98 protein-coding genes, 7 tRNA genes and 1 other RNA gene (2 of these 106 cut by a window edge) are annotated in these 115,343 nt (G+C 72.4%); 69 read left to right on the top strand and 37 right to left on the bottom strand.

The features are described from left to right. From EDF20_RS02595 to EDF20_RS02565, 7 genes are all read left to right on the top strand, one after another. A protein-coding gene (locus EDF20_RS02595; RefSeq protein WP_123546116.1) for an ABC transporter substrate-binding protein crosses the window boundary here: on the top strand, positions 1–893 show its 3' portion. Its footprint begins 733 nt before the window's first position; 893 of the gene's 1,626 nt are visible here — the last part of the coding sequence; its start codon lies off the left edge, out of view; the stop codon is at positions 891–893. Between the two features lie 205 nt (positions 894–1,098). Beyond that, positions 1,099–2,100: an ABC transporter permease gene (locus EDF20_RS02590; RefSeq protein WP_228506369.1), complete on the top strand. Its 1,002-nt coding sequence runs from the start codon at positions 1,099–1,101 to the stop codon at positions 2,098–2,100. Between the two features lie 2 nt (positions 2,101–2,102). Next, complete coding sequence (locus EDF20_RS02585; protein ID WP_123546114.1) at positions 2,103–3,143, top strand: ABC transporter permease; 1,041 nt, start codon at positions 2,103–2,105, stop codon at positions 3,141–3,143. After that, a complete protein-coding gene (locus tag EDF20_RS02580; protein WP_133737608.1) occupies positions 3,140–4,888 on the top strand; it encodes an ABC transporter ATP-binding protein in 1,749 nt (582 codons plus the stop codon). The genes EDF20_RS02585 and EDF20_RS02580 overlap by 4 nt, the downstream gene beginning before the upstream one ends. Before the next feature lie 5 nt (positions 4,889–4,893). After that, positions 4,894–5,772 (top strand): ATP-binding cassette domain-containing protein, encoded by an 879-nt coding sequence (locus EDF20_RS02575; RefSeq protein WP_243833341.1) that lies wholly within the window; start codon positions 4,894–4,896, stop codon positions 5,770–5,772. Beyond that, complete coding sequence (locus EDF20_RS02570; protein WP_123546108.1) at positions 5,769–6,773, top strand: NAD(P)-dependent oxidoreductase; 1,005 nt, start codon at positions 5,769–5,771, stop codon at positions 6,771–6,773. The genes EDF20_RS02575 and EDF20_RS02570 overlap by 4 nt, the downstream gene beginning before the upstream one ends. A 144-nt stretch (positions 6,774–6,917) precedes the next feature. After that, positions 6,918–6,990 (top strand) — tRNA-Asn (locus EDF20_RS02565). A gap of 104 nt (positions 6,991–7,094) precedes the next feature. Here the strand turns inward: EDF20_RS02565 and def are convergent. After that, complete coding sequence (gene def / locus EDF20_RS02560) at positions 7,095–7,661, bottom strand: peptide deformylase (RefSeq protein ID WP_133737607.1); 567 nt, start codon at positions 7,659–7,661, stop codon at positions 7,095–7,097. A 40-nt stretch (positions 7,662–7,701) separates the two neighbouring features. On the opposite strand from def, the gene EDF20_RS02555 reads away from it, so the two are divergent. The 9 genes from EDF20_RS02555 (at position 7,702) to EDF20_RS02515 (ending at position 15,769) form a co-directional block, all read left to right on the top strand. Next, positions 7,702–8,622 carry a DMT family transporter gene (locus EDF20_RS02555; RefSeq protein WP_123546104.1) on the top strand — a complete coding sequence of 307 codons (921 nt, stop codon included), beginning with the start codon at positions 7,702–7,704 and terminating at the stop codon, positions 8,620–8,622. A 105-nt stretch (positions 8,623–8,727) separates the two neighbouring features. Continuing rightward, positions 8,728–9,969, top strand: coding sequence for a glycosyltransferase (locus EDF20_RS02550; protein WP_243833340.1), 1,242 nt, complete (start codon positions 8,728–8,730; stop codon positions 9,967–9,969). Between the two features lie 34 nt (positions 9,970–10,003). After that, positions 10,004–10,077 (top strand) — tRNA-Ile (locus EDF20_RS02545). 66 nt (positions 10,078–10,143) lie between these two features. After that, positions 10,144–10,473 (top strand): hypothetical protein, encoded by a 330-nt coding sequence (locus tag EDF20_RS02540; protein WP_123546101.1) that lies wholly within the window; start codon positions 10,144–10,146, stop codon positions 10,471–10,473. 79 nt (positions 10,474–10,552) lie between these two features. Next, positions 10,553–11,692: an LLM class flavin-dependent oxidoreductase gene (locus EDF20_RS02535; RefSeq protein ID WP_123546099.1), complete on the top strand. Its 1,140-nt coding sequence runs from the start codon at positions 10,553–10,555 to the stop codon at positions 11,690–11,692. Positions 11,693–11,702: 10 nt separating this feature from the next. Beyond that, positions 11,703–12,335 carry an FMN reductase gene (locus EDF20_RS02530; protein ID WP_133737606.1) on the top strand — a complete coding sequence of 211 codons (633 nt, stop codon included), beginning with the start codon at positions 11,703–11,705 and terminating at the stop codon, positions 12,333–12,335. A gap of 117 nt (positions 12,336–12,452) precedes the next feature. Beyond that, positions 12,453–13,283: a DUF1684 domain-containing protein gene (locus tag EDF20_RS02525; protein ID WP_133737605.1), complete on the top strand. Its 831-nt coding sequence runs from the start codon at positions 12,453–12,455 to the stop codon at positions 13,281–13,283. 85 nt (positions 13,284–13,368) lie between these two features. Continuing rightward, positions 13,369–15,027 (top strand): bifunctional 3'-5' exonuclease/DNA polymerase, encoded by a 1,659-nt coding sequence (locus tag EDF20_RS02520; protein WP_133737604.1) that lies wholly within the window; start codon positions 13,369–13,371, stop codon positions 15,025–15,027. A 205-nt stretch (positions 15,028–15,232) separates the two neighbouring features. After that, the gene (locus EDF20_RS02515; protein ID WP_123546092.1) at positions 15,233–15,769 is read left to right on the top strand and encodes a DUF3145 domain-containing protein; all 537 of its coding nucleotides are present in this window, start codon (positions 15,233–15,235) and stop codon (positions 15,767–15,769) included. Between the two features lie 146 nt (positions 15,770–15,915). Here EDF20_RS02515 and EDF20_RS02510 read toward each other — a convergent pair whose 3' ends face one another. From EDF20_RS02510 to aceE, 6 genes are all read right to left on the bottom strand, one after another. After that, a complete protein-coding gene (locus tag EDF20_RS02510; protein WP_123546090.1) occupies positions 15,916–17,154 on the bottom strand; it encodes a beta-ketoacyl-[acyl-carrier-protein] synthase family protein in 1,239 nt (412 codons plus the stop codon). Positions 17,155–17,257: 103 nt separating this feature from the next. After that, positions 17,258–17,506 (bottom strand): acyl carrier protein, encoded by a 249-nt coding sequence (locus tag EDF20_RS02505; RefSeq protein WP_056054313.1) that lies wholly within the window; start codon positions 17,504–17,506, stop codon positions 17,258–17,260. Between the two features lie 80 nt (positions 17,507–17,586). After that, positions 17,587–18,597, bottom strand: a complete 1,011-nt coding sequence (locus tag EDF20_RS02500) for a beta-ketoacyl-ACP synthase III (protein ID WP_133737603.1) — start codon at positions 18,595–18,597, stop codon at positions 17,587–17,589. Next, complete coding sequence (locus EDF20_RS02495) at positions 18,594–19,514, bottom strand: ACP S-malonyltransferase (protein WP_133737602.1); 921 nt, start codon at positions 19,512–19,514, stop codon at positions 18,594–18,596. Before EDF20_RS02495 ends, EDF20_RS02500 begins: the two co-directional genes overlap by 4 nt. Positions 19,515–19,624: 110 nt before the next feature. Further along, the gene (locus EDF20_RS02490; RefSeq protein WP_133738084.1) at positions 19,625–20,824 is read right to left on the bottom strand and encodes a helix-turn-helix domain-containing protein; all 1,200 of its coding nucleotides are present in this window, start codon (positions 20,822–20,824) and stop codon (positions 19,625–19,627) included. A 37-nt stretch (positions 20,825–20,861) separates the two neighbouring features. Beyond that, positions 20,862–23,606, bottom strand: coding sequence for a pyruvate dehydrogenase (acetyl-transferring), homodimeric type (gene aceE, locus EDF20_RS02485; protein ID WP_133737601.1), 2,745 nt, complete (start codon positions 23,604–23,606; stop codon positions 20,862–20,864). A gap of 245 nt (positions 23,607–23,851) precedes the next feature. Between aceE and EDF20_RS02480 the strand changes: the two genes are divergently transcribed. From EDF20_RS02480 to EDF20_RS02465, 4 genes are all read left to right on the top strand, one after another. Beyond that, positions 23,852–24,325: a peroxiredoxin gene (locus EDF20_RS02480; protein ID WP_123546080.1), complete on the top strand. Its 474-nt coding sequence runs from the start codon at positions 23,852–23,854 to the stop codon at positions 24,323–24,325. Between the two features lie 88 nt (positions 24,326–24,413). After that, positions 24,414–24,486: transfer RNA gene (locus EDF20_RS02475), tRNA-Val, on the top strand. 366 nt (positions 24,487–24,852) lie between these two features. Continuing rightward, a complete protein-coding gene (locus EDF20_RS02470; protein WP_133737600.1) occupies positions 24,853–25,458 on the top strand; it encodes a hypothetical protein in 606 nt (201 codons plus the stop codon). Positions 25,459–25,501: 43 nt separating this feature from the next. After that, positions 25,502–26,905, top strand: coding sequence for a LamG-like jellyroll fold domain-containing protein (locus tag EDF20_RS02465; RefSeq protein ID WP_133737599.1), 1,404 nt, complete (start codon positions 25,502–25,504; stop codon positions 26,903–26,905). A 73-nt stretch (positions 26,906–26,978) separates the two neighbouring features. Here EDF20_RS02465 and EDF20_RS02460 read toward each other — a convergent pair whose 3' ends face one another. Then, positions 26,979–27,260, bottom strand: coding sequence for a GlsB/YeaQ/YmgE family stress response membrane protein (locus tag EDF20_RS02460; protein WP_123546074.1), 282 nt, complete (start codon positions 27,258–27,260; stop codon positions 26,979–26,981). A 119-nt stretch (positions 27,261–27,379) separates the two neighbouring features. On the opposite strand from EDF20_RS02460, the gene EDF20_RS02455 reads away from it, so the two are divergent. After that, positions 27,380–28,048 (top strand): response regulator transcription factor, encoded by a 669-nt coding sequence (locus EDF20_RS02455; protein ID WP_123546071.1) that lies wholly within the window; start codon positions 27,380–27,382, stop codon positions 28,046–28,048. 75 nt (positions 28,049–28,123) lie between these two features. Next, entirely contained in the window at positions 28,124–29,146 is a 1,023-nt protein-coding gene (locus tag EDF20_RS02450; protein ID WP_123546070.1) for a nuclease-related domain-containing protein, read from the top strand. A 49-nt stretch (positions 29,147–29,195) separates the two neighbouring features. On the opposite strand, the gene cls is transcribed toward EDF20_RS02450, so the two are convergent. Continuing rightward, positions 29,196–30,668, bottom strand: a complete 1,473-nt coding sequence (cls, locus tag EDF20_RS02445) for a cardiolipin synthase (RefSeq protein WP_133737598.1) — start codon at positions 30,666–30,668, stop codon at positions 29,196–29,198. A 159-nt stretch (positions 30,669–30,827) separates the two neighbouring features. Between cls and EDF20_RS02440 the strand changes: the two genes are divergently transcribed. The 6 genes from EDF20_RS02440 (at position 30,828) to rnpB (ending at position 36,824) form a co-directional block, all read left to right on the top strand. Continuing rightward, on the top strand, positions 30,828–31,487 hold the full coding sequence (locus EDF20_RS02440; protein WP_158614600.1) for a TetR/AcrR family transcriptional regulator: 660 nt from the start codon (positions 30,828–30,830) through the stop codon (positions 31,485–31,487). A 7-nt stretch (positions 31,488–31,494) separates the two neighbouring features. Next, complete coding sequence (locus tag EDF20_RS02435) at positions 31,495–33,273, top strand: MDR family MFS transporter (protein WP_133737596.1); 1,779 nt, start codon at positions 31,495–31,497, stop codon at positions 33,271–33,273. Between the two features lie 125 nt (positions 33,274–33,398). Further along, a complete protein-coding gene (locus EDF20_RS02430; RefSeq protein WP_133737595.1) occupies positions 33,399–34,718 on the top strand; it encodes a hypothetical protein in 1,320 nt (439 codons plus the stop codon). Positions 34,719–34,727: 9 nt separating this feature from the next. Then, positions 34,728–35,543, top strand: a complete 816-nt coding sequence (locus EDF20_RS02425; RefSeq protein ID WP_133737594.1) for a Nif3-like dinuclear metal center hexameric protein — start codon at positions 34,728–34,730, stop codon at positions 35,541–35,543. 106 nt (positions 35,544–35,649) lie between these two features. After that, complete coding sequence (locus EDF20_RS02420; RefSeq protein ID WP_133737593.1) at positions 35,650–36,390, top strand: hypothetical protein; 741 nt, start codon at positions 35,650–35,652, stop codon at positions 36,388–36,390. 50 nt (positions 36,391–36,440) lie between these two features. Continuing rightward, positions 36,441–36,824: RNase P RNA component class A (gene rnpB / locus EDF20_RS02415), an RNA gene on the top strand. Between the two features lie 111 nt (positions 36,825–36,935). Here the strand turns inward: rnpB and ppgK are convergent. Both ppgK and map read right to left on the bottom strand, forming a co-directional pair. Further along, the gene (gene ppgK, locus EDF20_RS02410) at positions 36,936–37,697 is read right to left on the bottom strand and encodes a polyphosphate--glucose phosphotransferase (protein WP_123546058.1); all 762 of its coding nucleotides are present in this window, start codon (positions 37,695–37,697) and stop codon (positions 36,936–36,938) included. Between the two features lie 28 nt (positions 37,698–37,725). Then, on the bottom strand, positions 37,726–38,589 hold the full coding sequence (gene map, locus EDF20_RS02405; protein WP_123546056.1) for a type I methionyl aminopeptidase: 864 nt from the start codon (positions 38,587–38,589) through the stop codon (positions 37,726–37,728). Between the two features lie 209 nt (positions 38,590–38,798). Between map and EDF20_RS02400 the strand changes: the two genes are divergently transcribed. The 7 genes from EDF20_RS02400 to EDF20_RS02370 all read left to right on the top strand — a co-directional run bounded on the left by EDF20_RS02400 (position 38,799) and on the right by EDF20_RS02370 (position 49,762). After that, on the top strand, positions 38,799–39,878 hold the full coding sequence (locus EDF20_RS02400) for a hypothetical protein (RefSeq protein ID WP_133737592.1): 1,080 nt from the start codon (positions 38,799–38,801) through the stop codon (positions 39,876–39,878). 63 nt (positions 39,879–39,941) lie between these two features. After that, positions 39,942–40,115 (top strand): SPOR domain-containing protein, encoded by a 174-nt coding sequence (locus EDF20_RS02395; protein WP_123546052.1) that lies wholly within the window; start codon positions 39,942–39,944, stop codon positions 40,113–40,115. Positions 40,116–40,188: 73 nt separating this feature from the next. After that, positions 40,189–41,526, top strand: a complete 1,338-nt coding sequence (locus EDF20_RS02390; RefSeq protein ID WP_123546050.1) for a glutamine synthetase family protein — start codon at positions 40,189–40,191, stop codon at positions 41,524–41,526. Positions 41,527–41,541: 15 nt separating this feature from the next. Next, positions 41,542–44,487 carry a bifunctional [glutamine synthetase] adenylyltransferase/[glutamine synthetase]-adenylyl-L-tyrosine phosphorylase gene (locus tag EDF20_RS02385; protein ID WP_133737591.1) on the top strand — a complete coding sequence of 982 codons (2,946 nt, stop codon included), beginning with the start codon at positions 41,542–41,544 and terminating at the stop codon, positions 44,485–44,487. 533 nt (positions 44,488–45,020) lie between these two features. Next, the gene (locus EDF20_RS02380; protein WP_133737590.1) at positions 45,021–46,673 is read left to right on the top strand and encodes a glycosyltransferase family 2 protein; all 1,653 of its coding nucleotides are present in this window, start codon (positions 45,021–45,023) and stop codon (positions 46,671–46,673) included. Continuing rightward, positions 46,666–48,231, top strand: a complete 1,566-nt coding sequence (locus EDF20_RS02375) for a glycosyl hydrolase (RefSeq protein WP_243833339.1) — start codon at positions 46,666–46,668, stop codon at positions 48,229–48,231. The genes EDF20_RS02380 and EDF20_RS02375 overlap by 8 nt, the downstream gene beginning before the upstream one ends. An 85-nt stretch (positions 48,232–48,316) precedes the next feature. Continuing rightward, on the top strand, positions 48,317–49,762 hold the full coding sequence (locus tag EDF20_RS02370; protein WP_133737589.1) for a UDP-glucose/GDP-mannose dehydrogenase family protein: 1,446 nt from the start codon (positions 48,317–48,319) through the stop codon (positions 49,760–49,762). Between the two features lie 117 nt (positions 49,763–49,879). Here EDF20_RS02370 and glnA read toward each other — a convergent pair whose 3' ends face one another. Beyond that, a complete protein-coding gene (gene glnA, locus EDF20_RS02365; protein ID WP_123546042.1) occupies positions 49,880–51,304 on the bottom strand; it encodes a type I glutamate--ammonia ligase in 1,425 nt (474 codons plus the stop codon). Between the two features lie 138 nt (positions 51,305–51,442). On the opposite strand from glnA, the gene EDF20_RS02360 reads away from it, so the two are divergent. Further along, positions 51,443–51,883 carry an RDD family protein gene (locus EDF20_RS02360; RefSeq protein ID WP_194612238.1) on the top strand — a complete coding sequence of 147 codons (441 nt, stop codon included), beginning with the start codon at positions 51,443–51,445 and terminating at the stop codon, positions 51,881–51,883. A gap of 90 nt (positions 51,884–51,973) precedes the next feature. Here EDF20_RS02360 and EDF20_RS02355 read toward each other — a convergent pair whose 3' ends face one another. Continuing rightward, positions 51,974–52,696: a DUF4191 family protein gene (locus tag EDF20_RS02355; protein ID WP_123546040.1), complete on the bottom strand. Its 723-nt coding sequence runs from the start codon at positions 52,694–52,696 to the stop codon at positions 51,974–51,976. A 124-nt stretch (positions 52,697–52,820) separates the two neighbouring features. Here EDF20_RS02355 and EDF20_RS02350 point away from each other — a divergent pair, with 124 nt between their 5' ends. Beyond that, positions 52,821–54,152: a hypothetical protein gene (locus EDF20_RS02350; RefSeq protein ID WP_133737588.1), complete on the top strand. Its 1,332-nt coding sequence runs from the start codon at positions 52,821–52,823 to the stop codon at positions 54,150–54,152. Between the two features lie 23 nt (positions 54,153–54,175). Here the strand turns inward: EDF20_RS02350 and sucB are convergent, their stop codons facing one another. The 3 genes from sucB to EDF20_RS02335 form a co-directional block, all read right to left on the bottom strand. Next, positions 54,176–55,702: a 2-oxoglutarate dehydrogenase, E2 component, dihydrolipoamide succinyltransferase gene (gene sucB / locus EDF20_RS02345; RefSeq protein WP_133737587.1), complete on the bottom strand. Its 1,527-nt coding sequence runs from the start codon at positions 55,700–55,702 to the stop codon at positions 54,176–54,178. A gap of 87 nt (positions 55,703–55,789) precedes the next feature. Further along, the gene (gene lpdA, locus EDF20_RS02340; RefSeq protein WP_133737586.1) at positions 55,790–57,163 is read right to left on the bottom strand and encodes a dihydrolipoyl dehydrogenase; all 1,374 of its coding nucleotides are present in this window, start codon (positions 57,161–57,163) and stop codon (positions 55,790–55,792) included. A gap of 152 nt (positions 57,164–57,315) precedes the next feature. Further along, positions 57,316–58,791, bottom strand: a complete 1,476-nt coding sequence (locus EDF20_RS02335) for a leucyl aminopeptidase (protein WP_133737585.1) — start codon at positions 58,789–58,791, stop codon at positions 57,316–57,318. An 86-nt stretch (positions 58,792–58,877) separates the two neighbouring features. On the opposite strand from EDF20_RS02335, the gene EDF20_RS02330 reads away from it, so the two are divergent. The 5 genes from EDF20_RS02330 to EDF20_RS02310 all read left to right on the top strand — a co-directional run bounded on the left by EDF20_RS02330 (position 58,878) and on the right by EDF20_RS02310 (position 64,679). Beyond that, a complete protein-coding gene (locus EDF20_RS02330; RefSeq protein WP_123546030.1) occupies positions 58,878–59,792 on the top strand; it encodes a PAC2 family protein in 915 nt (304 codons plus the stop codon). 71 nt (positions 59,793–59,863) lie between these two features. After that, complete coding sequence (locus EDF20_RS02325; RefSeq protein ID WP_133737584.1) at positions 59,864–61,204, top strand: MFS transporter; 1,341 nt, start codon at positions 59,864–59,866, stop codon at positions 61,202–61,204. A 175-nt stretch (positions 61,205–61,379) separates the two neighbouring features. Further along, entirely contained in the window at positions 61,380–62,663 is a 1,284-nt protein-coding gene (locus EDF20_RS02320) for an RNA polymerase sigma factor (protein WP_133737583.1), read from the top strand. A gap of 4 nt (positions 62,664–62,667) precedes the next feature. Next, positions 62,668–63,927 carry a MurT ligase domain-containing protein gene (locus EDF20_RS02315; RefSeq protein WP_133737582.1) on the top strand — a complete coding sequence of 420 codons (1,260 nt, stop codon included), beginning with the start codon at positions 62,668–62,670 and terminating at the stop codon, positions 63,925–63,927. Next, positions 63,924–64,679 (top strand): cobyric acid synthase, encoded by a 756-nt coding sequence (locus EDF20_RS02310; protein ID WP_123546022.1) that lies wholly within the window; start codon positions 63,924–63,926, stop codon positions 64,677–64,679. The genes EDF20_RS02315 and EDF20_RS02310 overlap by 4 nt, the downstream gene beginning before the upstream one ends. Before the next feature lie 107 nt (positions 64,680–64,786). On the opposite strand, the gene EDF20_RS02305 is transcribed toward EDF20_RS02310, so the two are convergent. Then, positions 64,787–65,014 (bottom strand): hypothetical protein, encoded by a 228-nt coding sequence (locus EDF20_RS02305; protein WP_123546019.1) that lies wholly within the window; start codon positions 65,012–65,014, stop codon positions 64,787–64,789. Positions 65,015–65,232: 218 nt separating this feature from the next. Between EDF20_RS02305 and EDF20_RS02300 the strand changes: the two genes are divergently transcribed. Next, complete coding sequence (locus EDF20_RS02300; protein WP_123546017.1) at positions 65,233–67,329, top strand: DNA topoisomerase IV subunit B; 2,097 nt, start codon at positions 65,233–65,235, stop codon at positions 67,327–67,329. Between the two features lie 123 nt (positions 67,330–67,452). Here EDF20_RS02300 and EDF20_RS02295 read toward each other — a convergent pair whose 3' ends face one another. After that, positions 67,453–69,963 carry a DNA topoisomerase IV subunit A gene (locus EDF20_RS02295; protein ID WP_133737581.1) on the bottom strand — a complete coding sequence of 837 codons (2,511 nt, stop codon included), beginning with the start codon at positions 69,961–69,963 and terminating at the stop codon, positions 67,453–67,455. A 117-nt stretch (positions 69,964–70,080) separates the two neighbouring features. On the opposite strand from EDF20_RS02295, the gene EDF20_RS02290 reads away from it, so the two are divergent. Further along, a complete protein-coding gene (locus EDF20_RS02290; protein WP_133737580.1) occupies positions 70,081–71,217 on the top strand; it encodes an alkaline phosphatase family protein in 1,137 nt (378 codons plus the stop codon). A gap of 40 nt (positions 71,218–71,257) precedes the next feature. Here the strand turns inward: EDF20_RS02290 and sepH are convergent, their stop codons facing one another. Continuing rightward, a complete protein-coding gene (gene sepH, locus EDF20_RS02285) occupies positions 71,258–72,439 on the bottom strand; it encodes a septation protein SepH (protein WP_123546011.1) in 1,182 nt (393 codons plus the stop codon). 212 nt (positions 72,440–72,651) lie between these two features. Here sepH and EDF20_RS02280 point away from each other — a divergent pair, with 212 nt between their 5' ends. Further along, positions 72,652–72,945, top strand: coding sequence for a DUF4193 domain-containing protein (locus EDF20_RS02280; RefSeq protein ID WP_123547235.1), 294 nt, complete (start codon positions 72,652–72,654; stop codon positions 72,943–72,945). Here the strand turns inward: EDF20_RS02280 and EDF20_RS02275 are convergent. Next, positions 72,920–73,375: a DUF3093 domain-containing protein gene (locus EDF20_RS02275; RefSeq protein WP_123546009.1), complete on the bottom strand. Its 456-nt coding sequence runs from the start codon at positions 73,373–73,375 to the stop codon at positions 72,920–72,922. The genes EDF20_RS02280 and EDF20_RS02275 overlap by 26 nt on opposite strands. A gap of 104 nt (positions 73,376–73,479) precedes the next feature. Here EDF20_RS02275 and dut point away from each other — a divergent pair, with 104 nt between their 5' ends. From dut to dxs, 5 genes are all read left to right on the top strand, one after another. After that, the gene (gene dut / locus EDF20_RS02270; protein WP_123547234.1) at positions 73,480–73,902 is read left to right on the top strand and encodes a dUTP diphosphatase; all 423 of its coding nucleotides are present in this window, start codon (positions 73,480–73,482) and stop codon (positions 73,900–73,902) included. Beyond that, on the top strand, positions 73,899–74,612 hold the full coding sequence (locus EDF20_RS02265) for a DUF3710 domain-containing protein (protein WP_123546007.1): 714 nt from the start codon (positions 73,899–73,901) through the stop codon (positions 74,610–74,612). The genes dut and EDF20_RS02265 overlap by 4 nt, the downstream gene beginning before the upstream one ends. Before the next feature lie 5 nt (positions 74,613–74,617). Beyond that, positions 74,618–75,406 (top strand): DUF3159 domain-containing protein, encoded by a 789-nt coding sequence (locus EDF20_RS02260; protein ID WP_133737579.1) that lies wholly within the window; start codon positions 74,618–74,620, stop codon positions 75,404–75,406. Positions 75,407–75,556: 150 nt separating this feature from the next. Next, positions 75,557–78,373 (top strand): aconitate hydratase, encoded by a 2,817-nt coding sequence (locus tag EDF20_RS02255; protein WP_133737578.1) that lies wholly within the window; start codon positions 75,557–75,559, stop codon positions 78,371–78,373. Between the two features lie 118 nt (positions 78,374–78,491). Next, positions 78,492–80,432: a 1-deoxy-D-xylulose-5-phosphate synthase gene (gene dxs, locus EDF20_RS02250; protein WP_123546001.1), complete on the top strand. Its 1,941-nt coding sequence runs from the start codon at positions 78,492–78,494 to the stop codon at positions 80,430–80,432. Between the two features lie 113 nt (positions 80,433–80,545). Here the strand turns inward: dxs and EDF20_RS02245 are convergent, their stop codons facing one another. From EDF20_RS02245 to EDF20_RS02230, 4 genes are all read right to left on the bottom strand, one after another. After that, positions 80,546–82,690: a 3-hydroxyacyl-CoA dehydrogenase NAD-binding domain-containing protein gene (locus EDF20_RS02245; protein ID WP_243833338.1), complete on the bottom strand. Its 2,145-nt coding sequence runs from the start codon at positions 82,688–82,690 to the stop codon at positions 80,546–80,548. Further along, positions 82,687–83,892 carry a thiolase family protein gene (locus EDF20_RS02240; RefSeq protein ID WP_123545999.1) on the bottom strand — a complete coding sequence of 402 codons (1,206 nt, stop codon included), beginning with the start codon at positions 83,890–83,892 and terminating at the stop codon, positions 82,687–82,689. The genes EDF20_RS02245 and EDF20_RS02240 overlap by 4 nt, the downstream gene beginning before the upstream one ends. Before the next feature lie 72 nt (positions 83,893–83,964). Beyond that, complete coding sequence (locus EDF20_RS02235; protein WP_123545997.1) at positions 83,965–85,278, bottom strand: HRDC domain-containing protein; 1,314 nt, start codon at positions 85,276–85,278, stop codon at positions 83,965–83,967. A 19-nt stretch (positions 85,279–85,297) separates the two neighbouring features. Then, entirely contained in the window at positions 85,298–85,891 is a 594-nt protein-coding gene (locus EDF20_RS02230) for a DUF3000 domain-containing protein (protein WP_123545995.1), read from the bottom strand. A 102-nt stretch (positions 85,892–85,993) separates the two neighbouring features. Between EDF20_RS02230 and EDF20_RS02225 the strand changes: the two genes are divergently transcribed. Further along, a complete protein-coding gene (locus tag EDF20_RS02225) occupies positions 85,994–87,235 on the top strand; it encodes an alpha/beta hydrolase (protein WP_133737577.1) in 1,242 nt (413 codons plus the stop codon). On the opposite strand, the gene EDF20_RS02220 is transcribed toward EDF20_RS02225, so the two are convergent. Genes EDF20_RS02220 through EDF20_RS02210 form a run of 3 tightly spaced genes read right to left on the bottom strand, consistent with a single transcriptional unit; the run spans position 87,156 to position 89,322 of the window. Beyond that, positions 87,156–87,971, bottom strand: a complete 816-nt coding sequence (locus EDF20_RS02220) for a dihydrofolate reductase family protein (protein ID WP_133737576.1) — start codon at positions 87,969–87,971, stop codon at positions 87,156–87,158. The two genes, EDF20_RS02225 and EDF20_RS02220, sit on opposite strands and share 80 nt — an antisense overlap. Further along, positions 87,968–88,417, bottom strand: coding sequence for a SufE family protein (locus EDF20_RS02215; protein WP_133737575.1), 450 nt, complete (start codon positions 88,415–88,417; stop codon positions 87,968–87,970). The genes EDF20_RS02220 and EDF20_RS02215 overlap by 4 nt, the downstream gene beginning before the upstream one ends. Positions 88,418–88,422: 5 nt before the next feature. After that, entirely contained in the window at positions 88,423–89,322 is a 900-nt protein-coding gene (locus tag EDF20_RS02210; RefSeq protein WP_123545987.1) for a sulfurtransferase, read from the bottom strand. Between the two features lie 188 nt (positions 89,323–89,510). Here EDF20_RS02210 and zapE point away from each other — a divergent pair, with 188 nt between their 5' ends. After that, positions 89,511–90,527, top strand: a complete 1,017-nt coding sequence (zapE, locus tag EDF20_RS02205) for a cell division protein ZapE (RefSeq protein ID WP_133737574.1) — start codon at positions 89,511–89,513, stop codon at positions 90,525–90,527. A 236-nt stretch (positions 90,528–90,763) separates the two neighbouring features. Beyond that, on the top strand, positions 90,764–92,044 hold the full coding sequence (locus EDF20_RS02200) for an ammonium transporter (protein ID WP_123545983.1): 1,281 nt from the start codon (positions 90,764–90,766) through the stop codon (positions 92,042–92,044). Positions 92,045–92,413: 369 nt separating this feature from the next. Here EDF20_RS02200 and EDF20_RS02195 read toward each other — a convergent pair. The 3 genes from EDF20_RS02195 to EDF20_RS02185 form a co-directional block, all read right to left on the bottom strand. Further along, positions 92,414–92,485, bottom strand: a tRNA-Val gene (locus EDF20_RS02195). Positions 92,486–92,547: 62 nt separating this feature from the next. After that, positions 92,548–92,621: transfer RNA gene (locus EDF20_RS02190), tRNA-Cys, on the bottom strand. Positions 92,622–92,683: 62 nt separating this feature from the next. Further along, positions 92,684–92,755 (bottom strand) — tRNA-Gly (locus tag EDF20_RS02185). A gap of 175 nt (positions 92,756–92,930) precedes the next feature. Between EDF20_RS02185 and EDF20_RS02180 the strand changes: the two genes are divergently transcribed. The 3 genes from EDF20_RS02180 to EDF20_RS02170 all read left to right on the top strand — a co-directional run bounded on the left by EDF20_RS02180 (position 92,931) and on the right by EDF20_RS02170 (position 94,609). Beyond that, positions 92,931–93,006, top strand: a tRNA-Val gene (locus tag EDF20_RS02180). Positions 93,007–93,094: 88 nt separating this feature from the next. Then, complete coding sequence (locus tag EDF20_RS02175; RefSeq protein ID WP_133737573.1) at positions 93,095–94,126, top strand: alcohol dehydrogenase catalytic domain-containing protein; 1,032 nt, start codon at positions 93,095–93,097, stop codon at positions 94,124–94,126. Between the two features lie 135 nt (positions 94,127–94,261). Next, positions 94,262–94,609, top strand: coding sequence for a hypothetical protein (locus tag EDF20_RS02170; protein WP_133737572.1), 348 nt, complete (start codon positions 94,262–94,264; stop codon positions 94,607–94,609). Positions 94,610–94,658: 49 nt separating this feature from the next. Here EDF20_RS02170 and EDF20_RS02165 read toward each other — a convergent pair whose 3' ends face one another. Genes EDF20_RS02165 through EDF20_RS02150 form a run of 4 tightly spaced genes read right to left on the bottom strand, consistent with a single transcriptional unit; the run spans position 94,659 to position 98,981 of the window. Continuing rightward, positions 94,659–95,507 carry a galactosyltransferase-related protein gene (locus EDF20_RS02165; RefSeq protein WP_123545977.1) on the bottom strand — a complete coding sequence of 283 codons (849 nt, stop codon included), beginning with the start codon at positions 95,505–95,507 and terminating at the stop codon, positions 94,659–94,661. Continuing rightward, on the bottom strand, positions 95,504–96,568 hold the full coding sequence (locus EDF20_RS02160) for a glycosyltransferase (protein WP_133737571.1): 1,065 nt from the start codon (positions 96,566–96,568) through the stop codon (positions 95,504–95,506). The genes EDF20_RS02165 and EDF20_RS02160 overlap by 4 nt, the downstream gene beginning before the upstream one ends. Beyond that, entirely contained in the window at positions 96,565–97,782 is a 1,218-nt protein-coding gene (locus EDF20_RS02155; protein ID WP_123545972.1) for a glycosyltransferase, read from the bottom strand. Before EDF20_RS02155 ends, EDF20_RS02160 begins: the two co-directional genes overlap by 4 nt. After that, a complete protein-coding gene (locus tag EDF20_RS02150) occupies positions 97,779–98,981 on the bottom strand; it encodes a glycosyltransferase (protein WP_158614599.1) in 1,203 nt (400 codons plus the stop codon). Before EDF20_RS02150 ends, EDF20_RS02155 begins: the two co-directional genes overlap by 4 nt. A gap of 252 nt (positions 98,982–99,233) precedes the next feature. Between EDF20_RS02150 and EDF20_RS02145 the strand changes: the two genes are divergently transcribed. The 7 genes from EDF20_RS02145 to EDF20_RS02115 all read left to right on the top strand — a co-directional run bounded on the left by EDF20_RS02145 (position 99,234) and on the right by EDF20_RS02115 (position 106,791). Continuing rightward, positions 99,234–100,166, top strand: coding sequence for a WcbI family polysaccharide biosynthesis putative acetyltransferase (locus EDF20_RS02145; RefSeq protein WP_133737570.1), 933 nt, complete (start codon positions 99,234–99,236; stop codon positions 100,164–100,166). Continuing rightward, the gene (locus tag EDF20_RS02140) at positions 100,163–101,218 is read left to right on the top strand and encodes a hypothetical protein (protein ID WP_133737569.1); all 1,056 of its coding nucleotides are present in this window, start codon (positions 100,163–100,165) and stop codon (positions 101,216–101,218) included. The genes EDF20_RS02145 and EDF20_RS02140 overlap by 4 nt, the downstream gene beginning before the upstream one ends. Then, the gene (locus EDF20_RS02135) at positions 101,215–102,603 is read left to right on the top strand and encodes a glycosyltransferase (protein WP_243833337.1); all 1,389 of its coding nucleotides are present in this window, start codon (positions 101,215–101,217) and stop codon (positions 102,601–102,603) included. The genes EDF20_RS02140 and EDF20_RS02135 overlap by 4 nt, the downstream gene beginning before the upstream one ends. 195 nt (positions 102,604–102,798) lie before the next feature. Beyond that, complete coding sequence (locus EDF20_RS02130) at positions 102,799–103,932, top strand: ABC transporter substrate-binding protein (RefSeq protein ID WP_133737568.1); 1,134 nt, start codon at positions 102,799–102,801, stop codon at positions 103,930–103,932. Positions 103,933–103,943: 11 nt separating this feature from the next. Continuing rightward, positions 103,944–104,852 (top strand): ABC transporter permease, encoded by a 909-nt coding sequence (locus tag EDF20_RS02125; RefSeq protein ID WP_243833400.1) that lies wholly within the window; start codon positions 103,944–103,946, stop codon positions 104,850–104,852. Then, positions 104,849–105,712, top strand: a complete 864-nt coding sequence (locus EDF20_RS02120) for an ABC transporter permease subunit (RefSeq protein ID WP_133737566.1) — start codon at positions 104,849–104,851, stop codon at positions 105,710–105,712. Before EDF20_RS02125 ends, EDF20_RS02120 begins: the two co-directional genes overlap by 4 nt. Beyond that, positions 105,709–106,791: an ABC transporter ATP-binding protein gene (locus EDF20_RS02115; RefSeq protein WP_133737565.1), complete on the top strand. Its 1,083-nt coding sequence runs from the start codon at positions 105,709–105,711 to the stop codon at positions 106,789–106,791. The genes EDF20_RS02120 and EDF20_RS02115 overlap by 4 nt, the downstream gene beginning before the upstream one ends. Positions 106,792–106,875: 84 nt before the next feature. On the opposite strand, the gene EDF20_RS02110 is transcribed toward EDF20_RS02115, so the two are convergent. Beyond that, complete coding sequence (locus tag EDF20_RS02110) at positions 106,876–107,148, bottom strand: hypothetical protein (protein ID WP_123545960.1); 273 nt, start codon at positions 107,146–107,148, stop codon at positions 106,876–106,878. Positions 107,149–107,342: 194 nt separating this feature from the next. On the opposite strand from EDF20_RS02110, the gene EDF20_RS02105 reads away from it, so the two are divergent. Continuing rightward, on the top strand, positions 107,343–108,149 hold the full coding sequence (locus EDF20_RS02105) for a DUF817 domain-containing protein (protein WP_133737564.1): 807 nt from the start codon (positions 107,343–107,345) through the stop codon (positions 108,147–108,149). Here the strand turns inward: EDF20_RS02105 and coaBC are convergent. After that, positions 108,109–109,377 (bottom strand): bifunctional phosphopantothenoylcysteine decarboxylase/phosphopantothenate--cysteine ligase CoaBC, encoded by a 1,269-nt coding sequence (coaBC, locus tag EDF20_RS02100; RefSeq protein WP_133738079.1) that lies wholly within the window; start codon positions 109,375–109,377, stop codon positions 108,109–108,111. The two genes, EDF20_RS02105 and coaBC, sit on opposite strands and share 41 nt — an antisense overlap. Before the next feature lie 184 nt (positions 109,378–109,561). Here coaBC and EDF20_RS02095 point away from each other — a divergent pair, with 184 nt between their 5' ends. From EDF20_RS02095 to EDF20_RS02080, 4 genes are all read left to right on the top strand, one after another. Further along, positions 109,562–110,308, top strand: coding sequence for an NRDE family protein (locus EDF20_RS02095; RefSeq protein WP_166644743.1), 747 nt, complete (start codon positions 109,562–109,564; stop codon positions 110,306–110,308). 120 nt (positions 110,309–110,428) lie between these two features. Beyond that, a complete protein-coding gene (locus EDF20_RS02090) occupies positions 110,429–111,295 on the top strand; it encodes a transporter substrate-binding domain-containing protein (RefSeq protein WP_233568946.1) in 867 nt (288 codons plus the stop codon). A 1-nt stretch (position 111,296) separates the two neighbouring features. Then, positions 111,297–111,962 (top strand): amino acid ABC transporter permease, encoded by a 666-nt coding sequence (locus EDF20_RS02085; protein WP_233568945.1) that lies wholly within the window; start codon positions 111,297–111,299, stop codon positions 111,960–111,962. Continuing rightward, positions 111,949–112,773 carry an amino acid ABC transporter ATP-binding protein gene (locus EDF20_RS02080; RefSeq protein WP_133737562.1) on the top strand — a complete coding sequence of 275 codons (825 nt, stop codon included), beginning with the start codon at positions 111,949–111,951 and terminating at the stop codon, positions 112,771–112,773. Before EDF20_RS02085 ends, EDF20_RS02080 begins: the two co-directional genes overlap by 14 nt. 7 nt (positions 112,774–112,780) lie before the next feature. Here the strand turns inward: EDF20_RS02080 and EDF20_RS02075 are convergent, their stop codons facing one another. Further along, positions 112,781–114,007 carry a cobalamin-independent methionine synthase II family protein gene (locus EDF20_RS02075; RefSeq protein ID WP_133737561.1) on the bottom strand — a complete coding sequence of 409 codons (1,227 nt, stop codon included), beginning with the start codon at positions 114,005–114,007 and terminating at the stop codon, positions 112,781–112,783. 160 nt (positions 114,008–114,167) lie between these two features. Here EDF20_RS02075 and EDF20_RS02070 point away from each other — a divergent pair, with 160 nt between their 5' ends. Further along, positions 114,168–115,343 carry the 5' portion of a SufS family cysteine desulfurase gene (locus EDF20_RS02070; protein ID WP_243833336.1) on the top strand. Its footprint extends 165 nt past the window's final position, so only the first 1,176 of its 1,341 coding nucleotides appear in the window; its start codon is at positions 114,168–114,170; its stop codon lies off the right edge, out of view.

The raw sequence follows: 115,343 nt of genomic DNA, 5'->3' as shown, positions 1-115,343 counted from the left end.
ACCTCAAGCTCGCCGTGCAGGAGGGCGACGTCGACGTCGCGAACCGCAGCCTGAGCCCGACCGACCTCGCCGACCTGGCCAAGGACGACTCGCTGACCGTGCACAACGGCCCCGGCGGCGAGATCCGCTACATGGTCTTCAACTTCGACACGATGCCCTACGGCGCGACCCAGCCCGACGCCGACGCGGCGAAGTCCCTGGCCGTGCGTCAGGCCGTCGCGAGCGTCGTCGACCGCGAGGCCCTCGCCAAGGAGGTCTACAACGACACGTACACGCCGCTCTACTCGGTCGTGCCCGACGGCCTGACCGGCGCCACCAAGCCGCTGGAGTCGCTCTACGGCGACGGCCAGGGCGGCCCGGACGCCGACGCCGCGACCGCGGCGCTGTCGGCGGCCGGCGTGGACGTGCCCGTCCAGCTCGACCTGCAGTACAGCCCCGACCACTACGGCGCGTCGAGCGACGAGGAGTACGCCCTCATCAAGACGCAGCTCGAGGCGTCCGGCCTGTTCACGGTGAACCTGCAGTCGACACTGTGGGACACCTACTCCACCGAGCGCCGCCAGGACGCCTACCCCGTCTACCAGCTCGGCTGGTTCCCCGACTTCTCGGACGCCGACAACTACCTGTCGCCGTTCTTCGTGAAGGACAACTTCGTCGGCAACCACTACGACTCGGCGGCCGTCCAGGCCCTCCTGTCGCAGGAGATCGCCGAGGAGGACGAGACGGCCCGCACCGCGCTCATCGGGGACATCCAGGACGCCGTCGCGGCCGACCTGCCGACGCTGCCGCTCCTCCAGGGCACGCAGGTCGTCGTCTCGGCCAGCGACGTCCAGGGCGTCGACGACACGCTCGACCCGTCGTTCAAGTTCCGCTACGGAGCGCTCAGCCGCTAGTCGGCAGGACGACCGCCACACGGCACGACGACGAGGGGTGCTCCGCCCACGGGCGGGGCACCCCTCGCGTCCGCCCCCGTTCCACCCAGAGAGGCACATCGACGTGACAGTGCTCACCGGCGACCAGATCGCCCCCGAGCGGCCCGCCCCCGCGGCCCCCCGACGACGCCGTGCAGGCGGCGGAGGCGGTGGTCTCGGACGCTACCTGGTGGTCAGGGCCGTCCTGATCATCCCCACCGTCTTCATCCTCGTCACGCTGGTGTTCTTCCTGATGCGCGTGGTCGGCAACCCGATCACCGCCTCGGTAGGCGACCGCTTGACGGAGGCGCAGCTCGCCGAGCGGCTCGCCGCGGCCGGCTACGACCGGCCGATCATCGTCCAGTACGTCGAGTACCTCGGCCAGATCGTGCGCCTCGACTTCGGCACGACCGCCACGGACAACCGCCAGATCAGCGACATCATCGTCACGTACGGCGCCGCGACCCTCGAGCTCGTGATCTACGCGCTCATCGTCGCGCTCGTGATCGGCATCCCGCTCGGCATGCTCGCGGCCTACCTCCGCGACCGCTGGCCCGACGCCGTGCTGCGCATCCTCGCGATCTTCGCCTACGCCACGCCCGTCTTCTTCGCGGGCCTGCTGCTCAAGCTCACCTTCTCGGTCTGGCTCGGCTGGCTCCCGCTGAGCGGGCGCGCCGACACCCGGATCGCGATCGCGCTCGGTCGGATCGAGAACCCGACCGGCATCTACATCCTCGACGCGCTGCGGCTCGGCAACTCGACCATCACGCTGAACGTCCTCAGCCACGCGGTGCTGCCCGCCCTCACGCTGGGCCTGCTCACGGCGGGCATCTTCCTCCGCCTGGTGCGGACGAACGTCATCGGCACGCTCGGCTCCGAGTACGTGGACGCCGCGCGCTCGCGTGGCGTCTCCGAGCTGCGTCTCGTGCGGAAGCACGCGCTCAAGCCGGCGCTCATCCCCATCATCACGGTGATGGGCCTGCAGATCGCGATGCTGCTCGGCGGCTCGGTGCTCACCGAGACGACCTTCGGCTGGCGCGGCCTCGGCTTCCAGCTGCAGCAGTACCTCTCGGCGCGAGACTTCGTCGCCGTGCAGGGCATCGTCGCCGTGCTCGCCGTCATCGTCGCCGTCACGAACTTCCTGGTCGACGTCATCGCGGCCCTCATCGACCCGAGAGTGAGGTACTGACCGTGTCGTCCACCACCTCCGGCGTCCTGTCCGACCGGCACGAGCCCCTCTGGAAGCGCCTCCCGATCGTCGCCCACGTGCGCCGCTCGGTCGGCCTGCAGCGCGGCATGCTCGTCGCCGGGATCGTCATCTGCGTCGCGTTCATCGTGCTCGCCGTCTTCGCCCCGCTCATCGCGCCCTACGGCTACGGCCAGCTCAGCGACGACGCGGGCACGTTCGCCCGTCAGGCCGCGCCCTCGGCCCAGCATCTCTGGGGCACCACGGTCGGCGGGTACGACGTCTTCAGCCGCGTGGTCTGGGGCACCCGGACCGCGATCTCCGTCGTCGTCGTCGCGGTCGTGCTCTCGATCGTCCTCGGCGTCGTCCTCGGCCTCGTTTCCGGCTACCTCGGCGGCTGGGTCGACCGCGTCCTCGTCGTCGTGGCCGACGCCGTCTACGCGTTCCCGTCGCTGCTGCTCGCGATCGTCGTCTCGATCGTCATCAGCGGCGGCCAGTCGAGCCTCTGGGGCGGCATCCTCTCGGCGGGCATCTCGATCACCGTCGTGTTCGTGCCCCAGTACTTCCGCGTCGTCCGCGCCGAGGCCGTCCGGCTCAAGTCCGAGGCCTTCGTCGAGTCCGCCAAGGTCGTCGGCAGCAGCACGCCGCGCATCATGTTCAAGCACGTGCTCCGCAACGCGACCCGCAGCCTGCCGCTCATCCTCACGCTGAACGCGTCGGAGGCGATCCTCACCCTGGCCGCGCTCGGCTTCCTGGGCTTCGGCATCGGCCCGACGTCGGCCGCCGAGTGGGGCTACGACCTGAACCGCGCGCTCAGCGACACGGCGAGCGGCATCTGGTGGACGGGCGTGTTCCCCGGCGCGGCCATCGTCCTGATGGTGCTCGGCATCACCCTCGTGGGCGAGAGCCTGAACGACCTGGCCGACCCGCGCCTCCGGACGCGTCGTCGGGCCGGTCGCGGCAAGAAGGCAGGGCGCAGCGGCGCCGGCAGCACCACGACCACGACGGCCGCAGCGCCGGTCGAGCCGCAGGAGGCGACAGCATGACCACCGGACCGCTCGACCAGGGCGCACAGGCCGCCCAGCCCGTCCGCTACGCCGCCCACGACGTCGCCCGCGACGAGCGCGACGTGGCCGTCGGCATCACCGACCTCCGTGTGACGTTCGCGACCGACGGCGGCGACGTCGCGGCGGTCCGCGGCGTCACCCTCGACGTGCGCGCGGGCGAGGTGCTCGCCATCGTCGGCGAGTCCGGCAGCGGCAAGTCCGTGACGGCCAAGACGATCCTGCGGCTCCTGCCCGAGACGGCGGTCGCGTCCGGTGCCGTCGTGCTCTCGGGGAAGAACGTGCTCGAGATCGGCCGCGGCGCCGTGCGCGAGATGCGCGGCACCGAGGTCGCGATGGTCTTCCAGGAGCCGTCGACCGCCCTCAACCCCGTCTACACGGTGGGCTGGCAGATCGCCGAGGGCATCCGTGCCCACGGCAAGGTCGGCCGGAAGGAGGCGCGGGCGAGGGCCGTCGACATCCTGCGGAAGGTGGGCATCCCCGACCCCGAGACCCGCGTCGACTACTACCCGCACCAGTTCTCGGGCGGCCAGAAGCAACGCGTGGTCATCGCCATGGCCCTCGTGCTGAACCCGTCGGTCATCGTCGCCGACGAGCCGACCACGGCGCTCGACGTGACGGTGCAGGCCGAGATCCTCGACCTGCTGCGCCGCTGTCGCGACGAGTTCGGCACCGCCATCGTGCTGATCACCCACAACATGGGCGTGGTGGCCGACCTGGCCGACCGGGTGGCCGTGATGTACCAGGGCGAGGTCGTCGAGCAGGCGACCTCGGAGGCGCTGTTCGCGTCGCCGCAGGACGACTACACGAAGCGCCTCCTCGGCAGCGTCCCCGTGCTCGAGCCGCGCGGCGCGCAGGTGCAGGCCGGCGAGGCCGACCGCGACGTCGTCGTGCGCGCCACGGGCCTCGAGATCGAGTACCCGGGCCGCCTCGGCCGCGGCGGGTTCCGGGCCGTCAAGGGCGTCGACTTCTCGATCGCGAAGGGCGAGGTGCTCGGCCTCGTCGGCGAGAGCGGCTCGGGCAAGACCACCATCGGCCGTGCCATCGCCGGCCTGACCAAGGTGACCGGCGGCTCCCTCGAGGTGCTCGGCGTCGAGATGAACGGCGTGCACGAGCGCGACTTCAAGCCGCTGCGGGCCGACATCGGGTTCGTCTTCCAGGACCCGGCGTCGAGCTTCAACCCGCTGCTGACCATCGCCGAGTGCGTGGCCGAGCCCCTCATCGTGCACGGCCGCGCCGGCGACGCGCGCGCCGCGCGCCCACGCGTCGACGAGCTGATGGAGGCGGTGCAGCTGCCCAAGGCGTTCGGGGACCGCTACCCGCACGAGCTCAGCGGCGGCCAGCGGCAGCGCGCCAGCCTCGCCCGGTCGCTGGCCCTGGAGCCGAGCCTCCTCATCGCCGACGAACCCACGAGCGCCCTCGACGTGTCGGTGCAGGCACGCGTGCTCGAGCTCTTCCGCGAGCTGCAGGCCGACCTCGGCTTCGCGGCGCTCTTCATCAGCCACGACCTCGCGGTCGTGAACATGCTCGCCGACCGCATCGGCGTCCTGTACCACGGCGACCTCGTCGAGAGCGGGCCGAACGACCAGGTGCTCGGCGCCCCGGAGCACCCGTACACCCAGCGGCTGCTCGCCTCCCTGCCGGTGCCCGACCCGGCCGAGCAGGCGGCGCGTCGTCGCCGTCTCGCCGAGCTCGACGCGCGCGCGGCGTCGGGCGAGGTAGCGTGACGCGGGTGAGCCCCGAACTCGACCTGGACCGCCCCGTCACGACGGACGATCTCTCGCTGACCTACCCGGCGCGTGCGGGCCACCCAGCGCTGCGGGCGGTCGACGGGGTCACCCTCGACATCCGGGTCGGCGAGATCATCGCCGTGCTGGGGGAGAGCGGCTCCGGCAAGTCGACCCTGGCGCTGGCCGTCGCAGGCCTCGTCGGCAAAGGCCGCCCGCCGGAGGGCCGTCCGCAGATCAGCGGGGGAGCGGCGAGCGTCTTCGGCCTCGAGCTGACCCGGGCGAGCGCTCGACGTCGCGGCCGGCTGTCGTCGGTCGTCGGCTACCTCGCGCAGGACGACGGCGAGGCCCTCAGCCCCGACCTGACTGTCGGCGAGGCCATCGCCGAGCCGATCTACCTGCGTGACCGGCACTTCGACCGCCGCGAGGCGGGGCGTCTCGTGACGGCGCTGGTCGACGCGGTGCACCTCCCGCTCGGGACGATGCTCAAGCAGACCTGGGAGCTCAGCTCGGGTCAGCGGCAGCGCGTGGCCCTGGCGCGGTCCCTGGTGCTCGAGCCGCGCCTCCTCGTGGCCGACGAGCCAGCGCGGGGCGTCGACGTGCTCGTGCGGCAGGCCGTGCTCGACGTCATCAAGAACCTGCACGCCGACCGCCAGTTCTCGGCGATGGTCGTCACGTCGAGCGTGTCCGAGGCGCGGGCGATCACCGACCGCGTCGCCGTCATGCGCGGCGGCCGCCTCGTCGGCCTCGGTCAGATCGACACGGTCCTCCGCGACGGGGTCGACCCCTACGTCAAGGTGCTGTCGACCACGACGCCGATCGACGTCATCAGCCCCGAGGAACGCGAGCGCGGCGACCGACGGCGCGACGAGCGACGACCGTGACCGCGGGAGGCGCGCGCGGCCACCGAGCAGCGGCCACCGCGGCCGTCGACCTGCCACCGGAGCGCCGCCCTCGTCCCGGCGCCGTGAGCGTCGGCCCGCGCGGCTCGGCGGTCTTCGAGGACGCCGTGCACGAGGCGGGCGGTGAGCTCGTCCCGCTCGGCCCGGACACCCGTGGCCTCATCTGGCTCTCGTACCGCGACGTCGCCGGCCTCGAGGCTGCCCTCGCGGAGCACCCGGGCATCGAGTGGGTGCAGCTGCCCTGGGCCGGGGTGGACGCGTTCTCCGGGGTGCTCGAGGCACATCGCGACCGGGCGCTGCCGCTCTGGACGAGCGCGAAGGGCGCCTACGCCGAGCCGGTCGCCGAGCACGCGCTCGTGCTGCTCCTGTCGCTGTTGCGCGTCGTGCCCTCGCGGGTGCTGGCGTCGACGTGGCAGACCGAGCAGCGGGGCATCTCGCTCTACGGCCGGCACGTCGTGATCGTCGGTGCCGGGGGCATCGCGCGCGAGCTGGTGCGCCTGCTGGCGCCCTTCGAGGTGCGGGTGACGATCGTGCGCCGCACGGCGGACCCGGTCGAGGGCGTCGCGCGGACCGTGGGGGTCGACCTGCTCGACGAGGTGCTGCCCACCGCCGACGTCGTCGTGGTGGCGGCAGCCGCGACCCCGGGCACGGCCCGGCTCTTCGACGCTCGCCGGCTGGCCCTCCTCCCGTCCCGTGCCGTGTTCGTCAACGTCGCCCGGGGGAGCCTCGTCGACACCGACGCCCTCGTCGCCGCCGTCCGCGCCGACCGGCTCTGGGGCGTCGGCCTGGACGTCACCGACCCGGAGCCGCTGCCGGACGGCCACCCGCTCTGGCGCGACCCTCGGGTCGTCGTCACGCCGCACCAGGCGGACACCCCGGAGATGACCGCGCCGCTGCTCGCCGGTCGCATCCGCCACAACGTCAGGGCCCTGGCGGGCGAGGGGCACTTCGTCGGCGTCGTCGACCCTGTCGTCGGCTACTGAGCCGGCGGGTCGGTCGAGCCGCTCGGGCCCGACCGTCGAGGAGGCGCGCGACGCGCCCGGCGGTCACCTCGTGTTCAGAGACCGCCGCGACATGCGCTAGTGTTGTGTCCGCTGTCAGGGACTCCGGTCCAGGTCAGCTGCCATTCCTCGATAGCTCAATTGGCAGAGCAGCCGGCTGTTAACCGGCAGGTTGTTGGTTCGAGTCCAACTCGGGGAGCGAAGGCCCAGCGGCTCCACCCGCTGGGCCTTTTCTCTTTCGTGGGTGCTCGGTCAGTGTGGGTGTTCGGTGAGGGCGGGTGCTCGGTCAGTGTCAGTGCTCGGTCAGTCGTCGAGGTGGTCGACGCCCGGCAGCCAGGTCTGGCCCGGCACGCCCCAGCCCGCCTTCTTGACGCTCTTGGCCGCGGCCTTGTGCAGGGGGTGCTCCAGGCGGTCGGCGTAGAGGACGCCGTCGAGGTGGTCGTACTCGTGCTGGAAGATGCGGGCGAGCCAGCCGTGCGCCTCGATCTCGTACTCGTCGCCGTCGAGGTCCGTCGCGCGGAGCAGCACGCTCTCTGCCCGGCGCAGCGGGAACCGCTCGCCCGGGATCGAGAGGCACCCCTCCGACTCGTCGTCGTCGTCGAGGGGCTCGATGCCGAGCGGGCTCTGCCAGAGCGTCGGGTTGATCGCGACGCCGCGCCAGGGCTCGCCGTCGTCGTCCACCCACGAGTACACGAAGAGACGGAGTCCGACCCCGACCTGCGGGCCCGCGAGGCCCACTCCGGGTGCGGCGTCCATCGTCTCGAACATGTCGGCGACGAGCGTGCGCAGGTCGTCGTCGACGACCTCCACCTCGGCGGCTCGGGCGTGGAGGACGGGTTCTCCCGTGATGGTGATGGGTCGTACGGCCATTCGCCCAGACTATCCAGCGCGCTGCCGCTACCGTGTCACCGTGAGCGCTGACCTCGGGGACCTGACCGCCCAGGTGTCGTTGACCCCGTACCAGGCGCTGGGCATCCCCATCGCCCTCGTCGGCGCGGTCTTCCTCTCGATCGGCGCGCAGCTGCAGAGCCGCGGTGTCGAGAAGGTCGAGCGGCGCCTCGGGGCGGCGCAGAGCGGCATGAGCGTGCGCCAGGTGGTCGCGCTGGTCGGCAGGCCGTCCTGGGTGGCCGGCACGCTCCTCCTGGGCCTGGCCGTGGTCTTCCAGCTGACCAGCCTGAACATCGCACCTCTGCTCGTCGTCCAGCCGCTCGGCGCCGTGGCCCTCGTGGTCACCGCCGTCGTCAACGCCCGCGTGACCAAGCAGCGGCTGAGCGCGAAGGTGAAGCGGTCCATCGCGCTCTGCGTGGGCGGCATCGGGCTCTTCGCGACCGTCGCCGCGTTCGCCGCGACCGAGTCGCCGATCACCACCCGACAGCTGGTCACGGTGCTCGTCCTGCTGCTGGTCGTGGGGGCTGTGCTGGCTGCCGCCTTCGTCGTGCTGCGGCACCGCCGCAACGTCTTGTTCTACGTGATCGGCGCCGGGGTCCTGTACGGGTTCGTCGCGACCCTCGCCAAGGTCGTGCTCAACAGGATCACGTCGGGCACGTTCGACTGGCTCGAGGTCGTCTGCATCGTCATGCTCGTCGCGGCCGCGGTGCTCGGCGGCTACTTCGTCCAGAACGCGTACTCGTCGGGGTCGCCCGACCTCGTCATCGCGGGCCTGACCGTCGTCGACCCGATCATCGCGGTCACCATCGGGATCGTCGTGCTCGGCGAGGCGGCCACGGCGCCGCCGATCGCCGCCGTGCTCTTCCTGGTGGCGGGGGCCGTCGCCGTCGCCGGCGTCTTCCAGCTCGCCAAGCACCAGCCGCAGAAGAAGAGGGTCAGCTGAGCTACCGTGGTCGACGCGGGTCGCCGGGCGTCCGGTTCTCCGGCCCGCCGTCCCGCCTCCTCCTGCACCCGGGCCCGACCATCCCTCACGACAAGGACTGACCACGTGACCGACGCCCACGGACCGACCGATCCGAGCGACACCGCAGCCTGGGCCGACGCGCCGAGGTTGACCGTGCTGATCGCCGCCGACACGTTCCCGCCCGACGTCAACGGCGCCGCGAACTTCGCCGAGCGGCTCGCCGTCGGCATGGCGGCCCGGGGCCACGACGTGCACGTCCTCGCCCCCGCCGCCAGCCGCAAGCACGGCACGTTCCTGGAGCAGCACGCGGGCGTGACCCTGACGGTCCACCGGCTCTACTCGACCCGGTGGCCCCTGCACGACTGGCTGCGGTTCGCGACGCCGTGGCGCGCCGAGGCCAACGCCGAGCGCGTCATCCGCCAGATCCAGCCCGACGTCGTCCACATCCAGTCGCACATCGTGATCGGCCGCGCGGTGGTCCGGGTCGCGAACCGCCTCGGCATCCGGGCCGTGGCGACCAACCACTTCATGCCCGAGAACCTGCTCGAGCACACGGGGCTGCCGCACGCGCTGCGGGCCACGGCGGTGAAGATGGCCTGGGCCGACGCGAGCCGCACCTACCACCGCGTCGAGTCGATGACGACGCCGACCGACAAGGCGGCCCGGTTCCTCGAGAAGGCGATCGACGTCGAGGGCGTGCTCGCGGTCTCGTGCGGCATCGAGGCGTCGAACTACACGGCCCGCGACGACCGGCCCGAGGGCAACCGCATCGTCTTCGTCGGACGCGTCACCGCCGAGAAGCAGATCGACGTGCTGCTGCGCGCCATGACGCTGATCGACCCGACGCTCGAGAGCACGCTCACGATCGTCGGCGGCGGCGACCTCATGCGTCACCTGCAGCAGCTCAGCGTCGACCTGGGCCTCGCCGGGCGCGTCACGTTCGCCGGCTACCTCTCCGACGCCGAGCTGCGCCGCACCCTCACCGACGCCACCGTGTTCGCGATGCCGTCGATCGCCGAGCTGCAGAGCATCGCGAGCCTCGAGGCGATGGCGTCAGGTCTGCCGATCGTGGTCGCGGACGCGATGGCCCTGCCGCACCTGGTCGACGACGGCGGCAACGGCTGGTTGTTCCGCCCCGGCGACAGCGCCGACCTGGCCGACAAGCTGACGCGGGTGCTCACGTCCCCCGACGACGAGTACCTCACGATGCGGCGAGCCAGCCTCCGGATGATCGAGGGGCACGACATCGAGCGCACGCTCAACGTCTTCGAGGGCCTGTATCGTGGGCAGCCGGTGGCTCCCACCACCGACGTCGTCTCGTCCTGACCACACCCGCGGGTGCCGGTCGGGCCGGCGACACGGGGCGGTAGCTCAGCCGGTTAGAGCAGTCGACTCATAATCGATCGGTCACGGGTTCAAGTCCCGTCCGCCCTACTCCCGCGCCGGCGCCGGAGCCGCGCCTCCCAGCCCTCCCGCTCGTCCGTCTGGCACCATGGCGGGATGTTCTTCAGCAAGAGCGCAGGCCCCGACCAGGGGGACGACTCCCTCGCGTCCGTCGGCGCCGAGCCGCGGATGGGCGTCGGGGCGCAGGTGTACGTGCTCGACTCCGACGAGGATCCGACGTCGCCGTGGCCCTTCGGCCCCACGGGCGTCGTCATGCGCGCAGGTGGCTCAGCGTGGCAGGGCGTGTCCGCGATCGGCGGCTCGGCCCGGACGTGGTGGGTCGAGTTCGACTCGCCGCAGCTCGACCGTGACGGTGACGGCCCGGTGCAGAGCGCCCAGGTCGCCGAGCGGTTCCTCCGCCTCGCGCCGCCGATCGCACCTCGCTGACACGGCCGGGAATAGTCCCGCCCGACAGGTCGTTCACCCATCTACATGCAGACGCATGAACTAGATCTGAGGTGAGACCATGCAGTTCGGAGTCTTCTCCGTCGGCGACATCACGGCCGACCCGACCACCGGCCGGGTGCCGACCGAGCACGAGCGCATCAAGGCGATGGTGACCATCGCCCAGAAGGTCGAGGAGGTGGGCCTCGACGTCTTCGCGGCCGGCGAGCACCACAACCCGCCCTTCGTGAACTCGAGCCCGACGACGCTGCTCGCCACGATCGCGGCGACGACCGAGCGCATCCAGCTGAGCACGGCGACGACGCTCATCACGACGAACGACCCGGTGAAGATCGCCGAGGACTTCGCGATGCTGCAGCACCTCGCCGACGGCCGGGTCGACCTGACCCTCGGCCGCGGCAACACGGGCCCGGTCTACCCCTGGTTCGGCAAGGACATCCGCCAGGGGATCAACCTGGCCATCGAGAACTACGCTCTGCTGCGCCGCCTCTGGACCGAGGACGTCGTCGACTGGAAGGGCCACTTCCGCACGCCGCTGCAGGGCTTCACCGCGACGCCCCGCCCGCTCGACGGCGTCGCCCCGTTCGTCTGGCACGGCTCGATCCGCAGCCCGGAGATCGCCGAGCAGGCCGCGTACTACGGCGACGGGTTCTTCGCCAACCACATCTTCTGGCCTGCCTCGCACACGAAGCAGATGGTCGACCTCTACCGCAGCCGCTTCGAGCACCACGGCCACGGCCGCGCCGACCAGGCGATCGTCGGGCTCGGCGGGCAGGTCTTCATGGCCAAGAACTCGCAGGACGCGAAGCGCGCCTTCCGCCCGTACTTCGACGAGGCCCCCGTCTACGGCCGCGGTCCGAGCATGGAGGACTTCACGAGCCAGACGCCGCTCACCGTCGGCAGCCCGCAGGAGGTCATCGACCGCACGCTCGGCTTCCGCGAGTACGTCGGCGACTACCAGCGTCAGCTGTTCCTCATCGACCACGCGGGCCTGCCCCTGCAGACCGTCCTCGAGCAGCTCGACATCCTCGGCGAGGAGGTCGTGCCCGTGCTCCGCCGCGAGTTCGCGTCCCGTCGTGCTGCGGGCGTCCCCGACGCGCCGACGCACGCCTCCCTCGTGGCCGCGGCCGCCGCCTCCGCCGCGACCTCGTCCGTCACGTCCTCGGTCACGGCCGACGCCGCGTCCGTCCCGAGCCTGTAGGAGGCGCCCCGTGAGCACCAGGAAGATCATCGTCCTCTCGGCAGGGCTCGGCCAGCCCTCCTCCACCCGGCTCCTCGCCGACCGTCTCGCCGAGGCGAGCGCCCGGGCCCTGCTCGACCAGGGTTCGCCCGCCGAGTTCCGGGTCGTCGAACTCCGTGACCACGCCCACGACGTCACCGACGCGATGCTGACGGGGTTCCCGTCCGAGGCGCTGGCGGACGTGCTGGCGGCCGTCGGCGCCGCGGACGGGGTCGTCGCCGTCACGCCGGTCTTCACGGGCTCCTACAGCGGCCTCTTCAAGTCGTTCTTCGACGTGCTCGACAACACGGCCCTGACCGGCACGCCCGTGCTGATCGGCGCGACGGCGGGCACGGCGCGGCACTCGCTCGTCCTCGACCACGAGCTGCGCCCGCTCTTCTCCTACCTGCGTGCCGTCGTCGTGCCCACCGGCGTCTTCGCCGCGGCGGAGGACTGGGGCGCCGGCGACTCGACGACCACGGGCCTGCCCGAGCGCGTGACGCGCGCGGCGGACGAGTTCGCCGCGCTGGTCTCCCTGCGGCACACCGAGCGTCGCGACCCGTTCGTCGACGTGGTCTCGTTCGAGGAGCAGCTGGGCCGCCTGGGCGTCCCGGACGACGTCTGACCCGCCCACCGGGCCGATCAGCCCCGGACCTCGCCGTGCCGCAGGGCGCGCGGCCCCGGACGGGTCGATGATGGTCACGCCCGACGCGGCGACCCGCGCGCACCCCGAGGAGGACGCATGACCGACACCCGCAGCCCCGCCGACGAGCTCGCCCGGTTCCACGAGGCCAGGCGCGCCCGCGCCGTGAGCCCGCGCGGCCCCCTGGCGCTCGTCAACACGCAGTGGGTCGACTCCGCCCAGCCCGTCTGGGGCGTCGCGGGCACCTGGGCCCCGGCGCCCGACGGCCTCGCGGGGCTCCTCGTCACCGCGACGGCCGCCGACGGCGTCCAGGTGGACGGCGAGGTCGTGGACGGCACCGTGCTCGTCGTGGGCGACGACGCGGTGACGCCGAGCGCCGTGAGGTTCTCCGACACCCTCTCCGGGACCGTCATCGCGAACGACGAGAGCACGAGCTGGGGGCTGCGCGTCTGGGACGCGGACTCCGAGGGCATCCGTCGGTTCGGGTCGATCGACTCGTTCGAGCACGAGCCTGCCTGGGTGGTGACGGCCGACTTCGTGCCGACCGAGGCAGGCACGGAGGTGGACATCCGGCACCAGGCGGACCTCGACCTGAGCCGCCCGAAGCCCCTGCCCGGGCTCATCCGGTTCTCGCTCGGCGGCGTCGACCACGAGCTGGCCGCGTTCCCGAGCGGCTCCGGCGAACGCCTCCAGCTCGTCTTCGGCGACGCGACGAACGGCGAGAGCACCTACTCGGTCGGCCGCTTCCTCTTCCCGACCCCCGGCGACGACGGTACGATCGTGCTCGACTTCAACCAGGCAGTTCTGCCGCCCTGCGCGTTCTCGTACGCCTTCAACTGCCCGATCCCGCCCCCGCAGAACCGACTGACAGTGCCGATCGAGGCCGGCGAGAAGAACGTGCTCGACCGCGACGGCGCCCTGCTGCACTGACGGCGTGGCCGGTCCCGACGGAGCGAGCGGCGAGGCTCCGGGGCCGTGGGCGCGTCCTGTCGCCCGGGGGTGGGATGATCGACGGATGTTCGTGCTCGCCCGTCGCCTCGCCGACGGCGACGTCGAGCTGACGACGTGGCGGCGTCCCGCCCCCGACCAGGTACTGGCCCCGGCCGACGTCGAGGTCGTCGGCGACGCCGACCTGGCCGAGGCCGTCCGGAGGCGCGAGTCGCGCCCCGAGGGCACGGCAGGGCCCCGCTGGGTCTGGGACGACACCCCCCGGTGGTACCCGCGCCTCCTCGAGGCGGGCGTCCGCGTGGCGCGCTGCGTCGACCTGCGGCTCTGCCACGCGCTGCTGCGGTCGGCCGTCGCGACGGCCGGGTCGGAGCTGCACGGGGCGCCCCGCGGCCCGTGGGACGTCCCGCAGGGCGTGGACGGTCCCCGCGACGGGCTCTTCGACGTGCTGCCCGAGTCGCTGCCCGATCCGGCAGGGGAGTTCCTCCGTCAGCGGGCGGCGATCGAGACGAGCCCCGAGCGGGCACGACTCGAGCTGCTGACGACCGCCGAGTCGACGGGCGCGCTGATCGCCGTCGAGATGCGGCACCACGGCGTGCCGTGGTCGGCCCGCGTACACGACCGCGTCCTCAGCGAGGCTCTCGGGCCACGGCCGGCCGCGGGGGAACGACCGGCGCTGATGCGCACCGACCTCGACGAGGTGCGGAGCCGGCTCGACGCCCCCGACCTCAACCCCGACTCGCCCGCCGAGCTGGTGCGCGCGCTCAACTCGGCCGGCGTCCACGTCGCCTCGACGACCAAGTGGGAGCTCGAGCGTCACGACCACCCCGCCGTCGAGCCCCTGCTGCGGTACAAGAAGCGACAGCGGCTGCTCGTCGCCAACGGCTGGGCCTGGCTCGACGCCTGGGTGCGTGACGGGCGATTCCGGCCCGACTACGTGCCGGCCGGCAGCGTCACCGGTCGCTGGGCGACGAGCGGGGGAGGCGCCCTGCAGCTGCCGAGGGCCGTCCGGGCTGCCGTCGTGGCCGACCCGGGCTGGAAGCTCGTCGTCGCCGACGCCTCGCAGCTCGAGCCGCGCATACTGACCGGCCTCTCGGGCGACCGCGCGATGGCGGCGGCGGGCCAGGGCGACCTCTACGAGGGCATCGTGGCGAGCGGCGCGGTGGCGAGCAGGGCCGAGGCCAAGGTCGCGATGCTCGGGGCGATGTACGGCGCGACCCAGGGTGAGAGCGGGCGTCTCGTACCGCGGCTGGCACGCCGGTTCCCGCAGGCGATGGCCCTCGTCGAGACCGCCGCCCGGACCGGCGAGCAGGGGGGAGTGGTCCGCACCCTCCTCGGGCGGACCTCGCCGTCGCCGGCCGACACCGCCGCCGACGAGCTGCCGCCCGAGATGCCCCGTGCCGAGGTCGGGCGCGACGCCCGGTCGTGGGGGCGCTTCACCCGCAACTTCGTCGTACAGGGCACGGCGGCCGAGTGGGCGCTGTGCTGGCTGGGGGCGTTCCGCCAGGCGCTGCACGACCGCTTCGGCGAACGCGGCGACGACGCCCCGCACCTCACGTTCTTCCTGCACGACGAGGTCGTCGTGCACGCGCCGGCGGACACGGCCGACGAGGTCGCGGTCCTCGTCGTCGAGGCGGCTGCGGCCGCGGGCCGGATGCTGTTCGGCGACGCCCCGGTGCGGTTCCCGCTGACCGTGGCCGTCGTCGACGACTACTCGCAGGCCAAGTAGGAGGCGCGGGCGGGTCCGAGGGCGCGCCCGCCGCCTCCTCGTCGGGGGTCACGCACCGCCCCGCGGGGCAGGCCCGATCGATTGCCAGCCGTTGCACGGTTGTGACGCTCAGGGAGCACGTGTCATGATCGACCCAGCGGGCCGAGGTCCGCACACAACCGAACATGCACGAGAGCACGCACACGGTCCACGTGTCCACAGGTCGATGGGGAAGTCGCACCTAACGGATGGAGGAATCGTGGCTGCTGCAACGGCTAGGGGAGTGCTCTTCGTGCACTCGTCCCCTCGTGCACTGTGCCCGCATGTCGAGTGGGCGGTCGGTCGTGCCCTCGGGCACGCCGTGAACTTCGCCTGGGTGGCGCAGCCGGTCCTCTCCGGCGCCCAGAGGACCGAGTTCTCCTGGCAGGGCGACGAAGGTGCCGGCGCGCGCATCGCCTCGGCGCTGCGCGGCTGGGAGCACCTCCGGTACGAGGTCACGGAAGATCCGGGCGTCGAGAACGACGGCGGGCGCTGGATGCACACGCCCGACCTCGGGGTGTTCTTCGCGCAGACCGACACGGCGGGCAACACCGTCGTGCCCGAGGACCGGATCCGCTACGCCATGGACATCGCGGGCTCGAACGCGCTCGAGCTGCACCGCGAGCTGCGGCTCGCGCTCGGCCAGGCCTGGGACGACGAACTGGAGCCGTTCCGCTACAGCGGCGAGGGCAACCCCGTCGTCTGGCTGCACAAGGTCGGCTGACCTCGGTCGCCGGCCTCGGTCGCTGACCTCGGTCGTCGACGCCCGTCGGCTGACCTCCACGCACCCGCGCGACGCGACGAAGGCCGGTGACCCCGTGGGGACACCGGCCTTCGTCGCGCCCGTCGCGGAGGCGCGGGCAGGGAGGATCAGACCGAGCGGAACGCGACGACCGCGTTGTGCCCGCCGAAGCCGAACGAGTTGCTGACCGCGACGATCTCGCCGTCGGGCAGCCGGCGCGGCTCGCCGACCACGACGTCGAGGTCGATCTCGTCGTCCATCTGCGTGACGTTGATCGTCGGGGGAGCGATGCGCTCGTGCAGCGCCTTCACCGTGAAGAGGGCCTCGATGGCTCCGGCACCGCCGAGCAGGTGCCCGGTCGACGCCTTGGTCGCCGAGACGATCAGCTTCGAGGTGTGGTCGCCGAAGACCCGCTTGATCGCGTGGTACTCGGCGATGTCGCCGACCGGCGTGCTGGTCGCGTGCGCGTTCACGTGCACGACCTGGTCGCGCTCGACGCCGGCGTTCTCGAGCGTCGCGATGACCGCCCGGGCGGCACCGGTGCCCTCGGGGTCAGGGGCGGTGATGTGGTACGAGTCGCTCGTGACCGCTCCGCCGATCAGCTCGGCGTAGATGCGGGCGCCGCGGGCCAGCGCGTGCTCCTCGGTCTCGAGGACGAGCGCCGCGCCTCCTTCGCCGAGGACGAAGCCGTCCCGGGTGACGTCGTACGGACGGGAAGCGGTGGCCGGGTCGTCGTTCCGCTTCGAGAGCGCCTGCATGGCCGCGAACGAGGCGAGGGGCATCGGGTGGATGGCCGCCTCGGAGCCGCCGGCGACGGCGATGTCGGCGAGGCCGGACTGGAGGTGGTCGTAGGCCATGGCGATCGACTCGGTGCTGGAGGCGCATGCCGAGACGACCGTGCGGGCGCCGGCGCGCGCGCCGAGGCTCATCGAGATCGCGGCGGCGGGCCCGTTGGGCATCAGCATCGGCACGGTCATCGGCAGCACGCGCCGCGGGCCCTTCTCGCGGAGGGTGTCCCACGCGTCGAGCAGGGTCCACACGCCGCCGATGCCGGTGGCCCAGTCGACGATGAAGCGCTCGGGGACGACCTCGGGCGAGCCGGCGTCGGCCCAGGCCTCGCGCGCGGCGGTGAGGGCGAACTGGCTGGACGGGTCGAGGCGCTTGGTCTCGCGGCGGTCCAGCACGTCGGCCGACGGCACCTTGGCCTGGCCGGCGATGGTGACGGGCAGCTCGTACTTGGCGACCCACTCCTGCTCGAGGGTCGTGATGCCGGACTCGCCCGTGAGGAGCGCGTTCCAGCTGTCGACGGCGGTGCCGCCGAGGGGGGAGGTGCCACCGAGGCCGGTGACGACGATCTTCTTGGTCATGACGATTCTCCTGGAGAGACGGTGCGTCCCTCGGCAGGCGCGGAGCCCACGAGGGGGGACGGAGAGGCCCGGTCGCCCCGAGGGGAGACCGGGCCGTCGACGTCTAGTCCTGTGCCTTGGTGATGAAGGTGACGGCGTCGCCGACGGTCTTGAGGTTCTTGACCTCTTCGTCGGGGATCTTCACGTCGAACTTCTCCTCGGCGTTGACCACGATGGTCATCATCGAGATGGAGTCGATGTCCAGGTCGTCGGTGAACGACTTGTCCATCTCGACGGTGTCGGTCGCGATGCCCGTCTCGTCGTTGACGAGCTCGGCCAGGCCGGCGAGGACTTCTTCGGTGGACAGTGCCATGGTGTGTTCTCCTTGAGGGGGTGTCGTGGTGACCGGGGTAAAGCCTATACAGGGCGGCGGCGGCGCGCCGTCGCGGCGCGCTACGGGAGGACGACCACCTGGGCGCCGAACACGAGCCCCGCGCCGAAGCCGATCTGCAGCGACAGGCCGCCGCTGAGCTCGGGGTGCTCCTCGAGGAGGCGGTGGGTCGCGAGCGGGATGCTGGCGGCGGACGTGTTGCCGGTGGTCGCGATGTCGCGGGCGATGACGACCGTGTCCGGCAGGCCGAGCTGCTTGGCGAACTCGTCGACGATGCGCATGTTGGCCTGGTGAGGCACGAACGCGGCGAGCTGGTCGCTCGTGACGCCGGCCTGCTCGAGGGCCTGCTTCGCGACCTTGACCATCTCCCACACGGCCCAGCGGAAGACGGTCTGGCCCTCCTGGCGGAGGGTGGGCCAGGCGACCTCGCCGGCCCCGGCGCGGTACTCCTGCATCGTGTTCGTCATGCGGATGGCGTCCCACTTCGAGCCGTCGCTGCCCCAGACGGTGGGGGCGATGCCGGGGGTGTCGCTCGCGCCGACGACCGCCGCGCCCGCCCCGTCGCCGAGGAGGAACGAGATGGTGCGGTCGGTCGGGTCGATGAAGTCGCTGAGCTTCTCGGCCCCGACGACGAGCACGTACTCGGCGAGACCGGACTTCACGAACGAGTCGGCCTGCGCGATGCCGTAGGCGTAGCCGGCGCAGGCGGCCGAGATGTCGTAGGCGGCGGCCGGGTTCGCACCGATCTTCTCGGCGAGCAGCGAGGCGACCGAGGGGGTAGCGACGCCGCCGCTGATGGTCGAGACGAGCACGACGCCGATCTGGTCGGCACGGATGCCGGCCTTGGCGATCGCCTCGTTCGCGGCGGCCTCGGCGAGGTCGACGACGTGCACCTCGGACGACGCCCGCACGCGCGTCACGACGCCGGTGCGCTGCTGGATCCACTCGTCGCTCGAGTCGATCGGCTCGACGATGTCGGCGTTCGGCACGACCTGGTCGCCCCGGGCGGCGCCGATGGAGAGGATGCGCGTGTACTCGGCGCCGTGCTGCTGCTTGAGCTGGGGGGTGGTCATTCTGCTCCCTCGAGGAGGTCGACGGCGGCCTGCAGGTCGTCGGGGGTCTTCACCGCGACGGAGGGGACTCCGCGCAGCGCGCGCTTGGCGAGGCCGGTCAGGGCGCCCGCAGGGGCGAGCTCGACGATGCCGGTGACGCCGGCGTCGGCGAACGAGGTCATGACGGCGTCCCACCGGACAGGCGAGGACACCTGGCCGACGAGCAGCTCGACGAAGCGGTTGCCGGAGTCGACGGCGCTGCCGTCGTGGTTCGTCCAGAGCCGCAGGGTCGGGTCCGAGGCGGTGACGGAGGAGGCGGCGGTGCGGAGGCGCTCGACGGCCGGCTCCATGAAGCGCGTGTGGAACGCCCCGGCGACCTGCAGCGGCACGACCCGGCTCTTGGCGGGCGGCTCGGCGGCGAGGGCGGCGAGGGCACTCAGCTCGCCCGCGACGACGATCTGTCCGCCGCCGTTGTGGTTGGCTGCGGTGAGCCCGAGGGCCTCGAGGCGGGCGGCGAACTCGGCCTCGTCCCCGCCGAGGACGGCGCTCATGCCGGTCTCGACCGACGAGGCTGCCTCGGCCATCGCGCGGCCGCGCTCGGCGACCAGGCGCACGGCGTCGTCGTCGGTGAGCACGCCGGCCACGGCCGCCGCGGTGAACTCGCCGACCGAGTGGCCGGCGACGCCGCCTACGCGGCTGCGGTCGACGCGGGAGAAGAGGGCGCGAGCCGTGAGCAGGCCGGCGGCGACGATGAGGGGCTGGGCCACGGCGGTGTCGCGGATGGTGTCGGCGTCGGACGTCGTGCCGTGGGCGACGAGGTCGACGCCGGCCGACTCGGAAAGCTGCTCGAGGAGGCGGCGCTGGGCGTCGTCCTCCAGCCAGGGCTCGAGGAATCCGGGGGACTGGGAGCCCTGTCCGGGCGCTACGACGACGATCACTCGACCATCATGCCAACGACGTGTCCCGTCCGTGTGGAGCAACTCGACCAAAGATCGCTGGGGACACTGTGGATCACCACAGCCGCGACCCACAGCCGCGACCGCAGCGGTCAGCGTCGCCGGGGCGTCTGCCCGTCCGTGTCGGCGATCGACCCGAGGATGAGCGCCGACTGCAGCACGATGGCCTCCCGTGAGCCGGTGGCGTCCCAGCCGATCACGTCCGAGACGCGCTTGAGGCGGTAGCGGACCGTGTTGGGGTGCACGAACAGCTCGCGTGCCGTGGCCTCGAGCGACCGCCCGTTGTCGAGGTAGCACCACAGGGTCGTGAGCAGCTCGGTCGAGTGCGTCTTCAGCGGCTTGTAGATGCGGTTGACGAGGGTCGAGCGGGCGAGGGGGTCGCCGGCGAGGGCGCGCTCGGGGAGCAGGTCGTCGGCGAGCACCGGACGAGGCGCGTTCCGCCACGACCGGGCGACGGCGAACCCGGCGAGGGCGGCCTTGGCGCTCTGCGCGGCCTCGACGAGGCTCGGCACCTCGTGGCCGAGCACGAGGTGGCCGTCGCCGAAGCCGGGCTCGAGGGCCGACGCGATGTCGGTGAACGGGGGCTGCGACGTCGAGACGCCGTTCTCGTCGGTCTCCTGCTCGGCTCGGCCGATCACGAGCACCAGCCGGCTGCCCTGCACGCCGATCAGGACGTCGGCGTCGAGGTGGCGCGCCGTGCGGCGGAGCTGGTCGACGTCGAGCATGCGGGGGGCCGTGCCGACCAGCACGGACACCTCGCCGTGGCCGTGCCAGCCGAGCGCGGCGATGCGGCTCGGCAGCTCGTCGTCGTACTCGCCCCGCAGGATCGAGTCGACCACGAGGGCCTCGAGCCGGGCGTCCCAGAGGCCGCGCGCCTCGGCGGCCCGGGCGTAGACGTCGGCCGAGGCGAACGCGATCTCCCTCGAGTACAGGAGGATCGCCTCCCGCAGGCTGTCGTCGCCGTCCTTGACGCGTTCTTCGACCACCTCGACCGTGACCCGGATGAGCTGGAGGGTCTGTTGGAGGCTGATGGAGCGGAGCAGCTCTCGAGGGGCCGCGCCGAACACGTCGGCGGCGATCCACGGCGTCGACCGGGGATCGTCGAACCAGCTGATGAAGGAGGTGATGCCCGCCTGGGCGACGAGCCCCACCGCCGAACGGCGGCCGGGCGGCATGTCGCCGTACCAGGGGAGCGTCTCCTCCAGCCGCTTGATGGTCGCCGTCGACAACTCCCCGGACACCGTCCGCAGCCACGCGAGCGTTCGCTCCTTCGTGGCCGCGGACGGCTCCATCGGCGAGGCCGGGACCCGCTCGGCGCTCACGCGGTCGTCAGCTCTCCCCGCCGGCGGTGCCGCTGGTGCCGGCCGTCACGTCGTGCAGCTGGTAGCGGTCGATCGCCTGCTGGACGACGCTGCGGTCGACGTCGCCGCGACGCGCGAGCGCCTGCAGCGTGCGGACCACCATGGAGGGGCCGTCGATCTTGAAGAACCGACGAGCAGCCGCGCGGGTGTCCGAGAAGCCGAAGCCGTCGGCGCCGAGCGTCAGGTAGTCGCCGGGCACGTACTCGCGGATCTGGTCGGGCACGGCCGCCATGAAGTCGGACGTCGCGATGACCGGGCCCTCGGAGCCCTGGAGCTTCTCGGTCACGTAGGGCGTGCGGGGCTCGGCGCTCGGGTTGAGGAAGTTGTGCTCCTCGGCCTCGAGACCGTCGCGGCGCAGCTCGTTCCACGAGGTGACGCTCCACACGTCGGCGGCCACGTTCCAGTCGTCGGCGAGCAGCTGCTGGGCCTCGAGGGCCCAGCGCACGCCGACGCCCGAGGCGAGCAGCTGGGCGCGGGGCCCCAGGTTCTCGGCGGACTTCAACTTGTAGATGCCGCGCACGACGCCGTCGACGTCGAGGTCGTCCGGCTCGATGGGCTGCTGCATCGGCTCGTTGTAGACGGTGATGTAGAACATGACGTTCGGGTCGTCGTGCGACGGGGTGCCGTCGTCGTTCTTCCCGTACATGCGGTCCATGCCCGCCTTGACGATGTGCCCGAGCTCGTAGCCGTACGCCGGGTCGTACGAGACGACGGCGGGGTTGGTCGAGGCGAGCAGCAGCGAGTGGCCGTCCGCGTGCTGCAGGCCCTCGCCGGTCAGCGTCGTGCGGCCCGCCGTGGCGCCGATGATGAACCCGCGGGCCATCTGGTCGCCCGCTGCCCACATGGCGTCGCCGGTCCGCTGGAAGCCGAACATCGAGTAGAAGACGTAGACCGGGATGAGCGGCTCGCCCTGCGTCGAGTACGACGTGCCCACGGCGGTGAAGGCCGCGAAGGCGCCGGCCTCGTTGATGCCGACGTGCAGGAGCTGGCCCTGCGGGCTCTCCTTGTAGGCCAGCAGCAGCTCCCGGTCGACGGACGTGTAGTGCTGCCCGTTGGGGTTGTAGATCTTCGACGTCGGGAAGTACGCGTCCATGCCGAAGGTGCGGGCCTCGTCCGGGATGATCGGGACGATGCGGTGGCCGAAGTCGGGGGAGCGCAGCAGGTCCTTGAGCAGGCGGGCGAAGGCCATCGTGGTGGCCACCTCCTGCTTGCCCGAGCCCTTGCGGACGACGTCGTAGGACTTCGCCTCGGGAACCGCGATCTCGGTGTACTTGCTGCGGCGCTCGGGCACGTAGCCGCCGAGGGCGCGTCGGCGCTCGTGCAGGTACTGGATCGCCTCGTCGCCGTCGCCCGGGTGGTAGTACGGCGGCAGGTACGGGTCCTCGTCGAGCTGCGCGTCGCTGATCGGGATGCGCATCTCGTCGCGGAACTGCTTGAGGTTGTCGAGCGTGAGCTTCTTCATCTGGTGGGTCGCGTTGCGACCCTCGAAGGCCGGGCCGAGGCCGTAGCCCTTGACGGTCTTCGCGAGGATGACGGTGGGCTGGCCCTTGTGCTCGCTGGCGGCCTTGAAGGCCGCGTAGACCTTCTTGTAGTCGTGGCCGCCGCGCTTGAGGTTCCAGACCTGGTCGTCGGTGAAGTCCTTCACGAGCTCGAGGGCGCGGGGGTCGCGGCCGAAGAAGTTCTCGCGGACGTACGCGCCGCTCTCGGCCTTGTAGGTCTGGAAGTCGCCGTCGGGCGTCGTGTTCATCAGGTTGAGCAGCGCGCCCTCGGTGTCGCGGGCGAGCAGGTCGTCCCACTCGCGGCCCCAGACGACCTTGATGACGTTCCAGCCGGCACCGCGGAAGAAGCTCTCGAGCTCCTGGATGATCTTGCCGTTGCCGCGCACCGGGCCGTCCAGGCGCTGCAGGTTGCAGTTGATGACGAAGTTGAGGTTGTCGAGGCCCTCGTTGGCCGCCACCTGGAGCTGGCCGCGGCTCTCGACCTCGTCCATCTCGCCGTCGCCCAGGAACGCCCAGACCTGCTGGTCGGAGGCATCCTTGATGCCGCGGTTGGTGAGGTACTTGGCGACCTGCGCCTGGTAGATCGCGTTGATCGGTCCGAGGCCCATCGACACGGTCGGGAACTGCCAGAACTGCGGCATGAGCCGGGGGTGCGGGTACGAGCTGAGGCCGCCGGTGTGGTGCGACTTCTCCTGGCGGAAGCCGTCGAGCTGGTCGGTGCCGAGGCGGCCCTCGAGGAACGCGCGGGCGTACATGCCGGGGGAGGCGTGGCCCTGGAAGAAGACCTGGTCGCCGCCGCCCGCGTGGTCCTGGCCGCGGAAGAAGTGGTTGTAGCCGACCTCGTAGAGTGCGGCCGACGAGGCGTAGGTCGAGATGTGGCCGCCGACCGAGACACCGGGGCGCTGGGCGCGGTGCACCGTGACGGCCGCGTTCCAGCGGACCCAGCGGCGATAACGGCGCTCGAGCTCTTCGTCGCCGGGGAACTCGGGCTCGTCCTCGGGGGCGATGGTGTTCACGTAGTCGGTCTTCGGGACCATCGGCACGCCGAGGTGCAGCTCGCTCGAGCGAGACAGCAGGCTCTTCATGATCTGACGTGCGCGTTCGTGGCCCTGCGCCGCGACGAGGGAGTCGAGGGACTCCCTCCACTCGGCGGTCTCCTCGGGATCCTGGTCGGTCGTGTCGACCGTGTACGGATCCTGATCGTTTACCGTCACCCTTGACCTCTATCACTCGTGTGTGGTGGACAACAGCCGCCGCCCCACGGGGGCGCACGGCGGCCAGCTCGACGCGGCTCGGGTCCCGGGTCGTCGTCGCGCACTGACCTGGCGAGTCTAGTTGGCTCCGCCGACGGAGGCTCGGCACGCCCTGGGAGAACGTCCTCGCGCGCGGCCGTCAGAGGCGTAACATCGCTCCTCGTGTTGACGTCGGTCGCCCGGACCGGCGCGGAAGGAACGTGCTCATGGCGCTGGAGAACGACATCCAGGCTCCCGACTTCGATCTGCCGAACCAGTTCGGCGAGCACGTGCGACTGGCGGACTACCGCGGCGTGCGCCCCGTCGCCCTCGTCTTCTTCCCGCTGGCCTTCTCCAGCACCTGCACCGCCGAGCTCTGCACGCTCCGCGACAACCTGGCGATGTTCCAGGACGCCCGCGTCGAGCTGATCGGCATCTCCGTCGACTCGAAGGCGACCCTGCGGGCCTTCGCCGAGGAGGAGGGCTACGACTTCACCCTCCTGGCCGACTTCTGGCCGCACGGCGAGGTCTCGAAGGAGTACGGCGTGTTCCTCGAGCACAAGGGCTTCGCCACCCGCGCTACGTTCCTCATCGACGTCGACGGCGTCATCCGCGAGCACTTCCTCACCGAGCCCGGCCAGGCACGCTCGCTGGCCGACTACCGCGCCGCGCTCGACCAGCTCACGTCCGTCCCGGCCTGACTCGCCGTCAGGGCCAGCCCGCAGGAGGCGCCGGTCGCGTCTGCTTCGCGATAACCTGTCTCCTGCTCGCCCGGCCCGCCCGGCGCGAGGGCCTTTAGCTCAGTTGGTAGAGCGCCACGTTTACACCGTGGATGTCATCGGTTCGAGCCCGGTAGGGCCCACCCCGCGAGTCGTGATCCACGTGTCGAGCCGTCGTGTCCTCGGACGTCGTGGTCGGCCGACCCCGAATCGATCGTCAGCGGCGCGCGAGCTGCTCAGGCCCCTGCGCCGTGTCGGCTCGCGGTGGACGGCGGCGCACGGCACGGCGACGTACGGAAAGTGAGTGCGGCCGCTCGGTCGCGTGGCGGAACAGGCGCAGGAAGGCGCGGGGTACAGCGACATCCCCATCTTTGGGGACACCCGACCCCTTACCGTCCTGGCGACCCGTCGGTACCGTCACGTCATCGGCACCGTGCCGACCCTCGCGAATCCCTACCCGACCGGCACCACCGGGGGCTCCCGAGGCGCGACCCGAGAGACCTCCCGACATGTCCCGAACGATCAGCCGCGCCCGCTGGACGCGCCGTGCCCGCTGGGCAGCCCTGCCCGTCGCCGTGATCGCCTCCGGCGCGATCATCTCGACCGCCTCGTACTCGGCGTTCTCCGCCACCACGTCGAACCCGACCAGCAACTGGTCGACCGGCACCGTCCAGCTCACGGACGACGACTCCGACGTCGCCCTGTTCTCAGCTTCCGGCCTGAAGCCCGGCGACACGGGCAGCAAGTGCATCACGGTCACGTCGAAGGGCACCCTGCCGTCGGCGGTCAGGCTCTACGGCACGTCGGCGACGACGACGAACTCGCTCTCGTCCTACCTCGACCTGCGGATCGTGCAGGGCACCGGCGGGTCGAGCGCCTCGTGCGACGGGTTCACGCCCGCGACCCAGGACGCCCAGGTCTGGTCGGGCACCCTCGCGGACTTCGCGAGCCAACGCACCGGCTACGCGACCGGCGCGCCGACCTGGTCGCCGTCGGGCACCGCCCCCGAGTCGCGCTCCTTCCAGTTCACCTACACGTTGAGCTCGGCCACTCCGAACACCGGGCAGGACTCGCGTGCCGCCCTCGCCTTCACCTGGGAGGCCCAGACCCGCTGACCGCGGTCGACCCCGGTCGACCACTCGGAGCGGGAGTCCTGTCATGACCCCGACCACCACGCCGCAGCCCGGCCGCACGGCCTTCTCCTTCTGGGGTGCCCTCTGCGTCGCGACGTGTGCGCGGGTGGCCCTCACGACGATCGCCTGCCTCCTCCTCTGGGCAGCCGTGCCGGCCCTCTGGGGCTGGTCGCCGACCACCGTCGTCTCGGGGTCGATGGCGCCGACGATCGTCGCGGGCGACGTCGTCGTGGCGATGCCCCTGGACGCCGACGAGCTCGTCCCCGGTCAGGTCCTGCTCGTGGACGACCCTGACCGCCCCGGCGAGCTGCGGCTGCACCGGCTGGTCGAGAGCACCGCCGACGGGCTCCGGCTGCAGGGCGACGCCAACACGACGGCCGACTCGAGCCCGGTGCCGGTCGAGGACGTCCACGGCGTGGGCGTCCTGCTCGTGCCCGGGGTCGGCTCCCCGATGCTCTGGCACGGCGGCGACCGTGTGGCCGGCGGCCTGCTGGCGTCGCTGGTCGTGCTGGCGCTGATCGCCCTGACCCGGCTCGAGCCGAGGGGCGACGAGGAGGTGGTCGACCCGCTCGGTCTGTCCCGTCACCGTGCGCGTGCCCCCGTGACGACCATGACGTGGGCGGCCAGGGCGTCCGGGACGGTGCTCGCCGTGGTCGGCGGCGTAGCCGTGCTGCTGCTGGTCGTGGGCTCGAGCCACTCCGCGTTCGCCGGCACGACCTCGACGGCGAGCAGCCTCGCCACGTCACGGTTCACCTGCCTCGATCGACCTGTCGCCGCGCAGACGCACTTCGCCTACCAGTACAACGACGGTGCCGGCACGTCGCTGCGGGACAGCAGCGGCAACGGGCGCGCGGGCACGCTCACCCAGGGGGCGATGATCCAGAGCGGGAGCTGCGCGTCGGGCCCGAGCCCGTGGCTGTCGCTCGACGGGGTGACCGGGCAGGTCACGACGCCCGAGCGGCTGAGGGCGCCCCAGGTCTTCTCGATCGAGACGTGGTTCCGGACGACGACGACAGCCGGGGGGAAGCTCGTCGGCTTCGGCAACAGCCAGGCGGGGGCGTCGACCCAGTACGACCGGCACCTCTACCTCACGAACCGGGGCACGCTCGTCTTCGGCGTGTACAGCGGCCAGCAGTACACGATGTCGAGCACCGCCTCCTACGCCGACGGGGCGTGGCACCTCGCCACCGTCACCTTCGACGGGTCGGGCATGGTCCTCTACGTGGACGGGGCGCAGGTCGCGTCCTCGCCGCAGAACGCGGCCGAGGACTTCCTGGGCTGGTGGCGGATCGGCTACGACACGGTGGGGGGAGTGTGGCCGGAGGCGCCGTCCAGTCCGCACTACCGAGGCGATCTCGAGAACACCGCGGTCTACGACGTCGCCCTGACGGCGGCCGACGTGGCTGCCCGCCACGCCGCCGGGCGCTGAGCAGGCCCACCGCCTCGGGGGAGGGGCCGGGACGTCCGTGACGGCCCGGCGCACCCCCGCGACGACGACGGCCCTAGCGGCGGGCGGCGCTGCGTCGGCCGGAGACGGCGACCCAGATCGCGAGGACGACGATCGCGCCGATGATCGAGCCGATGATGCCGGCGGGCTGGAAGAAGCCGTCGGTCGGGTCGTGCTGGAACAGCAGGAAGCCGAGGAACCCGCCGACGAACGAGCCGATGACGCCGAGGAGGATCGTCATGGCGATCGAGAGGCTCTGACGCCCGGGGACGACCGCTCGGGCGATGAACCCTGCGATGAGGCCGATGACGAGCAGGCTGATGATGAGTCCGATCATGGTGTTCTCCTTCCGGGAGAGGTGCGCGACGGGCGCCGTCGGTGCCGTGGAGTCGCGCAGCTCAGCAGACCACCCCTGGAGGTGTGGCGGCACACCCCTCGGGGTGGGATGGTGTCGTCATGCCCCTCGCCCCGACCCGCTCGATCACCGTCGCCCTCGTCGACGACTACGACGTCGTGCTCGCCGGCCTCGCCCACATGTTCGACCAGTACCGCGACCGGGTCGTCGTCGCCGAGATCGACGCGACGACGGCGCTGTCCGACGAGGTCGACGTCGTCCTCTACGACTCCTTCGCCCAGCCCGAGTCCGACCACCACGAGCTCGCCGAGCTCGTCGCGAACCCCGCGGCCGGCAAGGTGGTCGTCTACACCTGGAACTTCCACCCGGAGCTGGTGGAGGCGGCCCTCGCGCAGGGCGTGCACGGGTACCTCTCGAAGACCCTCACTGCGCGCGAGCTCGTGGAGGCGCTCGAGGCGGTGCACCGAGGCGAGCAGGTCGTCAGCGACGTCCGGGGCCGTGCGCCGAGCGCCCCCGGCCTCGACTGGCCCGGCCGCCGCGAGGGCATCACCGACCGCGAGTCGGAGATCCTGGCGCTGATCACGCAGGGCAAGAGCAACGCCGAGGTCGCCGCCCTGACCTACCTCAGCCCGAACACGGTCAAGTCGTACATCCGGTCGGTCTACCGGCGCATCGGTGCGACCAGCCGCACGCAGGCCGTGCTCTGGGGCGTGCAGAACGGCTTCCGCCCCGACCACCACCGGATCGACCACTGGCTCGGCGGTCCCTGAGGCCCTCGGCCACCGCCTCCGGCGGGCACGGTGCGCCTCCTCGGCGCCTGCCGCCCGGCGTGTTCTGCTGGGCGCATGCCTGACGCGAGCGAGCTGACCACATACCTGCCCTGGGCGGTCGCCGCCGTCCTCCTCATCGTGCTGATCGTGCTAGTGGTGCTGCTGCGTCGACGGGCGACGGCGGCGCAGGAGGCGCTGCGGACCCGCGAGGAGGCGCACCGGAGGGCGCTCGACGAGGCCACGGCCGAGCGCGAGCGCGCCGCCCGCGACGCCGCCGAGGCCCACGCCCGCGAGCTGGAGCAGGTCGAGGCGCGGCGCGTCGACGCCGAGACGTCCGCCCAGCAGAGCCGCGCCCTGGTCGCGGCCGGGGCGAAGTGGGAGGAGACCTCCCGCCGCATGGTGCTCGACGCGGTCACCGACCTCGGCCTCGACGGCGCCCTCGTGACGAACCTCGTCTTCGTCCCCGTCGACGCGACGCGGACCCGGCGTTTCGTCGCGCAGGTCGACCACGTCCTCCTGCTGCCGACGGTCGCCCTCGTGATCGAGAACAAGGGGTGGAAGGGCGTCGTGCTCGACGGCGTGCACCCGCGGGACGCCGGCTCGTCGTTCGCGACGCTCCTCGGCGACCTCGAGCTGGAGCCGCCCTTCGCGGTCCAGGTCAAGCGCGACTCGCTCACCTCGCTCGAGCTGCGCACGCACGACCAGGGCCACGCCCCGCGCAAGCAGGTCCGGCGCCAGGCGCAGCGCATCTCCGACCTCGTCCGTGCCGAGACCCACCGCAAGCCGTGGTTCGACACCGCGGTGCTGTACTCGCACCCCGACGCCGACGTCCACGCCGACCCCCGGGCCGACGACGAGGGCGTGAGCACCGTGGTCATCGCCAGCCAGGCCCAGCTCCGCGCCCACCTCGAGGAGCTCGTCCGACGCCGTCGGCCCGGCCCCGACAGCCCCCGCATCGACGAGCTCTCCGCCCTCTTCGCCGGTCTCGGGGCCGAGGTGACCTCCTTCGGCAAGCCGCTCGACCGCGCGACGGCGGCGGGCCTAGCTGGCCCGGCAGGCCAGCCCGAGAACGCAGAGTCCTCGCCGACGCAGACGTAGCGCTCCTCGGTCGTCGCGCCTCCTCTGACGCCGGCCTGCCGCGTCGGGCCTACTGGACCGACGCGGTCAGCCGTGCCACGTTGTCGAGCACCTGCAGGCCCGCGGGACGGGACAGCCAGCCCTCGAGGGTGATCTCGCGCGACTTGCGGCGGTAGTCGTCCTCGATGAGGCGGACCTCGTCGACGAACGACTTGCCGTGCACCATCAGCGACACCTCGAAGTTGAGGCTGAACGAGCGCATGTCCATGTTGCTCGAGCCGATCACCGCGACGGTGTCGTCCACGGTGAAGTGCTTCGAGTGCAGCACGATCGGGCGCTCGTAGAGGAAGATGCGGACACCGGCCCGCAACAGCGTCTCGTAGTACGAGCGCTGGGCGTGGTAGACCATGAACTGGTCGGCCACCTCGCACGCGAAGAGCTGGACCTCGACGCCGCGCTCGGCAGCCGTCGTGATCGCGTAGAGCATCGAGTCGTCGGGCACGAAGTAGGGGCTCGCGATGATCAGCCTCTCCTGCGCGCCGTAGACGAGTGCGTTGAACAGGCGCAGGTTGTTCTCGCCGTCGAAGCCCGGGCCGCTCGGCACGACCTGGCACTCGAGGCTGTCGGGCCCCTGCCGCTGCTCGATCAGGGGCTCGGCCTCGGCATCGGTGGGCAGCTCGTCGGTCTCGCTGTACCAGTCGGTGATGAAGAGGGCGTTGAGGCCGACGGCGGCGGGGCCCTCGAGCCGCACCATGAGGTCCTTCCACTGCAGCCCGCGCTTGATGTTGCCGCGCTTGTTGTAGCTGGGGTCCGTCATGTTCTGCGAACCCGTGAAGGCGACGTCGCCGTCGATCACGACGATCTTGCGGTGGTTCCGCAGGTCGGGTCGGCGCCACGCGCCCTGGAACGGGCGGAAGGGCAGCATCTCCTCGAACCGGATGCCCGAGTCGCGCAGCCACTGCCGGGTGACCCGGCCCTGAGGGTTCCGCATCGTCGCCCAGTGGTCGTAGAGCACCCGGACGGCGACGCCTCGCGCGTGCGCGCGCTCCAGCGCCTCGAAGAAGAGGAAGGTCGACTCGTCACGGGTGAGGATGTAGAACTCGACGTGCACGTACCGCTCGGCCTCGTCGACGGCGGCGGCCATGGCCGCGATCGACTCGGCGTAGTCGGGCAGCAGGGTCGCCGTGTTGCCGGGCAGCAGGGGCATGGCGCCGAGCGTGCGGTTGAGGGTCACGACCGTGCCGAACCACGGCGGGCGCGGGTCCGTCACAGCGTGGACGTCGTCGATGCCCTTGGTCGCGTCGAGGATGCGGTCGTTGATCTCGCGCTGCTTGTCGCGGCGGTCCTGGGGCAGCTTGGAGCTGCCGAGCAGGCCGAAGAGCACGCTGCCGGGGATCGGCGACACGAAGATCGCCAGCAGCCAGGCCATCGCGGAGCTGGGGCGCCGGTTGCGGGGCACGGCCACCACGGCCACGATCCGGATGAGGATGTCGACGACCAAGATCACCGTCGGGAAGTGCTTGAAGATCCTGCGCCACGTCATGCGTCGATCTTGTCAGCCCGGGGGCCGGCTCGTCGCTGCCGTTCGCCCGCAGGACATGTGCATTGCACTATTGCCCGCAGAGTGCAATCATCTCCGGTGGGCACCCGCCCTCCGGCGACGTCGCCGCACCGCGCACCGACGACCGAGAGGAGGCACCCCGTGAGCACCGAGACCGTCCCGTCCGTCAGCAAGGCCGCGATCCGCCGCCTGCGGACCCGCTCCGAACTCGTGGGCGTGGCCCGCCGGCTCACCGCCGAGCACGGACTGGCTGGCTTCACCCTCGAGCAGCTCTGCGACGAGGTCGGCATCTCCCGGCGCACGTTCTTCAACCACTTCGCGTCCAAGGACGACGTGGTCGTCGGCGTGGGGCTGGACGACGACGAGGACGAGGCGCTCGAGGGCTACGCGTCCTCGCGGCGCGACCCGCGCCTCCCCGTCTTCTCGACGACGCTCGACGACCTCGCGGCGCTCGTAGTCCAGCGTGTCGAGCACGTCGGCCTCACCCGCGAGCGGGCCGCCGAGTTCAAGGCGGCACTCGACCGCGAGCCACGGCTGCTGCAGGCGATGCTGACGCAGGGCGACGAGCAGCAGCGTCGCGTCGCGGCCGCCGTGGCGTCGCACGAGGGCGTCCCCGCCGACGACCCGCGCATCGGCGTCGTCGTGGCGGTCGCCGGCTCGCTGGTGCAGCGCGCCATGACCCGCTTCTTCTTCGACGAGGGCCCGCCGGGCCTCCGCTTCGACCACGTCCTCCGTGACCAGCTCGCCCTCGCCCGCGCGCTGTTCTCCGCCGCACCGCCCCTCGACCAGGAAGCACGCTGACACGACCATGACCACCACCACCGCGAAGACGGCCGACGCGCCGTTCCTCCTCACCCAGAGGCGGATCTGGATCATCTTCGGCGCCCTCATCTCGGGCATGCTGCTCTCGAGCCTCGACCAGACCATCGTCTCGACCGCCATGCCGACGATCGTCGGCGAGCTGGGCGGCGTCGAGCACCAGGCCTGGATCACCACGGCCTACCTGCTCGCGACCACGATCGTGATGCCGATCTACGGCAAGTTCGGCGACGTGCTCGGTCGACGGAACCTCTTCCTGGCGGCCATCGCGATCTTCACGCTCGCGAGCATCGGCTGCGCGTTCGCCACGGACTTCTGGGCGTTCGTCGTCTTCAGGGCGATACAGGGCCTCGGCGGCGGCGGCCTGATGATCCTCTCGCAGGCGATCATCGCCGACATCGTGCCTGCCTCGGAGCGAGGCAAGTACCTCGGCCCGCTCGGCGCCGTCTTCGGCCTGTCGGCCATCGGTGGCCCCCTGCTCGGCGGCTTCTTCGTCGACCACCTCACCTGGCAGTGGGCGTTCTACATCAACGTGCCCGTGGGCATCGCCGCGTTCGCCATCGCCTGGATGGCGCTGACCCTGCCGAGCAAGAAGGCCACGAAGCGCGTCGACTGGCTGGGCGTCGTCCTGCTCTCGGCCGCCACGACCTGCCTCATCTTCTTCACGGAGTTCGGCGGCCAGGCCGACCACGGCTGGGGTGCGCCCGAGACGTGGCTGTGGGGTGCGGGCGTGCTCGTCGCCGTCAGCGCGTTCGTGCTCGTCGAGTCGCGCGCCGAGGACCCGATCATCCCGTTGTCCTTCTTCCGCAACCGCGTGTTCGTCCTGGCGACGGCCGTCGGCTTCGTGCTCGGCATCGGCATGTTCTCGGCGATCGCGTTCGTCCCGACGTTCCTGCAGATGTCGTCGGGCGCCTCCGCGGCCGTGTCCGGGCTGTTGCTGCTGCCGATGATGGCCGGCCTGATCGGCACCTCGATCCTCTCGGGCAACCTGATCACCAAGACGGGGCGCTACCGCGTCTTCCCCATCGTCGGCACGCTGCTGACGGGCGTGGCGATGGCCCTCTTCACGACCCTCACGGCCGACACGCCCCTCTGGCTGATCTGCGTCTTCCTGCTGGTCTTCGGCGCCGGGCTCGGCCTCATCATGCAGGTCGTGGTGCTGGTCGTGCAGAACTCCGTGGACGCCGCGAACGTCGGCACGGCGACGAGCACGAACAACTACTTCCGCGAGGTGGGTGCCGCCCTGGGCGTCGCCATCTTCGGCGCCCTATTCACGAGCCGTCTCACGGAGAACCTCACGAGCGTCTTCACCGGTGCCGGAGCGTCGAGCGGCGACGCCGCCCAGGCCACGGCGACGCTCGACCCCGCGGCCCTGAACGAGCTGCCCGAGGCGATCCGCCGCCAGGTCGTCGAGGGCTACGCCGACGCCCTGGCGCCCGTGTTCGCCTATCTCATCCCGTTCATCGCGGTCGCCTTCGTGCTGGCGCTCTTCCTGCCCCAGATCGCCCTCAGCGACGTCGCTGGCATGGTCGCCCGCGGCGAGGCGGTCTCGGGCGACGAGGCGGAACAGCTCGAGAAGGAGGCGCGCGGCCGGTCCACGGGCGCGGTCGCGGAGGCGGCCACCGCGGCGGCGGTCGCGGCGGGAGCGCCGTCGACGGCGGTCGGCGACGGCCCCCGGGGGAGCGTCGCCGGCGGGACCGCGGACGGCGGTGACCACGAGGTCACGGACGCCGGGGGAGCCGACCGCGACGGAGACCGCCGTCCCTGAGCTCTGAGCAGCGGGAGGGCGTCCGGTCGGGGAGGCGCCCTCCTGGTGGGCTCACGCCAGGAGATGTCCCGGTCGCACCGGCGAGTCCGCCGGGCGTGGGCCCCGGGCGGACGTACGATCCGAGCATGAGTGAGAGCACTGGCACGACGGAGTGGGACGTCGACGTGCTCCCCGTCGAGGCGCCGCCCTCGCCGCGGGGGGCCCGCACCGCCGTCCCGGCTCCTCCCGCAGTCGACCCCACCGCGTCGCACGCACCCGCGACGCACGAGCAGGAGCACCGCCCCGTGACACCCGTCCTCGCACCCGAGGCCCCCGCAGCACCGTCCGATGTCCTCGTCACCCGCCGCGATCCGCGTCCGGCCTCGGTGCCTTCGCACCGCGCCGACACGACCGACGGCGTCGTGCCCACCGACCCGACGGAGCCGCGACCGGCCAGCGTCGCCCGCCACTCGGTCGAGACCTCGGCCATCACCCTGCCCGTCTTCGCCCCGGACGTCGATCCCTCGCTGCCGCAGCCGCCCGATCGACTCACCCTCGACGACGACGTCCTCGTGCGGATGGTCGAGCGTCGTCTCGACGACACGGCGACCGTCGACCTGATGGCGGTCGTGCAGGCTCAGCTCCAGGCGCGCCGCGTCGAGGCCGCCCGCTTCGCCTCCTGGGCTCGCGAGATGGACCGCGTCGGCACCGACGAGGCCGCGGACGCCCTCGAGCGGACCCGGCTCCGCTTCACCGGCGTCATCGACGTCGTGCTGCCGATCGACCTCGACGAGGTCCACGCCGACGACGCCGTCGACGATAAGCCCGAGGCGACGCCCTACACGACCACCGACGTGCAGTCGTCGGGCCCGGCTGCGACCCCCTCGGAGGCCTCGGGCGCACCGAGCGGCCTGTCCGCGCCCGCACCTGCTCCGACTCCCGCCCCTGCGCCGACCCTCGCGCCTGCGGCCCTCGCCGAGCCGGCCCTCCAGATCGACGAGGCCCACGAGGTCGAGCGGTCCGCCGGTCAGGCGCCACGCATCCCGATCGTCGCCGGTCTCGTCGTCGCGGGACTCGTCGTCCTCGCTGCCGTGGTGCTCGCCCTGGTCGTCCCCGAGCTGCTCGCCTCCGCCGTGCTCGCCACGGTGGCCGTCCCCGTCGCGGGCGGCCTCGGTGCGGCCGCCGCGCTGATCGCCGTGGTGCACGGTCCGGCCGACGCCCTGCGCGTCGCCGCCCGCGGGCCCGTCGCCGTCGTCGCCGGCATCGTCGTGTCCGCCGCGCTCGGCTACGGCGTCCTGGTGACGGTGCCGGCGTCGCTGGCCTGGCAGGGCTGGCTCGTCCGCCTCGTCGGCTTCACGGGCATGACGCCCGGCATCGCCGCCGTCGCCGCGCTGCTCGTGGCCGCGGCCGCCGCCTTCGTGGTCGCCGTGCTCGCGACGGGTCTCCGGTCGAGCTCCCGCCGCTAGGCTGAGGCGGTGTCCACACTCGCCTCCGTCAACGCCGTCGTCGAACGCCTCTGGCCCCTCTCGGGCGCCGAGCCGTGGGACTCCCCGGGCGTCGTCGTCGGCGATCCCGATCAGCCCGTGACCCATGTCCGCCTCGCGGTCGACCCTGTGCTCGAGGCCGTCGACGAGGCCGTCGACATCGGTGCGGACCTGTTGCTCGTCCACCACCCGCTCCTGTTCCGCGGCGCGACCACCATGGCCGAGGACACGACGAAGGGCGCGGTCGTCTCCCGCCTCGTGCGGGCCGGCTGCGCGCTGATCGCCGCCCACACGAACGCCGACGTCGTCGAGACCGGCACCTCGCGTGCCCTCGCCCACCAGCTCGGCCTCGTCGACCAGCGACCGATCACCGAGGGCGCGACGAGCTCGACCGGCCTCGGCGTCACGGGCCGCCTGCCGCGCCCCATGAGCCTGGTGTCGTTCGCCCGTCAGCTGGGCGAGCTCCTGCCGCCGACCGCCGCGGGCGTCCGCGTGGCCGGTGACGCCGAGCGCGTCGTCGAGACGGTCGCCCTCTGCGCCGGCGCCGGCGACTCGCTGCTCGACCACCCCGTGGTCCGGGCGGCCGACGTCTACCTGACGAGCGACCTGCGCCACCACCCCGCGAGCGACGCCCGCGACCTGATGCTCCTCGGCCGGGGCCCGGCGCTCGTCGACGTCTCGCACTGGGCGAGCGAGTGGCTCTGGCTCGACACGGCCGCCGCACAGCTGCGGGAGGCCCTCCACGACGTCGAGGTCACCCTGAGCGACCTGCGCACCGACCCCTGGGACTTCACGGTCGTGCAGTAGCCGACCCGACCCTGCCTCGCCCCCGGCCCTGTCGGGCCCGCCACATGAACGCCGCACCACGAACGCCGCACCACCACCGCCGCACCACGACCACGAAGCAGGCACCATGGCCCTCCAAGCAAGCCCCGCCGACCAGGCGCTCCTCCTCGACCTCCAGGCGCTCGACACGTCGATCCAGCAGCTCGCCCACCGCGCGGCGAACCTGCCCGAGATCGCCGTGCTGGCCACGATCGACGGCGACGCTTCCCGCCTCCGCAGCCGCCTCTCGTCGGAGCAGGGCGCCTGGGAGGACGCGCAGACCGAGCTGACGCGCATCGAGTCCGACGTGGCCGTCGTCGTGGCCCGTGCCGAGCGCGACCGCACACGGCTGGCGTCGTCCTCGTCCGTCAAGGACGTCGCGGCGCTGGAGGGCGAGCTCGTCGCCCTGGCCCGTCGTCAGAGCGACCTGGAGGACGCGCAGCTCGAGGTCATGGACCGGGTCGAGTCGCTCGGTGCCGTCGCCGCGCTGACGAAGTCCGAGCTCGACCAGATCGAGACCCGTCGTGCCGAGGCGGCCGACGGCCGTGATGCCGGCCTCGGCAGGCTCGAGGTGGAGCGGCGCGAGGTCGAGGCCGACCGAGCCGCCATCGCCGAGAAGGTCCCCGCCGAGCTGCTCGCCCTGTACGAGCGCCAGCGGGCCCGCTACGGCGTCGGCGCGTCGCTGCTCCGCGGCGGGGTCTCCAGCGCGAGCGGAGTGACGCTCACCGGCAGCGACCTCGCGGCCGTGCGGTCCGCCTCCGCGTACGACGTCGTCCTCTGCCCCGACAGCGACGCGATCCTCGTGCGCACGGGCGAGTCGGGCATCTGACCGTCCCGTCGTGACGGGCGGGTGACGCCCGCTAGCATGGTCCACGCGGATGGGTCGGCAAGACGGTCGCGTCACCGCGGGGTCCGCCCCGCGGTGCCGAGGAACGTCCGGGCTCCACAGAGCAGGGCGGTGGGCAACACCCACCCGGGGCGACCCGCGAGACAGTGCAACAGAGAGAAGACCGCCACGGTCGTCGCCGAGAGGCGGCGCCGGGGTAAGGGTGAAACGGCGGTGTAAGAGACCACCAGCGGTTCGGGTGACCGACCGGCTATGTAAACCTCGCCCGGAGCAAGGTCAGACAGAGGACGTCGAGGCTGCTCGCCGAGTCCTCGGGTAGACCGCTAGAGGGCTGCGGCAACGCAGTCCCGAGAGAGATGGCCGTCCATGGTGCTCACGCACCGGGACAGAACCCGGCGTATCAGCCGGCCCATCCGCCTCAGCCGTGCACGCGGCTGACACACGACGAGAGGGACCCTGGTCCAGGAGGCGCGCCTCCCGAGCCAGGGTCCCTCTCGTCGTGTCGGCCGCGGGTCCGCCGCGCCGCCTCAGGCAGTCGGGCGGGAGCCCGCGGCGAGAGCAGCTGCGCCCATGATGCCCGCGTTGTTGCGCAGCACCGCCGGCACGATCTCGGCGCGGAGGTCGAGCAGCGGCAGGAACTCCTCGTGGTGCTTCGAGACGCCGCCGCCGACGATGATGCGCCGGGGGTAGAGCAGCGCCTCGAGGTGCGAGTAGTACTTCTGCAGGCGCTTGGCCCAGTGCTTCCAGCTGAGGTCGTCGCGCTCCTTGGCGGCGTACGAGGCCTTCGTCTCGTAGTCCTTGCCGCCGATCTCGAGGTGGCCGAGCTCGGCGTTGACGATGAGGACGCCGTCGTTGATCAGGGCGGTGCCGATGCCGGTGCCGAGCGTCGTCATGATCACGAGACCGGGCACGTCCTTCGCGGCGCCGTAGCGGGTCTCGGCGTAGCCGGCGGCGTCTGCGTCGTTGACGAAGTGGATCGACCTCCCGAGGGTGGTCTCGAACAGCTTCTCGGCCTCGAAGCCGATCCACTTCTTCGACACGTTCGCGGCCGAGAGGGTCTTGCCGTCCATGATGGCGGCCGGGAAGCAGACGCCCACCGGGATCGCGTCGTCGTCGAGTCCGAGCTCGTCGACGATCTGCTTCACCACCGCCACGATGGCGTCGGGTTCGCCTCCCTCGGGGGTCGGCTTCTTGATGCGGTCGGTGAGGAGCTCGCCCGACTCGACGTCGACGATCGCCCCCTTGATGCCGGTGCCGCCGATGTCGATGCCGACTGCCTTCTGTGCCACGGGTCGTCCTTCTTCCTGGTGCTCGTCGTCAACTGAGGGTGAGGACGTCGGCACCGCGTTCGGTGACGACGAGGGTGTGCTCGAACTGGGCCGTGAGCGACTTGTCGCGGGTGGTGACGGTCCAGCCGTCGGCCCAGATGTCCGCCTCGACGCCACCGAGGGTGAGCATGGGCTCGATGGTGAAGACCATCCCCGGCACCATGACGTCGTCGAACTGGGGGGCGTCGTAGTGGGGGATGACGAGGCCGGAGTGGAACGCGCGGCCGACGCCGTGGCCTGTGTAGTCGCGTACGACCCCGTAGCCGAAACGCGCGGCGTACGACTCGATCGCCCGGCCGATCACGTTGACCTCGCGACCGGGGGCCACCGCCTTGATGCCGCGGCGCAGGGCCTCGCGGGTGCGGTCGACGAGGTCGACGGTCTCCGGGGCCGCGTCGCCGACCACCACGGTGCGGTTGAGATCGCCGTGCAGCCCGTCCTTGAAGGCGGTGATGTCGATGTTGACCAGGTCGCCCTCGACGAGCACGGTGTCGTCGGGGATGCCGTGGCAGATGACCTCGTTCACCGACGTGCAGACCGACTTCGGGAACCCACGGTAGCCGAGCGTCGACGGGTAAGCGTCGTGGGCCACGAGGAAGTCGTGGGCGACCCGGTCGAGCTCGTCCGTCGTCACGCCGGGGCGGATCGCGGCCTCGACGGCGTCGATCGCCTGCGAGGCGATCCGGCCGCTCGCGCGGATCAGCTCGATCGTCGGGGCGTCGTACACGTCGCCGCCGGTGTAGGGAGCGGGGCCCGCCTTGCCGACGTACTCGGGTCGGGTGATGGACGAGGGGACCGGCCGGAGTGGTGAGACCCGGCCAGGGGTCAGTGATCCGTCGAGGTCCCGGGGCATGCCGTCCAGCTTAGGGGGAGGGCGGCTCCGCGGGATGCGCCGTGCACGGACGTGTCGAAGGCGTCGTCGCTGGCGTCGTCGCTGGCGGAGGCGCTGGCGGACGCGCTGGCCGCTGCCCGAAGAGGGGGCGCGACGGATCTCGACGGCCGGTTAGCGTTCATCGACTGCTCCTCCGACGGCAGTCGTCGTCCCCCGAATCCAGGAGAACCGTGTTCCCGCGCCGTGCCCGCCTCGCCCCCGCCGTCACCCTCGCCGCCGCCGCGCTCGCGCTCGCGCTGGCCGTCCCCGCCGTGGTCGTGTCGCCAGCTGTCGCAGCCGCGCCGACCCCCCGAGGTGCCCTGGACGTGGTCGAGGTGCACGGCGACGTCGTCTCGGTCGACGGCTGGGCCTGGGCAGGCGTCGCCGGGCCGACCGAGGTGCACTTCTACGACCAGGCCCGCGGCAACGCCTGGGTGGGCAAGGTGAGGACCTCGACCGAGCGCCCCGACGTCGCGCGCGTCGTGCCCGGAGCGCCTGTCTACGCCGGCTACGGGGGCGACTTCAGGCTGCCCGACGGGGCCCACCGCATCTGCGCGTACGCGATCGGCGGTTCCAATCCGCTGATCGGCTGCCGCGACGCCTCGACCAGGAAGATCACCCTCCGGGACGTCACCGTCGGGGCTCTCGACGCCGTCTCCCGCGACCGCGACGGAATCCGGGTCCGAGGCTGGGTCTGGGCCCCCCAGGACGAGGACGGCCTCGGCGACGTCACCATCACGGACGAGACCGGAGGGAAGATCGTCGAGCTCGCGACGGTCTCCGACGGCGTGCGCCGCCCCGACGTCAACCGGGCGTTCCCCGGTGCCTACATGACCACCGGCTACGACATCTCGCTCTACGACGGGATCCCGCAGGGCGACCGCAGGATCTGCGCCTCCGCCGCGTCGGGCGGCGCCCGTGCCGTCGTGCTCGGCTGCCGCACGGTGACGGGCGTCGGCGATCCGCTGGGCGCCTACGACGGGCTCGTCTCGTACCAGTCCGGTCAGCTGATCGCCAACGGCTGGGCTTTCGAGTGGTCGGGCCAGCCGACGAGCGTGCACCTCTACGACAACGGCCGGTTCCTCGCCTCCGTGCCTCCCACGCTGACCAGGGCAAACGTCATCGCGGCCTACCCGGGGTCCCCGGACGCCAACGCCTGGTTCGCCCGCCTCTCGGTGCCCGCGGGCTCGCACACCGTCTGCGCCTACGCGATCAACGCGCCCGCGGGCAACAACCCGACGCTCGGCTGCCGGACCGTCACGGTCCGCTAGGCCGGGTCTCGTCGTCGACGCCCCCCCGGGGACGGTCAGGCCGTCGGGCGGTAGCCTCGGCCCATGACGACTGAGTTCTGGTTCAACACCCGCACGCACGAGGTCGAGGAGGGCAAGGTCTCGCCCGCGGTCGACCGCGCCGGGCCCTACGCGACGCGCGAGGAGGCTGCAGCCGCGATCAGGACGATCCAGGAGCGCAACGCCCGCCTCGACGCCGAGGACGCGGCCGACGACTGACGGATCCTGCGCGGGCGTGACCGTGGCCGACGGGTGCGTCCACTAGCCTCGACGCAGAGCAGAAAGGCTGTCGATGGACAAGCAGAGGGACTTCGTCCTCCGGACGATCGAAGAACGCGGCATCAAGTTCATCAGGCTCTGGTTCACGGACGTGATCGGCACCCTGAAGAGCGTGGCCATCGCCCCGGCCGAGGTCGAGGGCGCGTTCGCCGAGGGCATCGGCTTCGACGGCTCCGCGATCGAGGGGCTCACCCGCTCGTACGAGGCCGACGTGCTCGCGCAGCCCGACCCGACCACCTTCCAGATACTGCCGTGGCGGGGCGAGATCGACCCGACCGCGCGCATGTTCTGCGACATCACGACGCCCGACGGGCAGCCGGCCGTCGCCGACCCGCGGAACGTCCTCAAGCGCACGCTCGCGCGCGCAGGCGAACGCGGCTTCACGTTCTACACGCACCCCGAGGTCGAGTTCTACCTGCTGAAGGACGCGCAGGGCGGGCCGGACGGCCCCCAGCCCGTCGACTCCGCCGGCTACTTCGACAACGTGCCCGGCGGGACGGCCCACGACTTCCGCCGCCGCTCGGTCCGCATGCTCGAAGACCTCGGGATCTCCGTCGAGTTCAGCCACCACGAGGCGGGCCCCGGGCAGAACGAGATCGACCTTCGCTACGCCGACGCCCTGACGACCGCGGACAACATCATGACGTTCCGCACCGTCATCAAGGAGGTGGCGATCGAGCAGGGCGTGTACGCCACGTTCATGCCCAAGCCCTTCAGCCAGCACCCCGGCTCCGGGATGCACACGCACATGTCGCTCTTCGAGGGCGACGGCAACGCGTTCTACGAGGCCGGTGCCGAGTACCAGCTCTCCCGCATCGGTCGGCAGTTCATCGCGGGCCTCCTGCGCCACGCGCCCGAGATCACGGCGGTGACGAACCAGTTCGTGAACAGCTACAAGCGCCTGTGGGGCGGCGACGAGGCGCCCAGCTTCGTGACCTGGGGGCACAACAACCGCTCGGCGCTGGTGCGTGTGCCGCTGTACAAGCCGAACAAGGGCAACTCGAGCCGCGTCGAGTACCGCGCGATCGACTCCGCCGCGAACCCGTACCTCGCGTTCTCGCTCATGCTCGCCGCCGGCCTCAAGGGCATCGAGGAGGGCTACGAGCTCCCCGCCGAGGCCGAGGACAACGTCTGGGGCATGAGCGACGCCGAGCGTCGTGCGCTCGGCTACAAGCAGCTGCCCGCCAGCCTCGACCATGCCCTCTCGATCATGGAGGACAGCGAGCTGGTCGCCGAGACGCTCGGCGAGCAGGTCTTCAACTACGTGCTGCTGAACAAGCGGCAGGAGTGGAAGTCCTACCGCGCGCAGGTGACGCCGTTCGAGCTGCGCTCCAACCTCGAGATCCTCTAGCGGGCCGGCTCCACCATGCCCCGAGCCGCGACGGCCCTGTCCGACCTGGCGCGGCTCGGGTTCGCCGAGCTCGGCACCGCGCGCGAGCGGCTGGACCGCCTCGTCGAGGCGACCCCGTCGCTCGCGTCGGCCGTCGCCTCCTTCGCTCGCAGTCCCGATCCCGACCAGGCCCTGCTGCACCTCGAGCGTCTGCTCGAGCGCTCGCCCGACGGCGTCGCCGCGCTGCTCGAGGCCGGTGCGGGGGAGCGCCTGCTGCGCCTGCTCGGGTCGTCGTCCGGCCTCGCCGAGTTCCTGGTGCGCCGACCGGCCGAGCTCGGGCTGCTCCTGCAGCCCGCGCCCGTTCCCCGCAGTCGCGACGCCTACGTGGACGACCTCCAGTCGCGCGTAGCCGGGCTGGTCGACGAGGAGGCGCGGTTAGCCCTCCGCGTCGGCTACCGCCGTCACCTCGTGCAGATCGCCGGCTGGGACCTCGACCGGCCCGACCCGGTCGAGGCGCTCCCCGTGGTCGCCGCGGCCCTCGCCGACCTGGCCGGTGCCGCTCTGCACGCCGCCCTCGACGTGGCCCGGCGCGAGGTGCCGTTCCCCGCGGACGACGTGTCGCGCACGCGGCTCGCGGTGATCGGCATGGGCAAGGCGGGGGCACGCGAGCTGAACTACCTCAGCGACGTCGACGTCGTGTGGGTCGCCGAGGGCGCCGACGGCCTCGAGAACGGGCGCGCGGTCGAGATCGGCACCCGGCTCGCGGTGCACACCGTGCGGGCGATCACGGACCTCGCGCTCGAGCCCGAGCTCTGGGAGGTCGACTCCAACCTGCGGCCGGAAGGGAAGGACGGCGCCCTGGTCCGCACCCTCGAGTCGCACGTCGCCTACTACGAGCGCTGGGCGAAGGGATGGGAGTTCCAGGCGCTGCTCAAGGCGCGTCCGCTCGCGGGGGACGTCGACCTCGGCGACCGGTACGCGGAGCGCATCGCGCCGTTCGTGTGGTCCGCCGCCCAGCGCGAGGCCTTCGTCGAGTCGGTGCAGGCCATGCGCGAGCGCGTCACCGACCTCCTCCCCGCCGACGAGGTCGACCGGCAGCTGAAGCTGGGGCCCGGCGGGCTCCGCGACGTCGAGTTCACGATCCAGCTGCTGCAGCTCGTCCACGGCCAGGCGGACGACGGCGTGCGGCAGCGGTCGACGCTGGAGGCGCTGGCCGCCCTCGCGAGACGGGGCTACGTGGGGCGCGCCGAGGCCGCCGAGTTCGATCGCGACTACCGGGTGCTGCGCGTCCTCGAGCACCGCGTGCAGCTGGCGCACCTGCGGCGGACCCACCTGATGCCGACTGACGAGAACGCGCTCCGGGTGCTCGCGCGCTCCTCCGGGCTGAGCTCGTCGGGCACGGGTCTCGTGGAGGCGTGGCGCGCTGTGAAGCGGCGCGTCCGCACCCTGCACGAGCGCCTCTTCTACCGGCCCCTGCTCTCGGCGGTCGCGGCCCGTCCCGAGGAGGACCTCGCGCTCAGCAGCGACCAGGCCGCCGCCCGGCTGGCCGCGATCGGCTTCTCCGACCCGCGCGGTGCACTCGGGCACATCGCCGCCCTGACCGGGGGAGTCTCCCGGCGGGCGAGCATCCAGCGGCACCTGTTGCCCGCGATGCTGCAGTGGTTCGCCGACGGCACCGACCCCGACCTCGGACTGCTCGCCTTCCGCAGGCTCAGCGACGGGCTCGGCGAGTCGTACTGGTTCCTCCGCATGCTGCGCGACTCGTCGGGGGCTGCCCACCGGCTCACGACCGTCCTCTCGTCGTCGACGTTCGTCGCCGACCTGCTCGACCGGTCCCCGGAGGCGGCCGCCTGGTTCGAGTCCGACGCCGAGCTCAGACCACGGACGCTCGCCAGCCTGCTCGACGAGACGAGCGCCACCGTGGCGCGGCACGAGTCGAAGGAGGGGGCGGCCGGCGTGCTGCGGCAGGCCCGTCGCCGCGAGGTCCTCCGGCTGGCCATCTCGGGGATCCTGGGCCTCGTCACGATCGACCAGCTGGCTCAGGGGCTCACGGACGTCACGACCGCGACGATCACGGGCGCCCTCGCCCTGGCCCGTCGGGACGTGCCCGACATCGAGATGGCCGTCGTCGCCATGGGTCGCTACGGCGGACGCGAACTCGGGTTCGGGTCGGACGCCGACGTGCTCTTCGTCCACCGGGGGGCCGAGGGCGACGACACCTCGCAGCGCCGGGCCGCCGGCGTGGTGGCCGAGATGGGTCGTCTCACCTCGGACGCCCTCGTGCCGCTCGACCTCGACACGGGCCTGCGTCCCGAGGGCGGGAACGGACCGGTGACCAGGTCCCTCGCCTCCTACCGGGCGTACTACGCCAGGTGGTCGCTCACCTGGGAGGCCCAGTCGTTGCTGCGCGCCCGCGTGGTGGCGGGCGACGCCGGCCTGGGGGCCGAGTTCACCGCGCTGGCGGACGAGGTCCGCTACCCGGCGTCCCTCTCGGACCAGGAGGTGCGCGAGGTCAAGCGCATCAAGGCCCGCGTCGAGGCGGAGCGCCTCCCCAAGGGCGCCGAGCCGTCCCGTCACCTCAAGCTCGGCCGCGGCTCCCTGAGCGACGTGGAGTGGTTCGTGCAGTTGTTGCAGCTCCGGCACGCGCACGACGTCCCCGGTCTCCGCACGACCTCGACCCTGACCGCCCTCGAGGCGGCGGCCGCCGCCGGGCTCGTCGACGTCGAGGACGCGGCCAAGCTGCACGACGCCTGGCTGATGGCGTCCCGTGCCCGTTCCGCCGTCGTCCTCTGGACCTCGCGCACCTCGGACGTCCTGCCGACCGACCGTCGCCAGCTCGAGGGCGTCGCCCGCCTGATGGAGTACCCGCCGGGGTCGGCCACACGCCTCGAGGAGGACTACCTCGCGGTGACCCGTCGCGCGCGTGCGGTGTTCGAGCGGGGCTTCTACGGCCTGGACGAGGCGCCGGAGCCTACCGCCTGACCTCGCCCGGCGCGACCGGCGTCGCGGTCACGAGGTGCGACACGCCCGGGATGCACTCACCCGGGGGGTGACGCCCGAATTGGTCACGGGTGATTTTGTCGTACCCCGAAAAGGGGGTGCGTACCCCGGTCGAGATGTCTGCCGTGTTTCGGACGCATGACCGCCCAGCACGCACGGCCCCAGAGCGCCATGGGCTTTCCTCACCTCCCGCACCGCGGGCCGAGTCGAGGCGGGGTGGTCAGAACGGCCCTCTGACCTGGCTTTTCGCTCGCGGCCTCCGTGCGCTCAGGAGGGCAGGAAAGGGTCGTGTCCGGTGAGTGCCGCTGCGCCTCTGACAGGCACTCGGCCCTGTCGGCATTTCGTGCGACACCGATGGGAGGACAAGGGCGTACCCCGCCCGGCCGGGCCGAGTCCCCGAACGGGTGGTCGGTTGTGAGTCCCCTCCGAACCGCCGCAAGATTGCACCGACCCGACAGACCCCTTTCCTCGAAGACGCGGAATCATCCTTTTCCCATCCCCCTGAGGCGGCCCTCGTGTTGACTTTCATCCTCCAGATCCGATCGATGGCAGGCGGCCACGCCGAGCTGTACCTGTTCGCGGTCTACTCGGCATTCATCTGGATCCTGTGGATCATCAAGGTGCTGCTCTCGAGGCGGTACCGTCCCTTCACGGGGGAGTTCTCCGGCTCCACGAGCGTCGTCGTCCCCGTGGTCGACGAGCCCCTCGACCTCTTCCGCGACGTCATCGGCCGCATGGTCGAGCAGCAGCCGGGCGAGATCATCGTGGTCATCAACGGCAAGCCCAACCCGGAGCTGGCCGCCGTCTGCGACGAGTACGCCCCCCTCGTCCGCTGGGTGCACACCCCCATCCCCGGCAAGCGCAACGCCGTCATGATCGGCACCGAGCTCAGCCGCGGCGACATCACCGTGCTCGTCGACTCCGACACGGTGTGGACGCCGGGGACGCTCTCCGAGCTCGTCCGTCCCTTCGCCCACGAGAACGTCGGCGGCGTGACCACGCGTCAGCGCATCCTGGAGCCCGAGCGCAGCTGGATCACCCGTTGGGCCGACTGGCTCGAGAACTCGCGTGCGCTCTACTCGATGCCCGCGCAGAGCGTCCTGGGGCAGATCGGCTGCCTCCCCGGCCGGACGATCGCGTTCCGCCGCGAGATCCTCGTGCGGGTGATGGACCGGTTCATGACGGAGAAGTTCATGGGCGTCTTCCTCGAGGTCAGCGACGACCGCACCCTGACGAACCTCACGCTCAAGGAGGGCTACCGCACCGTCTACCAGCACACGAGCCTGGTCTACACGGACGCCCCGCTCGAGGTGAAGAAGCTGTTCAAGCAGCAGCTCCGCTGGGCCCGCGGCAGCCAGTACAACACGTTCCGGATGATGCCGTGGATGCTCGGGCACGCTCCGATGCTGGCGTTCTTCTTCGCGATGGACATCATCCTGCCCTTCCTCCTGATGGGCGTCATCGGCGGCTGGATCTACCGGGGCATCACCGGCCAGGGCGTCAACCTGTACCGCGGCATCCTTGCCGAGTACGGGGTCTCCACCGGGCTGGTCAGCATCGTGGTCCTGATGGTGCTGTCGTCCGTGCTCAGCATGGCCATCCGACAGATGCGGCACCTGGCCGAGAAGCCGTCGGACTTCCTCCGCCTGCCGGTCTTCATCATCGTGTCGACCTTCTTCCTCATGCCGATCCGCGTCATCGGGTTCTTCCGCATGGGGCACGCCAGCGGCTGGGGGACCCGTGCCGGCGCCTACGCCGGCGGAGCCGCGGACGACGCGGCCCAGCAGATGGCCCACCAGGCCACCGGCGACGACTCGCTGCAGGTCCTGGAGCGCGAGTTCGACGACGTGACCGATCCCGGCGTCGACGCCCTCTTCGACTTCGGCGGTTCCTCGGCCCCGGCCGGTCCCACGTCGGACGCGACCACCGTCCGACGCGACGACACGGGCGTGGTCCTGGTGCGCAGCCACCGCGCCGAGACGGCCGTCGAGACCGCGCCGTCGCCCCAGGACGACGCCGTGACGACCTCGTCGGCGACCGCCTTCGCCGCGGCCACGGCCCCCGTGGCCGCCGCCGCGCCTCCTCGTCGTCGCCTCAACCCCAAAGCCGGCTTCCCGTACCTGATCGGTGCCGTCATCATCGCCCTGGAGGTGTGGTTCATTGTCTGAGTCCCCGCAGACCTTCGTCGCCCCGCTGCACGTGCAGTCGGGAGCCTGGTGGGCCTCGTCCCACGGGAACGCCCGCCGCACGGCCCTCGGCGCGACCGCGACCGTCGTCCTGTTGGCCATGATCTCGTGGCTCATCTGGATCTCGCCGACGGACAACCCCGTCCGCACCGCCGTGCAGGAGGCGGTCGGCACGTCCCCTGCCCAGGTCACCACCCTCAAGGAGGACCGCTCGGCCCTCCTCGACCAGCTCGTCGCCGCCAAGCGGCAGCTCGCCGCGAGCAAGACCGAGCTGGCGGACGTGCAGCAGCAGGCCTGGACGTCCGAGGGGCAGCTCACCGACGCACAGGCTCGCCTCGCGTCGGCGCAGGACGCCCTCCGTGACGCCCAGGCCGCGACCGGCGGCGGCTCGTCGTCCGGCGGCGGCGACGGCAGCGGAGGCTCCGGGGCCGTGGCCACGGGGCCCAAGGGCGGCACCGGCTCCGGCAGCGGCAACGGCTCAGGCGTCTCCGGCTCGGGCAGCGGCAACGGCAGCGGCAACGGCTCAGGCGGGGGCGCGACGACCGGCCCCGTGCCGATCACCGCTCCGTCCCTCGCGGACATCGTCTCGCCCGAGTCCCGCTACTTCGGCCTCTACACGACCCAGTCGCCCTTCAGCTGGTCCGAGTTCGACGACGTGAGCACGAAGATCGGCGCGCAGCCGAACATGTCGGGCTACTTCCAGGGCTTCGACCAGGAATTCAACGCCACGGCGGTGAACCGTTCGTGGGCCAAGGGCGACCTCCCGTTCCTCACCTGGGAGTCCCGACCGATCGCCGCCGGCAACGAGGCGGTCGTCGACCCGGACTACGAGCTGAGCAAGATCATCGAGGGCGACTTCGACGCGTACCTCACGCGCTGGGCCGACGCACTCGTGGCCAACGGCCTGCCGATGGCCATCCGTCTCGACCACGAGATGAACGGCAACTGGTACCCGTGGGCCGAGGGCGTGAACGGGAACGAGAAGACCGAGTACGTGCAGATGTGGCAGCACGTGCACGACCTCTTCGAGGCACGGGGCGCGAACGAGCTCGTCGCCTGGGTCTGGGCCCCCACGCGGGTCGAGGGCGTGCCCACCAAGAACAGGGGCGTCGAGTACACGGCGAGCCTCTACCCCGGCGACGACTACGTCGACTGGGTGGGCATGACCGGCTACCTCCGGAACAGCCCGGAGACGCCCCAGACCGGCGACTTCCAGGGCACCTTCGGCAAGACGCTGGCGCAGCTGCGGCAGATCACGACGAAGCCGATCATCCTCGCCGAGATGGGCGCGGCCGAGCTCGGCACGACGAAGGACGCCCAGAAGCCGAAGTGGATCGACTCGCTCTTCAGCGAGCTCGCCAAGCCGGAGAACGACGACATCCTCGGGTTCTCCTGGTTCAACCTCACGGCCACGACCGTGTCCAGCGGCTCCTACCTCACGAACGACTGGCGGATCGTCTCCCGGCAGGATTCCCTCGACGCCTTCCGGCGCGGCATCGCCCGCACCGACACCGACTTCGCCCTGAGGACGCTGCCGTGACCACGGCCGACGACTCGCGGCTCTCGTCCCTCCCCACCCCCTCCGCCCCACTGACTGCAGCACCCCAGATCGCGAGGAGCGCATCATGAGCAAGAACACCAGCCCGGCCGACGGCGCCGGCACCGACCCCCAGTCCGTCGACGCCGCGGTGACGTCGGCCTCGACGAAGCCCCGCATCAGCGTCATCGGCACCGGCTACCTCGGGGCGACCCACGCCGCCGCGATGGCCGAGATGGGCTTCGACGTCATCGGCGTCGACACGGACCCCTCGAAGGTCGAGGCGCTCAGCCAGGGCCGAGTCCCCTTCTTCGAGCCGGGACTGCCCGAGCTGATCCTCCGCCACGTCGAGTCCGGTCGACTGCTCTTCACGACGGACATCGCCGAGGCCGTCGCCCTCTCCGACGTGCACTTCATCTGCGTCGGCACGCCGCAGCGCCGGGGGAGCCACGCCGCCAACCTGAGCTACGTCGAGGAGGCCACCCGCAAGGTCGCCGAGTCGCTCAGCCACGACGGCCTGATCGTCGGCAAGTCGACCGTGCCGGTCGGCACCGCGGCCCGCCTCCGGGAGATCGTGGCCGGCGTGCTGCCTCCCGGGGTGTCGGCCGACGTCGTGTGGAACCCGGAGTTCCTCCGCGAGGGCCACGCCGTCGAGGACACCCTGCGTCCCGACCGCATCGTCTTCGGCGGCACCGACGTCCGCAGCGAGGCGATCCTCCGCGAGGTCTACGCCGAGCCGATCTCGACGGGCACGCCCGTCATCTCGTGCGACCTGCCGACGGCCGAGCTGGTCAAGGTCAGCGCGAACGCGTTCCTGGCGACGAAGATCTCGTTCATCAACGCGATCAGCGAGCTCTGCGAGGCCGCCGGGGCGAACGTCTCGACGCTCGCGGACGCCCTCGGCTTCGACGACCGGATCGGCCGCAAGTTCCTCAACGCGGGCCTGGGCTTCGGGGGCGGCTGCCTGCCGAAGGACATCCGCGCGCTGATGTTCCGGGCCAACGAGCTGGGAGCGCACCGTGCGGTCGGCCTCATGCAGCAGGTCGACGAGATCAACATGGCCCAGCGCCAGCGGGTCATCGACCAGGCCATCGACGCCTGCGGCGGGTCGGTCCTGAACCGGCGCATCGCCGTCCTCGGCGCCGCGTTCAAGCCGCACACGGACGACGTCCGCGACTCGCCGGCCCTGAACGTGGCGGCGGCGCTGCACCTGCGCGGCGCCCAGGTGCTGGTCGTGGACCCGGAGGCGACCCAGACGGCCCAGCGCAGCTTCCCGACCCTGTCGTTCGCCGACAGCATCGAGGAGGCGGTCTCGGACGCCGACGCCGTGCTGCTGTTGACGGAGTGGCCCGAGTTCGTCAGCGCGGAGCCCTCGGCCCTCGCCGAGCTCGCGGCCAACCCCGTCGTGATCGACGCCCGCAACGTGCTCGACGCCGAGGTCTGGTCGAGCGGCGGCTGGGAGGTGCGACCCCTCGGCGGTCGTCGGACCCCGGCTCAGCGCCGCGTCCTCACCGGGAGCAGCATCCCCGCCTGACGCCGACCGGCGACGGGAGAAGGCCCGCACCCCGAGGGGGTGCGGGCCTTCTCGCGTCCGACGGCCACGACGACGGACGGGGCGCGACCGAGTTGGTCGCGCCCCGTCCGGTGTCGCCTAGACGCCGAAGTAGAGCTCGAACTCGAAGGGGTGCGGGCGCTGCGCCATCGGCAGGATCTCCTTCTCGCGCTTGTACGCGATCCACGTCTCGATGAGGTCCTCGGTGAAGACGTTGCCCTTGGTGAGGAACGCGTGGTCGGCCTCGAGCGCGTCGAGGGCGCCGTCGAGCGACGCGGGCACCTGGGGGATGCCCTTCGCCTCCTCGGGGGGCAGCTCGTAGAGGTCCTTGTCGACGGGCTCGTGCGGCTCGATCCGGTTCTGGATGCCGTCGAGGCCCGCCATCAGCTGCGCGGCGAACGCGAGGTAGGGGTTGGACGCGGCGTCGGGGACGCGGAACTCGATGCGCTTGGCCTTGGGGTTCGTGCCCGTGATCGGGATGCGGATGGCCGCCGAGCGGTTGCCCGCCGAGTAGACCAGGTTGACGGGGGCCTCGAAGCCCGGGATCAGCCGGTGGTACGAGTTGATCGAGGGGTTCGTGAAGGCGAGGACGGCGGGTGCGTGCTTCAGCAGGCCGCCGATGTACCAGCGAGCGAGGTCGGAGAGCCCGCCGTAGCCGTTCTCGTCGTAGAACAGCGGCTTGCCGTCGCTCCAGAGCGACTGGTGGGTGTGCATGCCCGAGCCGTTGTCGCCGAAGAGCGGCTTGGGCATGAAGGTCGCGACCTTGCCCCACTGCTCGGCGGTGTTCTTGACGATGTACTTGAACTTCAGGATGTCGTCGGCCGCGTGGACCATGGTGTCGAACTTGTAGTTGATCTCCTGCTGGCCGCCGGTGCCCACCTCGTGGTGGGCGCGCTCGAGCTCGAGGCCCGAGTCGATCAGCTTGAGGCTGATGTCGTCGCGGAGGTCGGCCGTCTTGTCGACCGGGCTGACCGGGAAGTAGCCGCCCTTGTAGGCGGTCTTGTTGGCGAGGTTGCCGCCCTCCTCGACACGGCCCGTGTTCCAGGCGCCCTCCTCGCTGTCGACGCTGTAGAAGCTGGCGTTCTGCTTCACCTCGTAGCGGACGTCGTCGAAGATGTAGAACTCGGCCTCGGGGGCGAAGAACGCCGTGTCGGCGATGCCGGTGGAGGCGAGGTACTTCTCGGCCTTCTTGGCCACCTGGCGGGGGTCGCGGCTGTAGAGCTCGCCGTTGCGCGGGTTGAAGATGTCGAACACGAGCACCAGGGTGCGCTCGGCGCGGAAGGGGTCGACGTAGCCCGTGGTGACGTCGGGGATGAGCTGCATGTCCGACTCGTGGATCGACGCGAAGCCGCGGATGGAGGACCCGTCGAAGAGCTGGCCGACGGAGAAGAACTCCTCGTCGACGGTGGACGCGGGGATGTTGAAGTGCTGCTGGACGCCGGGCAGGTCCGTGAACCGGATGTCGAGGAACTTGACGTCGGTGTCCGTGATGAACTTCAGCACCTCGGAAGAATCGGTGAACATCTAGGTGTCTCTCCAATGGGCTCAGATCGGTCAGACTGCCGGACGCAGCCTTCGACGACGTTATGGCGGGGCCGTTTCGTCGCGGTGTCCCCATTGTTTCAGAGATGTTACGGGTGCCGCGTCGGTAGGCTCGGAGGCATGCACGACGACCGCTCCCGCCCTCCGTCCGACCCCGTCGACGGCGGTGCGGCGCCCCGGCAGGACTGGCCGGGCCAGCGCCTCGGCCTGCCCCGCACGGGCCCGCGCTCGATCGCACGTCTGGGTCGCCGGATCGCCGGGGTGACGATCGACTGGGCGCTCGCCTACGTCGTCGCGTTCGCCTTCTTCGACGGCCAGGGGCTCGCCATCACGGTCGTCTTCAGCGTCGTCCAGATCCTCTTCTTGGTCACCCTCGGCGGCACCGTCGGCCACCTGGTCCTCGGCATGCGCCTCGTCCCGATGGCCGGTGGCCGGACCGGTCTCTGGCGCCCGGTCGTCCGGACCCTGCTGCTCGCGGTCGTCATCCCCGCGGTGGTCTGGGACCAAGACCAGAGGGGCCTGCACGACCGCGTAGCAGGGACGGTCCTCGTCCGCGTCTGATCGACGCTCCACAGACGGAGGCGCCCGTCCCCTCGAGGGGGACGGGCGCCTCCGTCCGTCGCCGGTCCGTTCAGCGGGTCGCGTCGACCGTCAGCGCGGTCGTCCGGCCCGCACTTTGAACGGGTCGACGCCCTTGGGGATCGGCAGGCCGTTCTTGCCGAGCGACTGGAGGCGGTTGCTCACGGCGAGCACCTCGTTCCGGTTCAGCGACGACTTGATCTTGTTCATGCGGCCGGCGATCTTGTGCAGCGGCACGGACTCGGCGTCGGGGCCGACGTGCAGCACCGTGATGGGGACGTTGGGCAGGATGCGTGCGACCTTGCGGCGCTCCTCGTCGACGAGCTTCTTGGTCTGCGCGACCGAGCCCTCGCCGATCAGCACGACGCCGCCCTTGCCGACGGCTCGGTAGACGGCGGCCTGCGAGCGGCCCTGGACCGCGACGGGCATCTCGGCGGCGCGCCACGAGCGACGGAGGCCGCTCTTCATGACGGCGCCCACGGCGCCGGGCTGCCCCTCGATCTGCGAGTAGGCGGCCCTCTCGGCCTTGCGTCCGAGGACGATCAGCAGCAGCAGGATGCCGAGCATCAGGCCGACCACGATGTACAGCACGAGCGCCAGGACGTTGCCTGCCGAGAGGAAGAGACCCGCGAGGACTCCGGCCGCGACCGGCAGCAGCAGCGCCAGCAGCATCAGCGGCAGCGCCGACTTGTCGACGCGGCGGGTCATCTTGAACACCTGCCACATCTGCGAGAAGCGGCCCGGTTCCTTGGGCGGCTTCGGGGACGTGTTCTCCGGTGACGTGCGTCGTGCCATGCAGACCAGGATACGGGGTCGCGAGCCGCCGTGGGTCCTCCCCGGGGGGCTCGCCGTAGTCGGTCGTCCCCGGCCGGGACGAGGAGGCGCGCGTCGGCCCCTCGGAGACCAGCACGATGGCCCCATGGTCACCTCCTCACTCGGCCCCTACGAGCTCGCGTCCGGGTCGTCCTGGCCCCCCGGTCCGGGCGGCGCCGTCGGGGGCACCGCGCCCGACGGCAGCCGGGTGCTGCTGCGTCGCTCGTCGCCGGCCCTCGTCGCGGCGGCGAGCTCGTCGCCGCACCCGCACCTCCTCCGCCCGGTCGACCTGATGGTCGACGACGAGGGCGCCCTCGTGGTCGTCTCGGACGAGCCGGGCGGGGAACGACTCGACAGGTGGGCTCGGCGCCGCGGCACGATGTCGGCCGGAGAGGCCGTCACGGTCCTGCTCCCCGTGCTCTCCGCGGTCGCCCACCTGGCCCGGCGGGGGACGGCGCTGGGCAGCGTCGGCCTCGAGGACGTCGTGCTCGACGACCGGGGCGCCCCGGTCCTCGTCGGCGGCAGGACCGCACAGCCCGGTGCGGCGCCGCTCGTGGCGGCGGCCGAGGGGGCTCAGGCCCTCGTCGAGGCCGTGGCAGATGAGCTGTCTCCTCGCGACCGGGCCCGGTTGCGGGGCCCGGAAGGTGCCGACACCTGCCTGGACGAGCTCGTCGAGCGGGTCCACGACCTGGCTCCTCCCGTCGCGTTGCCGACCGTCGTGCCGAGCACGGGCGTCGAGGAGGCGGCGGTCGCCTGGCGACCACCGCTGGGAGACCCGCCGAGATCCGGCTGGACCAGCGTCCTGCCCGAGTCCGCGCTCCTCGACGGCGTCGCGGACTGGTGGGAGGCGGTCGCGGCCGTGCCGATCGTCGACCGACTGCGGGCGGTCAGGCCACGCGCCTGGGTCCTGGCCGGCCTCGTGGCAGTGTCTCTCGTGGTGGGGGCAGCCGTCGTGCCGCGGGGCGGCGACTCCGGCCTCGGGCGCTCCGACTCGGCTCCGCCCGCGGTGACGTCCCCTGCCGATCGGCCGTCCGGCCCAGCCGTCTCGGCGCCCGGCCCGGTCACCGCCGTCCCCGTCCCGGACAGCGCCCCTGACGAGCCGGTGAGCACGGAGGAGGCGGCGGTACGGGGCGACGACCCGCTCGCGGCGGCCGCGGTGCTGCTCCGAGCCCGGGTCGCGTGCGTCCGCGAACCGTCGACGTCGTGCCTCGCGGCCGTCGACCAGGAAGGGTCGCCCGTGGCGGCGGGAGACTCCCGGATCATGGCCGACCTCGCGTCGGCGGGCGACCTGGTGCTGCCCACGGTCGTCGAGTCGGAGGTGCAACGGCTGGGGGAGACCGTCCTCCTCGCCTGCCGCACTGCCGACGACGAACCGGCCTCGGTCCTCGTGGTGAGGACCGAGGCCGGCTGGCGTCTCAGAGAGGTGCTACGTCGCTGACGTGCGCGATCACCGTGGCGCGCTCAGATGCCCAGCACCCCGGCGAAGTCGCCCGCCTCGAGGCGGGTCTTGACCGCCACGAGGAACCGGGCGGCGTCCGCACCGTCGACGATGCGGTGGTCGTACGACAGGGCCAGGTAGACCATCGACCGAACCGCGATCGCGTCGGCGCCGTCGACCTGGACGACGACGGGACGCTTGACGACGACGCCGGTGCCAAGGATGGCGACCTGGGGGAGGAACACCACGGGAGTGTCGAACAGCGCGCCCCGCGAGCCCGTGTTCGTCACCGTGAAGGTGCCGCCGGCCAGCTCGTCGGGCTTCAGCTTGTTGTCGCGCGTGCGCTGCGCCAGGTCCGCGATCTGGGCGGCGATGCCGGCCAGGTCGAGGTCGGACGCGTCCTTGATGACGGGCGTGAGCAGACCGCGCTCCGTGTCGACGGCCATGCTGACGTTCTCGTGGTCCGGGTAGACGATCGAGTCGCCGTCGACGGTGGCGTTCAGCTTCGGGTGCGCCTTGAGCGCCTCGGCGGCCGCGAGCGTGAAGAACGGCAGGAAGGACAGCTTGTTGCCGGTCTTCTCGAGGAACGCCGCCTTGTTCGCGTCACGGAACGTGGCGACGGCCGTGACGTCGACCTCGACCACGCTCGTGAGCTGGGCCATCGCCTGCATCGACTGGACGGCGCGCTCCGCGACGACTTTGCGCAGACGCGTCATGGGCACGGTCGTGCCGCGCAGCGGCGAGACCTCGACGGGTGCCGACGCCGTGGCCGACGTCGTGGACGCCGAGCTGGCGGCCTCGACGGCAGCGAGGACGTCCTCCTTGCGGATGCGACCGCCGACACCGCTCCCGGTGAGGGTCGAGATGTCGATGCCCTTCTCGTTAGCGAGCTTCCGGACCAGTGGTGTGACGTAGCCGGTCGGAGCCGACGACGAGTCGGCCGAGGCCGCCGGCGCAGCAGCTGCCGGTGCGGCGGCTGCGGGGGCAGCAGCTGCAGGAGCGGCCGCCGCCGGAGCGGGAGCTGCCGCTGCGGGGGGCGCTGCCGCCGCGGGGGCCGCCGCGGCAGCCGGGGCGGCGGCGGGGACGACCGGGGCCTGGTCGGCAGGCTGCTCGGTCGCCGGAGCCGGGTCGACGTCGTCGGCCGGTGCGGGGGCTTCGGCGTCCGACTCCTCGCCGGGTGCCGGTGCCGCCGACGACGCGACGACGGCGTCGTCCGCCTCGTCCTGGCCGCCCTCGGCCGGGCTCTCGGCCTGCGGGGCCTCGGCGGTCTCCTCGGCAGGAGCGTCGTCGGAGGAGTCGTCGCCCTGGCCGCTGCCGTCGCCGATGCGGACCAGAGCGGTCCCGACCTCGACGGTCTCGTCCTCGGGCACGAGGATCTCCTCGATGACACCGGCGACGGGGGAGGGGATCTCCGTGTCGACCTTGTCGGTCGAGACCTCGAGCAGGGGCTCGTCGACCTCGACCCGGTCGCCGACGTTCTTCAGCCAGCGGGTGACCGTGCCCTCGGTGACACTCTCTCCGAGTGCCGGGAGGTTGACGGATTCGCTCATGCGGGGGACTCCTTCGAAGACATCGTGTGTCTGTGTGATCGGGTGGTGCGGAAGTGTGCGGGTGGTGCGGATGTGACGGGGCTGCGACTACATCGCGTGGAGCGGCTTGCCGGCCAGGGCCAGCATCGCCTCTCCGAGAGCCTCGTTCTGGGTCGGGTGGGCGTGCACCAGGGGCGCGACGTCCTCCGGGTAGGCCTCCCAGTTGACGGCCAGCTGGGCCTCGCCGATGAGCTCACCGACACGGGCGCCGATCATGTGGACCCCGACGACCGGACCGTCGACGACGCGGACGACCTTGACGGAGCCGCTGGTGCCGATGATGTGGCTCTTGCCGTTGCCGGCGAGGTTGTAGTCGTAGCTCGTCACCTTGTCGGCACCGTGCTTCTCGACCGCCTTGGCCTCCGTCAGGCCCACGGACGCCACCTCGGGGTCGGAGTAGGTGACCTTGGGGATGTTGGTGTCCTCGATGACCTGCGGCGCCAGGCCCGCGATCTCCTCGGCGACGAAGATGCCCTGCTGGAAGCTGCGGTGCGCGAGCTGCAGGCCGGGGACGATGTCCCCGATCGCGAACACGCCGGGGACGCTGGTGTGCAGTCGCTCGTCGGTGATGACGAACCCGCGGTCGACGGTGACGCCCACCTCCTCGAAGCCGAGTCCCTGGGTCGAGGGACCGCGCCCCACGGCCACCAGGAGCAGGTCGGCCTCGATCGTCTTGCCGTCCTCGAGGGTCACGACGACGCCGTCGTCGCTCTGCGTCACGCTCTTGAACCGGACGCCCAGCGAGAAGCCGATGCCGCGCTTGCGGAACGCGCGCTCGAACTGCTTCGAGATGGACTCCTCCTCGTTGGGGACGAGGTGGGGGAGGGCCTCGACGATCGTGACGTCGGAGCCGAAGGACTTCCAGACGCTCGCGAACTCGACGCCGATCACGCCGCCGCCGAGGATGGCGACACGGGCCGGCACGTGGTCGAGGGCCAGGGCGGCCTCGCTCGTGATGACCTTGCCGCCGATCTCGAGGCCCGGGAGGCTGCGCGAGTACGAGCCGGTCGCCAGGACGACGTTCTTGGCCGTCAGCGTGGTCTCGCCCACCTGGACGGTGGTGGGCGAGGTCAGACGACCTTCGCCCTCGACGACGGTGATGCCGCGGGCCTTCACGAGGCCCTGGAGGCCCTTGTACTTGCTGGCGACGACGCCCTCGCGGTAAGCCGTCACGGCCGGGACGTCGATGCCGTGGAAGTCGGTCGACACCCCGTACTTCGCGGACTCACGCGAGACGTCGGCGACCTCGGCGGAGTGCAGCAGCGCCTTGGTCGGGATGCAGCCCCGGTGGAGGCAGGTGCCGCCGAGCTTGTCCTTCTCGACCAGCGCGACGCTCAGCCCCAGCTCGGTGGCCCGCAGGGCTGCGGCGTAGCCGCCGCTGCCGCCGCCGAGCACCACCAGGTCAAAATTCTGTTCCGACACCCAGCAACTCCCTCGTGCGTTCGGAGGTTCCCGAGGCGGGGGAGGCGCCGTCGTGGTGACGTCGGCGTCGCGTCCGCGTCCACCTCGGTGAGGAGGAGGCGGCGTCGCCCGGGGACCGATCTCGGCGGGTCGCTCCCGCCTCCTCGACCCTACTACGCGGCCGAAAAGTCGCGGGCCAGCTCTAGCAGCGTTCTCACGGAAACGCCCGTGGAGCCCTTGCCGGTGTAGCCCCAGCCCCCGCCCTTGTTGTTCGACGGCCCGGCGATGTCGAGGTGCGCCCAGGGCAGCGGCGTTCCCGTACCCTGCTTCTCTCCCACGAACTCGTTCAGGAACACGCCCGCGAGCAACATGCCGGCGGCGGTGTTCCCCGGGGTGGCGTTGACGAGGTCGGCGACGTCGGACTTGAGCCGGCTGCGCAGCTCGCCGGGGAGCGGCATGCGCCACGCCGCCTCGCCGGCGCGGTCGGCGAGCTCGACCACGCGGCTCGCGAGGTCGTCGTTGCCCATGACCCCGACGGTGCGGGTGCCGAGCGCGACGACCTGGGCGCCGGTCAGCGTCGCGACGTCGACGATCGCGTCGGGCTGCTCCTCGCTGGCCGCGACCAGGCCGTCGGCCATGACGAGGCGGCCCTCGGCGTCGGTGTTCGTCACCTCGACGGTGGTGCCGCCGCGGATCGTGAGGACGTCGTCGGGCCGGATGGCCGTGCCGCTCGGCATGTTCTCGGCGACGCAGAGCCAGGCCGTGAGGCGGACGGGCAGCTCGAGCCGCGCCGCGGCGACGACGACGGCGAGGACCGTGGCGGCGCCCGTCATGTCGTCCTTCATCCCCAGCATGCTGCCCGCAGGTTTCAGCGAGAGCCCCCCGGTGTCGTAGGTGATGCCCTTGCCGACGAGGGCGAGGTGCTTCGAGGCGCCCTCGGGCGCGTAGACGACCTTGACCATCCGCGGACCACGGCTGGACCCCTGGCCGACTCCCAGGATCCCCCCGAAGCCGCCCGCGCGCAGCTCGTCCTCGGCGAGGACGGTCACGTCGAGCGGCAGGTCCGTGGCGAGCTCGACGGCGTGGTCGGCGAGCGCCTGGGGGAACATCTGCTGCGGGGGAGTGTTGGCGAGGTCGCGGACCGTGTGGACGGCCTGCGCGACCACGGCCGCCTGCCGCACCGTCGCCTCCTCGACGTCGAGGTCGGTCGCGAGCACCAGCGTGCGCGCGTGACGGCGCGACTCCGATGCCGACGACCCGCGGAACGCGTCGAACTCGTAGGAGGCGAGGGCCGCGCCCTCGAGGACCGCCAGCGCCTCCGCCTCGGTCGAGACGGGCAGGTCGAGCACGACGCGGTCGACGCCGGTCAGCTGGCGGACGGCGGCGCCGGCCGCGTAGCGCAGGGCCTCGGCGTCGACGACGTCGCCGAGCCCCACGAGGGCCGTCACCGTCGCGGCGCCCGTGCTCGGCAGCTTCACGAGCTCGTCGCGCGCGCCGCTGACCCCGAGCGCACGCAGGTCCGAGGGCAGGCCGGGCACGTCGCGGGTGACCGAGGGGCCGTCGGCCCCCGTGACGACCCCGACGACGAGGACGTCGGCCTCGACCTCGGCTGCGGGGGAACGGGTGGTGGACAGGAAGAGCTCGGTCATCCCTCGATCGTAGCCACCGCGGGTGTTCGCTCTCGGCACGTCGCCGGAGGCGGCCGGTGCCGGGCGGGTTGCCTAGCATTGAGGACATGCACGACCCCGCCGGACTCTACGACCTCGCTCCCGACGCCTCCGACGTGCCCGAGGGGCTGCCGCTCGTGGCGGGCCTGACTGGCTCTTCCGACGCGGGGGGCGCGGTGGGGCAGCTCGCCGAGTTCCTCGTGGGCGAGCTCGACCACTCGATGGTCGCCTCCTTCGACGCCGACGAGCTCCTGGACTACCGCGCCCGTCGCCCCGTCTTCACGTTCGACCAGGACCACATCTCCGAGGTCTCGACGGCGACCCTCTCGCTCCGGTTGATGAGGGACGACATCGGACAGCCCTTCCTCCTCCTGTCCGGTTTCGAGCCCGACTTCCAGTGGCAGCGGTTCACCTCCGCCGTCGTCGACCTCGTGCGTCGCTACCGGGTCTCGACGACCACGTGGGTCCACTCGATACCCATGCCCGTGCCCCACACGCGTCCGATCGGGGTCACGGTCAGCGGCAACCGGTCCGACCTCGTCGAGTCCCTGTCGGTGTGGCGGCCCGTGACCCAGGCGCCCGCGAACGCACTGCACCTCGTCGAGCAGCGGCTCGGCGACTCCGGCCACCCCACCGCGGGCTTCGTCCTCCTGGTGCCGCACTACCTGGCCGACACCGAGTTCCCGGACGCCGCCGTCGCGGCGCTCTCGAGCATCAGCGCGGCGACGGGACTGATCTTCCCCACCGACCGGCTCCGCTCGGAGGGGCGCGACTTCCTCGCCAAGGTCGACGAGCAGGTGCAGGGCAACCACGAGCTCTCGCGGCTCGTCTCCACGCTCGAGGAACGCCACGACACCTACATGGAGGGCAACCCGCTCCCGTCGCCGCTCACCGACCAGGACGGCCAGGTCCCCTCCGCGGACGTCCTCGCCGCCGAGCTCGAGCGCTTCCTCGCCGGCCGGCGCAGCGACGAGGAGTCCTGACCCCCGACCGCTCCACGGCCGTCTCGCACGGCCAGGAATCGAGGACGCACGACTCCAGCTAGGGTCGTCGGGTGAACTCGTCGCGCGCCTGGCTCGTCTGGGGCGCCGCCGTCGTGGCCTACGTCGTCGCCGTCCTCCAACGGTCCTCGCTCGGCGTCTCCGGGGTCGAGGCCCAGCACATCTTCGGCATCTCGGCGTCGACGCTGTCGACGCTGGCCGTCGTGCAGCTGATCGTCTACGCGGGCCTGCAGATCCCCGTGGGCGTGCTGCTCGACCGCGTCGGCCCCCGGGCCCTGATCGTCGCCGGCGGGGTCCTGCTGGTCGTCGGGCAGTCGGTGGTCGCGCTCGCGCCCCCGCACATCGGCGTCGCCATAGTCGGGCGCGTCCTCGTGGGCGCGGGCGACGCGATGACCTTCATCAGCGTCATCCGCCTGCTGCCCGCCTGGTTCCGAGGGCCGATCCTGCCCCAGATCTCGCAGTGGACCGGCAACGTCGGCCAGCTCGGCCAGGTACTCTCGGCGGTGCCCCTCTCGATCGTCCTGCACGGCAGCGGCTGGCAGCCGGCCTTCCTCGGCGCGGCGGGCCTCTCGGTGGTCGCCGTCGTCCTCGTGGTGGTCGTCGTGCGGGACTCCCCGCTCGGACGCCCCGCCGAGTCGGCCGGGACGACCTGGCGCGACGCCGGTCGTCAGCTCGGGGAGAGCATCCGGCGACCCGGCACCCGCCTCGGCTTCTGGTCGCACTTCGTGACGCAGTCGTCCGGGACGGTCTTCAGCCTGCTCTGGGGCGTCCCCTTCCTCGTCGGGGCGCTCGGCTTCACGGCGACGCAGGCATCCGGCATGCTCACGCTGCTCGTCGCCTCCGGCGTCGTGGCCGGCCCGGTCCTCGGCCTGCTCACGGCCCGTTTCCCGCTCCGGCGCTCGAACCTCGTCCTCGGCATCGTCGCGGCCCTGGGGATCACGTGGACCGTCCTGCTGGCCTGGCCGGGGCAGCCCCCGCAGTGGCTCGCGTTCGTCCTCGTGGTGGTGCTCGGCGTCGGGGGCCCCGGCAGCCTCATCGGCTTCGACTTCGCCCGGTCGTTCAACCCGATGCGCAGCCTCGGCGTGGCCAACGGCATCGTCAACGTCGGGGGCTTCCTCGCGAGCTTCGTGATGATGTTCCTCATCGGCGTCGTGCTCGACCAGCTCGACGCGGCACGGGTGGCCGGCGGGGCGCCGAGCGACCTCTTCTCGTTCGAGTCGTTCCGCGTCGCGTTCCTCGTCCAGTACGTGGTCGTCGGCGGAGGCGTCGTCTGCCTCGTCCTGGAGCGCCGACGCACCCGGCGCCTCCTGCGCCTCGAGGAGGGAATCCAGGTGGCCCCCTTGTGGGTTGCACTGAACAGGAGATGGCAGACCCGCCGTCGGCGGAGTTCCTGACGCCGAGGGCGGCCCGTGGTCGGCGCCGCCGACCAGACGTGCAATAATCGGAGTCGGACCCGTTCATGTCCCGTGCAGGTGCTCGACTCTCGTCGGCGCGCTCAGCCATGGGGACTTGACATGGGTCCTAGTACTGCCCGAAAGACCCAGTGCAGATGAAGTGGAAGGTGTTCGCATGGCTACTCGCAGCAAGGCGACCACGGTCGTCGACGAGACCGTGACCGACGGCGTGGTGCTCGAGACCGAGCCCGCGACGACCGAGGAGGCGCCCGCGGCGCCCAAGAAGGCCCCCGCCAAGCGGGCGCCTGCCAAGAAGGCGACGGCTGCCAAGGCGCCCGCCGCGAAGAAGGCCGCCCCCGCGAAGGCGGCGAAGGCCGCTGAGCCCGAGGGCGACGACGAGGCCGAGCCCGTCGACGCCGACGCGGCCGACACCGACGCGGACGGCGAGGGCGGCAAGCCCACGACCCCCGAGGTGCTGCCCGCAGGAGCCCTCGTCATCTCGCAGGACGACGACGACGAGATGCCCGTCTACTCGACGACGATCACCGGTGCCACCGCCGACCCGGTCAAGGACTACCTGAAGCAGATCGGCAAGGTCGCCCTGCTCAACGCCGCGGAGGAGGTCGAGCTCGCGATGCGCATCGAGGCCGGTCTCTTCGCCGAGGACAAGCTCTCCCACAGCACGGGCCTCAGCAAGGAGCTCGAGCGCGAGCTCCGCTGGGTGTCGCGCGACGGTCAGCGGGCCAAGAGCCACCTCCTCGGGGCCAACCTGCGACTCGTCGTCAGCCTCGCCAAGCGCTACACGGGCCGGGGCATGCAGTTCCTCGACCTCATCCAGGAGGGGAACCTGGGCCTCATCCGTGCGGTCGAGAAGTTCGACTACACCAAGGGCTTCAAGTTCTCGACCTACGCCACCTGGTGGATCCGCCAGGCGATCACGCGGGCCATGGCCGACCAGGCGCGCACCATCCGCATCCCCGTGCACATGGTCGAGGTCATCAACAAGCTCGCCCGCGTCCAGCGGCAGATGCTGCAGGACCTCGGCCGCGAGCCCACGCCCGAAGAACTGAGCCGCGAGCTCGACATGACGCCCGAGAAGGTCGTCGAGGTCCAGAAGTACGGCCGCGAGCCCATCTCGCTGCACACCCCCCTCGGCGAGGACGGCGACAGCGAGTTCGGCGACCTCATCGAGGACACGGAGGCGGTCGTCCCGGCCGACGCCGTGGGCTTCACCATGCTCCAGAAGCAGCTCGAGTCGCTCCTCGACAGCCTGTCCGAGCGCGAGGCCGGCGTCATCCGCATGCGCTTCGGCCTCGGCGACGGCATGCCGAAGACGCTCGACCAGATCGGCGACACGTTCGGCGTGACCCGCGAGCGCATCCGCCAGATCGAGTCCAAGACGATGGCCAAGCTCCGCCACCCGTCCCGGTCGCAGTCGCTCCGCGACTACCTCGAGTAGGCCCGTGCGATACCTCGTGCCCGTCCTGGCGGGCCGGCTCGTCCGTGCGGTCGCCCGCCTCCGCGGCGGCGGCTCGGCCTACCCGGGCCGCACAGTCCTCGCGCTGGCGCCCGACTTCCTCACCCACGTCTCGTCGCAGTTCGAGCAGGGCGTCGTCTTCGTCCTCGGCTCGAACGGCAAGTCGACGACCACGATGATGCTGACCGAGACGCTCCGGGCCAACGGCCTCCGCGTCTTCACGAACCCCACCGGCGCCAACCTCCCGCAGGGCATCGCCTCGGCGTTCCTCCGCGAGGTGACGCCGTTCGGCCGCGTGAAGCACGACATCGGCGTGATCGAGGTCGACGAGGCCTTCGCGGTCGAGCTGACCCGATCGCTGCACCCGTCGACCGTGCTCATGCTCAACGTGCAGGTCGACCAGCTCTACCGCTTCTTCGAGACCGAGCGCGTCGGCACGATGATGACGGACACCGCGGCCCTGGCCACGCGCGCCGTCGTGACGAACCGCGACGACCAGCACCTCGCCCCCTACGAAGCGAAGCCCGGTCAGACGGTCACGCGCTTCGGCGCCGCCCCCGACGTCGTCGCTGCCGCGCCCAACGGGCTGCAGAACGCGAACGACTTCTCCCGCGAGGCGGACTCCACCCGTCCCGTCGAGGCCGAGGTCGTCGCGATGGACGGCGACCGCGCGAGCATCCGGGTCGGCGAGACCACCGTCGACGTGCGGCTCCCCGCCCGCGGGCTGCACTACGCCGTCGACGCGGCGGCGGCCCTGCAGACCGCGTCGGTCGTGCTCGGCGAGCCCGTCGACCAGGAGGCGGTGGCTCGTGCCTTCGACACGATGAAGCCGGCCTACGGTCGGGGCGAGCGCATGTCGCTCGGCGCCGACGAGGCCGAGTTCATCATGTTCAAGAACGCGGCCAGCCTGCAGCTGAACCTCGACGCACTGCCGCAGGGCGCCGAGCAGGTCATGCTCGCGATCGACGAGGGCACGCCCGACATCTCGTGGATCTACGACATCGACTTCTCGCGCCTCGACCACGTCGACGTGCTGGCGGGCGCCAAGGCCTGGCAGCTCGCCCTGCGCCTCGAGCACGAGGGCATCCCCGTGCACGTGATCGAGGAGGACATCGCGAAGGCGATAAAGCTGATGCGCGCGCTGCCCTCGCCCCGCGACCACACGAAGCACTTCGTGACCAACTACGAGCAGATGATGCTGGCCCGTCGCATCCTCGGCCACCCCGACCTGGAGAAGACCGCGTGAGCGCCGACACCCTCCGCCTCGTCCACCTCTACCCCGAGCAGCTCGGGGTCAGCGGCGACCGGGGAAACGTCACGACGCTGGTGGCCCGTGCGCGGCGCGCCGGCCTCGAGACCGAGGTCGTGGAGTACCGGGTCGGCGACGACGTGCCCACCGTGGCCGACGTCGTCCTCCTCGGGCACGGCCCGCTCTCGGGGGTCCGCTCGGTGAGCGCCGACGCCCAGCGCCTCGTCCCGGCCCTCGAGGGCTTCGCCGCGTCGGGCGTCCCCGTGATCGGGGTCGGCGGCGGCATGGAGCTGCTGACCAGGGGCGTCGTCACCGAGCAGGGCGAGACCGTCACCGGCATCGGGTTCTTCGACGCCACGGTCCGTCGCGGCGCCCCGCGCCGGACGAACTACTTCCAGGTGACGACGACCTACGGCGGGGACGAGCTGACCCTCTTCGGCTTCGAGGACCACGCCGCACACCTCGAGCTCGGCACCGGCGTCGAGGCCTTCGGCCGTGTGGTGCACGGCGGGGGCAACGGGACCGGCGGCGCCGAGGGCGTCGTGCGCGGCGCCTCCTTCGGCACGCAGCTCAAGGGGCCGTTGCTGCCCCTCAACCCGGCGCTGAGCGACCGGGTGCTCCGCGCGGCGCTGACGCGTCGCAGCATCTCGTACCACGCGGGGGAGGCGCACGCGAAGCTCGACGAGTACGCCGAGCAGTCGCAGCGCGTCATCCGCGAGAACCTCGAGCGGTCGTTCAAGGCCATGTGACCGGGTCTCCGCCGCCGGACACACGAAGGGCCCGCATCCGTGAGGATGCGGGCCCTTCGTCGTACCGCCGGGGTGCTGCTCCCCGGACGATCTCGTGGTCGTCGAGCTCAGTGCTCGTGGAGCTTGGAGCTCTCGTCCAGCCACTCGACTGCGGTGGGCTGGAGCTTGTCCTTGACCTTGGCACCGTGGTGCGCGCAGAACAACAGCTCGCCGCTCGCCATGGTCACGCGGACATAGGCCTGGGCCCCGCAGCTGTCGCAACGGTCGGCGGCGGAGAGCTGGTAGCGGGAGCCGAGCTCGTCGACGGCGGTGTGGTCGGTGGCCATCTGAGTCATGTGATGCTCCTCCTGACGGTGGTGCTGCGGATGTGAAGACCTCATCAAAACACGCGCTCCCGGGTATCGGGTGCGATCCGAGCCGATTTCGCTCATCGCGTAGTGACGGAGGGGGGTGAGCGCCTCCCGGGACTGTCCGTGGGCGCTCGTAGGATGGAACGAGACCCCCGCCTCCGGAATTCCCGCCGGCCGGCTCTGCCTCGCGTCAGGAGAACACCATCGCCACGTCGGACTACTCGGCTCGCCACCTCTCGGTCCTCGAGGGGCTGGAGGCCGTCCGCAAGCGTCCCGGCATGTACATCGGGTCGACCGACTCGCGCGGCCTCATGCACTGCCTGTGGGAGATCATCGACAACTCGGTCGACGAGGCCCTCGGCGGGCACGGCGACGCCATCGACGTCGTCCTGCACGCGGACGACAGCGTCGAGGTGCGCGACACGGCCCGCGGGATCCCCGTCGACATCGAGCCCAAGACGGGGCTGACGGGCGTCGAGGTCGTCTTCACCAAGCTGCACGCGGGCGGCAAGTTCGGCGGCGGCTCCTACGCCTCGTCGGGCGGCCTGCACGGCGTCGGGGCGTCCGTGGTCAACGCGCTGTCCGAGCGGCTCGACGTCGAGGTCGACCGTGGCGGCAAGACGTGGGCCATGTCGTTCCGCAGGGGCGAGCCCGGCACGTTCGCCGACGACGGCGCGCCCACCCCGGACGCGCCGTTCACGCCTTTCGTCTCGGGCAGCGTGCTGCGCGAGGTGGGCAAGGTGAAGCGCGGCGTGACCGGCACGCGCATCCGGTACTGGGCCGACCGCCAGATCTTCACCCGTGGCGCGTCCTTCCAGCCCGACGAGCTGTCCGGGCGCGCGCGTCAGACGGCGTTCCTCATCCCCGGGCTCACGCTCCGCATCCGCGACGAGCGGCCCGGGTCGCTCACCGACGGGGGGTTCCCCCACGAGAGCACGTACCGCTTCGACGGCGGCATCAGCGAGTTCGTCGAGTTCCTCGCCCCCGACGCCCCGGTCACCGACACCTGGCGCATGACGGGCACGGGCACGTACACGGAGACGGTGCCCGTCCTGACCGAGGGCGGCGCGATGGTCGCCACCGAGCTCCAGCGCGAGTGCGAGGTCGACATCGCCCTCCGGTGGGGCGGCGGCTACGAGACGGTCCTCCGCAGCTACGTGAACATCATCGCGACCCCGAAGGGCGGCTCGCACCAGACGGGCTTCGAGGCGGGGCTGCTCAAGTTCATGCGCCAGCAGGTCGAGCTCGCGGCGCGGCGGCTCAAGGTCGGCACCGACAAGATCGAGAAGGACGACGTGATGGCGGGCCTGACCGTCGTGCTCACGGTCCGCCTTCCGGAGCCGCAGTTCGAGGGTCAGACGAAGGAGATCCTCGGGACGCCCGCCGTCCGGGCGATCGTCGCCAACGTCGTCCAGACGCGCTTCGCCGAGCTCTTCGCGTCCGCCCGCCGCGAGGACAAGGCACAGACGGCCCTCGTCCTCGACAAGGTCGTCTCCGAGATGAAGTCGCGCATCGCGGCGCGAGCCCACAAGGAGACTCAGCGGCGCAAGAACGCCCTCGAGAACTCGTCCCTGCCGGCGAAGCTCGTCGACTGCCGGTCGAACGACGTCGGCAACAGCGAGCTCTTCATCGTCGAGGGCGACTCGGCCTTGGGCACGGCGAAGCTCGCCCGCAACAGCGAGTACCAGGCGCTGCTCCCGATCCGGGGCAAGATCCTCAACGTGCAGAAGGCGTCGGTGAGCGACATGCTCTCGAACGTCGAGTGCGCCTCGATCATCCAGGTGCTCGGAGCGGGGTCGGGCCGGTCGTTCGACATCGACGCCGCTCGCTACGGCAAGGTCATCATCATGAGCGACGCCGACGTCGACGGAGCCCACATCCGCACCCTGCTCCTCACGCTGTTCTTCCGGTACATGCGCCCGATGATCGAGCAGGGTCGCGTCTTCGCGGCCGTGCCGCCCCTGCACCGCGTCGTCGTCATCAACCCCGGCAGCAAGCCGAACGAAACGATCTACACCTACTCCGAGAAAGAGCTGCAGACGCTCCTCGCGAAGCTGCGTCGCTCGAACAAGAAGTTCCAGGACCCGATCCAGCGCTACAAGGGCCTCGGCGAGATGGACGCCGAACAGCTCGCGACGACCACGATGGACCGCTCGGGGCGCATGCTGCGCCGGGTGCGGGTCGACGACGCCGAGGCCGCGGCCAGGGTCTTCGAGCTCCTCATGGGCAACGAGGTCGCGCCGCGCAAAGAGTTCATCATCGACGGCGCGGGCCTGAGCCGGGAGCGCATCGACGTCTGATCTGCGCTGACCGCCCGTGCGGCCAGACCGCCCGCCAGGCCGGAACGCGGTCAGGCCGACCCGCGCATCTGGCCACCCCACGCATCTGGCCACCCGGCAGCTGGCCGGGCTGGCGGGCCGTCCTCACTCGGGCTCGGTGCCCGCGGGCGCTCCCGTCGCGGCGTCGGTGACGTGGGCCAGCGACGCGCCCACCGCGGCGACGACCGCCTCCAGGGGCGTGCCGGACGCGTCGCGACGCACGAGCGTCTCGGGGAGCGACCGGACGCCTCCGTCGACCGCCACCGCTCGGGCCGGGGCGGGCCCCACCCAGGCGAGCGACAGCTCGGACTCGCCCTTGAGCAGCGCGTGCGACCGGACGCCCCCCGTGGCGCGGCCCTTGGCGGGGAACTCGGAGAAGGCGCTGACCTTGGCACGACCGGGGTCGGTGCCCTCGAGCGCGCCGGCGGCGGACGAGATGGTGGCGACCACCGCCTCCTGCCCCTCGGGGACGGCGCCGAAGAAGACGACGCGGGCGTCCGGGGCGACGGAGACTCCGGCGACGCCGCCACCGGCGGGCCCCTGGGGGCGCACCGACGACGCCGGGAACCGCAGCAGCTGCGTGCTCGACGTCACGAAGACGAGCTCGTCGTCGTCGGCGCCCTGGGCCGCCCCGACGACGGAGTCGCCCTTCTTGAGCGTGATCACCGGGAACTCGGGCTTGGGCGGGTACTGCCCCGTCGCCACGCGCTTCACGACGCCCCGGGCGGTGCCGAGGGCGATCGGGCGGTCGGCCGTCAGCGAGACGAGCGCGAGCACCCGCTCGGACCTGTCGGCCAGGCCGAGGTAGTCGCGCACGGGGACGCCCGCTCCGAGCTGCACCGAGGTGGGCGGCACCGCCGGCAGGTCGACCGGCGTGAACCGCAGCAGCCGCCCCGTCGTCGTCACCGCTCCGATCTCGGCGCGGGTCGTCGTGTCGATCGACGACAGCACGGCGTCGTGCGCCGTCCGCCGGGACGGGGGAGCGGGCGTGGCCGCCGTCGGGTCCTGGTGGTCGACGCGCAGGAGGCGCCCCGTCGTCGACAGGAACACCCGCGTGGGAGTGTCGGCGATCTCGAGCACCGGGGCGTTCTTGCCGCGGCCCTGCTTCGCGATGCTCGGGGCGGCCTCGGTGAGGAGGGTGCGGCGTGGCGTCCCGAACTGCTCGGCGATGTCGGCGAGCTCGCTCGAGACGAGCGCCCGGAGCCGAGCCGGGTCGCCGAGCAGCGCCTGCAGCTCGGCGATCGCGGCGCGCAACTCGTCGCGCTCGGTCTCGAGCTCGACGCGGCTGAACTTGGTGAGGCGCCGCAGCTGCAGGTCGAGGATGTACTCGGCCTGGATCTCGCTCAGGTCGAAGACCTCGCGGAGGCGGGCGCGGGCGGCGGCCGTGTCGTCGCTCGAGCGGATCACCTGGATGACCTCGTCGATGTCGAGGATGGCGATCAGGAGCCCCTCGACCAGGTGGAGGCGCGCCTCCTTCTTGCCGAGGCGGTGCCGGGTGCGACGGGTGACCACCTCGACACGGTGGCCGACGTAGACCTCGAGCATCTCCTTGAGGCCGAGGGTCCGCGGCTGGCCCTCGACGAGCGCGACCGCGTTGATGCTGAAGCCGTCCTCGAGGGGGGTGTAGCGGTAGAGCTGCTCGAGCACGGCCTCCGGGCTGAAGCCCGTCTTGATGCCGATGACGAGGCGCAGGCCGTGGGTGCGGTCCGTCAGGTCGGTGACGTCGGTGACCCCCGTGAGCTTCTTCGCCTGGACGCCGTCCTTGATCTTCTCGATCACCTTCTCGGGGCCGACGAGGTACGGCAGCTCGGTCACGACGAGGCCGGACTTCCGAGCCGTGATGCTCTCGACCTGCACGCGCGCGCGGGTCTTGAACGACCCGCGTCCGGTCGCGTAGGCGTCGCGGACCCCGGCGAGGCCGGAGATGGTGCCGCCGGTGGGCAGGTCGGGCCCCGGCACGAAGGCCATCAGGTCGTCGAGGCTCGCGTCGGGGTGGTCGATCAGGTGGCGGGCGGCACCGACGACCTCGACGAGGTTGTGCGGGGCCATGTTGGTCGCCATGCCGACGGCGATGCCGCTCGCGCCGTTCACGAGCAGGTTCGGGAACGCCGCGGGGAGCACCTCGGGCTGCATGAGCTGGTTGTCGTAGTTGGGCACGAAGTCGACGACGTCCTCGTCGAGGCTCCGCGTCATGGCGAGCGAGGCCTCGGCGAGCCGGGCCTCGGTGTACCGCGGCGCGGCCGGTCCGTCGTCGAGCGAGCCGAAGTTGCCGTGCCCGTCGATCAGCGGGACGCGCATCGTGAACGACTGCGCCTGCCGCACCATCGCGTCGTAGATCGCGGTGTCGCCGTGCGGGTGCAGCTTGCCCATCACCTCGCCGACGACGCGCGCGCTCTTGACGTGGCCCCGGTCGGGGCGGAGCCCCATCTCGGACATCTGGTAGAGGATGCGTCGCTGCACCGGCTTGAGGCCGTCGCGCGCGTCGGGCAGGGCCCGGGAATAGATGACCGAGTAGGCGTACTCGAGGAACGACCCCTGCATCTCGAGCGAGACGTCGATGTCCTCGATGCGCTCTCCGGAGTCGGTCGGGCCGGTCGTGTTCTCGGTCGTCGTCATGCACTTCTCTGGGACAGGAGGTGCGGGAGGCACCTGGGCGGGCGGTCGTCGACGCGAGGAGGCGGCAGCGGCGGGAGGGCGGTCCGCTCGCGGACCCGCTGTGCCAGACTGGTGCCGATGACGACCATCGTACCGGCGCGTCCCCCCGGCGCGGTGAGCCTGGCCGACGTCCTCCCGTCCGTCCTCGCCGCGCTGACCGGCGGCGTCGGGGCCCTCCCTCTCCCGCCCGCCCGCTCGGCCGTCGTCCTGCTCGTCGACGGGCTCGGCTCCGCCGCCCTCGGGGCCCGCCGCGGCCACGCTCGCCACCTGGCGGGCGCCTCCGGCAGCCTCTTCTCCGGCTTCCCGACGACCACCGCGGCAGCCCTCACGACCTTCACCACCGGCCGCCTGCCGGGCGAGCACGGCCTGGTCGGATACTCGGTGCTCGACGCCGAGCGCGACCGCGTCGTCAAGCAGCTCTCCGGCTGGGACGCCGGCATGCGGCCCGACACGTGGCAGCTCAGCGGCACGGTGTTCGAGGACGCCGCCGCCCGGGGAGTCCGCAGCGCGGCCGTCGGCCCTGCGCGCTACGCCCGGTCAGGGCTGACGGAGGCGATCCTGCGCGGCGCCGCCTACGAGACGGCCGAGTCGATCGCGGACAGGTTCCGTCGCGCGCGCGACCTCGTCGCCGCCCCCGGGGCGACGATCGTCTACCTCTACGTGCCCGAGCTCGACATGATCGCGCACCGCCTCGGCTGGCAGAGCGACGAGTGGACGGCCGCCCTCGAGGAGGTGGACGGCGAGGTGGGCAGGCTCGCCGCCTCCCTCGGGCCCGACGAGGGACTCCTCGTGACGGCCGACCACGGCGTGCTCGACGTCGGAGAGAGGGGACGCATCGTCTTCGGGCACCGCGCCGCGCTGGTGGACGGGGTGCGTCACGTGGCAGGCGAGCCCCGGTGCCTGCAGCTGCACTTCGAGCCCGACGCGCCGGAGGCGGTCCGCGCCGCCACCCTGGAGGCCTGGCGCGCGGCCGAGTCGGACCGCGCCTGGGTCGTCACCCGCGAGGAGGCGGTGCAGAGCGGGTGGTTCGGCCCCGTCGATCCCGTCGTGGCACCCCGCATCGGGGACGTCCTGGTCGCCGCCCGCAAGGGCGTCGTCTGGTACGACGGCAGGACCTCGGGAGGACAGGCAGGGTCGATGATCGGCCAGCACGGTTCGTGGTCGGGCGACGAGACGCAGGTGCCGCTGCGACGATTCGGCGCCTTCGCGCGCTGATCCGCGCGCACGTCGTGCGCGCGAGGACTCAGACGGGGCGTCAGGCGGGGTCGTCGTCCGAGCGGGCTCCGAAGACGATCTCGTCCCAGCTCGGCATGGACGCGCGGCCGCGGGCCTTCTTCGGGCCGCCCTGACCGGGCACGACGCCGTCCGGTCCGGGCATCGGGCGTCGACCGCCGCGGGCCTGTCCCACGGTGCGCGCGCGCTGCCCGCCGTCTCCCTGTGCCGAGGGAGCACCAGGGAGGAGGGGCTGCGGCGTCGTCTCGCCCTCGGGCAGGTCGAAGTCGTCGAGGGGCACATCGATGACCCGGATGGAGCTTGTGGCGAGCTCGTCCCGCGACGAGTCGTCGGAGAAGCGCGCCGCCTCGCGCTCGCCTCGGCGTCGACGGAGCGCCTCGAGCAGGTCGGCGGTCTGGGCGTGCGGGTCCCCGGCGGCGGCGTCGGGGTCGCGGTTCGTGGCCGCGAGGGAAGCGGGGGAGCGGACGTCCTGTCGCGCGACCGCTGCGGGGCGGTCCGAACGGTGCTCGTCCGGGGCCGCGTCGTCCAGGTGCCCGTCCTCGGGCTCGACGAGGAACGCGCCGCTGTCGAAGCGCCCCGTCACGGGCTCGTCGTCTGCCGGGCGGAGGCCGACGGCCCGGAGACGCGGGACGAGGGGGCCGACGTCGGCCGAGTGCTGCGAGAGGGTGCGGGCGTCGCCGGCGTGCGGGACCAGGGAGAGGGCCTTGGGGTCGAAGCGCCAGGTGGCGTCTCGCGACACCTCCTGCGTCACGTACGAGACGGAGACGAGCCAGCCGTGCTCGGCGTCCTTGTAGCTGGTCCAGTGACGGTCGGTCGCAGCGGCGGTGTCGAGGCGCGACTCGATGACGCCCCCGAAGGAGGACGAGTCGCCGTCGGGCTGCACGTCGGAGGCGACGGTGACGGCGACGCCGAGGGCGGTGCGCAGGGCGTGCGACCTCTCGGCGAGGACGGGGCCCTCGAAGCGCCGGACGTAGGCGAGGTCCGCTCCCGTGCGCTCCGCCGCCTGCTCGGGCGAGAGCCCGGAGCGGATGAGCGACTGGATCTCGCGCGGCGGCGCCTTGCGCTCGACCGGGGTGCTGTCGGGGGCCGCAGCGCGCAGCTGCGACCTCAGCGACGGGGTGACGGGGAGCCGGTACTCGGCACCGCCGTCGGCGGCGACGACGAGCGCTCCGCTCTCGACCCCGATGACCCTCAGATCCTGCATCTCGCACGCCTTTCCACCGTCGTGTCCTGGCCAGAAGCGTCCCACGTCAGGGGCGTGTTCCCGGGAATGGATCGGGCGTGCCGCGAGTTCCTCCAGAGCGGCCGAGAGGCCCCTTCGGCGGGTTTGCTATTCGACAACGAGTGATGCAAACTGTGCCCGCCGAATTCGGTACACGAACTTCGGTACACGAACTATTGAAGAACTGGATGGGCATGGCCACCGACTACGACGCACCTCGCAAGAACGACGACGACGGCTCGGAGTCGATCGAGGGGCTCAAGGAGCGCACCCCCGACAAGACCACCGGAGTGATCGACGACGACGCGGACAACCCGGGCTCGTTCGAGCTCGCCGGCCAGGATCTCTCCGACCTCGACCTCGACGTCGTCGTCCTGCCCCCGCAGGTCGACGAGTTCACCTGCGTCGAGTGCTTCCTCGTGAAGCACCGCTCGCAGCTCGACCACGAGACCAAGCTGGGCGCTATCTGCCGGGAGTGCGCTGCCTGAGCGACTCCAGGAGACGGACGACCTCGTCGGGTCGTCTCGTCGACACCAACCAGTAGGGTGCGGGATCCGTCTCGTCGGTGAGGGTGATCCTGACCACCGGCTTCACCCAGCCACGGAAGAGGGTCCAGGCTCGCGCGTCGAGCCGGGGCCCTCTCTGCTGTGTGGCCTCCGCTCCCGAGAAGCCCCGCACCTCTCCGATCTCGTGCGGGAAGAGACGGGCGCGCCCGGCGGAGAACCCCTCGTCGTCGATGCGGAGCACCGGCGAGGTGAAGACGAGGGCGAGCACCGTGGCCGCGTAGAAGAGGACCGCCACGACGACCCCGACGAGCTGGTCGATGGGCAGGAAGACGAGCAGCGTCGCGGGGACGACCAGGGCGGTCGCGACGAAGACGGTGGCCGGCGGCGTGAGCCGTTCGCGGTACGGGTTCATGGGTCCATTCGACCAGACTTCTGCACTAGCCTCGACACGTGACCCCGACCCTCGACGTCCTCTTCACGGCCGACCGAGCCGGCGCCTCCTCGTCCCCGGACGACCTGGCCCCGCGGTACGCGCACCCCGGCGACGCGGGGGCAGACCTCCTGTCGTCCGAGGCGCTCGTCCTCCGGGCCGGCCACCGGGCGCTGGTCGGCACCGGCGTGTCGATCGCGCTGCCTGACGGCCACGCGGCGTTCGTCGTCCCGCGCAGCGGGCTGGCGGCCAAGCACGGCATCACCGTCGTGAACAGCCCGGGCACGGTCGACGCGGGCTACCGCGGCGAGATCAAGGTCACGCTCCTGAACACCGACCTCGAGTCGGACCACCAGATCGAGGTGGGCGACAAGATCGCCCAGCTCGTCGTCGTGCCCGTCGTCCGGGCCGTCTTCGTCCCCGTCGACGAGCTGCCCGAGAGCAGCCGGGGCACGGGCGGCTTCGGCTCGACGGGCTACGCACACACCACCGGAGGCACCGCATCATGAGGAAGTCGAAGCGCGAGGCGCAGCAGCTGGCCGAGATCGAGGTCGAGACCGCCGACCTGGCCGACGTCGAGGTCGACATCGAGGCCCTGGACGACGCCGAGGTCGAGGTCTTCGACGACTCGAAGTCCGCGCCCGCCGACCGGGCCGACGAGGGCCCGCTCGACGAGACCGAGGCCAATCCTGTCCGCCCGTACGTCGACCTCGGCGGCGTCAAGATCGTCCCGCGCGACGGCCTGCACCTGCGACTCGAGGTCGAGGAGGGCAGCAAGCGCGTCGTCGCGGTCGGCCTCGACTTCGCGAAGTCGACGCTGCAGGTGCAGCCCTTCGCGGCTCCCCGCACGACGGGCCTCTGGAACGAGATCCGCGAGCAGATCAGCGAGCAGATCCAGAAGCAGGGCGGCACGACGACCGAGGTCGACGGCCCGTTCGGCCCCGAGGTCCGCGCCGAGATCCCGCTCATGGGCGGCGACCCCGGCAGCACGCGCCTCGCCAGGTTCATCGGCGTCGACGGCCCGCGCTGGTTCCTCCGCGGCGTGATCGCCGGCGACGCCACCGTCGACGACGAGGCCGCCGCGAAGATCGAGGAGCTGTTCCGCAGCATCGTCGTCGTCCGGGGCACCACCCCGATGCCTCCTCGCGAGCTCATCCCGCTCAGCATGCCCAAGCCGAGCGCGGTCGACGCGTCCGCGGGCGCCGCCGACCAGGCCTGACCCTCGTGGAGCACGACGGGGCGACGGCCCGGCCCGACGACGAGCGACCCCTGCCCGGCGAGGAGTCGCCGCTCGACGATCCGCGCGTCTCGTTGGCCGCCCAGCTGCGGGCCGCGGCGCAGAAGGCCGGCATCGGGCAGGTGGCGCCCGGCGAGGTGCCCACCGCCTCCGCGCTCCTGACTGCCATCGGCGGGGTCCGCGGCCTGGCGGAGTCGATCGTGCCGGGCCTGGGCTTCGTGGTCGTCTACACGATCACCGGCCAGCTGCTGCCGTCGGTGCTGATCCCCGTCGCCCTCGCCGCCCTCTTCGTCGTGTCCCGCGCCGTGCAGCGCGGTCCGGTCGCGCAGGCACTCGCCGGCGTGCTGGGCGTCGCTCTGTCGGCCGGCATCGCCCTGCTGAGCGGTCGGGCCGAGGGGAACTTCGTCCCCGGCATCGTGATCAACGCCATCTCGCTCCTGGCGATGGTCGTCAGCATCGCCGTTCGCTGGCCCCTGGTCGGCATCATCGTCGGCCTCCTCACCAACGAAGGAGGCGCCTGGCGGCAGGACCGTGCCAAGCGCCGCGTCCTCGTGCTGGTCACGTGGCTGTGGGCAGGGCTGTTCGCGGCTCGCCTCGCGGTGCAGCTCCCGCTCCTGCTGAGCGGGCAGATCACCGCCCTCGCGACCCTCAAGCTCCTCATGGGCGTGCCCCTCTACGCCGGCCTCCTCTGGGTCACGTGGTTGCTCGTCCGGACCGTCTACCGCGGTCGCGCCTCCGGCGACGATGTCGTCGACGCGCAGGGCACCGTCAGCTAGCCCACCGCCTCCGGTGCTAGGTTTGTCTCGACATCAAGACAGTTCGACGACATGCGCCCGCAGTCCGTCGGCGACTTAGGCTGACCTCGCTGGTGCGGTCCCTCGTCGTCGGGTCATGATGAGGGCGAAGTCCAGCAAGGGAGACGGCACGTGTCTGCAATCAACAGCTTCAGCTCGAAAGACGTCCTGACGGTCGGCGGCACCGACTACGAGGTCTACCGCATCGACGCGGTGGACGGCTCGCAGAAGTTGCCCTTCAGCCTCAAGGTCCTGCTCGAGAACCTGCTCCGCACCGAGGACGGCGCGAACGTCACGGGCGACCAGATCCGCGCGCTCGGCTCGTGGCAGCCGACCGCCGAGCCCGACACCGAGATCCAGTTCTCGCCGGCGCGCGTCGTCATGCAGGACTTCACGGGGGTGCCCTGCATCGTCGACCTCGCGACGATGCGCGAGGCGGTCTCGGCCCTCGGCGGCGACCCCACCAAGATCAACCCCCTCGCCCCGGCCGAGCTCGTGATCGACCACTCGGTCATCGCCGACCTGTTCGGCTCGGCCGACGCCCTCGAGCGCAACGTCGAGATCGAGTACGAGCGCAACGGCGAGCGGTACCAGTTCCTCCGCTGGGGCCAGACGGCCTTCGACGACTTCAAGGTCGTGCCGCCGGGCACGGGCATCGTGCACCAGGTCAACATCGAGTACCTCGCGCGTGTCACCTACAGCCGCGAGGTCGGCGGGGTCCTCCAGGCCTACCCGGACACCCTCGTCGGCACCGACTCGCACACGACGATGGTCAACGGCCTCGGCGTGCTCGGCTGGGGTGTGGGCGGCATCGAGGCCGAGGCGGCCATGCTCGGCCAGCCCGTCTCGATGCTCATCCCCAAGGTGGTGGGCTTCAAGCTCAGCGGCTCGATCCCGACCGGCGTCACCGCGACCGACGTGGTGCTGACGATCACGCAGCAGCTGCGTCGCCACGGCGTCGTCGGCAAGTTCGTCGAGTTCTACGGCGACGGCGTGGCCGAGGTGCCCCTGGCGAACCGCGCCACGATCGGCAACATGAGCCCCGAGTTCGGCTCGACGGCCGCGATCTTCCCGATCGACGACGTCACCCTCGACTACCTGCGCCTCACCGGCCGCAGCGACGAGCAGATCGAGCTCGTCGAGAAGTACGCGAAGCTCCAGGGCCTCTGGCACGACCCGTCGGTCGAGCCGGTCTTCAGCGAGTACCTCGAGCTCGACCTCGCGACCGTCGTCCCGTCGATCGCCGGGCCGAAGCGTCCCCAGGACCGCATCGAGCTGACGAACGCGAAGAGCCAGTTCGGGGTCGACCTCGACAACTACGCCACGACGGACCACTCGATGGTCGACGCCGCGGTCGAGGGCACGTTCCCGGCGTCCGACCCCGTGGGCTTCACCGCGCAGGACGAGGAGTCCTCGCACGCCCACTCGCACACGCACACCTCGCACGCCCCGTCGACGGTGTCGAAGCCGACCCAGGTCGCCCTCGACGACGGCTCCTCGTTCACGCTCGACCACGGCGCGGTCGCCATCGCGGCCATCACGTCCTGCACCAACACGTCGAACCCCTCGGTGATGCTGGCGGCCGGCCTGCTCGCCCGCAACGCCAGCCAGAAGGGCCTGAAGGCCAAGCCGTGGGTCAAGACGACCCTGGCGCCCGGCTCCAAGGTCGTCACCGACTACTACGAGAAGGCCGGTCTCACCAGCTACCTCGAAGACCTGGGCTTCTACACCGTCGGCTACGGCTGCACGACCTGCATCGGCAACTCGGGCCCGCTGCTGGACGAGATCTCGACTGCCGTCCAGGACAACGACCTCGCCGTCACGGCCGTCCTCTCGGGGAACCGCAACTTCGAGGGCCGCATCAACCCCGACGTCAAGATGAACTACCTGGCGAGCCCGCCGCTGGTGATCGCCTACGCGCTGGCCGGGTCGATGAACTTCGACTTCGAGGCCGACGCGCTCGGTACGTCGCCGGACGGCAGCGACGTCTACCTGCGCGACATCTGGCCCGACGCGGCCGAGGTGCAGTCGACCATCGACTCGTCGATCGACACCGACATGTTCACGCACGAGTACGCCGGCGTCTTCGACGGCGACGAGCGCTGGCGGTCGCTTCCGACGCCCACGGGCGCGACCTTCGAGTGGGACCCGGAGTCGACCTACGTCCGGAAGCCCCCGTACTTCGAGGGCATGACGCTCGAGACGACCCCGGTGACGGACATCGTCGGGGCGCGCGTGCTGGCAAAGCTCGGCGACTCGGTCACGACCGACCACATCAGCCCCGCCGGGTCGATCAAGACGGACAGCCCCGCCGGCCACTACCTGGCCGAGCACGGCGTCGACCGCAAGGACTTCAACTCCTACGGGTCGCGTCGCGGCAACCACGAGATCATGATCCGCGGCACCTTCGCCAACATCCGGCTGCGCAACCAGCTGCTCGACGGCGTCGAGGGCGGCTACACGCGCGACTTCACGCAGGCCGACGCCCCCCAGTCGTTCATCTACGACGCGAGCGCCCGGTACCAGGAGCAGGGCACGCCCCTCGTCATCCTCGGCGGCAAGGAGTACGGCTCCGGCTCGTCGCGTGACTGGGCGGCGAAGGGCACGAGCCTCCTCGGCGTCAAGGCGGTCATCACCGAGAGCTTCGAGCGCATCCACCGCTCGAACCTGATCGGCATGGGCGTCGTCCCGCTGCAGTTCCCGGCGGGCGAGACCTGGGAGTCCCTGGGCCTCGACGGCACCGAGTCCCTCAGCATCCACGGGCTCGAGCAGCTGAACGAGGGCACGACGCCCAAGACCGTGCACGTGACTGCGGAGCCGACCGAGCACTCGGCCGACGGCGCCCGCACGATCGAGTTCGACGCCGTGGTCCGGATCGACACGCCGGGCGAAGCGGACTACTACCGCAACGGCGGCATCCTGCAGTACGTCCTCCGCAGCCTGGTCTAGCCGCACCCCGAGGCCCTCGACGTCGTGTCCGCACGGCGCCGGGGGCCTCCCGGCGTTCCCGGCGGTCCGCGCCTAAACTGAGGATCGCCGCCTCCGGGCTGCCGGAAAGGAAATCCCGATGAGCATCCTCGAGACGATCAAGGGTCCCCGCGACCTCGATCTCCTCACCGACCAGCAGATGATCGCGCTGGCCGCCGAGATCCGCCGCTTCCTCGTGACCGAGGTGTCCAAGACCGGCGGGCACCTGGGGCCGAACCTGGGCGTCGTCGAGCTGACGCTGGCCATGCACCGGGTCTTCGAGTCGCCGCACGACGCCTTCGTCTTCGACACCGGCCACCAGTCGTACGTGCACAAGCTCGTCACCGGGCGGCAGGACTTCAGCGGGCTCCGGCTGCGCGGCGGCCTGGCGGGCTACCCGCAGCGCTCCGAGTCCGAGCACGACATCGTCGAGAGCTCCCACGCCTCCAGCAGCCTCTCGTGGGCAGACGGGATCTCCCGGGCTTTCCAGCTCACAGGTCAGTCGGACCGACACGTCGTCGCGGTGGTGGGCGACGGCGCCCTCACCGGCGGCATGACGTGGGAGGCCCTGAACAACATCAGCGACGACAACGGTCGCCGGCTGATCATCGTGGTCAACGACAACGGCCGCTCGTACGCGCCGACGATCGGCGGCATGGCGCGGTTCCTCAACACCGTCCGCACCCGCAGCACGTACCGCGACATGCACCGCGGCTCCGAGGCCGTCTTCGACCACCTCGGGCACCCCGGCCGTGCGCTCTACCGCGGCGTGCGGGGCGGCCTGCACGGTTTCCTCAGCCGCTTCACGAACAACGAGGCGCTCTACTCGAACCTCGACATCAAGTACCTCGGCCCGGTCGACGGACACGACCAGAAGGCGATGGAGGAGGCGCTCACCCAGGCGAAGGACTACGGCGCCCCGGTCATCGTCCACGCCATCACGGAGAAGGGCCGTGGCTACGACCCGGCTCGTGCCGACGTCGCCGACCAGTTCCACGCGGTCGGCCAGATCGACCCTGAGACGGGCGAGCCGCTCGAGACGGCCAACGCCCCCTCGTGGACGAGCGTCTTCGCGGACGAGATCGTCTCGATCGCCGAGCGCGACGAGACCGTCGTGGGCATCACCGCCGCCATGCTCCGTCCCGTCGGGCTGCACAAGCTCGCCGAGCGCTTCCCGAGCCGCGTCCTCGACGTCGGCATCGCGGAGCAGCACGCCGTGACGAGCGCGGCCGGCCTCGCCTTCGGCGGCCTGCACCCCGTCGTGGCCCTCTACGCCACCTTCGTCAACCGCGCCTTCGACCAGGTGCTCATGGACGTCGGCCTGCACCGGGCGGGCGTGACGTTCGTCCTCGACCGGGCGGGCGTCACCGGCCCCGACGGGCCCAGCCACCACGGCATGTGGGACCTGGCGCTCCTCCAGATCGTCCCGCACATCCGCCTCGCCGCCCCGCGGGACGCGTCTCGTCTGCGCGAGGAGCTCCGGGAGGCCGTCGCCGTGACCGACGCACCGACGGTGGTGCGCTTCTCGAAGGGCAGCGTCGGCACCGAGCACGAGGCCGAGTCGCGCCTCCCGGACGGCGTCGACGTCCTCGCGAGCGACGAGCGGCGCGACGTGCTGCTGGTCTGCGTGGGGCCGATGGCCACCGTCGGCCTGGACGTCGCCGAGCGCCTCGCGGCGCAGGGGATCGGGGCGACCGTCGTCGACCCGCGCTGGGTGGTCCCCGTGCCGCGGTCCGTCATCGAGCTCGCCGCTGAGCACCGCCTCGTCGTCACCATCGAGGACGGCGTGCGCGTCGGCGGGATCGGCACCCGTGTCCGTCAGGACCTGCGCGAGGCCGGCGTCGACACCGCGCTCACCGAGCTCGGGCTCCCCGACGAGTTCCTGCAGCACGGCTCTCGCGCTGAGATCCTCGAGGAGGCGGGCCTCACCCCGCAGCACATCGCACGGGACGTGGTGGCCCAGGTCCTCGGCAGCAAGATCCCCGTGGCCCGCCCGCTGGACGACGCCTCGTCGCGCCGGGTGGACGCGCAGCAGGACTAGGGCGTCCGTACAGCGGACGGCGCACGACGAGGGAGGGCCCCGACGACCAGGTCGTCGGGGCCCTCCCTCGTGACGTGACGGGCGCCTCCTCGGCAGACGCCGGGACGCCCGTCTCAGGCCGGGACGCGCACCGCGTGCTCCGGGCCGACCACGAGGGGGTCGTGGAACGTGCGTCCCCGCACCCGCTCGGAGGCTCCGACACGGTCGAGGTAGGGCGTCACGCCGCCCATCTGGAACGGCCAGCCGGCGCCGAGGACCATGCACAGGTCGACGTCCTCGGCCGCCGAGACGACCCCGTCGTCGAGCATCCGGCCCACCTCGTCGGCGAGGCCGTCCTCGATGCGGCGCCGCAGCTCGTCGTCCGTGAGGGGAGTGCCCTCGCCGGCGACGAGCGCGACGGCCTTCTTGTCGAACCCCTTGCGACGGCCCTTGGCGTCGCGCTCGAAGACCCGCCCGTGCTCGGCGAGCCGGTGCAGGCCGTCACTGGCGAAGAATCGGTCGGGGAACGCCGCGTTGTGCGTGTCGAGCACGTGCGCCCCGACGGTGAGGCCGACGAGCTCGAGCAGCTCGAAGGGCGTCATCGGGAGGCCGAACGGTGCGATGGCCCGCTCGACCGTCTCGAAGGGGGTGCCCGTCTCGACGGCGTGCATGGCCTCGCCGAGCAGCTTGGCCAGGACGCGGTTGACCACGAAGCCGGGCGTGTCGGCGGTGATCACGGCGTTCTTGCGCAGTGCGGCTGCCGTCACCATGGCCGTGCTGAGGGTCGCCTCGTCGGTCGCCGGTGCCTTCACGACCTCGATCAGCGGCATCACCGCGACCGGGTTGAAGAAGTGGAAGCCCACGAGGCGCTCGGGGTGCGCGAGGCGCGCCCCGATCTGCTCGACGCTGAGCGACGACGTGTTCGTCGCCAGCACCGTCGTCTCCGAGACGACGGCCTCGACGTTCGCGAAGACCTCCTGCTTGACGCCGAGTTCTTCGAAGACGGCCTCGATGACCCAGTCCGCGTCGGCGAAGTCGGCGAGGTCGGTCGTGCCGGTCACGAGCGCGGTGAGCCGGTTCGACTCGTCGCCCGAGATGCGCCCCTTCTCGGCCAGCTGCAGGATCTCGCCGCGGATGCGCTCCACTCCGGCGTCCACGCGGGCCTGGTCGATGTCGGTGATGACCACCGGGACCTGCAGCCTCCGGACGAAGAGCAGCGCGAACTGGCTGGCCATCAGGCCGGCCCCCACGACGCCGACCTTGCCGACCTTCCGCGCGACGTCGGGCGACGGAGCCCCCGCAGGCTTCTTCGCCCGCTTCTGCACCAGGTCGAAGGCGTACATGCTGGCGTGGAACTGGTCGCCCGACACGAGCTCGGCGAGGGCTTCGTCCTCCGCGGCGAAGCCCGTCGCCCGGTCGGTGTTCCGTGCCGCCTCGAGCAGGTCGAGGGCGACCCAGGGAGACCGCGCCACCCGGCCGATCTTCGACTCGAGCGACTTGCGGGCGATCGAGATCGCGGCGCCCCACTTCACGGCCCGCTCGATCTTCCCGGGCACGTTCGGCCGGGCGACCTTCGTGCGGCCCGCCACGACCCCGTCGGCCCAGCGGATCGAGTCCTCGAGGAACGCGGCCGGGCCGAACTCGACGTCGACGATGCCGAGCTCGAGGGCCTGCGCGGCCTTGAGCGTGCGGTTGTTCTTGAGCGGGTTCTCGAGCACGACCTTCAGCGCGTTCTCGATCCCGATCAGGTTCGGCAGCAGCCAGGCGCCGCCCCACGCGGGGACGATGCCGAGGAACACCTCGGGCAGGGCGATGGCCGCCGCGGACGAGTCGACCGTGCGGTAGTCGGCGTGCAGGGCTATCTCGAGCCCGCCTCCCAGGGCCAGGCCGTTCACGAAGACGAACGTGGGGACACCGGCATCGTGCAGCTTGCCGAGGGTCGAGTGGCCCAGACGGGCCAGCTCGCGGGCGACGTCGCGGCTCGGGATCTGGCTGACCTTGCTGAGGTCCGCACCGGCCGCCAGGAAGTACGGCTTGCCGGTGACCGCGATGGCCTGGACCTCACCGTGGGAGGCGCGGGCCCGGAGGCCGTCGAGGGTCGCGGACAGCTCGACGAGGGTCGCGGGCCCCAGCGTGCTCGGCCGCTTGTGGTCGCGGCCGTTGTCGAGCGTGACGAGGGCGAGGACGCCGCCCGAGGGCAGCGGCACGTCGCGGACGAACGAGTGCGTCACCACCTCGTCGGCGCTGAGGGCGGTGAGCTGGTCGACTGCGCTGCTCACGATCGAGCCGCCTTCCGTGAGTGGTGGGGGTTCTCCCAGATGACGCTGCCGCCCTGGCCGAGGCCGACGCACATGGCCGTGAGCCCGTAGCGGACCTCCGGGTGCTGCTCGAACTGGCGGGCCAGCTGGATCATCAGGCGGACGCCCGACGACGCGAGCGGGTGGCCCACGGCGATGGCGCCGCCCCAGGGGTTGACGCGCGGGTCGTCGTCGTCGACGCCGAAGTGGTCGAGCAGCGAGAGGACCTGGACGGCGAAGGCCTCGTTCAGCTCGAACAGGCCGATGTCGTCGATCGTCAGCCCTGCCTTGCGGAGGGCCTTCTCGGTCGAGGGCACCGGGCCGATGCCCATGATCTCGGGCTCGACCCCGGCGTAGGCGAAGCTGACGAGGCGCATCTTGACGCCGAGGCCGAGTTCGTCGGCGGCTCCGCGGGAGGCGAGCAGGCTGACGGTCGCACCGTCGTTCAGCCCCGACGAGTTGCCGGCGGTGACCCGCCCGTGGGGGCGGAACGGCGTGCGGAGCCCGGCCAGCCCCTCCATCGTGGTCTCGGGCCGTGGCGCCTCGTCGCGCGTGGCCAGGCCCCAGCCCTCGGGCGTCTGCACCGCGACCGGCACCAGGTCCGGCTGGATGTGGCCCGCGTCGTAGGCGGCGGCGAGCTTCTGCTGCGACCGCAGGGCGAAACGGTCGGAGCGCTCCTTGGTGAGCTGCGGGAACCGGTCGTGGATCCGCTCGGCGGTCGAGCCCATGTTCAGGGCGTCGCCGCTGACCAGCTTCTCGGTGAGGAACCGGGGGTTGGGATCGGCCGCGAAGCCCATCGGGTGCCGACCCATGTGCTCGACGCCGCCCGCGAGGACGACGTCGTAGGCGCCGAACGCGATGCCGCCGGCGAGGGTCGTGACGCTCGTCATGGCGCCGGCGCACATCCGGTCGATCGCGAAGCCTGGCACCGACCGGGGCAGCCCCGCCAGGAGGGCCGTGGTGCGACCCAGGGTCAGGCCCTGGTCGCCCTGCTGCGTCGTGGCCGCGATCGCGACGTCGTCGACGCGGTCGCGGGGGAGCGACGGGTTGCGCTCGAGCAGCCCCTTCATGGCCTTCACGACGAGGTCGTCGGCCCTCGTTCCCCAGTACATGCCTTTTTCTCCGGCCCTGCCGAACGGGGTGCGTACCCCGTCGACGAAGACCACGTCTGTCGTGTCGGCCACAGTGCCTCCAGTGCTCGGAACTGCTCCGATCCTAGGGAGGGGCCTGCTGCCGGGAGAATCCTTGGCGGATTGCTACGAAGCGTCGGCGGGGTCGCTCTCGGGTTCTTGGTGGGCGTCGACAAAGGCCTCGGCCAGCCGCTCGGCGACTGCGTCGACCTGCCACGGGCGGGCGCCGAGCTCGACGAGGGCCGCCGCCAGCGTCTCGGTGTCGAACGGGATCGGCGGCTCCCAGCAGAGGCGCCGCAGCAGCTCGGGCGTGAGCAGGTTCTCGACGGGCAGGTCGAGTCCCTCGGCGATCTCGGCCACCGCGGGGCGTGCGTGCCGGAGGCGCGCGTCGGCCATCGGGTTCTTGTCGGCCCAGCTGCGGGGAGGCGGCAGGGTGTCGCCCGCCGGCCCGCGGGAGGAGGGCAGGTCACGGGTCGCCATGCCGCGCTCGATCGCGGCCCACCAGCGGTCGAGCTCGCTGCGGCTGGCGCGACCGACGAACTCCTTGACGCCGGCGAGGGCGCGTTTGTCGGCGGGCTGCGCCTTCGTCGCGGCGACGAGCGACTGGTCGGGCACGAGCCGGCCGGCGGCCGTGTCGACCTGGCGGGCGTAGTCGTCCCGGGCCTGCCAGAGCTCGCGGGCGACGGCCAGCGAGCGGGCGCCGCGGACGGTGTGCAGGCCGGTCAGGCGCCGCCAGGGCTCGGCCTTGGCCGGCTTCGCCTCACGAGCCACCGTCGCCGCGAACTCCTGGCGCGCGATGTCGAGCTTTCCGTCGCGCTCGAGCAGCTCGGCCATGGCGTCGCGGAGGTCGACGAGGAGCTCGACGTCGAGGGCGGCGTAGACGAGCCAGCTCTGCGGCAGGGGCCGCGTCGACCAGTCGGCGGCCGAGTGCTCCTTGGCGAGGTGCACCCCGAGCAGCTGCTCGACCACGGCGCCGAGGCCGACCTTGGGCAGGCCCGCCAGACGGGCGCCGAGCTCGGTGTCGAAGACGAGGTCGGGGTCGAGCCCGACCTCGCGCAGGCACGCGAGGTCCTGGCTCGCGGCGTGCAGCACCCACTCCTCGTGGCCGATGACGGCCTGCAGCTCGTCGAACGAGCCGATGGCCGGGGGGTCGAAGAGGAACACGCCGCTGCCCCGGCGGAACACCTGGATGAGGTAGGCGCGCTGCGAGTACCGGTAGCCGGAGGCGCGCTCGGCGTCGATCGAGACCGGTCCGTGCCCCGCGGCGATCGCCTCCACGGCCTCGAGGTAGGCCTCGCGGTCCGCGATGACGTGCACCTCGCCGTGCACGGAGTCGGCGGTCGCGGCGCGCGGGACGATCGTCTCCGGGACGACCGTGACGGCGGGGGAGGAGGGCGACGACTCGTCGACCGGGGATGACTCGGGTGTGGGGGCGCTCATGTCTCCGTCGTTCCGGGGGTCAGTCGCGGCCGACGCGACGCGACGCGAGGAGCGTGACGCCCTCGACGGTCGGCGGCAGGCCCGCGAGGGTGCAGATCAGCTCGCTCCACGCCGCGACGTGGGGGGCGAGGTCGGTGCTGGTGGGGGTCCACGAGGCGCGCAGCTCGAGCTGCGCCCCGTCGCCCTGGGCGGCGAGCTCGCCGTAGCCGGACGAGAGCACCTTCGTGGCGGTGCCCGAGGCGGAGTGCCGGGAGGCGCCTCCTGCGTCGAGCGAGTCGACCAGCCAGGACCACGCGACGTCCGCGACGAAGGGGTCGAGGGCGAGGTCGGTCTCGAGCGGGGCCTGCGCGAAGCAGACGACGCGGAAGACGCCGCCCCACGCCTCGGGCGCGCTCTCGTCGTACAGCAGGACGAAGCGCCCGGTGCCGAGCTCGGCGTCGGCCCGCCCGGACGCGCCCACCACGTCGCCGGCGAGGGCGAGGGCGTGCGGGGCGAGGCCGCCGGGAGCAGGGATCTCGGACACGGCGAGGTCGTCGCGCGAGAGGGCCTCGCGGACGGCGGCCGACGCGGCGGCGAACGCGGCCGGGACCGGCGGCGAGGAGGTGTCGGACACCTCAGCAGACTAGGCTCCCACTCGGCTCACAGCCGAGCGGCACGCCGCAGGTGCCCCCGCGCACGTGCCCCGTAGCTCCGCCCCGCCCGCCCGGAGGTCTCGATGTCCCGTCGCCCACGCACACGCCCTCGCCGCACGCCGGCGGCCGTCGCCGGCCTCGTCGTGTCCGTCTCCCTCGGCGGCACCGTGGTCGCGGCGTCGCTCGCCCTGGCGGTGGGCGCCGTCACGATGGCGCGGAAGGTCGTCACGCCGGCGCGGCGCCGCCCTGACGACGTCCGGGTGCTCGGGCACGACCCGGCGGCAGCGACGGTGACCCTCGCGGCGAACGCCGACACGCGCCTGCCCGGCCGCTACAGCTTCTGGTTCGACCACGGGAGGGGGCACGCCCGCCTCGGCGAGGTCGTGCGGGAGGAGCGGGGCCGCGTCGTGCGCCGTGTCGAGGCCGTCGACGAAGGCGACCTGGCCACGGCGCGGGCCGGACGGATCGGCGGCTGGCTGTGGCGGTCGCCGCGCGACGCCGGGCTGACGGTCGAGGACGTCGAGGTCGGGACCCCGGTCGGGCCGGCGCCGGCCTGGCTCGTGCCCGGTCCGGACGGCACGGAGGGGCCCTGGATGATCGGCGTGCACGGGCGCGGCGTGACGCGGGCCGAGACCGTGCGCGCAGCGCCGGTCTTCCACCGGGAGGGGCTGACCTCCTTGCTCGTGTCGTACCGCAACGACACCGAGGCACCCCGGTCGGCCGACGGCCGGTACGCGCTCGGCGACGCGGAGTGGACCGACGTCGAGGCCGCGATGAGCTGGGCCGTCGACCACGGCGCGACGTCGATCGTGCTGATGGGCTGGTCGATGGGCGGCGCCACCGTGCTGCAGGCGGTGACCCGGGCCGAGCACCGCGACCGCGTGGTCGGCGTCGTGCTCGAGTCGCCCGTGGTCGACTGGCGCACCACCCTCCGCTACCAGGGGACGGCCATGCGCGTGCCGCGGGTCGTGCAGGAGCTGGCGATGCGCCTCCTGCAGTCCCCTCGGGCGTCACGGCTGAGCGGCCGGGCCGAGCCCCTGGACCTCGATCGTCTCGACCTGGTGGAGCGGGCCGGCGAGCTGCGCGTCCCCGTGCTGGTGCTGCACAGCGACGACGACGGCTTCGTGCCGTCGACGGCCTCGCACGCCCTCGCCGCCGCCCGGCCCGACATCGTGCAGCTCGAGGTGTTCGAGGTCGCCCGGCACACGAAGATCTGGAACTACGACCCCGAGCGCTTCGAGGCGGTCATCGCCGAGTGGCTGGGCCGTCTGCCACGAGCCAGCGTGCGTACAGGGCGCTCTGGTCGTCCATCATCAGCTGGCTGAGCGAGAGCCGCGACGGGTCGAAGCGCTCCCGGCCGAAGACGGGCAGCCCGCTCCCGATGACGACGGGCGAGGTGGAGAGGCAGAGCTCGTCCACGAGGCCGTCGTGCAGCAGCTGCCCGGCCAGCGAGGGGCCGCCCTCGCAGACGAGCGAGCGCAGGCCGTGGCCGCGGAGGCGGTCGACCAGGGTTGCGGGAGCGACCACGCCGTGGTCGTCGTCGACGACGAGGACGGTCGCCCGGGCTGCGACGTCGACGCCGAGGGTCTCCGTGACGCGATCGACCGCCGCGGCGGGGCAGACGACGACGACACGGTCGGCGCGGTCGGGGTCCATCCGGTGTCCGCTGAGGTCGCCGCTGGCCGTGAGCACGACGAGCTGGGCGGACCGGGGCACCCGGTAGCCCTCGGCGCGGACGCTCGCGGCGCCCACGAGCACCCCGTCGGCGAGGTCGCGGATCGCGGCCAGCACGGCGCGGTCGTCCGCGTTGCTCAGCGTGTCGGACGTGCCGTCCTCGCCCGCCGCGTCGCCGCTGACGGCTGCGATCAGGTTGAGGCGCAGCCAGTCGGCCGCAGGAGGCGCGTAGAGCTCGCGCAGACGCGCCCGCCCCTCGTCGGTTCCTGCCTCGACGACCGTGCCTGCCTCGACGACAGGGTCCGCCCCGACGACACGGTCCGCCTCGACGAGCGTGCCGGTGCCCGCACCCCGCGCAGGAGCCGGGTGCAGCACCCGCAGGGTCACGCCGCCGACTTCTCTCGGACCTGGCGCTTGGCGCGGGCGAGCAGCGCCGTCATGCCCCGCACTCGGAGCGGGCTGACCGCCACGCCGAGGCCGATCGTCTGCGGGTAGTCGTCGGGGACGTCCTCGAGCACCTCGCGCACCGACAGGCCGCTCAGCCCCTGGGCGAGGATCGACGCGAAGCCGCGTGTCGTCGGCGCCTCGCGAGGAGCCGTCGCGTGCATCGTCACGACGTCGTCGGACACCTCGACGAAGATGAACACGGGCGACTGGCACTCCTCCACGCGCTCGAGCAGGTCGGGGTGGCCCTCGTACTCGGGGGGCAGCGACGGCAGCTCGTCCGAGAACTCGAGCAGCAGCTGCAGCCGGTCCTTCACGTCGAGGGCGAGGAAGTCCTCGCGGGTCTCCGCCAGGACGCGGGGGAGCGCCCCGGGCTCGGAGGCCGACACCGCGCTCAGCGCCCCGGGACCGTGCCGGGCTCGACGCCCTGCACGATCGGCACGCGCACGGCGCTGCCCCACTCGGTCCACGAGCCGTCGTAGTTGCGGACGTTCTCGAACCCCATCAGGTGGTGCAGCACGAACCACGTGTGGCTCGACCGCTCGCCGATGCGGCAGTACGCCACGACGTCGTCGCCGTCGGAGAGGCCGGCGCCGTCGCGGTAGATCGCGTCGAGCTCGCCAAGGCTGCGGAAGCGGCCGTCCTCGGCCGCCGCCTTGCCCCACGGCACGTTCTGGGCCGACGGGATGTGGCCGGCGCGCAGCGCGCCCTCCTCGGGGTAGGCCGGCGCGGTGGTGCGCTCACCCGAGTACTCCTCGGGGGAGCGGACGTCGATCAGCGGCGAGCCGAGGTGCGCGAGCACGTCGTCCTTGTAGGCGCGGATGCGGCTGTCGTCCCGCTCGACGACGGGGTAGTCGGTGGCGACCGGCTCGGGTGCGTCGGTCGTGTACCCACGGCCCTCCGCCTCCCACGCGGCTCGTCCGCCGTCGAGCAGGCGTACGTCGTCGTGGCCGAAGAGGGAGAAGACCCACAGGGCGTAGGCGGCCCACCAGTTGTTCTTGTCGCCGTAGATCACGACGGTGCTGTCGCGGGAGATGCCGCTGCGCGACATCAGTGCGGCGAACGCCTCGCCGTCGACGTAGTCGCGCTGCACGGGGTCGTTGAGGTCGAGGTGCCAGTCGATCTTGACGGCGCCCGCGATGTGGCCGGTGTCCCAGAGCAACACGTCCTCGTCGGACTCGACGACCACGAGGCCGGGCGTGCCCAGGTTCTGCTGCAGCCAGTCGGTGCTGACGAGGCGCTCGGGGTGGGCGTACTCGCTGAACCGTGCGGACGTGTCGTGCTCGACGACCATTGCTGTACCTCCTGGGTCGGCCCCGAGGGGCTGGGCGGTGTCGTGGGGGCGGCGGATAGGATCGCCGCGCGGCCCCGTCGAGGCTACGCACCCTCGGTGTGCCCCGGCCGGGTCCCTCTGACTCTGACACAGATCGCGTCCCGGACATTCCCGCGGGCGCCCGTCCCGACGCCTGCGAGGTCGCACCGATGCCCACCGATCCCCTCCGCAGCGTCGTGTCGCTCGTCGACCGGGCACCGACCATCACGGGCGCCGAGATCGTGGCCGAGCTCGTGCCGCCGCGGCAGTTCGCCGAGGCCTCGCTCGAGAACTACCGGCCCGACGACGCGTTCCCCTCCCAGGCCGAGGCGGTCGAGGCCGTCGCCTCCTTCTGGGCCGCCGCCGAGCGCCCGGCCCGGCGCGGGCTGTTCCGACGTCGTCCGGAGACGCAGGAGGCGCCTCCCGGCCTCTACCTCGACGGCGGCTTCGGCGTCGGCAAGACGCACCTGCTGGCCGCGGCGTACAACCGCGCGGCAGGCCGGCGCTACTTCGGCACCTTCATCGAGTACACGGCCCTCGTCGGCGCGGTCGGCTACGCAGGGGCGGCGAAGCAGCTCGAGGGCGCGGCGCTCGTCTGCATCGACGAGTTCGAGCTGGACGACCCGGGCGACACGATGATGATGACCCGCCTGCTCGGCGACCTCGCGGACGCGGGCACCCGCATCGCGGCGACCTCGAACACGCCGCCCGGCGCACTCGGCGAGGGGCGCTTCGCCGCGGCGGACTTCCTCCGCGAGATCCAGGGGCTCTCCGACCGGTTCCGCACCCTCCGCATCGACGGGAACGACTACCGGCGCCGCGAGGTCGAGGCACGGGCGCACGTCGTGGACGACCTGGACGCGGCCGTCGCCGCGGTCGCGGGCACCGCCTCCCTCGACGACTTCGGGGCTGCCGTGCAGCACCTGTCGACGGTGCACCCCAGCCGCTACGTCAAGCTCATCGGCGGCCTCGACGCCGTCGGGCTGCGCGACGTGACGCCGCTCACGAGCCAGACCGACGCCCTGCGCTTCGTCGCCTTCGTCGACCGCCTCTACGACGCGCAGGTGCGCGTGCTCGCGACCGGGACCCCCCTCGACGAGGTGTTCAGCGACGAGATGCTCGCCGGCGGCTACCGCAAGAAGTACCTGCGCGCGACGTCGCGGCTCGTCGCGCTGACCTCCTCCTAGACCTCTCCGAGCAGTTCCGGGGCGTCGTCCCGGCTGCCGGGGAGCCTCGGGAAACGCGTTGTTCACACGGGGCCGGATCCTGTTACATCGCCGAAACACGGGTGCACACGGTCCGAAACGAGGCGCCGCGACACTGGGGACCGCACCGCCCGAGCCCCGTGCTCACAGCCCGCTCACCCTCGCGGACGGGTCGGGACCGGTGCGCCCCTGGCTCCCGAACTCGAGAGGTACCACCCATGGATCAAGGCAACACCGCGTTCATGCTGATCTGCGCAGCACTCGTGCTGCTCATGACGCCCGGACTGGCGTTCTTCTACGGCGGCCTCGTCAAGGCCAAGAGCGTCATCAGCATGATGATGCTCAGCTTCGGTGCGATGGGCCTGATCGGCGTCCTCTGGGTGCTCTACGGCTACGCGATCGCGTTCGGCAACCCGACCTCGATCCCCGGCGGCTCCGACGCCTTCGTCGGCATCCAGGGCTGGTTCGGCATCGACACCGCGTCGCTCGGCCTCGACAGCGCCTTCCAGGACAGCCTCGCCCCGGCCGGCGACTACCCGACGATCGCTTTCGCCGCCTTCCAGGCGACCTTCGCGATCATCACCGTCGCCCTCATCTCCGGCGCCATCGCGGACCGCGCCAAGTTCGGCGCGTGGATGATCTTCGCCGGCGTCTGGGCCACGGTCGTCTACTTCCCCGTCGCGAGCTGGGTCTTCAACTTCACCACGGACGACGACGGCAACGTGGTCGGCGGCTGGATCGCCGCCATGGGCGTCATCGACTTCGCCGGCGGCACGGCCGTCCACATCAACGCCGGTGCTGCGGCGCTCGCCCTGGCGCTGGTGCTCGGCAAGCGCGTCGGCTTCGCCAAGGGCGCCGACAAGCCGCACAACCCGCCCTTCGTGCTGCTGGGCGCCGGGCTCCTCTGGTTCGGCTGGTTCGGCTTCAACGCCGGCTCGGAGCTCGCTGCCGACGGCGTCGCCGCCCTCGCGTTCCTCAACACCATCGCCGCCCCCGCCGCTGCCGTCCTCGGCTGGCTCGTCGTCGAGAAGCTCAAGGACGGCAAGGCCACGTCGGTCGGCGCCGCTTCGGGCGCCGTCGCCGGACTCGTCGCCATCACCCCGGCCTGCGCCGCGCTGACGCCCGGCTGGGCGGTCGTGCTCGGCGTCGTCGCCGGCGCCGTCTGCGCCCTCGCCATCGACCTCAAGTTCAAGCTCGGCTTCGACGACTCGCTCGACGTCGTGGGCATCCACCTCGTCGGCGGTCTGCTCGGGACGCTCTACCTGGGCATCTTCGCGAACGAGACCGGCCTGATCTTCTCCGGCACCTTCACGCAGCTCGGCATCCAGGCGCTCTCGGCCGTGGCCGTCATGCTCTACTCGTTCGTGCTCGCCTTCGTCATCGGCTTCGTGATCGAGAAGACCATCGGCTTCCGCGTCAAGAACGAGGACGAGGTGGCCGGCATCGACCTCGCCCTGCACGGCGAGGAGGGCTACGTGCTCGAGAACGCGCGCGCCTAGCGCTCGGCCTCACCGCACCTCCCCGGCGGCCCCGGTCCTCGCGACCGGGGCCGTCCTGTGCGCTCTGAGGGCGTCGCGCTGGTCCTGCGGCCTCTGCGGCCGCTCGTGCTGTCGCCGGGCCTGCTGCGCGCCGCTCGTGGTGTCCCCGACGGGCCGCGCGCACGCGCGGGGGGCTGCACCCGCCGAACCCGCGCGGACCACGGAGCGCCGCGGAGCATGGTGTGCGCGGATCTCAGGGGTCCAGCAACCGAGGAGGCGTGGGCCGGGCACGCGGGGGAGTCTCGGACAGCGTGGGCCGGGTCGGCGAACGACACGAGCCCGAGTCCGGGAACGACGAAGGCCCCCGATCTCTCGGGGGCCTTCTCTGTGTGAGCGATACTGGGATCGAACCAGCGACCTCTTCCGTGTCAGGGAAGCGCGCTACCGCTGCGCCAATCGCTCATGCTTGTTCAGTTGTCATCGTCTCGGGAGACGAATCGATCATAGACCCAGAGGATGATCCATGGAGGTGGAGACGGGATTTGAACCCGCGTGAACGGCTTTGCAGGCCGGTGCCTCGCCTCTCGGCCACTCCACCAGATGAGATACTCCCAGAGGGAGCCACCATCGGTGGACTCCCTCTGGTGAGCTTTACACTCGAGCGGATGACGAGATTCGAACTCGCGACCCTCACCTTGGCAAGGTGATGCGCTACCACTGCGCCACATCCGCACTTCGTTCTGCATTCCTGCGAACAAGAAGAACACTACCCAGACCCTGGACAGAAAACAAATCGAGAGATGTTCGTGTCTTGGTCGCCTCCTCGACGCCTCGCCGGAGGCGCAGCCGGCCTCCTCGAATGGCGCCCGGGTCACAAGATCCACTAGTATCGACGAGTCCCGATCAGGGGCGATTGGCGCAGTTGGTAGCGCGCTTCCTTCACACGGAAGAGGTCATCGGTTCGAGTCCGGTATCGCCCACCACGAGTCTGAACGACCACGAGCCCCGGCCCGCCAGCCGGGGCTCTCGTCATGCCCGGGCGCCGTCACCCGACGGTGCCAGGATCGGGGGATGCGCGCCGTCCAGTACGACCACTTCGGGTCCGTCCCGTCCATCGTCGAGCTCCCAGATCCCGTGCCCCCGGCTGACGGTGTCGTCGTCAGGGTCGCCGCGACCGGCGTCTGCCGCAGCGACTGGCACGCCTGGAAGGGACACGACGACTCGGTCCGGCTGCCGCACGTCCCCGGGCACGAGTTCGCCGGCGTGGTCGCGGCCGTGGGCCCGGACGTCGCCCGGGTCTCGGTCGGGGACCGCGTGACCGCTCCCTTCGTCTTCGCGTGCGGCACGTGCGACGAGTGCCGCGCGGGCGCCACGCAGGTGTGCACGCGTCAAGAGCAGCCCGGCTTCACCCTTGCTGGCTCCTGGGCCGAGTCCGTGGTCGTGCCGCACGCCGACGTCAACGTGATCGCCCTGCCGGACGCCGTCGGGTTCGCGGCGGCCGCCGCGCTCGGCTGCCGTTTCGGGACCGCCTACCACGCGCTCCACGACCGGGCCCGGGTCCGATCGGGCGAGCAGGTCGCCGTCTTCGGCTGCGGTGGGGTCGGCCTCTCGGCGATCGCGGTGGCCGTCGCCGCCGGTGCCCGCGTCGTCGCCGTCGACGTCTCGCCCGCGGCCCTCGAGCGGGCGGCCGCCCTCGGTGCCGACGTCGTCCCGATGGACGAGCAGGCCGTCGACGCTGTCCGTAGCCTCACCGGAGGCGGTGCGCACGTCGCCCTCGACGCCTACGGCAGCCGCGCCACGTCCGCCGCCTCGGTCCGCTCGCTCCGGCCCAGGGGGCGGCACGTCCAGGTCGGGCTCCTCCTCCACGACGAGGCCGCCCCCGTCATCCCGATGGGCAGGGTCATCGCCGACGAGCTCGAGCTGCTGGGCAGCCACGGCATCTCGGTCGGGGAGTACGCCGCGATGATCGCCGACGTCGTCACGGGCCGGCTGCGGCCCGCGGAGTCGATCGGCCTGACGATCGGCTTCGATGACCTCCCCGGCGCCCTGGCCGCCATGGAGCGTCCGGCGACCACCGCCGGGATGACGGTCGCCGTCTTCTGACGACTCGGAACTGAGCGGCCTCTCGGGCGCACGCCGGGACGGCCTCCTCGGGGACCTCGCCTCGGGACCAGGGCAAGATGGACGGACAGGGCTCGCCGGCAGGACGAGCCGACGCCGACCCAGGAGGAGACCGCGGTGCCGCGACTGGCGATGGACGAGCTCACGGGCTGGATCGACGAGTTCCACTCGTCCGAGCAAGTCGACGCCGCCGCACCGCAGGCCGTGGACACGTCGTGGGACGAGACGACGGTCGACACCGGGCTCGTCGTCCTGCGTCTCGAGACGTCCGGGACCGAGGTGTACCTGCGCCGCAAGATCGGTGGGTCGCCCGAGTGGACGGTCACGTTCGAGGCCCGCGAGCACGCCGCCGAGGCGACGTCAGCGCAGGTCACGGCCCTGGCGGCCGAGGTGAGCGCCGTCGCACGGCTCTGTTCGTTCCTCAGCGAGCGCACCGCCGAGCACGCCCGGCTCCGGTCGGGATGACCGAGGGCCGTCTCCCGCGCCGAGCGGAGAGGCGAGGTGCGCAGACCGCTCAGGCCGTGACGCGCTCCCAGCCGCCGTCCTCGGCGACGCGCACCGCGCCTCCTTCGCGGAACGCCTCGAGCCAGCCGCCCATCGGCCACTCGCCCCACCGCTCGGCGAACCGCCGGCCGTTGCGGAGGATGTCGTCGAGGTGCTGCCAGGGCGGCGCCGTCGTGGGGTGCCACTGGTGGTACGCGTGCGCGCCGCCGACCCAGACGAGCGGGAGGCCGAGCGACCGGGCGGTGAAGGCGAAGTCGGTGTCCTCGCCGCCGTAGCCCTCGTAGCCGGGCTCGAAGCCGCCCGTCCGCGCCCAGGTGTCGGCGGCGAGGGCGAACGAGAGCGACCAGAACAGCGCGTACTGGTCGTGCCCCGCGACGACGGTCTCGCCGGCCTCGGGCGAGGGGCGCGCCGCGTGCGGCCGCGTCGCGGCGTCGAGCGAGTGGTCGTCGAGGCCGACGTGGCCCTCGGGCAGGTACGTGACCGGGCCGCAGAGCAGCGCGTCGGGGTGCGCCGACGCGGCGGCCTCGTACCGCACGACCAAGTCGGGGCCGGGAACGCAGTCCGCGTCGAGGAACACCACGAGCGAGGCACCGAGGGCGATCGCCTGCTCGGCACCTGCGTTCCTGCCGGCCGCGAGGCGCAGGCCGTCGGGTCCCGGCGGCACGTGCAGCACGTGGGCCTCGGCCAGCTCGGGGAGCGCGGGCGCCGGCGTCTCGTCGAGCCAGACGACGACGTGGGGCACCGACGGCCGGAGGCGCGCCAGGGCCTCGCGCTGCGGCAGGAGGTGGTCGAGACGGGCGGCCGAGCAGAGCGTGACCGCGACCGTCGAGCCGGTCGGCGCGGGCTGCCGCCCCGTCACCGGGCGACCTCGGAGATCACCGCGGCCGCTCGGGCAGCGGCGCCGTCCACCTGCCAGAGCGACCAGTCGGGAGCGAGCGCGCACGCCCGGTCGAGCAGCTCGGGCCACGCGTCCGGCGCGGGCCAGCCGTGGTCGGCACGGCCGTGATCGGGCACGACGGCGAGCCCGCGCTCGGCGAGGAGGCGCCCCGTCGTCCGCTGCTCGTCGAACGGGCGGTCCTGGGGGACGACGACGGCGCGGGCGCCGGCGGCCGCGAGATCGGCGACGCTGTTCTGGCCGGCGGCCGAGACGACGACCTCGGCTCGGCGGAGGAGAGGCCACGGGTCGTCGACCCAGCTGTCGGCCGAGGCGCCGAGCAGGGACCAGCGCCAGGCAGGCGTGGCCCTCGAGGCCTCGGCGACGCGCTGCGCGAGCCCCTCGCGACCCTCCGCGCCCCCGCCGGCCAGCACCAGGACGGTGCCGGGGGCCGGTGAGCCGGGGCCGTCGACCCGGCCGTCGTGCCGGGAGATCCCGCCCACGAACCGGACCCTGTCCCGGACGCGGTCGAGAGCGGACGAGACGTGCAGCCCCTCCGCCCAGGGCGCGAGGACACGGTCAGCCGCGTCCCAGCCGAGGGCGTGCGGAGCGTCCGAGCGGTCGCCGGGCTGGGCGACGACGACGGGCGGCACCCCGAGCAGGCGGACGAGCAGCGTGACCTCGACGGAGACGTCGACGACGAACGCCCGGGGCCGGGCGTGCGCGATCCAGGCCGCGACGGCGGCGAGGCGCCCGGCGTGGCCGTCGTGGTGCAGCGGCGCCCAGTGCAGCATGCCGCGCACCGTCGGGTCGGTGCCCGACTCGGGGTCGCCGGGGGCCCGGGTCGTGCCGTCGGGCGCGACCACGTCGTGGTCGTCCCGCGGGAGCTGCAGCCAGGTCGTGGCCTCGGGCAGGACGGCCGGTGCAGCGAGGGAGCTGAAGACGACCACGTCGGCCTCGAGGTGCGGCCGCACCGCCAGCAGCCGCGTCAGGTGGCCGGCACCGTGGTGGTGCACATACCAGCCGACGAGGGGACGCGCGGTCACGCGACGGCCTCGGGGGCGAGCAGGGCCCTGGCCCTCCCGGCACCGGTGAGGTGGCCCGCGACCAGAGCCTCGTGCACCTCCTCGACCACCTCGGCACGGCGGTGCAACGAGAAGCGTGCCACCGCGTCGGCCCGCACCCTGCGGCGGAAGCCCGGCGTCGTCGAGGCCTCCGCGGCGAGCCCGGCCACGAGGTGCGCGAGCCCGGCCACGTCGTCCCGCGGGACGAGACCTGCCCCGATGCTCGAGCCGACGACCTCGGGGACGCCGCCGGTCGCGAAGGAGGCGACGGGCGTGCCGGTCGACAACGCCTCCGCGATGACGAGCCCGAACGGCTCCTCCCAGCAGGGCGTGACGAGGGCGCAGGCCGACCGGCCGACGAGGTCGGCGAGCTCGGGCTGCCGCAGCGGCCCCACGTGCTCGGCGTCCGCCCCCAGCAGGGGCACGACCATCGACTCGTGGTAGTCGACGTCCCCGACCCGCCCGGCCAGCACGATGCGTCGGCCGGCGAGGCGCGCGGCCTCGATCGCGAGGTGCGGCCCCTTCTCGGGCACGATCCGCCCGGTCCAGACCAGGTCGTCGCCGCCGGGGCCGAGGGGCCAGAGGTCCGTGTCCACCGCGTTGGGCAGCACGCGCGCCTCGACGCCCTCGGCTCGCCAGACGGCCGCCGTGTGCTCGCTCACGGCGAGGAACGCGCTGCGCGGCTCGACGCCGGCCCGGTGGTGCTCGAGCAGGTCGGGCAGCGTCGGGGTGTGCAGGGTCGAGACGACGGGCACGCCGAGCTCGCCGGCCCGCGAGAGCACGTGGCCGCTGAGTGAGTGGTTCTCGACGACGTCGATCTGGTCGGCGTGGTCGCGGATCCAGTCCAGGGCGCGGTGGAGCGCCGGCACGGCCACGTCCAGGTAGCCGGCGGGGTAGGTCGAGTCGGTGGCGTCGGCCGGGTCGTCCCAGTGCACGGCGGGAAGGGCGAACTCGGGGGGCCCGCCGAGCAGGTGGTCGCTGCCCTCGACCGCGCAGAGCAGCACCTGGTGGCCACGGGAACGGAGGACGCGCACCTGGTGCCACACGCTCGACTCCAGGCCGCCCGCGTGGGGCTCGGCGATCGGGTAGCGCAGAGGAGCCACGACGACGATGCGGCGCGGGCGCGCGGCCGTGCGCGCTGGCTCGACGAGCCCGGTCGACGAGGAGGCGGCGCCCGTCCCGGACACGGCCGTCACGAGACCAGCTCCGAGGGCCGGGCGGAGGAGGTGGGCTCGGTGGCACCGGACGCGTGACGGGCCGCGGCCGTGACGACGGCGCGCTCGTACGCCGCGAGGTGCGCCTGCGCGATCTCGCCCCGCTGGGCCCGTCGCTGCTCGCGGCGCTCCGCCACGAGGGCCCGTCGGGCCGCTGAGCCGGGCCGGGTGGGAGCGTCGCCGCGCGCCCGCAGGAGCGAGGAGACGGCGGCCGCCAGCTGGCCGGCGTCGCCGGCGTCGAAGGACGCGGTGTCCACGGCGGCGGGGTGCTGGTCGGCGACGTGGCCCACCCGCGGTGCTGCGACGGGCACGCCCAGGTCCCAGCTCAGCTCGACCCAGCCGGAGTGCGTCCCGTGCGAGTACGGCAGCACGACGACGTCGAGGTCGGCCAGCGCCTCCGCCAGCTCGTCGTCGTCGAGCCGCGGGTGGACCGCGAGCGAGACGTCGAGATGACCCGGCGCGTCGGCGACGAGGGCCCGCACCTCGGCGAGCGCCGCCGCGTCGCGGACGCGCTCGTTGACGTCGACCCGCACGGCGACGGGCCGACCGTCCTCGGCCAGCAGCCCGGCGGCCGCGATCAGGGTCGCGACGGAGCCCGGTCCGTCGACGTTGGGGCGCAGGTCGCGCAGGCTGACGCCGACGACGACCTCGTCGTGCGCGGCGCCGGTCGGGGCTGCCGAGTCGAGGGGAAGGAGGTGCGGGTGCGGCACGACGACGGGCCGGCGCCCGAAGGTGCGCTCGACCTCGTCGGCGGCTCCCTCCGTCAGGGTGAGCACCTCGTCGGCCTCGGTGACGAGCAGGCCCAGGTGGGCGCGGTGCGGCGCCTGGTCCACCAGCTGCGGGTTCACGAGGTCGTGCACGGTGTGGACGATCGGCAGCCGTGCGGCACGGGCGGCGTCGACGACGCGGCGGAGGTGCTCGAGGTCGTACGACTCGGTGCCGAAGTGCACGTGCAGCACGTCGACCTGGGCGGCGTGCTCGGCGATCCAGCCGGCGTCGAGCACGACGGGCGGCCACCAGCGGGCGGGCTCCGAGGGGTCGGGCAGCGGGTCGGCGAGACGGACGACGACCCGCGCGACGGCGGAGTCGTCGACCGGCTCGAGGTGGCGGACGTAGGGGTGGCCGGCGGGCACGGACGCGACGCGCAGGGCGTCGCGGGCGGGCGGCGGGGTGTCGATCATCGGGCCTCCTCGGCTCAGTCGGGGCGCGACGGTCGGGCAGACCGTCGGGAGGTGAGCCGGGGCGACTCGGGGACCCTGGGGAGACCGGGGGCCCGGTTCGCGTCGAGGGAGGGGCCGATGGGAGCGGCCTTCCTGCACCATAGCCGGAGAAGGGCCTGTGTGCCCGGTGACGCAGAGTGGCCCTCACGGGGCGCCATCCAGCACGATGGGGTCGTCGCGTCTGCCACCTGCGGGACGCCACGGAGAGGCACCATGACCCAGCACACCCCGGCCGTCGACGGCCGCACCCGGCACTACGGGCATTTCTACGGTCTCGGCGAGCCCGAGGGCGACGGTCCCGTCGCCGTCGTGATCGGCAACTGCCAGGCCGAGTCGCTCCGGGTCGCTCTCGACGGGGGCGGCCTCCGCACCGTCCGGACACCTGCTGTTCACGAGCTCGTCACCGCCGACCTGCCGCACCTGGACCGCTGGCTGGCCCGCGCCTCCGTGCTGGTCTCCCAGCCGGTGCGCGACGACTACCACGACCTCCCGCTCGGCACGCGGCAGCTGACCGGCCGGCTCGGCCCCGGGGCACGCGTCGTCGCCGTGCCCGTCGTCCGCTTCGCGGGCCTCTACCCGACGTCGGCGATCGTCCGGCCGCCGCACGACCCGTCGCTGGTGCCGCCGCTGGTCGACTACCACGACCTCGTCGTGCTGGCCGAGGCGGCCGCCCGGCGTGACGGCACGACGACCCCGGTCCCACGGCTGGACGCAGAGTCGGTCCGGTCGGTCGCCGCGCTCTCGCTGCACGAGCTGCGGAAGCGCGAGGAGGCGCACGACGCGGTGGTCGCGTCCGACCTGTTCGACGACCCGTCGTTCGCGCAGATGCGCACCCTCAACCACCCGGGCAACCCCGTGTGGACGGCGCTCGCGTCCCGTGTCCGCGATCGCCTGGGGCTGTCCGAGCACGTCGTCGACCCCGGACGGCAGCTGCTCGACAGCGTCCACGCGCCGCGGCTGCAGGCGGTCGTCGACGCCTTCGGGCTCGACGACGAGGCCACCGACCACTGGATCGTCGAGGGCACCCGGGTGCCCCGCGAGGAGGTCCGGGAGGCGCACCTCCGGTGGTACGAGCGCGAGCCGCAGGTCGTCGACGCCGGCCTCGCCCGCCACGCCGACTCCTTGGCGCTGCTGGGGCTCGCGTGAGCGCCGACGACCGCGCCGCGCCGCACCCGGAGGCACCTGCCCTCGTCGTGACCGACGACCCGCAGCACGGCGTGACCGTCCTCGCCCGGCGCGTCGCCGACGCGGTCGCCCGCCGCACGGGTCGGGACCTCGCGGTCTCGCCGTCCGACCTGACCGGGCCCAGGCCGCCCGCCTCGGCCCACCTGCACTTCACCGACCGGCTGTGGGCGACGTCGCCCGAGGACGCCGCGGACCGCCTCGTCGACCTCGCCGGCCGGGTCGCCCTGACGGTCACGCTGCACGACCTGCCCCAGCCGTCCGACGGCGAGCGCAACCTCGTCCGGCGCGGCGACTGCTACCGGCGCGTGGTCGAGGCCGTGGCGGGCACGGTCGTCAACAGCGAGCACGAGGCGCTGCTGCTCGCCGAGCACACGACCGACGGGGTGCGACCCGGCATCGTCCCGCTCCCCGTGGACCTCGCCCCGCCGCCGACCGGACGGCCCGCGGCCGACGGCACCGCCGCCGTCATCGGCTTCGTCTACCCCGGCAAGGGCCACGCGGAGCTCGTCGACGCCGTCGCCCGGCTCCAGGCCCGCGGGGACGACGCGGCAGGGTCGCTCCGCGTCACCGCGCTCGGCCGTGCCAGCGCGGGGCACGAGGCCGAGACCGACCAGCTCGTGTCGGACGCCGCCTCCCACGGGGTCGTCCTCGACGTGACCGGGTACCTCGACGACGCGGTGCTCCTCGACCGCTGCCGCCGCGCCTCCGTGCCGGTCGCCGTGCACCGACACGTCTCGGCGTCGGGCTCGATCGCGACCTGGATCGGCGCCGGGCGACGCCCGATCGTGCCCGACACGCGGTACTCCCGCGAGATGGCGGCGCTCCGGCCCGGCACCCTCAGCCTGATCGACGACGATCCCGACGCCCTCGCCGAGGCCGTCGCGCGGGCCGTCGCCGACCCGGACTCCACCTGGCTGGCTCCCGACGCCTGGACAGCGCCCGACATCGACGACGTCGCGGCGGCGTACCTCGCGTGGTGGGGCGGCCGCGAGCGAGCGGGGGCGACGCCGTGACCGACGAGCGACGAGACGAGGAGGCGCCCGCCCGTGCCCTGAGGGAGCCCAGGGGAGTGCCGGGCAACCGCTGGGACCTGCTCGACGGCCTCGTGCCCGACCCGCTGCCGACCGTCTCCGTGGTCGTGGCCCACTACCGCCAGCAGGCCGAGCTGGACCGGACCCTCGCCGCCCTCGCGCGTCAGGACCACCCGGCCGAGCTGCTCGAGGTCGTCGTTGTCGACGACGGCTCGCCCGAGGCGCCCCGCGTGCCCGACGGCGTCCGGCTGGTGGTCCAGGCCGACGAAGGCTTCCGGCTCTCCGCGGCGCGCAACCTCGGGGTGCGCTCGTCGACGGGCGAGGTGCTCTGCTTCCTCGACGCCGACACGGCGCCCGAGCCCGGCTGGGTGACGGCCATGTCGAGGCTGCCCGCCCTCGCGCCGGAGGCCGTCGTCGTCGGCACGAGGCGCCACGCCGACTTCGGCGGCGTCGCCGTCGACGCCCCTGTCGAGCAGGAGGGGCCACGGCACGAGCTGCCCGCCCCGCGCTGGCTCGACGACGCCTACCGCGCCAGCCGCGACCTGCTCGACTCCGACGACCGCTCGTACCGGCACGTCATCGGCGCCGTGCTCGCGTGCTCCCGTTCGTTCCTCGAGACCGTCGGCGGCTTCGACGAGGACTTCACGACCTACGGCGGAGAGGACTGGGAGTGGGCCTGGCGTGCCTGGCGCGGGGGCGCGCTGCTCGCCCACGAACCGGCTGCCGTCGCCTGGCACGACGGCCCGGACTGGGCCGGCCGCCACTCGGTCGACCGCCAGCGGCAGAAGAACGGCGAGACGCTCGTGCTCAGCGGGCTCGTCCCCGTCGAGGGATCGCGGCCGCGAGGGCTGCGCGGGGCGACCCCCGACGTGCTGGTGCGGCTCGCCGCGGCGCCCTCGGCGGGCACCGCCTGGCTCTGCGTCGACACCGTCCTGGCCGCGCTGCCCGGCTCCGTCGTCGTGGTGCCCGACGAGCACCTGTCCGTCTTCGCCGCCGACGCGCGGGTCGTCGGCGCCTCGGACGAGGTGGCCGCCAAGGCGACGCGCACGGCGCGGGTGACCGTCGACCTGCCGGCCCCGGTGCGCGTCCGCGACGCTGCCCCCCTGCTCGAGGCGGTCTCCTCAGTGGGCGTCGGGGCCCTCGGCACCGTCGAGGTCACGGAAGGCTCGACGGGCGACGGGCAGGACGGCGCACCGGACGAAGGAGGCGGCACCTCCGTCCTGCGCATCCGCTCGAGCCGCGCCGAGGCCCGCGCCCGGCTCCACGACACCGAGGAGTTCTTCGAGACCCGCCGCGTCGCCGCGACCTGGTGCGAGCGCGTCGAGGGCGAGCCGTCGCTCGCCGCCTACCTGGGCGGCTGGGACTGAGTCGGGGCGGGCGATCCCGGGGCGGGCACGCCCGACGGCCGAGGGCCCGCGCGCCATCGACCGTTCACCCGCGCTCCACCCGGCGCCCCCCGGACCGACGCCGGGCCTCCCTACCGTGCACGCAGGCCGACCGACGCCCCTCCGCGAGCTGATCCCCAGACGCGACCGGCGGCCGAGCACCAGGAGGACCCACCCGTGATCGACAAGCGACACCTCGCCGCCGCCGCCGCCCTCGGCGCCCTCGCCCTCGGCCTGACCGGCTGCTCGGCCTCCGCCGACGCGTCCGACACGGCAGGCGCCTCCGGCACCGACGCCGCCACCGCGACCAGCGCCGCCGACCTGGGCGGCATGGACGCCCTCGTCGCCGCCGCCGAGGCGGAGGGCGAGCTCAACGTCATCGCCCTGCCCGACACCTGGGCCAACTACGGGAAGATCATCGACGCCTTCGAGGCCGAGTACGACATCACGGTCAACTCGGACAGCCCCGACGTGTCGAGCGCCGAGGAGATCACCGCGGCGCAGAACCTGGCGGGGCAGGACGGCGCCCCCGACGTCTTCGACCTCGGCTCGGCCGTCGCGCTGGCGAACACCGACCAGTTCGCGCCCTACAAGGTGACGACGTGGGACGACATCGCCGACGACCACAAGGACGCCGACGGCACCTGGGTCTACGACTACACGGGCCTGATGTCGGTCGGCTACGACGCGGACGCCGTCCCCGAGCCCACCAGCCTCGACGACCTGCTCGGCGACGACTACAAGGGGAAGATCGCGATCAACGGCGACCCGACCCAGGCGGGCGCCGCCGCGGCCGCCGTCCAGTGGGCCGCCCTGCAGGACGGCGGCAGCGCCGACGACGTCCAGCCGGGCATCGACTTCTTCGGTCAGCTGGCCGACGCCGGCAACTTCCTGCCGACCGACCCGACCCCGGCGACGATCGCCTCGGGCGAGACGCCGGTCGTCTTCGACTGGAGCTACAACAACCTCGCCGCCGCGGCCGACGCGGGCGGCCGTGACTGGAAGACCGCCGTGCTGCCCGGCACGGCCCTCGCCAGCTACTACAACCAGGCGATCAACGTCGACGCGCCGCACCCGGCCGCCGCGCGCCTGTGGCAGGAATTCATCATGGGCGACACGGCGCAGAACCTGTACCTCGCCGCCGGCGCCTACCCCGTCCGCCTGGCCGCGATGGTCGAGGCCGGCACGGTCGACCAGGACGCCCTGGACGCCGTCGGCGAGCAGCCCGAGGACACCGTGCAGCTGACGAGCGAGCAGACCGAGGCCGCCTCGGCCCTGCTCGCGCAGTCGTGGGCCGCGGCGATCGGCTGATCGTGACCACCCTGGCGGAGACCGTCCCCCAGGCCTCCGTCACCCCGGACGGCGTCGTGCCCACGAGGGCCCGGCGCCGTCCCGCGGCGTGGTGGGGGCTCACGCCGTTCGTGCTGTACGTCCTGGCGTTCCTCCTGCTGCCGTGCCTGCTCGCGCTCGGCACAGGCCTCGTCGACGGCGACGGCCGGCCCACGCTGTCGAACCTGACGGCGCTCGGCGACCCCGTCGTGCTCCGCACCTTCGCCAGCTCGTTCCTCGTCTCGGGCGTGACGGCCGTCGGGGGAGCGGTCGTCGGCGCCGTCGTCTGCTGGGGCCTCACCGCCCTGCGCCCCGACGGGCTGGTCCGCAGCCTCGTGGACGGCGCCGCCAGCGTGCTCGCCCAGTTCGGCGGCGTGATGCTCGCCTTCGCGTTCACCGCGACGATCGGCATCCAGGGCGTCGTCACGCAGCTGCTCCTGACGCGAGCGGGCGTCGACATCTTCGCGGGCGGGGCGTGGATCTACGAGGTACCCGGTCTCCTGCTGCCCTACCTGTACTTCCAGGTGCCGCTGATGGTCATCACCTTCATGCCCGCGGTCACCGGCCTCGCGCCCCAGTGGCAGGAGGCGGTCGCCACCCTGGGCGGGACGTCCCGCCAGCACCTGCTGCGCGTCGTCGTCCCGGTGCTGGCGCCCGCCTTCGCCGGCAGCCTGCTCCTCCTCTTCGCCAACGCGTTCTCGTCCTACGCGACCGCCGCGGCCCTGATCAGCCAGGGCTCGCAGATCGTGCCGCTGCAGATCCGCGCCGCCCTCGTCAGCGAGACCGTGCTCGGTCGCGAGAACGTGGCCGGCGTGCTCGCCTTCGGGATGGTGCTCGTGATGGTCGTGCTCATGGTCGGCTACTCCCTGTTGCAGCGCCGCACCGACCGGTGGACGCGATGAGCGCGGTCGGCCGCCGCACGACCCGCGGCAGCGGCCCCGGCGCCGCCTCGCCCGCCGCCCGTCGCGCGGCCCTCGTCGTCATCGGCCTCGTCTTCGCCGTGCCGATCGCCGCCATGGTCGCGTTCTCGCTGCGGAGCGCCGACGGCACCGGCCACGACCTCGGCCACTGGCTCGCCCTGGCCGACCCGGAGAACGGCCGCGCCTACCGGAACCTCGTCGAGGGCGTGACGAACAGCCTCGTGCTCGCGGTCGTGACCGCCGTGCTCGTCCTCGTGATGCTCGTGCCCGCGATGGTGCTGGTCCACCTGCGGTACCCGCGGCTGTCGCGCGTGCTCGAGTTCGTCTGCCTGGTGCCGATCACGGTCCCGGCGATCGTGCTCGTCGTCGGGCTCGCGCCGGTCTACTCGGTCGTGGCGCGCCTCCTCGGCTCGGGGGCCTGGACCCTCGCCCTCGCCTACGGGGTGACCGTCTTGCCCTACGCCTACCGGGCCGTGCAGTCGGACCTCGCGGCGACCGACCTCCGGACCCTGACCGAGGCGTCGCGGACGCTCGGCTCGAGCTGGCTCTCGACCCTCGTGCTGGTCGTCGTGCCGAGCCTGCGTCGCGGGCTGCTCGCCGCAGGGTTCATCACCGTCGCCGTCGTGCTCGGCGAGTACACGATCTCGTCGCTGCTGAACCGCGTCACCCTGCAGACCTCGCTCGTCCAGATCAGCCGCAGCGACCCGTTCGCCGCCGTGATCGTCGCCCTGCTCGCACTCGCCTTCGCGTTCGTGCTGCTCGTCGTGATGGGCCGGGTCGGCTCCGTCGGCACGGCGCGTCCCGCCGTCTCCTCCTCCACCTCCCGGAAGGCCCTCTCGTGACCGCCACCCTGCCCGAGCGGCCCGCCGCCGCCTCCTCGACGACGACCGGCGCCGCCGGCGCGACCGTCGCCTTCCGGTCCGTGGTCAAGGAGTACGCCGGCCACCGCGCTCTGACCGGTCTCGACCTCGACCTGGGTGCCGGCGAGCTGGTCGCCCTGCTCGGGCCGTCTGGCTGCGGCAAGACGACGGCGCTGCGCAGCCTCGCGGGGCTCGAGGCCGTGACGAGCGGGACCGTCTCGATCGACGGCCGTGACGTCGTCGGCGTCCCGACGCACCGGCGCGACGTCGGGATGGTGTTCCAGACGTACTCGCTGTTCCCGCACCTCACGGTCCAGCAGAACGTCGAGTTCGGCCTTCGGATGCGACGCGTGGCCCGGGCCGAGCGGGCACGGCGGGCTGCTGAGATGCTCGACCTGGTCGGGCTCGGCGACCTCGGCTCCCGGTACGCGCACCAGCTGTCGGGCGGCCAGCAGCAGCGCGTCGCGCTCGCCCGCGCCCTCGTCACGCGGCCGCGCGTGCTGCTGCTCGACGAGCCGCTGAGCGCCCTCGACGCGAAGGTGCGCGTCCAGCTCCGCGACGAGATCCGCCGGATCCAGCGTGAGCTGTCGATCACGACGCTGTTCGTCACCCACGACCAGGAGGAGGCGCTGGCGGTCGCCGACCGCGTGGCGGTCATGCGCGCCGGCGGCATCGAGCAGATCGGTGCCCCCGAGGAGCTCTACGCGACGCCGGCGACGCAGTTCGTCGCCGAGTTCGTCGGGACGAGCAACCGGCTTCGCTCGGAGGTCGTCTCGGGGCGGGTCCGGCTGCCCGGGGGAGAGGTGCCGGCCGTCGGCGTCTGCGCGGACGGCCCGGTCTGGGCCTACGTCCGGCCGGAGGACGTGGTCTTCGCCGACCGGGGCCTCGCCGGCACGGTCGAGCAGGTGTCGTTCCGCGGGGCCACCGTGCGCACCGTCGTGCGGACGGCGGGCGACGTGCTGATCACCCTCGACCACCGGGCCGACCGGCGTCGCGCCGTGGGCGACGGCGTCTGCCTCGCGATCACGGCACAGGCGGTCGCCGTCGCGGCGATCGACTGACGCGGCGGCTGGTGCTGCGGCTGCGGTCGCGGCGCGCACGTCCGAGGGCAGGGCCGCGGCGGTCGGGCCGCCGCGGCGAGCCCGCTAGTCGTCGTGCTTCTTCGTCTTCTTGGTGGCGATGGCGTCCCGCTCGCCGCGCAGCGACTGCACGGTCTCGGGGTCGAGGAAGTCGACGAAGGGGTTCGGCTGGCCCGTCTTGTCGGCGACGACCTGTGTGTAGGCCGAGGCGGCCTGGCGCACCTTCTCCGTGGCCCGCCCGGCGCGCTTGGCGCTGACGGGACGGTCGCTCATCACCTCGCCGTGGTGCTCGAGGGCCTTGACGAGGGACTTGAGGGCTGCGTCGATCTTCTTGCTCACGGGGGCATTGTGTCGCACGGAGGTTAACGCGCAAGTCGACGTCCCCCAGTCGGCGGTCGACGTCCCCCGCCCACGAGACATGTCGATCTCCTCACGACGGACGAACGAGATGCTCCCCGAGGACGACGCGCCGTCGGGTCCGCTGCTCGTAGCGTCGAGCCGACGCCGACCCCCGGCGTCGGGGGGAGGTCGTCGTGACCGGTGCACGATCCGTCGCGGGCAGCCGCGCAGGAGGCGCCGACCGCCTCCTCGAGGCCGGTCGCGACCTCGTCGCGTTCGGCGTGCAGCAGGCACTGTCGTGCGCGTTCGCCGTGGCCGTGCTCGCGGGCCTCGCCCTGACGAGCGTCGTCGACGTCGGGCTGCCGCGCTACGACGCGATGCTGGTCTGGTGCGTGCTCGTGCAGGTCGTCTTCGTCGCGACCCGGCTCGAGACCCGGGACGAGCTCGTCGTGATCTGCCTGTTCCACCTGCTCGGCCTCGGTCTCGAGGTGTTCAAGGTGGCGGTCGGGTCGTGGTCGTACCCCGAGCCGGGCGTGCTGCGGATCGGCGAGGTCCCGCTCTACAGCGGCTTCATGTACGCGGCGGTGGGCAGCTACGTCTGCCAGGCCTGGCGGCGTCTCGACCTGCGGGTCGACCGGCTGCGGATGCTGCCGACCCTCGCCCTCGCGCTCGCCTTCTACGTCAACTTCTTCACGAACCACTGGTTCGTCGACCTTCGCTGGGCGCTGCTCGGCGTGGCCGTCGTGCTGCTGGGACGCAAGGGGGTGACGTTCCGGGTGCGGGGCCGCGACCGGAGGATGCCCCTGCTCGTCGCCTTCGCCCTGATCGGCTTCTTCATCTGGGTCGCCGAGAACGCCGCGACCCTGATGGGCGCCTGGACCTACGCCTCGCAGGCTGACGGCTGGTCGATCGTGCACCCCAGCAAGATCGGGTCGTGGATGGTGCTCGTCGTCTTCAGCTTCACTCTCGTGCTGTGGCTGAAGCAGCGCCGAGCAGGCTGACCACGGCGTCGAGCAGGGCGCGCGCCGTGTCCGCCTTGGTGCCGTTCGACTCCCCGACGACGGCGCCGTCCCGGCCGAGCAGGACCGCGACGGACTCGTCCCGGCCGAAGCCCTCGGCCCAGCCGACCTGGTTGAGCACGAGCAGGTCGGCGGGCTTCCGCATGAGCTTGCGGCGGCCCAGGGCGGTCAGGTCGTCCCGCCCGGTCGAGGTCTCGGCGGCGAAGCCCACGACGACCTGGCCCGTCCGGCGCCGTGCCACGAGGCCGGCCAGCACGTCGACGGTCCGCACCAGGTCGAGGGTGAGGCGGTCGCCCGCGTCGTCCTTCTTCAGCTTGGCGTCGGCGACGGAGGCGGGCGTCCAGTCCGCGACCGCGGCCGCCATCACGACGACGTCGGCCTCCTCGGCGGCCGCCGTGGTGGCGACGTCGAGCTCGGCCGCGGTGCCGGCGGTCCGCACCTCGACGCCCGCCAGCTGCGCGACCGCAGCCGCGACCTCGTCGTCGACGTGGGCCGCGAGGAAGACCACGCGGGCGCCACGGGCCGTGGCCTCGCGGGCGACGGCGAGGGCCTGCTTGCCGCTGGAGCGGTTGCCGAGCCAGCGCACCGGGTCGAGGGGCTCGCGCGTCCCGCCGGCCGTGACGACGACGACCCGGCCGGCGAGGTCGCGACCGGCCAGGTCACGCCGTCGCGCCTCCTCGGCCCGGCCCTCGACCACCGCGAGCGCCGCGTCGACGATCACGTCGGGCTCGCTCAGCCGGCCGGGGCCGCTGTCGCCGCCGGTCAGCGGGCCGTCGTCGGGACCGACCACGACGACGCCCCGCGCACGGAGCAGCGCCACGTTGTCGGTGGTCGAGGCCGCCTGCCACATCTGCGTGTGCATCGCCGGCGCGACGACGAGCGGCGCCGTGCTCGCGAGGACGGTCGTGCCGAGCAGGTCGTCGCTCAGCCCGTGGGCGAGCTTCGCGAGGGTGTGCGCGGTCGCCGGCGCGACGACGATCAGGTCGGCCTGCTGGCCGAGGGCGACATGTCGCACCTGGGCGACGTCGTCGAAGACGGAGGTGTGCACCGGGTTGCGGCTGATCGCCTCGAGGGTGGGGGCGCCGACGAACCGGAGGGCCGCCTCCGTGGGGACGACGTGCACGTCGTGGCCCCGGAGCACGAGCTCGCGCACCACGGACACGGCCTTGTAGGCGGCGATGCCGCCGCAGATGCCGACGACGACGGTCAGCCGGCGGGCGTCGGGACCGACCGCGTGGTCGTCTGCGGCTGCGGCGGTGCTGTCGGTCACGATGGTGCTGTCGGTCACGATGGTGCCCCTGTCGGTCGGCCGCCGAGCTGGTGCCCGTCGGCGGGTAGCGTTGCAGCCACCACGATGCCGCATCCCGACGGATCGTGCCGGAGGAGGCCGCACCGTGTGCACCGTCGTCGTGTCCGTCGCTCCTGGCACCGAGTGGCCGGTGGTGTTCCTCGGGCTCCGCGACGAGTCGGCCGACCGCCCCTGGGATCCTCCCGCCGCCTGGTGGCCCGAGCTCGGCGACCGCGTCGAGGGCCTGCACGACCGCGAGGCCGGGGGAGCCTGGCTGGCCACGGCGACCGGGCCGGCCCGCGCCTCCGTCGTCCTCAACCGGCGGGAGCAGCCGCCCGTCCCCGAGGGGGGCTGGCGCACCCGCGGGGCGCTCCCGCTCGAGGCGGTGTCCGCCGGCCGACTGCCGACCGGACGTCCCTCGACGCGCACCTTCAACCTCCTCTCGGCCGACGCCTCCGGAGCCGTGCACACGAGCTGGGACGGCGACCGGCTCGCGAGCCTGCGGCTCTCGCCGGGCGTCCACGTCCTCACGCACGGTGCGCCCGATGACGACCAGGTGGCCCGGGTGGCGCGCTGGCTGCCCCGGTTCCGGGGCGCCGCCGCGCCGGTGGGCCCGCTTCCCGAGCAGGACGAGGGCAGCTGGCGGCCGTGGCTCGACCTGCTGCGCGAGAGCAGCGCGCTGCCGTTGTCCGACGAGGAGGCGCTGGTCCGGGCCGACCTGCTGCAGGGCACCTGGTTCGGCTCGCTCTCGCTCAGCCTCGTGGCGCTGTCCGCCGACGGCGTCGCCCACGAGCACCTCCGGCTCGACGCCGGCTCGGGCGTCGACCTGCCGGGTGCCCTCGCCACCCGCTGATGCTGTCCCGAGCACCCTCGCCGACGTCATGAGACGACACGGGGAATCACCGCCGCGCCTGCGCGGTTAGGGTCGGAGGCCCGGCAGACCCGGGCCGCTCATCGACCAGGAAGACCACCCGTGACGTTCTCGACTCCTCGCCTCTCCCGCACGACCCGGATCCTCGCCGTCGGCGTCGCCTCCGCCGCAGCGCTGCTGCTGACGGCGTGCGCGCCCGCCTCGACCGACGACGTCGTCTCGCAGACCGGGAGCGCCACCGCGGACACCAGCGCGGCGAAGAGCCTCTCCGACATCCAGGACGCCGGCGTGCTCGTCATCGGCACCGAGGGCACCTACCAGCCCTTCACCTACCACGAGGGCGGTTCGGGAGCCCTGACCGGCTACGACGTCGACGTGGCCACCGCCGTCGCCGAGAAGCTCGGCGTCGAGCCCAGCTTCCAGGAGACCCAGTTCGACGCGCTGCTCGCGGGCCTCGACGCCGGCCGCTTCGACGTCGTCGCGAACCAGATCTCGATCACCGACGAGCGCGAGGCGACCTTCGACTTCTCGACGCCGTACACGGTCAGCCGCGGCGTCGTCGTGACCGCCGCCGACGACACCTCGATCACGTCGCTCGCCGACCTCGCGGGCAAGACGACCGCACAGTCGCAGTCGAGCAACTTCTACGACACGGCGAAGGACGCCGGCGCCGACGTGCAGGTCGTCGAGGGCTGGGCCCAGTCGGTCGCCCTCGTCGAGCAGGGCCGCATCGACGCCACCGTCAACGACGAACTGACCTTCCTCGACTACGTGAAGACCAACCCCGAGCAGGCGGCGGCGATCAAGATCGCGGCGACGACCGACGACGTGTCGCGCTCGGCGCTCGTGACGACCAAGGGCAGCGACGACCTCGTGCAGGCGATGGACGACGCCCTGGCCGAGCTGGGGGCCGACGGCACGTTGGCCCAGATCTCGGACAAGTACTTCGGCCAGGACGTCAGCGAGTAACGTGCAGTCCTCACTCGACCTCTTCGGCCGGGCGTTCTGGCCGATCGCGTCGGGTGCCCTGGTCGCCTCGATCCCATTGGCCCTCGCCTCCATGGCGATCGGCCTGGTCATCGCCCTCGTCGTCGCGATGATGCGGTTGTCGGGGCGCGCCTGGCTGTCCGGGCTGGCCCGGTTCTACACGTCGGTGATCCGGGGCACGCCGTTGCTCGTGCAGCTGTTCGTCGTCTTCTACGGGCTGCCGTCGATCGGCGTGCGGCTCGACCCGTGGCCGAGCGCGATCATCGCGTTCTCGCTCAACGTCGGGGGCTACGCGGCCGAGGTGATCCGGGCGGCCATCCTCTCCGTGCCCAAGGGCCAGTGGGAGGCGGCGCACACCATCGGCATGTCGCGCGCCCTGGCGCTGCGGCGCATCATCCTGCCGCAGGCCGCCCGCGTCTCGGTGCCCCCGCTGTCGAACACGTTCATCAGCCTCGTCAAGGACACCTCGCTCGCCAGCGTCATCCTCGTCGTCGAGCTGTTCCGGCAGGCGCAGCAGATCGCGACCGTGTCGAACCAGTTCTTGCTGATCTACCTCGAGGCCGCCCTGATCTACTGGGTGATCTGCCTCGTGCTGTCGTTCGGGCAGGACGCCCTCGAGAAGAGACTGGACCGACATGTCGCCCGCTGACCCGCCCCTGTCCGGCGCCTCCTCCCGTCCCGCCCGGCACGGCCAGGCTGCCGAGCTCGTCCTCCGCGTCGAGGGCCTCCGCAAGTCGTTCGGCGCCACGGAGGTGCTCAAGGGCATCGACCTCGAGGTGCGACGCGGCCGCGTGGTCGCGATCATCGGGCCGTCCGGCTCGGGCAAGACGACCGTGCTGCGGTCCCTGAACAGCCTCGAGGTCCCCGACGGCGGACGGGCGACCCTGTCCGACGGGCGGGTCGTCGAATTCGGAGGCAAGGTCGCGAAGCGCGACCTGCTCGCCCTCCGCGACCGGTCGTCGATGGTGTTCCAGCACTTCAACCTGTTCCCGCACCTCACGGTGCTGCAGAACGTGGTCGAGGGGCCGATCCGCGTCCAGGGCCGTGACCCCGAGGAGGCGCGGGCCGAGGCCCGCGAGCTCCTCACGCGGGTGGGCCTCGCCTCCCGTGTCGACGCCTGGCCGGTCGAGCTCTCGGGCGGCCAGCAGCAGCGGGTCGGCATCGTCCGCGCCCTGGCCCTCCGGCCGGAGCTGCTGCTCTTCGACGAGCCCACGAGCGCCCTCGACCCCGAGCTCGTCGGCGACGTCCTCACCGTCGTCAAGGAGCTCGCCGACGAGGGCTGGACGATGGTCGTCGTCACGCACGAGCTCGAGTTCGCGCGCCGGGTCGCCGACGAGGTCGTCTTCATGGACGACGGCGTCGTGGTCGAGCGCGGGGCCCCCGCCGAGGTGCTGAACCGCCCCCGCGAGCCGCGCACGCAGCAGTTCCTCCGCCGCGTGCTCAAGCCCCTCGACGACTGACCTCGCCTCAGCCGAACAGCCGCGAGCTCGCGATGCGCGCGCCCTCGCCGAGCGCGGCGAGCTTCGCCACGGCGATCTGCGGGTGGATGCGACCGCCGAGGCCGCAGTCCGTCGAGGCGACGACCCGCTCGGGCCCTACGACGGACGCGAAGGCCTCGATGCGGTCGGCGACGAGCTCGGGGTGCTCGACCACGTTCGTCGCGTGGCTCACGATGCCGGGGATGATCTTCTTGTGCGCCGGCAGGTCGAGGTCGCGCCAGACCTTCCACTCGTGCTCGTGCCGCACGTTGGCCGCCTCGAACGAGTACGCGCCGGCGGTGATCTCGAGCATGAGGTCGGCGATGTGCCGGAACTCGATGTCCGTGGTGTGCGGCCCGTGCCAGCTGCCCCAACAGAGGTGGAACCGGATCTGGTCCTCGGGCAGGCCGCGCAGGGCGTGGTTCAGCGCCTCGACCCGGATGCGCGTGAACGCGCGGTAGTCCTCGACGCTCGGCTCGGGGACGATCTGGTCCCAGTTCTCGGCGATCGAGGGGTCGTCGATCTGCACCGTGAGGCCGGCCTCGACGATCGCCGTGTACTCCTCGCGCAGCACCTCGGCCCAGGCCCAGATGTGCTCCTCCTCCGTCGCGTAGAAGTCGTTCGCGATGCGCGCGCCGCTGCCGGGCGACAGCGACGTGATGAAGCCGGACGACGGGTCCGCGCCGGTCGCCGCGAGCCCCGCCTTCAGGTTGGCGATGTCGGAGGCGATGGCCGACTGCCCGACGTACGCCAGCGGCCCCGTGGTGCTGGGGAACGCCGTGGCCGTCTTGCCCGTGCTGATGCCCGAGGTCGGGTCCTGGTAGGCGTCGGCGAAGATCGTCCAGTCGCGCCGGTCGGGGAACGACGTCAGCCGCACGTTCCCCGGCGACGAGCGCACCGGCTCCTGCGAGAAGATGTCCGCGCCCGTGACCGTCAGGCCCGAGACCCGCTGGAACGAGTACGACCACCAGGCGCCGTAGTCGACCGCGCTCGTCATGGCCTTGCCGTACTCGCCGTCGCCGACGACGGTGATGCCGAGGGCCTGCTGGCGGCGCACGAGGTCGACCACCGCGGCGGTCAGCAGCTCGTCGAACTCGGGCGTGCGCTCGAGCGTGAGGCCGTCGTCGGCCAGGCGGCGGGCGTCGTTGGCCGCGATGAGCTCGGGCGTGCGGGGCAGGCTGCCCGCGTGGCTGGTCTCGATCCTCTGGTTCGTCATGTGCCGATGGTGGTCCTCGGTCCCGCCGGTGTCACGTGCCTGTGTCACGCGCCGTCACGGAGGCGCAGGAGGCGGCGGCGCGGGAACAGGACGGGCACGCTGTTCGTTGCCCCCGTCGACCGCCGACCGGCCCTGGCTACGATCGTCGGGAAGGGACACCGTGACTCAGACACCGCAACAAGCTCAGGCGCCGCAACAGACCACCGCCGGCCCCGCCCGCCCCCTCGACGACGTCGAGGTCGAGCGGCTCCGCGCCGACTTCCCGATCCTCGGGCAGCAGGTCTCGGGCGAGCCCCTGGCCTACCTCGACTCCGGTGCGACGGCACAGCGCCCGCGGTCGGTGCTCGACGCCGAGCGCCGGTTCCTCGAGGCCGACAACTCGGCCGTGCACCGCGGCGCACACACCCTCGCCGCGCTGGCGACGGAGGCGTTCGAGGAGGCACGCGAGACCGTCGCGCGCTTCGTGGGCGCCGCCTCCCACGAGGTCGTCTGGACGGCGAACGCGACCGACGCGATCAACCTGGTCGCGCACGGCTTCACGGCGGCGACCCTCGGCCGCGGCGGCGAGGCCGCCCGCCGCTTCGCGCTCCGCCCGGGCGACGAGATCGTCGTGACCGAGGCCGAGCACCACGCGAACCTCGTGCCCTGGCAGGAGGTGGTGGCCACCACCGGCGCCGTCCTGCGCGTCGTGCCGGTCGACGACGACGGCGTCTGGACCCTCGACGACGCGCGAGGCGTCGTCACCGAGCGCACGCGGGTGCTGGCCTTCGCCCACGTGTCGAACGTGACCGGGCTCGTGGCGCCCGTCGAGCAGCTGGTCGAGCTCGCCCACGGGGTCGGCGCGCTGGTCGTGCTCGACGCCTGCCAGTCGGTGCCCCACCGCCCCGTCGACGTCCGTGCGCTCGGCGTCGACTTCGCCGCGTTCTCCGGCCACAAGATGCTCGGGCCGACCGGCATCGGCGTGCTCGTCGGCCGCGGCGAGCTGCTCGACGCCCTGCCCCCGTTCCGCACCGGCGGCTCGATGATCACGACCGTGACGCTCGAGTCCGCCGAGTACCTGCCCGCGCCCCAGCGCTTCGAGGCCGGCACGCAGCCGGTCTCGCAGGCCGTCGCCCTCGCCGAGGCCGTCCGCTACCTCGAGGCGGTCGGCCTCGAGCGCGTCCGCGACCACGAGGAGGCGCTGGCCGAGCAGCTGGTGGTCGGCCTGTCCGCGCTCCCCGGCGTCCGCGTCGTCGGCCCGCCCGCCGGCGTGCCGCGCTCGGGCCTCGTCAGCTTCGTCGTCGACGGCGTGCACGCGCACGACGTCGGCCAGTACCTCGACGCCCAGGGGATCGCC

This window comes from Frigoribacterium sp. PhB116 (genome assembly GCF_004364285.1).
Taxonomy (GTDB): Bacteria; Actinomycetota; Actinomycetes; order Actinomycetales; family Microbacteriaceae; genus Frigoribacterium.
This window is presented reverse-complemented; position numbering and strand designations above follow the sequence as displayed.

Coding starts and splice junctions, on each gene's coding strand:
- EDF20_RS02580 (WP_133737608.1), top strand. CDS start 3,140: ATGACCACCGGACCGCTCGACCAGGGCGCACAGGCCGCCCAGCCCGTC.
- def (WP_133737607.1), bottom strand. CDS start 7,661: ATGGCCGTACGACCCATCACCATCACGGGAGAACCCGTCCTCCACGCC.
- EDF20_RS02540 (WP_123546101.1), top strand. CDS start 10,144: ATGTTCTTCAGCAAGAGCGCAGGCCCCGACCAGGGGGACGACTCCCTC.
- EDF20_RS02535 (WP_123546099.1), top strand. CDS start 10,553: ATGCAGTTCGGAGTCTTCTCCGTCGGCGACATCACGGCCGACCCGACC.
- EDF20_RS02525 (WP_133737605.1), top strand. CDS start 12,453: ATGACCGACACCCGCAGCCCCGCCGACGAGCTCGCCCGGTTCCACGAG.
- EDF20_RS02520 (WP_133737604.1), top strand. CDS start 13,369: ATGTTCGTGCTCGCCCGTCGCCTCGCCGACGGCGACGTCGAGCTGACG.
- EDF20_RS02515 (WP_123546092.1), top strand. CDS start 15,233: ATGGGGAAGTCGCACCTAACGGATGGAGGAATCGTGGCTGCTGCAACG.
- EDF20_RS02510 (WP_123546090.1), bottom strand. CDS start 17,154: ATGACCAAGAAGATCGTCGTCACCGGCCTCGGTGGCACCTCCCCCCTC.
- EDF20_RS02505 (WP_056054313.1), bottom strand. CDS start 17,506: ATGGCACTGTCCACCGAAGAAGTCCTCGCCGGCCTGGCCGAGCTCGTC.
- EDF20_RS02500 (WP_133737603.1), bottom strand. CDS start 18,597: ATGACCACCCCCCAGCTCAAGCAGCAGCACGGCGCCGAGTACACGCGC.
- EDF20_RS02490 (WP_133738084.1), bottom strand. CDS start 20,824: ATGGAGCCGTCCGCGGCCACGAAGGAGCGAACGCTCGCGTGGCTGCGG.
- EDF20_RS02480 (WP_123546080.1), top strand. CDS start 23,852: ATGGCGCTGGAGAACGACATCCAGGCTCCCGACTTCGATCTGCCGAAC.
- EDF20_RS02470 (WP_133737600.1), top strand. CDS start 24,853: ATGTCCCGAACGATCAGCCGCGCCCGCTGGACGCGCCGTGCCCGCTGG.
- EDF20_RS02465 (WP_133737599.1), top strand. CDS start 25,502: ATGACCCCGACCACCACGCCGCAGCCCGGCCGCACGGCCTTCTCCTTC.
- EDF20_RS02460 (WP_123546074.1), bottom strand. CDS start 27,260: ATGATCGGACTCATCATCAGCCTGCTCGTCATCGGCCTCATCGCAGGG.
- EDF20_RS02455 (WP_123546071.1), top strand. CDS start 27,380: ATGCCCCTCGCCCCGACCCGCTCGATCACCGTCGCCCTCGTCGACGAC.
- EDF20_RS02450 (WP_123546070.1), top strand. CDS start 28,124: ATGCCTGACGCGAGCGAGCTGACCACATACCTGCCCTGGGCGGTCGCC.
- cls (WP_133737598.1), bottom strand. CDS start 30,668: ATGACGTGGCGCAGGATCTTCAAGCACTTCCCGACGGTGATCTTGGTC.
- EDF20_RS02435 (WP_133737596.1), top strand. CDS start 31,495: ATGACCACCACCACCGCGAAGACGGCCGACGCGCCGTTCCTCCTCACC.
- EDF20_RS02430 (WP_133737595.1), top strand. CDS start 33,399: ATGAGTGAGAGCACTGGCACGACGGAGTGGGACGTCGACGTGCTCCCC.
- EDF20_RS02420 (WP_133737593.1), top strand. CDS start 35,650: ATGGCCCTCCAAGCAAGCCCCGCCGACCAGGCGCTCCTCCTCGACCTC.
- map (WP_123546056.1), bottom strand. CDS start 38,589: ATGCCCCGGGACCTCGACGGATCACTGACCCCTGGCCGGGTCTCACCA.
- EDF20_RS02395 (WP_123546052.1), top strand. CDS start 39,942: ATGACGACTGAGTTCTGGTTCAACACCCGCACGCACGAGGTCGAGGAG.
- EDF20_RS02390 (WP_123546050.1), top strand. CDS start 40,189: ATGGACAAGCAGAGGGACTTCGTCCTCCGGACGATCGAAGAACGCGGC.
- EDF20_RS02385 (WP_133737591.1), top strand. CDS start 41,542: ATGCCCCGAGCCGCGACGGCCCTGTCCGACCTGGCGCGGCTCGGGTTC.
- EDF20_RS02370 (WP_133737589.1), top strand. CDS start 48,317: ATGAGCAAGAACACCAGCCCGGCCGACGGCGCCGGCACCGACCCCCAG.
- glnA (WP_123546042.1), bottom strand. CDS start 51,304: ATGTTCACCGATTCTTCCGAGGTGCTGAAGTTCATCACGGACACCGAC.
- EDF20_RS02360 (WP_194612238.1), top strand. CDS start 51,443: ATGCACGACGACCGCTCCCGCCCTCCGTCCGACCCCGTCGACGGCGGT.
- EDF20_RS02355 (WP_123546040.1), bottom strand. CDS start 52,696: ATGGCACGACGCACGTCACCGGAGAACACGTCCCCGAAGCCGCCCAAG.
- EDF20_RS02350 (WP_133737588.1), top strand. CDS start 52,821: ATGGTCACCTCCTCACTCGGCCCCTACGAGCTCGCGTCCGGGTCGTCC.
- sucB (WP_133737587.1), bottom strand. CDS start 55,702: ATGAGCGAATCCGTCAACCTCCCGGCACTCGGAGAGAGTGTCACCGAG.
- EDF20_RS02335 (WP_133737585.1), bottom strand. CDS start 58,791: ATGACCGAGCTCTTCCTGTCCACCACCCGTTCCCCCGCAGCCGAGGTC.
- EDF20_RS02330 (WP_123546030.1), top strand. CDS start 58,878: ATGCACGACCCCGCCGGACTCTACGACCTCGCTCCCGACGCCTCCGAC.
- EDF20_RS02320 (WP_133737583.1), top strand. CDS start 61,380: ATGGCTACTCGCAGCAAGGCGACCACGGTCGTCGACGAGACCGTGACC.
- EDF20_RS02305 (WP_123546019.1), bottom strand. CDS start 65,014: ATGACTCAGATGGCCACCGACCACACCGCCGTCGACGAGCTCGGCTCC.
- EDF20_RS02295 (WP_133737581.1), bottom strand. CDS start 69,963: ATGACGACGACCGAGAACACGACCGGCCCGACCGACTCCGGAGAGCGC.
- EDF20_RS02290 (WP_133737580.1), top strand. CDS start 70,081: ATGACGACCATCGTACCGGCGCGTCCCCCCGGCGCGGTGAGCCTGGCC.
- sepH (WP_123546011.1), bottom strand. CDS start 72,439: ATGCAGGATCTGAGGGTCATCGGGGTCGAGAGCGGAGCGCTCGTCGTC.
- EDF20_RS02280 (WP_123547235.1), top strand. CDS start 72,652: ATGGCCACCGACTACGACGCACCTCGCAAGAACGACGACGACGGCTCG.
- EDF20_RS02275 (WP_123546009.1), bottom strand. CDS start 73,375: ATGAACCCGTACCGCGAACGGCTCACGCCGCCGGCCACCGTCTTCGTC.
- EDF20_RS02265 (WP_123546007.1), top strand. CDS start 73,899: ATGAGGAAGTCGAAGCGCGAGGCGCAGCAGCTGGCCGAGATCGAGGTC.
- dxs (WP_123546001.1), top strand. CDS start 78,492: ATGAGCATCCTCGAGACGATCAAGGGTCCCCGCGACCTCGATCTCCTC.
- EDF20_RS02235 (WP_123545997.1), bottom strand. CDS start 85,278: ATGAGCGCCCCCACACCCGAGTCATCCCCGGTCGACGAGTCGTCGCCC.
- EDF20_RS02225 (WP_133737577.1), top strand. CDS start 85,994: ATGTCCCGTCGCCCACGCACACGCCCTCGCCGCACGCCGGCGGCCGTC.
- EDF20_RS02210 (WP_123545987.1), bottom strand. CDS start 89,322: ATGGTCGTCGAGCACGACACGTCCGCACGGTTCAGCGAGTACGCCCAC.
- zapE (WP_133737574.1), top strand. CDS start 89,511: ATGCCCACCGATCCCCTCCGCAGCGTCGTGTCGCTCGTCGACCGGGCA.
- EDF20_RS02200 (WP_123545983.1), top strand. CDS start 90,764: ATGGATCAAGGCAACACCGCGTTCATGCTGATCTGCGCAGCACTCGTG.
- EDF20_RS02175 (WP_133737573.1), top strand. CDS start 93,095: ATGCGCGCCGTCCAGTACGACCACTTCGGGTCCGTCCCGTCCATCGTC.
- EDF20_RS02150 (WP_158614599.1), bottom strand. CDS start 98,981: ATGATCGACACCCCGCCGCCCGCCCGCGACGCCCTGCGCGTCGCGTCC.
- EDF20_RS02145 (WP_133737570.1), top strand. CDS start 99,234: ATGACCCAGCACACCCCGGCCGTCGACGGCCGCACCCGGCACTACGGG.
- EDF20_RS02120 (WP_133737566.1), top strand. CDS start 104,849: ATGAGCGCGGTCGGCCGCCGCACGACCCGCGGCAGCGGCCCCGGCGCC.
- EDF20_RS02080 (WP_133737562.1), top strand. CDS start 111,949: ATGTCGCCCGCTGACCCGCCCCTGTCCGGCGCCTCCTCCCGTCCCGCC.
- EDF20_RS02075 (WP_133737561.1), bottom strand. CDS start 114,007: ATGACGAACCAGAGGATCGAGACCAGCCACGCGGGCAGCCTGCCCCGC.